Annotated in this window: 104 protein-coding genes and 1 pseudogene (2 of these 105 running past the window's edge); 69 read left to right on the top strand and 36 right to left on the bottom strand. The window is 65.4% G+C overall.

Annotated features, from left to right (window positions below; translation table 11 throughout):
- The 3 genes from AC3WMU_RS04890 to AC3WMU_RS04900 all read left to right on the top strand — a co-directional run.
- Positions 1-1,165 carry the final stretch of an AAA family ATPase gene (locus AC3WMU_RS04890; protein WP_492281934.1) on the top strand. 1,475 nt of this gene lie to the left of the window's left edge, so only the last 1,165 of its 2,640 coding nucleotides appear in the window; the start codon falls outside the window, past its left edge; the stop codon is at positions 1,163-1,165.
- Positions 1,166-1,206: 41 nt separating this feature from the next.
- Positions 1,207-1,440 (top strand): hypothetical protein, encoded by a 234-nt coding sequence (locus AC3WMU_RS04895; protein WP_006227447.1) that lies wholly within the window; start codon positions 1,207-1,209, stop codon positions 1,438-1,440.
- 161 nt (positions 1,441-1,601) lie between these two features.
- The gene (locus tag AC3WMU_RS04900; protein WP_006227448.1) at positions 1,602-2,510 is read left to right on the top strand and encodes a DMT family transporter; all 909 of its coding nucleotides are present in this window, start codon (positions 1,602-1,604) and stop codon (positions 2,508-2,510) included.
- Here the strand turns inward: AC3WMU_RS04900 and AC3WMU_RS04905 are convergent.
- Together AC3WMU_RS04905 and AC3WMU_RS04910 are read right to left on the bottom strand one after the other, a co-directional pair.
- Positions 2,464-3,405: a hypothetical protein gene (locus tag AC3WMU_RS04905; RefSeq protein ID WP_492281935.1), complete on the bottom strand. Its 942-nt coding sequence runs from the start codon at positions 3,403-3,405 to the stop codon at positions 2,464-2,466. The genes AC3WMU_RS04900 and AC3WMU_RS04905 overlap by 47 nt on opposite strands.
- Positions 3,406-3,806: 401 nt before the next feature.
- Positions 3,807-4,793, bottom strand: coding sequence for a Bug family tripartite tricarboxylate transporter substrate binding protein (locus tag AC3WMU_RS04910; protein ID WP_006227450.1), 987 nt, complete (start codon positions 4,791-4,793; stop codon positions 3,807-3,809).
- Positions 4,794-5,352: 559 nt separating this feature from the next.
- Between AC3WMU_RS04910 and AC3WMU_RS04915 the strand changes: the two genes are divergently transcribed.
- The 17 genes from AC3WMU_RS04915 to AC3WMU_RS04995 all read left to right on the top strand — a co-directional run bounded on the left by AC3WMU_RS04915 (position 5,353) and on the right by AC3WMU_RS04995 (position 22,080).
- A complete protein-coding gene (locus AC3WMU_RS04915; RefSeq protein ID WP_006227451.1) occupies positions 5,353-8,268 on the top strand; it encodes a monovalent cation/H+ antiporter subunit A in 2,916 nt (971 codons plus the stop codon).
- Positions 8,268-8,612 carry a Na+/H+ antiporter subunit C gene (locus tag AC3WMU_RS04920; protein WP_006227452.1) on the top strand — a complete coding sequence of 115 codons (345 nt, stop codon included), beginning with the start codon at positions 8,268-8,270 and terminating at the stop codon, positions 8,610-8,612. The genes AC3WMU_RS04915 and AC3WMU_RS04920 overlap by 1 nt, the downstream gene beginning before the upstream one ends.
- Positions 8,609-10,240, top strand: a complete 1,632-nt coding sequence (locus AC3WMU_RS04925) for a monovalent cation/H+ antiporter subunit D (protein WP_088587267.1) — start codon at positions 8,609-8,611, stop codon at positions 10,238-10,240. Before AC3WMU_RS04920 ends, AC3WMU_RS04925 begins: the two co-directional genes overlap by 4 nt.
- Positions 10,240-10,722 (top strand): Na+/H+ antiporter subunit E, encoded by a 483-nt coding sequence (locus tag AC3WMU_RS04930; protein ID WP_492281936.1) that lies wholly within the window; start codon positions 10,240-10,242, stop codon positions 10,720-10,722. Before AC3WMU_RS04925 ends, AC3WMU_RS04930 begins: the two co-directional genes overlap by 1 nt.
- Positions 10,723-10,724: 2 nt before the next feature.
- A complete protein-coding gene (locus AC3WMU_RS04935; protein ID WP_006222313.1) occupies positions 10,725-11,006 on the top strand; it encodes a K+/H+ antiporter subunit F in 282 nt (93 codons plus the stop codon).
- Complete coding sequence (gene mnhG, locus AC3WMU_RS04940) at positions 11,003-11,344, top strand: monovalent cation/H(+) antiporter subunit G (RefSeq protein WP_006222312.1); 342 nt, start codon at positions 11,003-11,005, stop codon at positions 11,342-11,344. Before AC3WMU_RS04935 ends, mnhG begins: the two co-directional genes overlap by 4 nt.
- A gap of 262 nt (positions 11,345-11,606) precedes the next feature.
- Positions 11,607-12,119, top strand: coding sequence for a hypothetical protein (locus AC3WMU_RS04945; protein WP_234704727.1), 513 nt, complete (start codon positions 11,607-11,609; stop codon positions 12,117-12,119).
- Between the two features lie 104 nt (positions 12,120-12,223).
- A complete protein-coding gene (locus AC3WMU_RS04950; protein WP_006222310.1) occupies positions 12,224-13,072 on the top strand; it encodes an HAD family hydrolase in 849 nt (282 codons plus the stop codon).
- Between the two features lie 10 nt (positions 13,073-13,082).
- A complete protein-coding gene (tadA, locus tag AC3WMU_RS04955; RefSeq protein WP_052017798.1) occupies positions 13,083-13,583 on the top strand; it encodes a tRNA adenosine(34) deaminase TadA in 501 nt (166 codons plus the stop codon).
- Positions 13,580-14,701 (top strand): LD-carboxypeptidase, encoded by a 1,122-nt coding sequence (locus AC3WMU_RS04960; RefSeq protein ID WP_492281937.1) that lies wholly within the window; start codon positions 13,580-13,582, stop codon positions 14,699-14,701. The genes tadA and AC3WMU_RS04960 overlap by 4 nt, the downstream gene beginning before the upstream one ends.
- A 205-nt stretch (positions 14,702-14,906) precedes the next feature.
- Positions 14,907-16,511, top strand: coding sequence for an ABC-F family ATPase (locus tag AC3WMU_RS04965; protein WP_006222307.1), 1,605 nt, complete (start codon positions 14,907-14,909; stop codon positions 16,509-16,511).
- A gap of 186 nt (positions 16,512-16,697) precedes the next feature.
- The gene (locus AC3WMU_RS04970) at positions 16,698-17,915 is read left to right on the top strand and encodes an MFS transporter (protein WP_052017793.1); all 1,218 of its coding nucleotides are present in this window, start codon (positions 16,698-16,700) and stop codon (positions 17,913-17,915) included.
- Positions 17,916-18,039: 124 nt separating this feature from the next.
- The gene (locus AC3WMU_RS04975) at positions 18,040-18,810 is read left to right on the top strand and encodes an ABC transporter ATP-binding protein (RefSeq protein ID WP_006222305.1); all 771 of its coding nucleotides are present in this window, start codon (positions 18,040-18,042) and stop codon (positions 18,808-18,810) included.
- 67 nt (positions 18,811-18,877) lie between these two features.
- Complete coding sequence (locus tag AC3WMU_RS04980) at positions 18,878-19,876, top strand: ABC transporter substrate-binding protein (protein WP_006222304.1); 999 nt, start codon at positions 18,878-18,880, stop codon at positions 19,874-19,876.
- Positions 19,873-20,646: an ABC transporter permease gene (locus AC3WMU_RS04985; protein WP_006222303.1), complete on the top strand. Its 774-nt coding sequence runs from the start codon at positions 19,873-19,875 to the stop codon at positions 20,644-20,646. The genes AC3WMU_RS04980 and AC3WMU_RS04985 overlap by 4 nt, the downstream gene beginning before the upstream one ends.
- A 15-nt stretch (positions 20,647-20,661) precedes the next feature.
- A complete protein-coding gene (locus AC3WMU_RS04990; RefSeq protein WP_492281938.1) occupies positions 20,662-21,459 on the top strand; it encodes a transporter substrate-binding domain-containing protein in 798 nt (265 codons plus the stop codon).
- Positions 21,460-21,492: 33 nt separating this feature from the next.
- A complete protein-coding gene (locus AC3WMU_RS04995) occupies positions 21,493-22,080 on the top strand; it encodes an IMPACT family protein (RefSeq protein ID WP_088587587.1) in 588 nt (195 codons plus the stop codon).
- A gap of 60 nt (positions 22,081-22,140) precedes the next feature.
- Here the strand turns inward: AC3WMU_RS04995 and AC3WMU_RS05000 are convergent, their stop codons facing one another.
- The 3 genes from AC3WMU_RS05000 to AC3WMU_RS05010 all read right to left on the bottom strand — a co-directional run bounded on the left by AC3WMU_RS05000 (position 22,141) and on the right by AC3WMU_RS05010 (position 25,281).
- Positions 22,141-22,515 (bottom strand): thioredoxin family protein, encoded by a 375-nt coding sequence (locus tag AC3WMU_RS05000; protein ID WP_006222300.1) that lies wholly within the window; start codon positions 22,513-22,515, stop codon positions 22,141-22,143.
- Between the two features lie 200 nt (positions 22,516-22,715).
- Positions 22,716-23,714, bottom strand: coding sequence for an LLM class flavin-dependent oxidoreductase (locus AC3WMU_RS05005; RefSeq protein WP_006222299.1), 999 nt, complete (start codon positions 23,712-23,714; stop codon positions 22,716-22,718).
- A gap of 274 nt (positions 23,715-23,988) precedes the next feature.
- A complete protein-coding gene (locus AC3WMU_RS05010) occupies positions 23,989-25,281 on the bottom strand; it encodes an NCS2 family permease (protein ID WP_006222298.1) in 1,293 nt (430 codons plus the stop codon).
- Positions 25,282-25,392: 111 nt separating this feature from the next.
- Here AC3WMU_RS05010 and tsaD point away from each other — a divergent pair, with 111 nt between their 5' ends.
- On the top strand, positions 25,393-26,424 hold the full coding sequence (tsaD, locus tag AC3WMU_RS05015; RefSeq protein ID WP_006222297.1) for a tRNA (adenosine(37)-N6)-threonylcarbamoyltransferase complex transferase subunit TsaD: 1,032 nt from the start codon (positions 25,393-25,395) through the stop codon (positions 26,422-26,424).
- 59 nt (positions 26,425-26,483) lie between these two features.
- Here tsaD and plsY read toward each other — a convergent pair whose 3' ends face one another.
- Positions 26,484-27,122, bottom strand: a complete 639-nt coding sequence (gene plsY, locus AC3WMU_RS05020) for a glycerol-3-phosphate 1-O-acyltransferase PlsY (protein WP_006222296.1) — start codon at positions 27,120-27,122, stop codon at positions 26,484-26,486.
- A gap of 190 nt (positions 27,123-27,312) precedes the next feature.
- Here plsY and surE point away from each other — a divergent pair, with 190 nt between their 5' ends.
- The 6 genes from surE (at position 27,313) to AC3WMU_RS05050 (ending at position 32,428) form a co-directional block, all read left to right on the top strand.
- Entirely contained in the window at positions 27,313-28,071 is a 759-nt protein-coding gene (gene surE / locus AC3WMU_RS05025; protein ID WP_006222295.1) for a 5'/3'-nucleotidase SurE, read from the top strand.
- Positions 28,056-28,880 (top strand): protein-L-isoaspartate(D-aspartate) O-methyltransferase, encoded by an 825-nt coding sequence (locus tag AC3WMU_RS05030; protein WP_006222294.1) that lies wholly within the window; start codon positions 28,056-28,058, stop codon positions 28,878-28,880. Before surE ends, AC3WMU_RS05030 begins: the two co-directional genes overlap by 16 nt.
- A 17-nt stretch (positions 28,881-28,897) precedes the next feature.
- Positions 28,898-29,758, top strand: a complete 861-nt coding sequence (locus AC3WMU_RS05035; protein WP_006222293.1) for a peptidoglycan DD-metalloendopeptidase family protein — start codon at positions 28,898-28,900, stop codon at positions 29,756-29,758.
- Positions 29,755-30,534 carry a 3'-5' exonuclease gene (locus AC3WMU_RS05040; protein ID WP_088587275.1) on the top strand — a complete coding sequence of 260 codons (780 nt, stop codon included), beginning with the start codon at positions 29,755-29,757 and terminating at the stop codon, positions 30,532-30,534. The genes AC3WMU_RS05035 and AC3WMU_RS05040 overlap by 4 nt, the downstream gene beginning before the upstream one ends.
- A 166-nt stretch (positions 30,535-30,700) precedes the next feature.
- On the top strand, positions 30,701-31,330 hold the full coding sequence (locus AC3WMU_RS05045; protein ID WP_006222291.1) for a hypothetical protein: 630 nt from the start codon (positions 30,701-30,703) through the stop codon (positions 31,328-31,330).
- Positions 31,331-31,675: 345 nt separating this feature from the next.
- On the top strand, positions 31,676-32,428 hold the full coding sequence (locus tag AC3WMU_RS05050; protein ID WP_006222290.1) for a TorF family putative porin: 753 nt from the start codon (positions 31,676-31,678) through the stop codon (positions 32,426-32,428).
- 95 nt (positions 32,429-32,523) lie between these two features.
- Here AC3WMU_RS05050 and AC3WMU_RS05055 read toward each other — a convergent pair whose 3' ends face one another.
- Together AC3WMU_RS05055 and AC3WMU_RS05060 are read right to left on the bottom strand one after the other, a co-directional pair.
- Positions 32,524-33,174 (bottom strand): imm11 family protein, encoded by a 651-nt coding sequence (locus AC3WMU_RS05055; RefSeq protein WP_492281939.1) that lies wholly within the window; start codon positions 33,172-33,174, stop codon positions 32,524-32,526.
- Positions 33,175-33,280: 106 nt separating this feature from the next.
- Positions 33,281-34,156 (bottom strand): LysR family transcriptional regulator, encoded by an 876-nt coding sequence (locus AC3WMU_RS05060; RefSeq protein ID WP_492281940.1) that lies wholly within the window; start codon positions 34,154-34,156, stop codon positions 33,281-33,283.
- Positions 34,157-34,253: 97 nt separating this feature from the next.
- On the opposite strand from AC3WMU_RS05060, the gene AC3WMU_RS05065 reads away from it, so the two are divergent.
- From AC3WMU_RS05065 to rlmD, 5 genes are all read left to right on the top strand, one after another.
- Positions 34,254-35,807: an MFS transporter gene (locus tag AC3WMU_RS05065; RefSeq protein WP_492281941.1), complete on the top strand. Its 1,554-nt coding sequence runs from the start codon at positions 34,254-34,256 to the stop codon at positions 35,805-35,807.
- 105 nt (positions 35,808-35,912) lie between these two features.
- On the top strand, positions 35,913-36,260 hold the full coding sequence (locus AC3WMU_RS05070; protein ID WP_035212214.1) for an Imm51 family immunity protein: 348 nt from the start codon (positions 35,913-35,915) through the stop codon (positions 36,258-36,260).
- Positions 36,261-36,285: 25 nt separating this feature from the next.
- Positions 36,286-37,194 (top strand): LysR substrate-binding domain-containing protein, encoded by a 909-nt coding sequence (locus tag AC3WMU_RS05075; RefSeq protein ID WP_492281942.1) that lies wholly within the window; start codon positions 36,286-36,288, stop codon positions 37,192-37,194.
- Positions 37,195-37,289: 95 nt separating this feature from the next.
- Positions 37,290-38,471 (top strand): MFS transporter, encoded by a 1,182-nt coding sequence (locus tag AC3WMU_RS05080; protein ID WP_492281943.1) that lies wholly within the window; start codon positions 37,290-37,292, stop codon positions 38,469-38,471.
- A 106-nt stretch (positions 38,472-38,577) separates the two neighbouring features.
- Positions 38,578-40,095, top strand: coding sequence for a 23S rRNA (uracil(1939)-C(5))-methyltransferase RlmD (gene rlmD, locus AC3WMU_RS05085; protein ID WP_006222283.1), 1,518 nt, complete (start codon positions 38,578-38,580; stop codon positions 40,093-40,095).
- Between the two features lie 53 nt (positions 40,096-40,148).
- Here the strand turns inward: rlmD and cueR are convergent, their stop codons facing one another.
- Positions 40,149-40,541, bottom strand: a complete 393-nt coding sequence (gene cueR, locus AC3WMU_RS05090) for a Cu(I)-responsive transcriptional regulator (RefSeq protein WP_006222282.1) — start codon at positions 40,539-40,541, stop codon at positions 40,149-40,151.
- A 202-nt stretch (positions 40,542-40,743) separates the two neighbouring features.
- Here cueR and AC3WMU_RS05095 point away from each other — a divergent pair, with 202 nt between their 5' ends.
- The 3 genes from AC3WMU_RS05095 (at position 40,744) to AC3WMU_RS05105 (ending at position 43,510) form a co-directional block, all read left to right on the top strand.
- Positions 40,744-40,944, top strand: coding sequence for a heavy-metal-associated domain-containing protein (locus AC3WMU_RS05095; protein WP_006222281.1), 201 nt, complete (start codon positions 40,744-40,746; stop codon positions 40,942-40,944).
- Positions 40,945-41,115: 171 nt separating this feature from the next.
- Positions 41,116-41,844: a glutathione peroxidase gene (locus AC3WMU_RS05100; protein ID WP_006222280.1), complete on the top strand. Its 729-nt coding sequence runs from the start codon at positions 41,116-41,118 to the stop codon at positions 41,842-41,844.
- A 229-nt stretch (positions 41,845-42,073) separates the two neighbouring features.
- Positions 42,074-43,510: a dihydrolipoyl dehydrogenase gene (locus tag AC3WMU_RS05105; RefSeq protein WP_492281944.1), complete on the top strand. Its 1,437-nt coding sequence runs from the start codon at positions 42,074-42,076 to the stop codon at positions 43,508-43,510.
- 82 nt (positions 43,511-43,592) lie between these two features.
- Here AC3WMU_RS05105 and AC3WMU_RS05110 read toward each other — a convergent pair whose 3' ends face one another.
- The 3 genes from AC3WMU_RS05110 to AC3WMU_RS05120 all read right to left on the bottom strand — a co-directional run bounded on the left by AC3WMU_RS05110 (position 43,593) and on the right by AC3WMU_RS05120 (position 46,727).
- Positions 43,593-44,483 carry a 23S rRNA (adenine(2030)-N(6))-methyltransferase RlmJ gene (locus AC3WMU_RS05110; protein ID WP_454677065.1) on the bottom strand — a complete coding sequence of 297 codons (891 nt, stop codon included), beginning with the start codon at positions 44,481-44,483 and terminating at the stop codon, positions 43,593-43,595.
- A gap of 13 nt (positions 44,484-44,496) precedes the next feature.
- Entirely contained in the window at positions 44,497-45,246 is a 750-nt protein-coding gene (gene ugpQ / locus AC3WMU_RS05115; RefSeq protein ID WP_424626484.1) for a glycerophosphodiester phosphodiesterase, read from the bottom strand.
- A gap of 188 nt (positions 45,247-45,434) precedes the next feature.
- The gene (locus AC3WMU_RS05120; protein WP_280026114.1) at positions 45,435-46,727 is read right to left on the bottom strand and encodes a M20/M25/M40 family metallo-hydrolase; all 1,293 of its coding nucleotides are present in this window, start codon (positions 46,725-46,727) and stop codon (positions 45,435-45,437) included.
- A 355-nt stretch (positions 46,728-47,082) separates the two neighbouring features.
- Here AC3WMU_RS05120 and AC3WMU_RS05125 point away from each other — a divergent pair, with 355 nt between their 5' ends.
- Positions 47,083-49,047, top strand: coding sequence for a SurA N-terminal domain-containing protein (locus AC3WMU_RS05125; protein WP_006222275.1), 1,965 nt, complete (start codon positions 47,083-47,085; stop codon positions 49,045-49,047).
- A 26-nt stretch (positions 49,048-49,073) separates the two neighbouring features.
- On the opposite strand, the gene AC3WMU_RS05130 is transcribed toward AC3WMU_RS05125, so the two are convergent.
- A complete protein-coding gene (locus AC3WMU_RS05130) occupies positions 49,074-49,739 on the bottom strand; it encodes an arylesterase (RefSeq protein ID WP_006222274.1) in 666 nt (221 codons plus the stop codon).
- Between AC3WMU_RS05130 and AC3WMU_RS05135 the strand changes: the two genes are divergently transcribed.
- Positions 49,738-50,415, top strand: a complete 678-nt coding sequence (locus tag AC3WMU_RS05135; RefSeq protein WP_006222273.1) for an ABC transporter ATP-binding protein — start codon at positions 49,738-49,740, stop codon at positions 50,413-50,415. The genes AC3WMU_RS05130 and AC3WMU_RS05135 overlap by 2 nt on opposite strands.
- Before the next feature lie 45 nt (positions 50,416-50,460).
- Here the strand turns inward: AC3WMU_RS05135 and AC3WMU_RS05140 are convergent, their stop codons facing one another.
- Genes AC3WMU_RS05140 through AC3WMU_RS05150 form a run of 3 tightly spaced genes read right to left on the bottom strand, consistent with a single transcriptional unit; the run spans position 50,461 to position 54,204 of the window.
- On the bottom strand, positions 50,461-51,444 hold the full coding sequence (locus AC3WMU_RS05140) for an ABC transporter substrate-binding protein (RefSeq protein ID WP_088587286.1): 984 nt from the start codon (positions 51,442-51,444) through the stop codon (positions 50,461-50,463).
- Positions 51,445-51,467: 23 nt separating this feature from the next.
- Entirely contained in the window at positions 51,468-53,114 is a 1,647-nt protein-coding gene (locus AC3WMU_RS05145; protein ID WP_492281945.1) for an ABC transporter permease, read from the bottom strand.
- Between the two features lie 13 nt (positions 53,115-53,127).
- Complete coding sequence (locus tag AC3WMU_RS05150) at positions 53,128-54,204, bottom strand: ABC transporter ATP-binding protein (RefSeq protein ID WP_006222270.1); 1,077 nt, start codon at positions 54,202-54,204, stop codon at positions 53,128-53,130.
- Between the two features lie 245 nt (positions 54,205-54,449).
- Between AC3WMU_RS05150 and AC3WMU_RS05155 the strand changes: the two genes are divergently transcribed.
- The 3 genes from AC3WMU_RS05155 (at position 54,450) to AC3WMU_RS05165 (ending at position 56,623) form a co-directional block, all read left to right on the top strand.
- Positions 54,450-55,358 carry a LysR substrate-binding domain-containing protein gene (locus AC3WMU_RS05155; RefSeq protein WP_035212133.1) on the top strand — a complete coding sequence of 303 codons (909 nt, stop codon included), beginning with the start codon at positions 54,450-54,452 and terminating at the stop codon, positions 55,356-55,358.
- Between the two features lie 12 nt (positions 55,359-55,370).
- Complete coding sequence (serB, locus tag AC3WMU_RS05160; RefSeq protein ID WP_006222268.1) at positions 55,371-56,096, top strand: phosphoserine phosphatase SerB; 726 nt, start codon at positions 55,371-55,373, stop codon at positions 56,094-56,096.
- 218 nt (positions 56,097-56,314) lie between these two features.
- Positions 56,315-56,623: a fimbrial protein gene (locus tag AC3WMU_RS05165; RefSeq protein WP_006222267.1), complete on the top strand. Its 309-nt coding sequence runs from the start codon at positions 56,315-56,317 to the stop codon at positions 56,621-56,623.
- 9 nt (positions 56,624-56,632) lie between these two features.
- Here AC3WMU_RS05165 and fabV read toward each other — a convergent pair whose 3' ends face one another.
- The gene (fabV, locus tag AC3WMU_RS05170; RefSeq protein ID WP_280026118.1) at positions 56,633-57,823 is read right to left on the bottom strand and encodes an enoyl-ACP reductase FabV; all 1,191 of its coding nucleotides are present in this window, start codon (positions 57,821-57,823) and stop codon (positions 56,633-56,635) included.
- A gap of 146 nt (positions 57,824-57,969) precedes the next feature.
- Complete coding sequence (locus tag AC3WMU_RS05175) at positions 57,970-58,929, bottom strand: DMT family transporter (RefSeq protein ID WP_006222265.1); 960 nt, start codon at positions 58,927-58,929, stop codon at positions 57,970-57,972.
- Between the two features lie 67 nt (positions 58,930-58,996).
- On the opposite strand from AC3WMU_RS05175, the gene AC3WMU_RS05180 reads away from it, so the two are divergent.
- The 13 genes from AC3WMU_RS05180 to AC3WMU_RS05240 all read left to right on the top strand — a co-directional run bounded on the left by AC3WMU_RS05180 (position 58,997) and on the right by AC3WMU_RS05240 (position 72,316).
- Positions 58,997-59,902 (top strand): LysR family transcriptional regulator, encoded by a 906-nt coding sequence (locus AC3WMU_RS05180; protein WP_006222264.1) that lies wholly within the window; start codon positions 58,997-58,999, stop codon positions 59,900-59,902.
- Between the two features lie 416 nt (positions 59,903-60,318).
- The gene (locus AC3WMU_RS05185; protein WP_006222263.1) at positions 60,319-61,365 is read left to right on the top strand and encodes a TRAP transporter substrate-binding protein; all 1,047 of its coding nucleotides are present in this window, start codon (positions 60,319-60,321) and stop codon (positions 61,363-61,365) included.
- 81 nt (positions 61,366-61,446) lie between these two features.
- The gene (locus AC3WMU_RS05190) at positions 61,447-62,067 is read left to right on the top strand and encodes a TRAP transporter small permease subunit (RefSeq protein ID WP_006222262.1); all 621 of its coding nucleotides are present in this window, start codon (positions 61,447-61,449) and stop codon (positions 62,065-62,067) included.
- Complete coding sequence (locus AC3WMU_RS05195) at positions 62,064-63,347, top strand: TRAP transporter large permease (protein WP_006222261.1); 1,284 nt, start codon at positions 62,064-62,066, stop codon at positions 63,345-63,347. The genes AC3WMU_RS05190 and AC3WMU_RS05195 overlap by 4 nt, the downstream gene beginning before the upstream one ends.
- 71 nt (positions 63,348-63,418) lie before the next feature.
- The gene (locus AC3WMU_RS05200) at positions 63,419-64,102 is read left to right on the top strand and encodes a DUF2848 domain-containing protein (protein ID WP_006222260.1); all 684 of its coding nucleotides are present in this window, start codon (positions 63,419-63,421) and stop codon (positions 64,100-64,102) included.
- 91 nt (positions 64,103-64,193) lie between these two features.
- Positions 64,194-65,543 carry an amidase gene (locus tag AC3WMU_RS05205; RefSeq protein ID WP_006222259.1) on the top strand — a complete coding sequence of 450 codons (1,350 nt, stop codon included), beginning with the start codon at positions 64,194-64,196 and terminating at the stop codon, positions 65,541-65,543.
- 121 nt (positions 65,544-65,664) lie between these two features.
- Complete coding sequence (locus AC3WMU_RS05210) at positions 65,665-66,576, top strand: LysR family transcriptional regulator (RefSeq protein ID WP_006222258.1); 912 nt, start codon at positions 65,665-65,667, stop codon at positions 66,574-66,576.
- A gap of 100 nt (positions 66,577-66,676) precedes the next feature.
- Positions 66,677-67,483: a putative hydro-lyase gene (locus tag AC3WMU_RS05215; protein ID WP_085946860.1), complete on the top strand. Its 807-nt coding sequence runs from the start codon at positions 66,677-66,679 to the stop codon at positions 67,481-67,483.
- Between the two features lie 278 nt (positions 67,484-67,761).
- Entirely contained in the window at positions 67,762-69,012 is a 1,251-nt protein-coding gene (locus AC3WMU_RS05220; protein WP_006222256.1) for an ABC transporter substrate-binding protein, read from the top strand.
- Between the two features lie 49 nt (positions 69,013-69,061).
- A complete protein-coding gene (locus AC3WMU_RS05225; RefSeq protein ID WP_006222255.1) occupies positions 69,062-69,913 on the top strand; it encodes a branched-chain amino acid ABC transporter permease in 852 nt (283 codons plus the stop codon).
- Between the two features lies 1 nt (position 69,914).
- Positions 69,915-70,901, top strand: coding sequence for a branched-chain amino acid ABC transporter permease (locus AC3WMU_RS05230; RefSeq protein WP_006222254.1), 987 nt, complete (start codon positions 69,915-69,917; stop codon positions 70,899-70,901).
- The gene (locus AC3WMU_RS05235) at positions 70,882-71,604 is read left to right on the top strand and encodes an ABC transporter ATP-binding protein (protein WP_006222253.1); all 723 of its coding nucleotides are present in this window, start codon (positions 70,882-70,884) and stop codon (positions 71,602-71,604) included. Before AC3WMU_RS05230 ends, AC3WMU_RS05235 begins: the two co-directional genes overlap by 20 nt.
- A gap of 4 nt (positions 71,605-71,608) precedes the next feature.
- A complete protein-coding gene (locus tag AC3WMU_RS05240) occupies positions 71,609-72,316 on the top strand; it encodes an ABC transporter ATP-binding protein (protein ID WP_088587590.1) in 708 nt (235 codons plus the stop codon).
- Positions 72,317-72,474: 158 nt separating this feature from the next.
- On the opposite strand, the gene AC3WMU_RS05245 is transcribed toward AC3WMU_RS05240, so the two are convergent.
- The 4 genes from AC3WMU_RS05245 to AC3WMU_RS05260 all read right to left on the bottom strand — a co-directional run bounded on the left by AC3WMU_RS05245 (position 72,475) and on the right by AC3WMU_RS05260 (position 76,659).
- Positions 72,475-73,548, bottom strand: a complete 1,074-nt coding sequence (locus AC3WMU_RS05245) for a porin (protein WP_088587301.1) — start codon at positions 73,546-73,548, stop codon at positions 72,475-72,477.
- Positions 73,549-73,882: 334 nt separating this feature from the next.
- Positions 73,883-75,184 carry a TRAP transporter large permease gene (locus tag AC3WMU_RS05250; RefSeq protein WP_006222250.1) on the bottom strand — a complete coding sequence of 434 codons (1,302 nt, stop codon included), beginning with the start codon at positions 75,182-75,184 and terminating at the stop codon, positions 73,883-73,885.
- Entirely contained in the window at positions 75,177-75,677 is a 501-nt protein-coding gene (locus AC3WMU_RS05255; protein WP_006222249.1) for a TRAP transporter small permease, read from the bottom strand. Before AC3WMU_RS05255 ends, AC3WMU_RS05250 begins: the two co-directional genes overlap by 8 nt.
- Before the next feature lie 7 nt (positions 75,678-75,684).
- Positions 75,685-76,659: a TRAP transporter substrate-binding protein gene (locus tag AC3WMU_RS05260; RefSeq protein WP_492281946.1), complete on the bottom strand. Its 975-nt coding sequence runs from the start codon at positions 76,657-76,659 to the stop codon at positions 75,685-75,687.
- A 279-nt stretch (positions 76,660-76,938) separates the two neighbouring features.
- Here AC3WMU_RS05260 and nudC point away from each other — a divergent pair, with 279 nt between their 5' ends.
- The 3 genes from nudC to AC3WMU_RS05275 all read left to right on the top strand — a co-directional run bounded on the left by nudC (position 76,939) and on the right by AC3WMU_RS05275 (position 82,064).
- Entirely contained in the window at positions 76,939-77,709 is a 771-nt protein-coding gene (gene nudC, locus AC3WMU_RS05265; RefSeq protein ID WP_088587304.1) for an NAD(+) diphosphatase, read from the top strand.
- Between the two features lie 138 nt (positions 77,710-77,847).
- A complete protein-coding gene (locus tag AC3WMU_RS05270) occupies positions 77,848-78,357 on the top strand; it encodes a winged helix DNA-binding protein (protein ID WP_006222246.1) in 510 nt (169 codons plus the stop codon).
- Between the two features lie 80 nt (positions 78,358-78,437).
- Positions 78,438-82,064, top strand: coding sequence for a hydantoinase B/oxoprolinase family protein (locus AC3WMU_RS05275; RefSeq protein WP_492281947.1), 3,627 nt, complete (start codon positions 78,438-78,440; stop codon positions 82,062-82,064).
- A 25-nt stretch (positions 82,065-82,089) separates the two neighbouring features.
- On the opposite strand, the gene AC3WMU_RS05280 is transcribed toward AC3WMU_RS05275, so the two are convergent.
- On the bottom strand, positions 82,090-83,124 hold the full coding sequence (locus tag AC3WMU_RS05280; RefSeq protein ID WP_280026125.1) for a C45 family autoproteolytic acyltransferase/hydrolase: 1,035 nt from the start codon (positions 83,122-83,124) through the stop codon (positions 82,090-82,092).
- A gap of 166 nt (positions 83,125-83,290) precedes the next feature.
- Between AC3WMU_RS05280 and glnH the strand changes: the two genes are divergently transcribed.
- The 3 genes from glnH (at position 83,291) to glnQ (ending at position 85,585) form a co-directional block, all read left to right on the top strand.
- Positions 83,291-84,043 (top strand): glutamine ABC transporter substrate-binding protein GlnH, encoded by a 753-nt coding sequence (glnH, locus tag AC3WMU_RS05285; protein ID WP_006222243.1) that lies wholly within the window; start codon positions 83,291-83,293, stop codon positions 84,041-84,043.
- Between the two features lie 160 nt (positions 84,044-84,203).
- Positions 84,204-84,860 (top strand): glutamine ABC transporter permease GlnP, encoded by a 657-nt coding sequence (gene glnP, locus AC3WMU_RS05290; RefSeq protein WP_492281948.1) that lies wholly within the window; start codon positions 84,204-84,206, stop codon positions 84,858-84,860.
- Positions 84,857-85,585, top strand: a complete 729-nt coding sequence (glnQ, locus tag AC3WMU_RS05295; RefSeq protein ID WP_035212131.1) for a glutamine ABC transporter ATP-binding protein GlnQ — start codon at positions 84,857-84,859, stop codon at positions 85,583-85,585. The genes glnP and glnQ overlap by 4 nt, the downstream gene beginning before the upstream one ends.
- Positions 85,586-85,648: 63 nt before the next feature.
- Here the strand turns inward: glnQ and AC3WMU_RS05300 are convergent, their stop codons facing one another.
- From AC3WMU_RS05300 to AC3WMU_RS05320, 5 genes are all read right to left on the bottom strand, one after another.
- Positions 85,649-87,943: a RelA/SpoT family protein gene (locus tag AC3WMU_RS05300; RefSeq protein WP_006222240.1), complete on the bottom strand. Its 2,295-nt coding sequence runs from the start codon at positions 87,941-87,943 to the stop codon at positions 85,649-85,651.
- A gap of 22 nt (positions 87,944-87,965) precedes the next feature.
- The gene (gene rpoZ / locus AC3WMU_RS05305; RefSeq protein WP_006219679.1) at positions 87,966-88,169 is read right to left on the bottom strand and encodes a DNA-directed RNA polymerase subunit omega; all 204 of its coding nucleotides are present in this window, start codon (positions 88,167-88,169) and stop codon (positions 87,966-87,968) included.
- A 44-nt stretch (positions 88,170-88,213) separates the two neighbouring features.
- Positions 88,214-88,819 (bottom strand): guanylate kinase, encoded by a 606-nt coding sequence (gene gmk, locus AC3WMU_RS05310; protein WP_006222239.1) that lies wholly within the window; start codon positions 88,817-88,819, stop codon positions 88,214-88,216.
- 154 nt (positions 88,820-88,973) lie between these two features.
- Positions 88,974-89,897: a c-type cytochrome gene (locus AC3WMU_RS05315; protein WP_006222238.1), complete on the bottom strand. Its 924-nt coding sequence runs from the start codon at positions 89,895-89,897 to the stop codon at positions 88,974-88,976.
- On the bottom strand, positions 89,894-90,598 hold the full coding sequence (locus tag AC3WMU_RS05320; protein WP_006222237.1) for a c-type cytochrome: 705 nt from the start codon (positions 90,596-90,598) through the stop codon (positions 89,894-89,896). The genes AC3WMU_RS05315 and AC3WMU_RS05320 overlap by 4 nt, the downstream gene beginning before the upstream one ends.
- Before the next feature lie 231 nt (positions 90,599-90,829).
- Here AC3WMU_RS05320 and AC3WMU_RS05325 point away from each other — a divergent pair, with 231 nt between their 5' ends.
- Entirely contained in the window at positions 90,830-91,600 is a 771-nt protein-coding gene (locus AC3WMU_RS05325) for an SDR family oxidoreductase (RefSeq protein WP_006222236.1), read from the top strand.
- 108 nt (positions 91,601-91,708) lie between these two features.
- On the opposite strand, the gene AC3WMU_RS05330 is transcribed toward AC3WMU_RS05325, so the two are convergent.
- The 3 genes from AC3WMU_RS05330 to AC3WMU_RS05340 form a co-directional block, all read right to left on the bottom strand.
- The gene (locus tag AC3WMU_RS05330; RefSeq protein WP_006222235.1) at positions 91,709-92,305 is read right to left on the bottom strand and encodes a C40 family peptidase; all 597 of its coding nucleotides are present in this window, start codon (positions 92,303-92,305) and stop codon (positions 91,709-91,711) included.
- 214 nt (positions 92,306-92,519) lie between these two features.
- Positions 92,520-94,619 (bottom strand): TonB-dependent receptor, encoded by a 2,100-nt coding sequence (locus tag AC3WMU_RS05335; protein WP_006222234.1) that lies wholly within the window; start codon positions 94,617-94,619, stop codon positions 92,520-92,522.
- A gap of 78 nt (positions 94,620-94,697) precedes the next feature.
- Complete coding sequence (locus AC3WMU_RS05340) at positions 94,698-95,051, bottom strand: hypothetical protein (protein ID WP_006222233.1); 354 nt, start codon at positions 95,049-95,051, stop codon at positions 94,698-94,700.
- A 153-nt stretch (positions 95,052-95,204) separates the two neighbouring features.
- Between AC3WMU_RS05340 and AC3WMU_RS05345 the strand changes: the two genes are divergently transcribed.
- Together AC3WMU_RS05345 and AC3WMU_RS05350 are read left to right on the top strand one after the other, a co-directional pair.
- Complete coding sequence (locus AC3WMU_RS05345; protein WP_006222232.1) at positions 95,205-96,704, top strand: AMP nucleosidase; 1,500 nt, start codon at positions 95,205-95,207, stop codon at positions 96,702-96,704.
- Between the two features lie 132 nt (positions 96,705-96,836).
- On the top strand, positions 96,837-98,396 hold the full coding sequence (locus AC3WMU_RS05350; RefSeq protein ID WP_492281949.1) for an amino acid permease: 1,560 nt from the start codon (positions 96,837-96,839) through the stop codon (positions 98,394-98,396).
- Between the two features lie 42 nt (positions 98,397-98,438).
- Here AC3WMU_RS05350 and AC3WMU_RS05355 read toward each other — a convergent pair whose 3' ends face one another.
- Complete coding sequence (locus AC3WMU_RS05355; RefSeq protein WP_006222230.1) at positions 98,439-99,371, bottom strand: YicC/YloC family endoribonuclease; 933 nt, start codon at positions 99,369-99,371, stop codon at positions 98,439-98,441.
- Between the two features lie 73 nt (positions 99,372-99,444).
- Here AC3WMU_RS05355 and rph point away from each other — a divergent pair, with 73 nt between their 5' ends.
- The gene (gene rph / locus AC3WMU_RS05360) at positions 99,445-100,215 is read left to right on the top strand and encodes a ribonuclease PH (RefSeq protein ID WP_085946858.1); all 771 of its coding nucleotides are present in this window, start codon (positions 99,445-99,447) and stop codon (positions 100,213-100,215) included.
- Between the two features lie 77 nt (positions 100,216-100,292).
- On the opposite strand, the gene AC3WMU_RS05365 is transcribed toward rph, so the two are convergent.
- Both AC3WMU_RS05365 and AC3WMU_RS05370 read right to left on the bottom strand, forming a co-directional pair.
- Positions 100,293-101,675, bottom strand: a complete 1,383-nt coding sequence (locus tag AC3WMU_RS05365; RefSeq protein WP_088587315.1) for an MmgE/PrpD family protein — start codon at positions 101,673-101,675, stop codon at positions 100,293-100,295.
- 13 nt (positions 101,676-101,688) lie between these two features.
- A complete protein-coding gene (locus AC3WMU_RS05370; protein WP_006222227.1) occupies positions 101,689-102,849 on the bottom strand; it encodes an acyl-CoA dehydrogenase family protein in 1,161 nt (386 codons plus the stop codon).
- A gap of 229 nt (positions 102,850-103,078) precedes the next feature.
- Between AC3WMU_RS05370 and AC3WMU_RS05375 the strand changes: the two are divergent.
- A pseudogene (locus tag AC3WMU_RS05375) lies at positions 103,079-104,512 on the top strand (methyl-accepting chemotaxis protein); the annotation flags it as partial.
- 165 nt (positions 104,513-104,677) lie between these two features.
- Here AC3WMU_RS05375 and AC3WMU_RS05380 read toward each other — a convergent pair.
- Positions 104,678-106,531: an EAL domain-containing protein gene (locus AC3WMU_RS05380; RefSeq protein WP_492281950.1), complete on the bottom strand. Its 1,854-nt coding sequence runs from the start codon at positions 106,529-106,531 to the stop codon at positions 104,678-104,680.
- A gap of 134 nt (positions 106,532-106,665) precedes the next feature.
- Here AC3WMU_RS05380 and rdgB point away from each other — a divergent pair, with 134 nt between their 5' ends.
- From rdgB to ntrC, 5 genes are all read left to right on the top strand, one after another.
- On the top strand, positions 106,666-107,289 hold the full coding sequence (rdgB, locus tag AC3WMU_RS05385) for an RdgB/HAM1 family non-canonical purine NTP pyrophosphatase (protein WP_006222223.1): 624 nt from the start codon (positions 106,666-106,668) through the stop codon (positions 107,287-107,289).
- Between the two features lie 34 nt (positions 107,290-107,323).
- On the top strand, positions 107,324-108,544 hold the full coding sequence (hemW, locus tag AC3WMU_RS05390) for a radical SAM family heme chaperone HemW (RefSeq protein ID WP_492281951.1): 1,221 nt from the start codon (positions 107,324-107,326) through the stop codon (positions 108,542-108,544).
- A 184-nt stretch (positions 108,545-108,728) separates the two neighbouring features.
- Entirely contained in the window at positions 108,729-110,141 is a 1,413-nt protein-coding gene (glnA, locus tag AC3WMU_RS05395) for a type I glutamate--ammonia ligase (RefSeq protein ID WP_006222221.1), read from the top strand.
- A 191-nt stretch (positions 110,142-110,332) separates the two neighbouring features.
- Positions 110,333-111,397 carry a nitrogen regulation protein NR(II) gene (gene glnL, locus AC3WMU_RS05400; RefSeq protein ID WP_006222220.1) on the top strand — a complete coding sequence of 355 codons (1,065 nt, stop codon included), beginning with the start codon at positions 110,333-110,335 and terminating at the stop codon, positions 111,395-111,397.
- Positions 111,397-112,890, top strand: a complete 1,494-nt coding sequence (gene ntrC / locus AC3WMU_RS05405) for a nitrogen regulation protein NR(I) (RefSeq protein WP_006222219.1) — start codon at positions 111,397-111,399, stop codon at positions 112,888-112,890. The genes glnL and ntrC overlap by 1 nt, the downstream gene beginning before the upstream one ends.
- A gap of 40 nt (positions 112,891-112,930) precedes the next feature.
- On the opposite strand, the gene AC3WMU_RS05410 is transcribed toward ntrC, so the two are convergent.
- Positions 112,931-113,297, bottom strand: the end of a protein-coding gene (locus tag AC3WMU_RS05410; RefSeq protein ID WP_006222218.1) for a LysR family transcriptional regulator. It continues 548 nt past the right edge of the window; only the last 367 of its 915 coding nucleotides appear in the window; its start codon lies off the right edge, out of view; the stop codon is at positions 112,931-112,933.

Genomic DNA, 113,297 nt, shown 5'->3' on the forward strand with positions numbered 1-113,297 from the left:
CGCGTTGCTGGAACGGTTGGGGGTGACGGCATTGGCCGACGCTGAACAGCGCCACGCGCGCTATACGGCCTTGCAGCGCGAACTGGACGGCATGCGCAAGACGCTCGCCATCCACGCGCCCAAGGGCGTGGACGTGCTGCGTGGCCAACGCGATGACGCGTTGGCCCGGCGCGTGCCCTTGCAGGAGCGGCTGGCCAAGCTGCCCGCGCCGGCCGCGGGCCAGATGTCGGATCAGGATGACCTGCCTGCCGCGGCTCAGGCGCTGCGTGAGGCCGAGGCGCTGGCTGCGCAGGCCGACGCGTCGCTGGCGGCCGCGCAGCGGGCGCTGGACGCCGATAGCGCCCGCGCGCAATTGCTCGAGGGCCAGGCGGCGGCGCGCGGCGCCGAACTGCAATCGGCCGAGCGCGCCGCGCAACGCCAGGCGCGCGCGGGCCGGCTGGCCGAAGTGCGCAGCGGCCACGATGAACTGGACCGCCGCGTGCGCGAGGCGCAGGCGGCACTGGCGGAGCATCGTCCCGACCTGCTCGAGCAAGACGTCCAACGCTACGAGAAATCCGCCGCCATCGAACGCGATGCGCAGCACAAGCGCCACGGCGAGATCCTGCAACTGCAGGGCAAGCTGGACCAGGCGGGCGCGCAGGGCTTGGGCGAACGCCTGTCCGAATCGGCTGCCGCGTGTGAACGCCTGGCGCGCCGTCGCGATGAATTCGCGCGCCGCGCCGCCGCGCTGGAGCTGCTGCTGACCCTGCTGACCGACAAGCGCGCGGCCGCCACGCAGCGGCTGCAGGCGCCGCTGGCGCGGCGGTTGAACCACTACCTGGCCTTGCTGTTCCCCGAGGCCGCGCTGCGGCTGGACGATGCGCTCTTGCCGACTGCGTTGCGTCGCGGCGAGGGTGAAGATCTGCTGGAGGCGCTGAGTTTCGGCACGCGCGAGCAACTGGGCATCCTGGCCCGGTTCGCCTATGCCGACCTGCTGCGCGAAGCCGGGCGGCCCACCTTGCTGGTGCTGGACGACGCCCTGGTCCACACCGACGATGCGCGGCGCGACTTCATGAAGCGTGCGCTGTTCGATGCGGCCACGCGCCACCAGATCCTGATGTTCACGTGCCACGGCGAGGCGTGGCGAGACATGGGAGTCGAGCAGCGCCGGATCGGCGCTTCCTGAGCGGCTTGACGGCGTAAGGGGTGAACGGATAGGCTACGCCCATGCCTGACTTCACGCCCTACGCCGATTTCGCCGCCGCTGCTTCTGCAGCCGGCCGCGGCGCGCGCGCGTGGTCTGCGCATGCCGGTCTGATCCCTGCGGCGCCTGCCGCAATTTCTCCCGTCGTTTCTCCTGTCGTATTTGCGATCGTTTCTGCGGTCGTCTCTCCGCCCGCCTCGCCGCCTGCCGGCGTGGTCTCGGGCGTGCATCCGCCCTTGGCGGTTGTGTTCGGCTGACCGCCAAACTCTCCACTCCAGTCCTTGTCCGTTGTCAGTGCGCATGATGGGTTGACGCGTATCGCGCGCCCCAAGCGCCGCTGATCCGTGCCGGTTTGCCGATAGTCGCGGCAAGCCGGCGCAGGGCTGGAGCCTGTTCTTACCCTGACAGGTGAAACCTCATGTCTTTCGATCGATCCACGTGGACCGCTTACGGCTCCACCACCTTGTTCGTGCTGCTGTGGAGCGGCGGCGCGATCTTCGCCAAATGGGGGCTGTCGCACGCCTCCGCGTTCGGCTTCCTGTTGTGGCGCTTCATCCTTGCCTTGGCGGTGCTGGGGGCGATATGCCTGTGGCGCAAGCGCTGCTTGCCGGAGCGCGGTACGCGCAAGACCGTGGCGCTGACCGGGCTGCTGTTGATCGGCAGCTATTCCATCTGCTATCTGCTGGCGTTGGACCATGGCATCACGCCGGGCGTGTTGGCCACGTTGCTGGGCGCGCAGCCCATCCTGACCCTGGCGGTGATGGAACGCCGCTATTCGCCGGCGCGGCTGGCGGGGCTGTTCCTGGCGCTGTGCGGTCTCGTGATGGTGGTGTACCAAAGCATCGGCATGGCGCGCTTTTCAGTGGCGGGCATGGCGTTCGCCTTTGCCGCGCTGGCCAGCATGACCGCGGGCGCCATCCTGCAAAAGCGCGTGAAGCAGGCGCCCATGGACGTGATGCCGTTGCAATACACGGTCAGTCTGGCGCTGTGCCTGCTGTTCGTGCCGTTCCAACCGATCCGGGTGGACTGGACCGTCGGGTTTGTCGTGCCGCTGATCTGGATGGGGCTCGTGATATCCGTGGGCGCGACGCTGCTCTTTTACCGCATGATCCAGGCCGGCAACCTCGTCAACGTCACCAGTCTGTTCTATCTGGTGCCGGCCGGCACGGCGGCGCTGGATTACCTGATCCTGGGCAACCGCCTGTCTGCGCTGAGCCTGGCCGGCATGGGGGCGATCCTGCTGGGCCTGATGCTGGTGCTGCGCAATCCGGCGGCGGCGGTCAAGCCAGCGCCGGATAAGCGGCCGTCGGCCAAGACGACCGCGTAGCGGCCGGCGCCGAGTCTCCGCCTTCCGCCGCGTCCTGCCCCACCCAATGGCCGCTGACAAGCTGGGCAGGGCGCGTCTGGGCCGAGACGCGGGCGCAGACGGACCAGGCGTCCAGCCGGACGCTCAGCCCGGCATAGACGCCATGGCCGTCGCCGGCCTGGATCACGCCTTCGGCCTGCACGCCCTCACCGGCGCGGATCGAGCCTTCGGCGCGGATGTCGCCGCCGGCGATCAGGCCCCACCCGGACGCCAGGTGCTCGCCGCACTGGATGGAACCCCCGGCCTGGATGCCGCAGGCCGCATTGATTTCCTTGTCTGCGCGCACGTCGCCGCCGGTCTTGATGCCCTGGCCGCACTTGATGGCGCCTTGCGTCTGCACGTCCTGGCCGGCATGCAGGTGGCCCGTCACGGCCAGGTCCTGGCCGGCGCAAATGTCCCATTTGGCGCGCACGTTGCCGCCGCAGTCCAGGCTGGTGGCGGTTTCGATGCCCCAGTCCGCCGCAATGTCTCCGCCCGCGCGCAGATTGCCGCCGCTGGCGATGTTGGCCGCGGCAGTGATGTTTTCCCCCGCCATGATCGTTTCGCCCGCGCGGATGCCGCCGCCGGTGATGATGCTGCGGCCGGCGCGCACCACGCTGTCCACGTTGATGCCCATGCGCACTTCCAGCGTGCCCGCGAAGACGATGGCGTTGGCGTCCACGGCATCCAGCTTCAGCACGGCGTCGGTGGGACCGAACTGGTCCAGCAGCCAGCAGGCGTCGCTGACGCGGCCGTCGGCCACCAGCGCATCAAGCACGGCCTGGTAATCCCCCTGTCCGTTGTGGTCGCGGATGAACCATTTGTAGCCGCCCGCGCAGGGGTTCTTGGCTTTGACGAATTTCTTGGTAAGTTGCATGGCGCTGAAAGGGGAGATCTGTGCGTGGCCCGGCCGCCAGCGGTCGGGGCGGGCGGCGAAGATTCAGGCGCGGGCGCCCGGCCACGCGGTAGGGCGTCCGCCGGCGCGTGGCAGGCGGCAACGCGCACGGATGTGCAGGGCCACCGGCGACAGGCCGGAATAGGAAGGGGGAAAGCGGAGGCGCCGGGCGATTAGCCGGGCTTGGAGCGCGCGTAAGCGGAACGCGCGGCGACTTCCTGCGAGCTCAACAAAGTCGAGCGCAGGGCGCAAAGGACGCAGGCAGCGGGGGGGATGGGAGAAAAATCGGATCGCACGGGGGCAGATGCTAACACCCGCGCGTCCGGAGTCAAGTGGGAAAGGCTGGCTTCGAATGAAGCAGCAGCCTTTCCCTCAGGCGGGGATCAGTTCGTCGAGACGATGTTGCGTTCCTTGGCGATGCGCTGGCGCAGTTCCAGTTCACGCTTGATCTGCGCGGCGTACTCGGCGGGCGTATTGCCGTCCACCAGCGAACCGCCGTCGGCCAGCCGCTGGACGATCTTCGGGTCTTTCAGCGCCTTGACGGCGGCGTCGTGGATGCGGTCAACCACGGCTTGCGGCGTGCCGGCGGGTGCGACCAGCCCGTACCAGGCCATGTTGTCCATTTCGGGCAGGCCGCCTTCCTTGAAGGTGGGGACGTCCGGCAGGGCGGGCAGGCGCTTGGGAGCAGCCACGGCCAGGGCACGCAGCTTGCCGGCCTGGATGTGGGGCATGGACGAGGGCAGGTTGTCGAACTGGGCGTTCACCTGGCCGGCGATCACGTCGTTCAGGGCCGGGCCCGAACCTCGGTAGGGCACGTGGACCATGTCGGTCTGGGTCAGCGACTTGAACAATTCGCCGTCCAGGTGGCCGATGCCGCCTGCGCCGGACGAGGCATAGCTGTACTTGCCGGGGTTGGCCTTGAGCAGGGTGATGAATTCCGCCAGCGACTTGGCGGGCACGGCCGGGTTGACCGTGAGCACGTTCGGCACGTTCACCAGGTTGGTGATCGGCGTGAAGTCCTTGATCGGGTTGTAGGGGTTCTTGGGGTTGGTGGCCGGATTCGTGGCCATGGTGCTGACGGTGGCCACGCCCAGCGTGTAGCCGTCAGGCGCGGAACGGACCAACGCGTCGGCGCCGATCGAGCCGCCGCCACCGCCGCGGTTTTCCACCACCACGGCCTGGCCCAGTTCACGGCCCAGGCCTTCGGCAACGATACGGGCGACGATGTCGGTCGTGCCGCCGGCGGCAAAGGGGACGATCAGGCGGATGGGCTTATTAGGGTACGGATCTGCGGCGTGGGCGCCGGAACTAAAGCAGACGCCTGCGATGGCGGCGGCCAGGATGGCCTTGGCATGAGACAGCACGGTCAAGAGTCTTCTCCATATTTTGTTGTTCCGAGCCGACCGGCTTCTTGGGCCGGCGTCGGTGAAGCGCGCTTTGCCGGGATGCTGGCGTAGCCGACGCTTCGTGGGCGCAATTCCACACAGGAATCCCCCTACGGTCAACTCAGGATTCTCCCTGTCTTTACGCAAAAATATTTTTTCAGTGACGGATAGTTGTGTGGAAATCGCGTCAGATCGCCGAAAAAGCCAAGCCTGACAACAAGATGAACGATTTCTCAAACCCTGTCATTGCGCAATCATTGCGCAGTCATCGTGCTGTCATTAGCCGGGTTCACGCATAAATCTCTGCATAACTTACAAGAATCTGATATTTTTCGGATGAGATTCTTGGCCGGTCTTGCAAGAAAGCTATTGCGTTTGTTTCTGTCTGCGCCGTTCAATGGGGCGTTGGTTGATGTCCCCGCGGGGCAACGTGTAGTGCAGCGACGCACCGGGCCAGGGTTCCGTCCGTTTTTCAATCCCCGGTCTGTTTCGTCTCTCGCTGCCACGTGCCGGCGGGAGGGGGCCCGGACATTCTCGGAACGCCATGTCGCTGATCCTGATCCTCGCTCTGCCGTTTGCCGGCAGCCTGTGCGCCGCGCTGTTGCCTTCGAACGCCCGTAATGCCGAGGCGTGGTTGGCCGGCTTGATCGCCCTGGCCTGTGTGGTTCTGATTGCCAGCCTTTACCCGGAAGTCGCCAACGGCGGCGTGATCCGGTTCGACATGCCGTGGGCGCCCGCCCTGGGCCTGCAGTTCACCTTGCGCATGGACGGCTACGCGTGGCTGTTCGCGCTGATCGTCTCCGGTATGGGCGCACTGGTGGTCCTGTACGCCCGCTATTACATGTCGCCGGAAGATCCGGTCCCGCGCTTTTTCTCGTTTTTCCAGGCCTTCATGGCCGCCATGCTGGGCGTGGTCCTGTCCGGCAACCTGATCCAGCTGGTGATGTTCTGGGAAATGACCAGCCTGGCGTCATTCATGCTGATCGCGTATTGGCATCACCGCCTGGACGCCCGGCGCGGTGCCCGCATGGCGCTGACGGTGACGGGCGCAGGCGGCCTCTGCCTGCTGGCGGGCGTGCTGATCCTGGGCCATATCGTCGGCAGCTACGACATGGATCGCGTGCTGGCCTCGGGCGACTTGGTGCGCGCCGACCCCTGGTATCCGGCCGTGCTGGTGCTGGTGGCGCTTGGCGCATTGACCAAAAGCGCGCAATTCCCGTTCCATTTCTGGCTGCCCAACGCCATGGCGGCGCCCACGCCGGTGTCCGCCTACCTGCACTCGGCCACCATGGTGAAGGCCGGGGTATTCCTGCTGGCCCGCTTCTGGCCGGTGCTGTCAGGCACCGACGAATGGTTCTGGATCATCGGCGGAGCAGGGCTCATCACGCTGGTCTTGGGGGCCTATGCCGCCATCTTCCAGCAGGACATGAAGGGCGTGCTGGCGTATTCCACCATCAGCCACCTGGGCTTGATCACACTCTTGCTGGGGCTCAATAGCGAGCTTGCGCTGGTGGCCGCCATCTTCCACATGATCAACCACGCCACCTTCAAGGCGTCGCTGTTCATGGCTGCCGGGGTCGTGGACCACGAAACCGGCACGCGCGACCTGAGCCGCCTGTCCGGCCTGTACAAGGCCATGCCCATCACCGCCACCCTGGCGATGGTGGCGGCGGCGTCCATGGCAGGCGTGCCGCTGCTCAACGGCTTCCTGTCCAAGGAAATGTTCTTCGCCGAGACCACTTTCATCAGCGGCGACAGCTTCACCCAGATCGGCCTGCCGCTGATGGCCACCATCGCCGGGGCATTCAGCGTGGCTTATTCGCTGCGCTTCATCCTGCAGGTGTTCTTCGGCCCCCCGGCCACCGACCTGCCGCGCGCGCCGCATGAGCCGCCGCGCTGGATGCTGTTCCCCAGCGCGCTGCTGGTGTTCATGTGCCTGCTGGTGGGCGTGTTGCCCGCCCTGACGGTCGGCCCGTTCCTGGCGACCGCGGCGCAGAGCATCCTGGGCGAGAACATGCCCGAATACAGCCTGGCCGTCTGGCACGGCGTGAACCTGCCGCTGGTGATGAGCCTGGTCGCCACGGCGTCCGGGGTGCTCCTGTACCTGGCGTTGCGCGCCCACCAGCGCGCCAACCCGGGCCGCGTGCCGTTCATCTACCGCCTGGACGGCCGCCGCACCTTCGAAACGTTGCTTGATGGCTCCAGCGTGGCGGCGGCCTGGCTGCTGCGCTGGGTGGCGTCGTCGCGCCTGCAGGTGCAGATGCTGCTGATCGTGCTGGGCACCTTGTTCGTGGCCTGGCTGCCCTTGCGCGGCGGCGGATGGCTGGAAGGCACGGGCCGCATGACGCCGGTCGACCCCGCTTTCGCCCTGTTGTGGCTGGTGGGCGGGGCTTGCGCGCTGGGTGCTGCCTATCAGGCCAAATACCACCGCCTGGCATCGCTGGCGCTGGCCGGCGGCGCCGGCCTGATCACCTGCCTGACCTTCGTGTGGTTTTCCGCGCCCGACCTGGCGCTGACCCAGTTGTCCGTTGAAGTGGTCACCGTGGTGCTGCTGCTTCTGGGCTTGCGCTGGCTGCCCCGCCGCATCGAGAAGGACGACGAGGAAACGCTCAAGGCCACGCTGCGCGCCCGAGGCCGCCGTTTGCGCGACCTGCTGATGGCCACGGCCGCCGGCACCGGCATGGCGGCGCTGGCCTACGCGGTGCTGGTGCGTCCGCAAGGCGAGACGATCTCTTCCTATTTCGTGGATCGCGCGCTGCCCGACGGCGGCGGCACCAACGTGGTGAACGTGATCCTGGTGGACTTCCGCGGCTTCGACACCTTCGGCGAGATCACGGTGCTGGGCATCGTGGCGCTGACGGTCTACGCGCTGCTGCGCCGCTTCCGTCCGGCCGCTGAAAGCGCCGACCTGCCGCGCCAACAGAAGGAACAGGACGGCGGCGTACCGGCCGCGCCCGACATCAAGTCGCTGGTGCCCGAAGGCTCGATGATGGTGCCGACCGTGCTGGTGCGCCTGTTGCTGCCCACCGCTGCGCTGATTTCGGTGTACTTCCTGCTGCGCGGCCACAACCAGCCCGGCGGCGGCTTTGTCGGCGGACTGATCTTCGCCACCGCCGTCATCCTGCAATACATGGTGGGCGGCGTGTACTGGGTGGAGTCGCGCAGCCGGCTCAACCCGCAGAACTGGATCGGGATCGGCCTGCTGGCCGCCGGCATCGCGGCGGTGACCGCGTGGCTGGCCTACAAGCCGTTCCTGGCCGCGCTGGCCTGGGATGTCGCGCTGCCGCTCATCGGCCACGTCCATCTGTCCAGCGTGCTGCTGTTCGACCTGGGCGTGTACATGCTGGTCGTGGGCTCCACCGTGCTGGTGCTGGTGGCGCTGGCCCACCAATCGCTGCGCGCGCAACGCAAGGCCGCCGCCGAAATCCAGGCGGCCGCCACACAAACAGGGGAAGCCTGATGGAATTGATCTATGCCGTCGCGATCGGCGTATTGGCGGGCTCGGGGGTCTGGCTGCTGCTGCGGCCGCGCACCTTCCAGTTCATCATGGGGCTGTCGCTGGTGTCGTATGCGGTGAACCTCTTCATCTTCGGCATGGGCCGGCTCACCTCGGGCCGTCCGCCGGTCGTGGACCCCGCCATGGCGCATGACCCTTCCTGGTACGCCGACCCGCTGCCGCAGGCGCTGGTGCTGACGGCCATCGTGATCGGCTTCGCCACGACTGCGCTGTTTCTGGTTGTGTTGCTGGCCTCGCGCGGCCTCACGGGTACCGACCACGTTGATGGACGGGAGTCCCAATCTTGAGTTTCTGGCTTCAACACCTTCCTGTACTGCCCATCATCACGCCGCTGCTTGCAGGCGCGGCGATGCTCTTGCTGGCCGATACCAGCCGCTATACGCGGGGGGCGATTTCGGTGGTCGCCACCTTGGCCCAGCTGGCCGCGGCGATTGCGCTCCTGGCCGTGGCCGGCGGCGGCGTGCCCGGCGTCTGGCCCGATGGCGTAGGCGTCTACCTGGTGGGCGATTGGCCCGCGCCGTTCGGCATCGTGCTGGTGGTGGATCGCCTGGCCGCCGTCATGCTGACGCTGACCGCCGTGCTGGGCCTGGCCACGCTGATCTATGCGCTGGCCCGCTGGGACCGCGCCGGCGTGCATTTCCATTCGCTATTCCAGTTCCTGCTGATGGGCTTGAACGGCGCCTTCCTGACGGGCGACCTCTTCAACCTGTTCGTTTTCTTCGAAGTGCTGCTGGCGGCATCCTATGGCCTGCTGCTGCACGGCTCGGGCGTTGCGCGGGTCAGCGCGGGGCTGCAATACATCGCCGTGAACCTGGTGGCTTCGTTCCTGCTGCTGATCAGCATCGCGCTGATCTATGGCGTGACCGGCACGCTGAACATGGCGGACCTGGCCCTGCGCGCCGGCAACCTGACGGGCGCCGAACGCATGCTGTTCGAAGCCGGCGCCGCCATCCTGGGGGTGGCCTTCCTGGTGAAGGCGGGCGCCTGGCCGCTGAACTTCTGGCTGGTGAAGGGCTACGGCTCGGCAGGTGCGCCGATCGCGGCCATGTTCTCGATCATGACCAAGGTCGGCATCTACGCGCTGTTGCGCATCGGGTCGCTGCTGCTGCCGTCGGGCGCGCCTGCGGCGTTCAGCCTGGACTGGATGTTCGCGGCGGGCCTGGCCACGCTGCTGTTCGGCGCGCTGGGCCTGCTGGCGACCCAGCAGCTGGAGAAGATGGTGGGCTATTGCGTCATCGTGTCGGCCGGCACGCTGCTGACGGCGCTGGGCATGCCCGGCGTTACCCTGACCGGCCCCGCGCTTTTCTACCTGATCAGCTCGGTGCTGACCACGGGCGCGTTCTTCATGCTGGCCGAACTGATCGAGCGTACGCGCAGCTTCGGCGCCAACGTGCTGGCGGTGACGTTGGACGCCTTCGACCTGGACGACCCTGCGTCGGTGAACCGTTCTGACGACGTGGTCGGCGTGGCGATACCGGCAGCCATGGCGTTCCTGGGCCTGGCGTTCATCTGCTGCGCGCTGCTGGTGACGGGCTTGCCGCCCTTGTCGGGCTTCGTGGCCAAGTTTTCGCTGCTGTCGGCGGCGGTGTCGGCCGCCACCGAATCCGCGCCGCCGTTTGACGCATGGATCCTGGTGGCCGCCGTACTGGTCTCGGGCCTGGCGGGCCTGGTCGGCCTGGGCCGCACCGGCATCCGCGTGTTCTGGGCCAGCGACGACCGCAGCACGCCGCGCCTGCGTGTGATCGAAGCAGGGCCGGTGGCCGTGCTGCTGTTGCTGTGCGTCGGCCTGGCCGCAGGGGCGGGGCCGGTGTCGGCCTATCTGGACGAGGCCGCGCGCTCGCTGGATCAACCCAAGTCCTATATCGACGCCGTCATGTCCGCGCAGACCGTGCGCGGTGTCAAGGGAGGAAGCTGATGCGCCGCCTTTACTTCCTTTTCCTGCCCGTTTTCCTGTTCGTCCTGTGGCTGGTGCTGAACGAAAGCCTGTCCGCGGGCCAGATCGCCCTGGGTGCGGCGCTGGCGCTGTGGTTCACGTGGGCAGCGTCGCGCCTGCGTCCCTTGCATGCGCGGCCGCGCCGCCTGTGGAAGGCCGTGCCGCTAATCCTGCACGTCACGGCGGACATCATCAAGTCCAACATCGCCGTGGGCAAGCTGATCCTGAATCCGCGCCGGAACGATTTTTCACCCGGCTTCATCATGATCCCGCTGACCATGCGCGATCCGCACGGCCTGGCCATGCTGGCCTGCATCGTCACCTACACCCCAGGCACGGTCTGGGTGGACCTGACGCCCGACCACAGCTTGAAGCTGCACGTGCTCGACCTCCAGAACGAAGACGACTGGGTCAAGCTGGTGCAGGAGCGCTACGAGCGCCCGTTGATGGAGATGTTTGAATGACTATGAACACCGCACTGTATTGGGCAGCGTCCTTTGCCCTGGTGTGCTTTGCGCTGGGCATGGTGTTTGCCGCCATCCGCCTGCTGCGCGGCCCCACGGCGCAGGACCGCGTCCTGGCGCTGGACACGCTGTACATCAACGGCATGCTCACCATGCTGGTCTTCGGCATCCGATCGGGGGCGTCGCTGTACTTCGATATCGCGTTGCTGATCGCGCTGTTCGGCTTCGTGGGATCCACCGCGATGGCGCGCTTCCTGCTGCGCGGCGAGGTGATCGAGCCATGATCGAAACCGCCATCCCCCTGTGGGCCGGCATCCCGGCCTGCATCCTGCTGGTGCTGGGCGGCCTGCTGGCGCTGACCGGTTCGGCAGGCCTGCTGCGCTTTCGCACGTTCTACGCACGCATCCATGCGCCCACGCTGGGCAACACCCTGGGTTGCGGCTGCGTGCTGGCGGCGTCCATCCTGGTGTTCTCGGCCTTGTCGGCGCGGCCCGTGTTCCACGAAGTGATCATCACGCTGTTGCTGGTCGTGTCGTCGCCAGTCACGGCCATGCTGCTGATGCGCGCGGCCACCTACCGCAATCGGCTGACCAAGGCCGACGCGGACCTGGATGCCCGCTGACGGCTGGTAACAAGCGCCACTGCATGTGAACGCCACATGCCATGCTGCACCGCGGCAGGTATCAACAACAGGGCCAAGCGGCCCTGTTTTTTTGCCGCCGCGCCGCCCCACGGCAAAAAAAGCGCTTGATACGTAACCTTACGAATGCAAGTTGCTGGACATGTCCCCGACGCCGCATCGTGGGATAGTAGGTGCAAGCAAGCGGCAGGACGGGCAGGTGGTCTTGACCGCTTACGGTTCAATTCTCATCAAGGAGCTGGCCATGAACGTACGACCCATGCATACCAAACGCCTCGCAGCAACCCTTTGCGCGGCGGGCTTGATGTTGGCCGCGGGCGCGGTCCACGCGGCAGATGCGATCGGCCGCGCCGCCATCCAGTCCCAGTACGAGCAGGACGTGGCGAAATGCAAGAGCGGTAATACCAACCAGGACCGCGCGACGTGCATGCGCGAAGCCGGCGCCGCGCGCGATGAAGCCAATCGCCAGAATCTGAAGGAAGGCTCCACCGACCAGCATCAGCAGAACATGGTCGACCGTTGCAACCGCCTACCCGCGGAATCGCGCCAGGACTGCCTGACGCAGATGAGCTCGCCCACCAATGTGCGCGGCAGCGTCCAGGGGGGTGGGGTGTTGCGTGAGACGGTGATCCAGGTTCCGGCTGGCACGGTCCCGCCGGCCACCACGGCGCCGGCGCCTGGCATGGCACCTGCTCCCGGCATGGCGCCCGCCCCGGGCACCGGCACCGGCACCATGAGCGCGCCAATGCGCCAATAATGGCCGCGTAGGGCCGGGTACGACGCACAGCCGCCGCCGCATTCAGGCAAAATGGCGGCTGTTGCGCTTTTCCCGCCCTTATTCCGTCCTTTATTTACGCATCCATGTCCGACGTCATCGCCCTGATTTTCGATTTCGACGACACGCTGGCCTCGGACAGCACGTCCGGTTTCCTGGAAAGCATCGGCGTTGACACGGCCTCGTTCTGGAAAGACGAGGTCGATCCGCTGCTGTCCAAGCAGGACTGGGATCCCGTCCCCGCCTACCTGTACAAGATGATCCAGCTGTCCCAGGCGGGGACGCATGGGCGCATTACGCAGCAGCGCCTGCAGGAATGGGGCTCGCGCCTGGAGCTGCACGACGGCGTGCCGACCTTGTTTCAACGCCTGCGCGCGGCGGTGCGCGCCGAACAGCCGCAGGTGCAGTTGGAGTTCTACCTGATCTCCAGCGGCATCGGCGACGTGGTTCGCTCCACACCCATCGCGCACGAATTCACTGAAATCTGGGCGTCCGAATTCGTCTACGGCGACGACGGCGGCATCACGTTCCCGCGCCGCATCGTCAGCTTCACCGACAAGACGCGCTATCTGTTCCACATCCAGAAGGGCATCATCGGGCGCGACTTCCGCAATAAGCCCTTCGAGGTCAACCGCAAGGTGCCCGAAGACCGCTTGCGCGTGCCGTTCGACCAGATGGTGTTCGTCGGCGACGGCTACACCGACATCCCTTGCTTTTCGTTGATCCGCCGCGCCGGCGGTTTCGCCTTCGGCGTCTGGGACCCGAAGCACCGCGACAAGCGCAGCCGCGCCTGGGGCTTCATCGAAGAAGGGCGGGTGTCCAACCTGAACCAGGCCCGCTACGACGAACAGGCCGAGCTCTACCAGTGGCTGGAAGAGGCCGTGACCAGCCTGGCCGGCCGCATCGCGCTGAAGTCCCGGGTGTATCGTGGTTGAGGCCGGTTCGCTGACGGCCACGACGGCGGTGCCGCCCTGGACCGAAGAAGACGCCCGCTACATTCGCCTGGCGCTCGAAGAGGCCCAGGCCGCTTATGACATTGGCGAGGTGCCCGTCGGGGCGCTGGTCGTGTCCGCCAAGGGCGAGATCCTGGGACGCGGCTACAACCGCACCATCATCGACCACGATCCCACCGCCCATGCCGAAATCGTGGCCTTGCGCAGCGCCGCCCGCCAGCTGGAGAACTACCGGCTGCCGGGAATTACCGTGTATGTCACGCTGGAGCCTTGCGTCATGTGCATCGGCGCCATGCTGCACGCGCGGCTGGCGCGCGTCGTGTTCGGTGCCTACGACCCCAAGACCGGCGCCTGCGGCAGCGTGCTGGACGTCGGGTCGGTCCCGAAACTCAATCATCACACTTCAGTCACCGGCGGCGTGCTGGCGGAACCTTGCGGCGACCTGCTGCGCCGGTTCTTCCGCGAACGCCGCGCCAAGGAATCCATAGCATGAGCACCCCCAAAGCCGCTAAGGCGGGCACCAAGGCCGCCGCCGGCAGCGCCGCAGCCAAGCGCACCGCCAAGCCCGCCGCAAGAACGGCCGCCAAGCCCGCGGCCAGAACGGCGGCCAAGACGGCAGTCCACGATCATGATCACGGCCATGATCACGGCCCCGCTTGCGACGACAACTGCGGCCACGACCACAGCCATGACCACGGGCACAGCCACACGCTGCCGGACGCCCGCGGCATCTACCTGATCTCGCCGTCGTCGGCCGTGCGCGATCCCGCCACGGTGGAACTGGCGCGCGAACGCCTGCAGCAGCAGGGCTTCAAGACCGCCCTGGACCGCACGGCCTATGCCGAACACCAGCGCTTTGCCGGCACCGACGCGCAGCGTCTGGGCAGCCTGGCGCGCGCCGTCAAGCAGAAGCTGCCCATCGTCATGGTGACGCGCGGCGGCTACGGCATGGGCCGGCTGCTGCACCAGATCGACTGGAAAGCGATGGCCGACAGCGGCAAGCGCTTCGTCGGCATGAGCGACTTCACTGCCTTCAACCTGGGCCTCCTGGCGCAGACGGGCGCCGTCAGCTACACCGGCGCCACCGCAGTGGCGGACTTCGGCGGCAAGAAGGTCGATGACCTTACCGAAGCGCTGTTTGGCGAAGTCATGCGCGGCGAACTCGAGATCCTCAGTTTCGAAACGCAGGACGCAGACCCCGTCGATGCCCGCGGCATCCTGTGGGGCGGCAACCTGGCCATGCTGACCTCGCTGCTGGGCACGCCGTACTTTCCGAAGATCCGCGGCGGCATCCTGTTCCTGGAAGACGTGGCCGAACATCCCTACCGCGTCGAACGCATGCTGATCCAGCTGTGGCAGGCCGGCGTGCTGGGCAAGCAGAAGGCGATCGTGCTGGGCCGTTTCTCGGACTACAAGCTGGCGCCCCACGACAAGGGCTACGACCTGCACGAAGTCGTGGCCTGGCTGCGCAAGACGGTCAAGGTGCCGGTCATCACCGGTCTGCCTTATGGACATGTGGCCACCAAGGCCACCTTGCCGATCGGCCAGAAGGTGGGCATCGCCACTGAAAAGGGCCTGGCGCACCTGGTGCTGGACGAACACCACCACTGATCATCGCCATCGGCGGCACGCCCTCGACGTCCGGCCGTGGCCGGACTCGGGGGTGTTTTCATTTGGGGACGGAGAAGTTCATGGCAGGGGTGCGCCGGTCCTGGCGTTGCCGGGCGAAGATTGAAAATCGGGGCCGTAGCCCCATTTGCTACACTATCGGGTTTCCTCGCATGCGTCTTCGGACGCCCTCAGACTCAAATACACCGTGATATCCACAGCCAATCTCACCATCCAGTTCGGTCCCAAGCCCCTTTTCGAGAACGTCAGCGTCAAGTTCGGGGAAGGCAACCGGTACGGGCTGATCGGGGCCAATGGGTCCGGTAAGTCTACGTTCATGAAGATCATCGGCGGCGACCTGGAAGCCTCCGCCGGCAACGTGTCGCTTGAGCCGGGCGTGCGCCTGGGCAAGCTGCGCCAGGACCAGTTCGCGTTCGAAGACCTGCGCGTGCTGGACGTCGTCATGATGGGCCACACCGAAATGTGGGGCGCCATGTCCGAGCGCGACGCGATCTACGCGAACCCGGAAGCGACGGAAGACGATTACATGCGCGCCGCGGACCTGGAAGCCAAGTTCGCCGAGTACGACGGCTACACCGCCGAAGCGCGCGCCGGCGAACTGCTGCTGGGCCTGGAAATCGCCGTGGACCAGCACAACCTGCCCATGCGCGAAGTCGCCCCGGGCTGGAAACTGCGCGTGCTGCTGGCGCAGGCGCTGTTCTCGAACCCCGACGTCCTGCTGCTGGACGAACCCACCAACAACCTGGATATCAACACCATCCGCTGGTTGGAAAACGTGCTCAACAGCTACCAGAGCACGATGATCATCATCAGCCACGATCGCCACTTCCTGAACCAGGTGTGCACGCACATGGCTGACGTGGACTACGGCGAGATCCGCATCTACGCCGGCAACTACGACGACTACATGCTGGCCTCGACGCAGGCCCGCGAGCGCCTGGTGTCCAACAACGCCAAGGCCAAGGAACGCGTTGCTGAACTGCAGGACTTCGTCCGCCGCTTCGCCGCCAACAAGTCCAAGTCGCGCCAGGCCACCTCGCGCCTGAAGCAGATCGACCGCATCAAGGCCGACCAGGTCGTGGTCAAGCCGTCGTCGCGCCAGAACCCTTACATCCGGTTCGAACAGAACAAGGTCATGCACCGCCTGGCCGTCACCATCGAGAACCTGACGAAGGCCTACGATGCGCCGGTGATCACCAAGTTCTCGGCCATGGTCGATGCCGGTGAAAAGATCGCCATCATCGGCGCCAACGGCGTGGGTAAGACGACCTTGCTGCGCCTCTTGGCCACCGAATTGCAGCCGGACTCGGGCTCGGTGAAGTGGTCCGATAACGCCGACCTGGGTTACATGGCCCAAGACGTGTCGGACCAGTTCCTGCAAACCGACATCAACCTGCTGGACTGGATGGGCGACCATCGTCAGCCGGGCGATGACGACCAATCGATCCGTTCGGTGCTGGGTCGCCTGCTGTTCTCGGCGGACGATCTGCCCAAGGCGCCCAAGGTGCTGTCGGGCGGCGAAAAGAACCGCATGACCTTCGGCCGCCTGATGCTGGGCCGGCACAACGTCATGCTGCTGGACGAGCCGACCAACCACTTGGACATGGAATCGATCGAATCGCTGCAGTTCGCACTGGAAAAGTACGAAGGCACGCTGGTCTTCGTGTCCCACGACCGCGAATTCGTGTCGGGCCTGGCCACCCGCGTGATCGAAATCCTGCCCTCGGGCGAGATCATCGACTACCGCGGCGGCTACGAAGACTATCTGGAATCGCGCGGCATCGAGGCCTGATTCCGGCTTGACGCCCATTGCCCCACCGCATCGACGGCGGGGCAATGGGCTAGCTTCCGCTTCGCTCCGATCGGGGCGGGCTCTGTTATGTGTGGGCCCGCGGACGTTCAGCCCGCTGCAATATGGCGTGCGCTATCATCCGGGTAAACCCTGGTGCAAAACGCACCTCGCCCGCCTTTCCGATTCATGTCTCCCACACCCCACACCACGCCCGATGGCGCGCCCATCGGGACGTATGCGTTGACCGCGCGCATTGTTTCCATCGCGTTCTTCACCTTCATCTGTTATCTGGCTATCGGCTTGCCGCTGGCCGTGCTGCCGGGCTATGTGCACGGAAACCTGGGTTATGGCTCGGTGCTGGCCGGCCTGGCCATCAGCGTGCAGTACGTGGCGACGCTACTCAGCCGCTCACACGCGGGCCGCATGGCCGACACCGTGGGGCCGAAGCAGACGGTCGTGATCGGCATGGTGGCGTGCGCGGCCAGCGGCGTTTTCCTGCTGCTGGCCTATGCCTTCGAACGCAGCGGGTGGCTCAGCCTGACGGCCATCATCATCAGCCGCCTGGCGCTGGGTTTTGGCGAAAGCTGGGTCGGCACGGGTTCGGCCACCTGGGCGATCGCGCGGGTCGGCCCGCTGCACACCGCCCGCGTCATCTCCTGGAACGGGATCTGCACCTACGGCGGCCTGGCGCTGGGCGCGCCGCTGGGCGTCAAGCTGGAAACCGAATGGAGCATGGGTGCGCTGGGCGGCATGGTGCTGCTGCTGGGTCTGGCCGGCCTGGGCATGGCGGTATCGCGCGCCGCCGTGGCGATCGTGGGCGGCCACCGTATGGCGTTCAAGAGCGTGGTCATGCGCGTCTTCCCGCATGGCATGGCGCTGGGGCTGGGTTCGGTGGGTTTCGGCACGCTGGCGGCCTTCGTGGCGCTGTACTACGCCAGCTTCTCCTGGGAGGGGGCGGCGCATGCGCTCAGCGCCTTCGGCTGCGCGTTCATCGGCGTGCGCCTCCTGTTTGCGGGCACCATCACGCGCTTCGGCGGCTTCCGTGTGGCGCAGGTTTCGTTCCTGGTCGAGGCCGCAGGGTTGCTGCTGCTGTGGTTGGCGCCCAACCCCACAGCCGCGTTGCTGGGTGCGGCGCTGACCGGTTGCGGGTTTGCGCTGGTATTCCCAGCCATCGGCGTGGAGGCGGTGGCACGCGTGCCGGCAGGCAGCCGCGGCGCGGCGCTGGGCGCGTACTCGGCCTTCCTGGACCTGGCCCTGGGCGTGACGGGGCCTGTCGCGGGCTATATTTCCAGCGGCTACGGCTACCCGTCCATCTTCCTGTCGGCCGCCGTCGCCGTACTGGTGGGTTTTCTGATTGCATTCGGCTTGCAACGCCATGCGGTCCGCCAGCGGTCAATCGCGTAGCAGAGGCCCAAGGGCTGCGGTTAATAACCAAAAGAAGTTAAGACATTCAATATTGATCGTTTGAATTCATATAACGAATTGTTAGATTTAGGCCTCGTTCCCACGCGCGCCCACGATTCGATCCATGAACCTGACTTTCGACCACGTCCACAAGCACTTCGGTGACCTGCCCGTCGTGGACGGCTTTACCAGCGAAATCAAGACCGGTGAACTGGTCGCCCTGGTCGGCCCGTCGGGCTGCGGCAAATCCACGCTGCTGCATTTGGCGGCGGGCCTGGAAAAACCCACGCAAGGCAGCGTGCTGGCCGATGGCCAGGCGATCAGCGGCCCGCACCCCAGCCGCACGCTGGTGTTCCAGGAACACGCGCTGTATCCGTGGCTGACGCTTGAAGACAACGTGGCGCTGGCCCTCGAATTCCAGAACACGCCCAAGAAGCGCGCCCGCGAGGCCGCGCGCCATTGGCTGGCCCGGGTCAGCCTGGGCGGCTTTGAACACTATTACCCCCATCAGGTGTCGGGCGGCATGCGCCAACGCGCCGCATTGGCGCGCGCCTTCATCGCGCAGCCCAAGACGATGCTGATGGACGAGCCTTTCGGTGCGCTGGACGCGCTGACCCGCCTGAGCCTGCAGGACGTGCTGCGCGAGCTGATCGCGCAAGAAAAGCCGACCGTACTGCTGGTCACGCACGATGTGGACGAGGCCCTGTTCCTGGCCGACCGCATCGTCGTCTTCAGCCCGCGCCCGGCGCGCGTGCTGCGCGAATTCAATCTGGCGCATCGCGAGAAGACCCACGACCTGTCGGATCTGGCCGCCGAGAAGCGCGAGATCCTGCGCCTGCTGGGCATCGGGGTGGATGGCTCGCAAGCCCACTCCGATCTGGCGCTGGCCGCCTGACCTACACGCTTTTCCGTTCCGGTGGCGCCGTGGCGCTGCCGATCTTGAATTCCCTGGAGCTCCTCTCATGAAATTGAAGCAATGGCTGACCCTGCCGCTGGCTGCGGCGCTGCTGGCGGCGGCCCCCGCAATGGCCGCCGAGAAATTCCGCGTGGGTTATCTGCGCGTGATGGACGACGCGCAGGCGATCGTGGCGCAAGAGGGCGGCTACTACAAGAAGGCGGGCCTGGACTCCGAACTGATCGAATTCAAGTCGGGCACCGACCTGATCAAGGCGATCGTGGGCGGCCAATTGGATATTGGCGTGCTGGGCTTTACCAACGCGGTGGCCTGGGCCTCCAAGGGCGCGGACCTGAAAGTCGTGGGCGGCGCGCAGCAGGGCTATCACTCGCTGATCGTGCGCGATGATTCCGGCATCAAGGACATCGCGGGCTTGAAGGGCAAGACGCTGGCGTCCCAAGCGGAAGGCAGCACCGCGGACGTCGTGTTGAAGGGCGTCGTGCTCAAGCAAGGCAACCTGGGCGCCGACGACGTCAACGTCATGGGCGTGAGCCCCGCCGTGGCCGTGCAGTCGCTGGTGGGCAAGCGCGTGGACGCGGCCTTCCTGTTCGAACCCTATGACCGCATCGCGCAACTGGTGGCCCCGGTCAAGCAGATCTACGAAGTGGGCCAGGCCTGGCCGTTCCCGTGCATGGTGGTGATCACCTCGGGCGAAACGCTGGCCAAGCGCAAGGACGATGTCTGGAAGGCGCTGGACGCGCAGAACCAGGCCATCACGCTGCTGCAGAAAGAACCCGCGCAGGCGTCCAAGCTGATCGCTTCCTACTTCATCGCCGAGCCCACGCTCAAGACCTTGCATCGTGGCGAACTGCCGCGTGAAACCGTCATTACCGAGGCGATCAGCACGCAGGTGTTCACGCCCAAGCTGACCGAGAAAGATACGGCGCGCATGCAGGAAATCGCCGACATCCTGCAGGCCCAGGGTTCGCTGAAGACGCGCGACGGCAAGCCGTATGACGTGTCCAGCATCGTCGACCTGTCCTGGCAAGAGGCGCGCAAACTTTGAGCTCGTCTACCCGAGTGACCGGCGCCCGCAAGCATCTTGCGGGCGTTTTGGGCGTCCTGTTCATACTTGCCCTGTGGCAGCTGGCAGCGTTCGCGCTGCCGGATTTCCTGATGCCGGGCGTGCCTGCCGTCGTGCAGCGCCTGTTCGAAGACCTGGGCAAGCAATCGTTCCATCAAAGCCTGCTGGGCACCCTGGGCCGCTTGGGCGCAGGCTACGGCCTGGCGTTGGCGGCGGGGATCGGCTTCGGCCTGGTCGCCGCGGTGCTGTTCTTCTTTCGTGAAGTCCTGCGCAGCGCCATCGTCATCCTGCAGTCGATTCCGTCGATCGCCTGGGTGCCGCTGTTCCTGATCGTGATGGGCTTCGGCAATACGCCCATCATCGTCGTGGTTGCGTTGTCGGCGTTCTTTCCGGCCGCGCTCAGTGTGATGAACGCCACCGAATCCGTGCAGCGCGTGCACGTGTCGGCCGCGCGCGTCATGGGCGCTACGCGCTGGGGCCTGGTCAAACGCGTCTATCTGCCGGCCGTGATGCCTGAACTGATCACGGGCGCGCAACTGGCGTTTGGCAATGCGTGGCGGGCGCTGATCTCGGCCGAAATGCTGATCGGCTTCGGCAAGGGACTGGGCCGGTCGCTGGCCTATTCGGGTGAAATCGCCGACATGACGGGCGTCATGACCAACATCCTGGTTATCGCCGTGCTGGCCGCGCTGATCGACCAGTTCGTGCTTGAAAACCTCAAGCATCGCCTGCTGCGCTATCAATACGTTTAAGTGCCGGAGCCTTGCATGATTCGCCTTGTTGCCCTGACTGCCTGCACGCTGCTTGCCGGCATCGCGCAGGCGCAGACCACCGGCTTCGCCGCCGCTCAGGCGCGGGGCGAGCTGGTGGTGGGCGTGCCGTATCTGGCGCCGCCGCCGGCGGCGGGGGCCAAGATCCGCACCCCTGACGGCCTGGATGCGCAGATGGCCGACAAGCTCGGCCAGCGGCTGGGTTTGCCCGTGCGGCTGCAGCAGGTGCCGGCCGATCAGGCCGCCGCCGCGCTGGCGGCGGGCCAGGTGGACCTGGTGTTGGCGGATAGTGCTGGCGCCCAGCCGCAAACCGTTGCCGTGCAAACCACGGGCTACGGCGCGCGTCCCAAGGCGCTGATCCGCAGTGACACCACGATGCGCAAGCCAGCCGACGTACGCGGCCGCAGCGTCTGCATGGCCGAGGCGGCGACGCAAGCCCGCGCCCTGGCCGAAAGCTGGGGGGCGGTGGTGCGCACGTATCGCGTGCCGTCCGATGCACTGGTTGCCGTGCGTGAAGGCAGTTGCGATATCGGGCTGGTGGATGACGCCGTCTGGGAACCCCTGGTGCGATTTCCCGAGTGGAAGAAATTCTCGTCCACGCTGGCCGCGGACGGCGCCCGGCGCGAACGCGTGTGGCTGCTGCCGGTCGGTGACACGGCCGGCCGCGCCTTGCTGGCGGAAGAGATGCGGGCCTGGGACCGCGCGGGCGCCTGGAAGGCAATGACCGCCAAATGGGCACGCGACGTCGCGTTCGACGTCTATCTGGACCAGGAAGTGGCCGACTGCCACGGTTAGAACGGCTTCGCGCCAGCACTTACAATGCCGGGCATGACGCACACGTTGACCGTTCCTTGCTCGTATCAGGAAGACATCAAGAAAAGCCGCTTTGCCGCTTACGCCGCACCGGTTTCTACGGTGGACGAAGCGATGCGATTCTTCGCCGAGCGCAGCGACCCCGAGGCCACCCACAACTGTTGGGCCTACCGCATCGGACAGGAATACCGCTTCAATGACGACGGCGAACCCGGCGGGACGGCGGGCCGCCCCATACTGCAAGCGATCGAAGGGCAGGACATGGACCGCGTGGCCGTGCTGGTGGTGCGCTGGTACGGCGGCATCAAGCTGGGGGCGGGCGGACTGGTGCGGGCATACGGCGGATGCGCGGCGAATTGCCTGCGCTTGGGCGAACGGACCGAAATCGTGGACCTGGCCACCGTCACCTGCACCTGCGGCTTTGCCGAGCTGGCCTTGCTGAAGTCGCGCCTGGCGCAAGCCGGCGCGGTCATCCAGCAAGAAGACTTCAATGAAGAGGGCGTGGCGCTGTGCTTCGTGGTGCCCCGCAGCGTGGTGGGTGACCTGGAGGTCACCGTCGCCAACATCACGCGAGGGCGCTCGGCCTGGGAACAGGTGTCGTGACCGCGGCCTGATGGCGCGCGAGCCAGAGAAAGGGGCCCTTGATCGGGCCCCTTTACATGTTTACGCGTTTTGGCTGTCTTGCGCCGCGGCGATTTCCTGGTGGACCTTTTCCATGTCCACTTCCTTGATCTTGGCGAGCAGCTCGTTCAGTTGGCCGCCCGACAAGGCGCCGGGTTGCGAGAACAGCAGGACCTTCTCACGGAAGACCATCAGCGTGGGGATCGAACGAATACCCAGGGCGCCGGCCAATTCCTGCTCTACGTCGGTGTTCACCTTGGCGAACGTGACGTCGGTGTGCTCGGTCGCGGCTTGCTCGAAAACGGGCGCAAAACCACGGCAGGGGCCACACCAGGGAGCCCAGAAGTCGACGATCAGGGTGCCGTCGGGGGTGATGGCGTCCTGGAAGCTGTCTTTGGTGAGTTCAACAATACTCATTTTGGATCCTTGCCGCGGAGCGCGGCGCAAAAAAGGCGGTGTCAGAGATCCGGGATGTTCCTGTCCCGGACCTGATTCGGCGACGCTTTACGTGCCACGCGCTCTAGAGGTAATAGTAGAGCCGCCGGTGGCGGCGTCGCAATGGTTGGCGCTATGGAGAGCGCGGTCAGCGGCCCTCAGGCCGCGGTTTTTATGAAGACTCAGGCGCCGTTCTTCAACGACGCGACAATTTCGAAGGAGCGCAGGCGGTCCGCGATGTCGAAGAAGTCGGACACGATCATGACTTCGTCGGCCTCGGTTTCGGCCACCAGCGCCTCGAGCCTGCGCTTGACGGTCTCGGGCCCGCCCACGATGGCAGCACCCAGTCTTTGATTGACCGCTTCACGCTCCCATTCGTTCCACAAACCGTCCATGCTGTCCACGGGCGGCTGCAGTTGCAGGCGGTTGCCGCGCACCAGCGACAGGAATTTCAGTTGCTGCGTGGTGGACTGGCGCTGCGCCGCTTCGTCGGATTCAGCCGCAATCACCGGCACGCCGATCATGGCGTAGGGGCGCGACAACGTGGCCGAGGGCTTGAAAAGATGCCGGTACAGGCGCATCGCCGCCATGCCTTCAGGCGAAAAATGGCCCGCGAACGAGAACGGCAGGCCCAGTTCGGCAGCCAGGCGGGCGCTGAAATCGCTGGAGCCCAGCAGCCAGATCGGAATGTCCAGGCCTTCGCCGGGGATGGCGCGCACCGGTTGATTGGGACGCGAGGCGGCCAGGAAGCCGCGCAATTCCTCGACCAGCGCCGGAAACTCCAGGCCGCTGCGCGGACCGCGGCGCAGGGCATGCTGCGTTGCGCCATCGCTGCCGGGCGCGCGGCCCAGACCCAGGTCGATACGGCCTGGATACAGCGTTTCCAGGGTGCCGAACTGTTCCGCAATGATCAGCGGGGCATGGTTGGGCAGCATGATGCCGCCCGAACCGACCCGCAGCGTGCTGGTGTGGCCGGCCACGTGGCCGATCAGCACCGCCGTCGCGCTGGACGCCACGCCGTTGATGTTGTGGTGTTCAGCCAGCCAGAAGCGCTTGTAGCCCAGGCGCTCCACATGCTGAGCCACGGCCACGGTGTTGCGGAAGGCGTCGGCCGCGTCACGGCCATGCACAATAGGGGCCAGGTCCAGGACCGAAAAGGGGATGCGCGCAAGGGTGCTCATGCGGACATCTCCGGAAGACGGGCGGGACAGGGGGGCAACGCGGTGGCAAAGCGGGCAAGGCGCAAGGTGAACTCCATATACCGTGATACATGGGGAGTGTATCGGCGAATTCAACCTGGGGCCGCAGCAACCTTATGGCCGGGCGGGTTGTATTGCCAGGGGCTATCGCCGCCATTGGGGGAAGGTCGCCCCCACGCTGCGCAGGCGTTACCCACAAAAAAGCCGCCGCGGCAGGGCGCCGGGCGGCTTTTTGGGCGGGTGGCCCCGGAACGGCTTATTCGGGGAAGAACGCGTAGCGGATCACGAACAGCACTGCCACCAGCCACGTGGCCGGGTGCACGTCGCGGACCTTGCCGGTGGCCGTCTTCAGCACCACGTAGCTGATGAAACCGAAGGCGATGCCGTTGGCGATGGAGTACGTGAAGGGCATCACCAGTGCGGTCAGGGCGGCGGGCGTGGCTTCCGTGACTTCGTTCCAGTCGATGTCGATCAGTTCGCGCATCATCAGGCCGGCCACGTAGAGCAGGGCGGGCGCGGTGGCGTAGGCGGGCACGGCGCCGGCCAGGGGCGAAATGAACAGTGCGGCCAGGAACAGCAGGGCCACCACCAGCGCGGTCATGCCCGTGCGGCCGCCGGCCTGCACGCCCGACGCGCTTTCCACGAAGGCGGTGGTGCTGCTGGTGCCCAGCGCCGAGCCGGCGACGATAGCGGTGCTGTCGGCGAACAGCGCGCGGCCCAGTCGGTTGGGGCGGCCTTCCGGCACCAGGCCGGCGCGTTTGGCCACGCCGACCAGCGTGCCGGTGGCGTCGAACACTTCGACCAGCACGAACACCAGGATCACGTGCACGAAGCCGCTATGCAGCGCGCCCAGGATGTCCAGCTTCAGGAAGGTGGGGGCCAGGCTGGGCGGGGCCGAGAAGATGCCCTTGAACTCGTTGTAGCCCAGCGCCATCGACAGCACGGTGACGACGATGATGCCGATCAGGATCGCGCCGCGCACGCGCAGCGCGTCCAGCGAGGCGATGATGAAGAAGCCCAGGATCGCGAACAGCGGACCGTGCGTCGTCAGATTGCCCAAAGAGACCTTGGTGGCCGGATGGGCGACGACGATGCCGGCGCTCGATAGCGCGATAATGGCAAGAAACAGCCCGATGCCTGCGGCGATGGCGCTGCGCAGCGAATGCGGGATGCCCTTCACCAGCCACACCCGAATGCCCGAGATCGTCAGGATCAGGAAGATCACGCCCGAGATGAACACGGCGCCCAGCGCCTGCTCCCAGGTGTAGCCCATCGTCTTGACGACCGTGAAGGCGAAGAACGCGTTCAGGCCCATGCCGGGGGCCATGCCGATCGGCCAGTTGGCGATCAGGGCCATCACCAGCGAACCCAGCGCGGCGGCCAGGCAGGTGGCCACGAAAACGGCGTCGCGGTCCATGCCGGTGGACGACAGGATGTCCGGATTGACGAAGATGATGTATGACATCGTCAGGAAGGTCGTCAGACCGGCCACGATCTCGGTGCGCGCGGTGGTCCCGTGTTCACGCAGCTTGAATAGCTTCTCCAGCATTCGAGTCCCCAGTGTGTTTGCAGGCTTGTAGGTTGTTGTGGGCGGGTGCCGGATGGCCCCCGCAATTTCAAAAACAGGCGTATTTTCGCATCAGTTGTAAACTCTGCCGCCATGATTATTCTCGGCTTTGAAAGCTCCTGCGACGAAACCGGTGTCGCAGCCGTCTGTACGGAACGGGGACTGCTCGCGCACGCGCTGCATACCCAGATCGCCATGCACCAGGAATACGGTGGCGTGGTGCCGGAACTCGCCTCGCGCGACCACATCCGCCGCGTCGTGCCGCTCACCCGCCAGGTGCTGGAAGAGGCCGGCCTGCAGATGTCCGACATCGGTGCCGTGGCCTATACGGCCGGCCCCGGCCTGGCGGGCGCCTTGCTCGTCGGCGCCAGCGTGGCGCAGTCGTTCGCCTGGTCTCGGCACTTGCCGGCGATCGGCATCCATCACTTGGAAGGCCACCTGCTGTCGCCCATGCTGGCCGATCCGCGGCCCGATTTCCCCTTCGTGGCGCTGCTCGTGTCCGGCGGCCATACGCAGCTGATGCGCGTGGATGGCGTGGGGCGCTACGAATTGCTGGGCGAAACGCTGGACGATGCCGCCGGCGAAGCCTTCGACAAGTCGGCCAAGCTGATGGGGCTGGGTTATCCCGGCGGCCCGGCCCTGGCCAAGCTGGCCGGGCAGGGCGATGCGTCGCGCTTTGAACTGCCGCGCCCGATGCTGCACAGCGGCGACCTGGATTTCAGCTTCAGCGGCTTGAAGACCGCCGTGCTGACCCGGGTCAAGGCCGCGGAAAAGGACGGCGGGCTGGACGACCAGACCCGCGCCGACCTGGCGGCGGCCACGCAGGGCGCGATCGTCGACGTGCTGGCGGCCAAAGCCATCAAGGCCTTGAAACAGACCGGCCTGCGCCGGCTGGTGGTGGCCGGCGGCGTGGGGGCCAATCAACTGTTGCGCGCCAAGCTGGCCGCGGCGTTGAAACCGCTGCGCGCACAAGCCTATTTCCCGCCGCTGGAGCTGTGTACCGACAATGGCGCGATGATCGCTTTCGCGGCGGCCGAGCGGGTGAAAGCGGGGCTCGTGACGCTGGATCCGGATGCGCACAGCTTTACCGTCAAGCCGCGCTGGGACTTGGCCGATATCGCTTGAACGGGTTTGCAGACATGAAAATGGGCGGCCAGGCCGCCCATTTCCGTTGGGGACAAGACTTACTTCTTCTTGCCGCCGATCTTGCTTTCAGTGCCCTGGATCAGGCGGGTGATGTTCGCGCGGTGGCGGTAGAACAGCAGCACGCCGATCACGGCCAGCGCCACACCCATCGCCGGTTGCGCGTACCAGGCCAGCCCCGAACCGAAGACGTAATACACCGGGGCAAAGAACGCCGCCACCAGCGAGGCCAGGGACGAATAGCGGAAGAACACCGCGATGATCAGCCAAGTGGCTGCGGTCGCCACGGCCAGCCACGGTTGGATGGCCACCAGCACGCCCAGCGCCGTCGCCACGCCCTTGCCGCCCTTGAACCCCAGGAAAATGGGGTACAGGTGCCCGACGAAGGCGGCCAGGGCCACGAGGGCCAGGCCCGTGGGTGCGATGCCCGGGGCCAGCCTTTCGGCCAGCCAGATCGCGAACCATCCCTTTGCGGCGTCGCCCAGCAAGGTCAGCGCGGCGGCCGTCTTGTTGCCGGTACGCAGCACATTGGTGGCGCCAGGGTTCTTGGACCCGTAGCTACGGGGGTCTTGCAGCCCCATCAGCTTGCTGACGACCACTGCGAACGGCACGGAGCCGATCAGGTAGGCCAGCACGATGAGCGCAGCGGTGAACACCAGGGAGGGTTCGGTAATCGCCATGGAAAGGGAGTCCGTTGTTGTCGTAATGGCGCGGATTCTACCGCGCCGGGCGCCACCCCTGGCTACGGGTTATCGAGCGTGGCGCCGGCGCCTCGGCCGACATGCGGTGGCAAGACTGACATACAGGGTAGGGCTGCGGACGGTACAATCCGACACGTCCACCCGCGTTTTATTTTCTTTCGGATGCACAATGCGAATTCTGGTTTCGAACGATGATGGTTACTCGGCCCCTGGGCTCGAAGCGCTGGTAGCGGCGCTGCAAGGCTTGGGCGATTTAACCGTCGTCGCGCCCGAGACCAACCACAGCGGCGCCTCCAACTCCCTGACGCTGAATCGGCCCCTGTCGGTGCGCACCGCGTCCAACGGCTTCATCGCCGTGAACGGCACGCCGTCGGACTGCGTCCACGTGGCGCTGACGGGGCTGATGGACACGCGTCCGGACCTGGTCGTGTCCGGCATCAACAACGGCGCCAACATGGGCGACGACACGCTGTATTCCGGCACGGTCGCCGCGGCCAGCGAAGGCTATCTGTTCGGCATTCCCGCCATCGCGTTCTCGCTGGCCGAAAAAGGCTGGGAGCACATCGATTCCGCGGCGCGCGCCGCCCGGCTGGTCGTCGAACGGCATCTGGCAAAGCCCCTGGCGGCGCCGGTGCTGCTCAACGTCAACATCCCCAACCGGCGTTTCGAGGACATGCACGGTTTTGCGGTCACGCGCCTGGGCAAGCGGCACCCGTCGCAGCCTGTGGTGCGCACCACGACGCCCTACGGCGACACGGTCTATTGGATCGGCCCGGTCGGCCTGGCTGCTGATGCCACTCCGGGCACGGATTTCCACGCGGTGGAGCAGGGCACGGTTTCGGTCACGCCTCTGCGTCTGGACCTGACCCAGCACAGCCAACTGGATGAAATCCGCACTTGGGCAGAGCCGCTATGCGCAAACGCATAAGCCAACCCGATGTCTCCCAGGCGGTGCCGGGCCGGCCCAGCCCGGTCCGCTATGACTCCGGCCGGCTCAGCCCCGGCGTCACGCCCGCCAATAGCAATACCCGCATTTCCGCGGCGACCTTGCCGCGTCAGCCCCAGGCGCCCGTGGCGGCTGCCGGCAGCAACCTGGGCCTGAACTCCGACCGCCTGCGCCAGGCGATGGTGCAGCGTCTGCGCAGCCAGGGCGTCACCGACGAGCGCGTCCTGAACGCCATGTCCGCCGTGCCGCGCCATCTTTTCGTCGATGAAGCGCTGGCCAGCCGCGCGTATGAAGACGCCGCCTTGCCCATCGGCCATTCGCAGACCATCTCGCAGCCCTGGGTCGTGGCGCGCATGATCGCCGCCGTGTGCGAAGACCGCACGCCAACCCGTGTACTCGAAGTGGGTGCGGGTTGCGGCTATCAGGCGGCGGTGCTTGCGCAGTTCGTGCGCGAGGTCCATTCGATTGAACGCATCCGCGGACTCTACGAGCTCGCGCGCGAGCATCTGCGCGCCTTGCGGCTGACCACTCGGATTCGACTGATCTATGGCGACGGCACCTTGGGCCTGCCCGGCGTGGCCCCGTTCGATGCTATCGTTGTGGCTGCCGCTGGCCTGGCCATTCCGCAAGCGCTGCTCACGCAGCTTGCGCCGGGTGGACGCCTCATCGCTCCCGAAGGGGGCTCGAACCAGCGCCTGGTGCTGATCGAACGCACTGGCGCGGCCAGCTGGAAACGAACTGAATTAGAGGCCGTGCGCTTTGTGCCGCTACGCGCCGGAATACAATCTTGAGCAAACAGGAGAAACGTATGCTCAACGGGCAGTTGCAACTGACCGATATGACTATGGGCGCGTCCATGACGCGCCTGCGCCGCCCGCTCTTTATCGCGGGGGCGCTCAGCCTGGCCATTTTGGCCGGCTGCGCATCGAAAGGGACTCGTGCACCGGTGGTCGACATGACCGGCGGGCAACCCGCACCGGCGGCTCAGCCGGGCGGCAGCTATGTGGTCAAGCCGGGCGACACGCTCTACAAGATCGCCCGTGCCAACAATGTGGACATCGAAAGCGTCAAGCGTTGGAACAACCTCAGCGACCCCAACCAGATCTCGGTCGGCCAGGTCTTGAAGATGTCCGGTGGGTCGGGCGGCGGCGCGCAACCCGCGCCCATCGCCAGCACCAAGCCGCAACCGCGGCCGCTGGATCAGCCCGAAGCGCCGGTCGCATCGCTGCCTCCGCCTGATTCGTCGGCCACGCCGGCGCCTGCCCCGGTCGAGGTCAAGCCCTCGCCGCGCGCAGCGGATGCCAGCGTCATCAACTGGGCATGGCCCGCCAACGGCGCGATCGTGCAGACCTTCAACGCCAGCAGCAAGGGCATCGACATTTCCGGCGCGCTGGGCGACCCGATCACCGCCGCGGCGGATGGCCTGGTCAAGTACAGCGGCAACGGCGTGCGTGGTCTGGGCAACCTGATCATCGTCGAACACCAGAACGGTTTCATCACCGCTTACGCGCATAACCGCGCCTTGCTGGTGAAGACGGGCCAGAACGTCAAGCGCGGCGCCAAGATCGCCGAGCTCGGCCAAAGCGACACCACGTCGCCGCGCCTGCATTTCGAAATCCGTCGCCAAGGCACGCCGGTCGACCCGATGCAGTACCTGCCCGCCAAATGACGCCAACCCTGGTATTCGACCTTGAAACGATCCCCGACGCCGATGGGCTGCGCAAGCTCAACGGCTGGGGCGCCGAGGTACCTGACCAGGAAGTGGTCGAACGCGCGCTGACCGCCCGCCGCGAGGCCGTTGGCCACGATTTCCTGCCGCTGCACCTGCACAAGGTGGCGGTGGTGGGCTGCGTGTTCCGCGACGACCAGGGCTTCCGCGTCAAGACGCTGGGCCAGCCCGATGATCCCGAAGCCGCCTTGCTGGCGGGCTTCTTCAAGACCATCGAGCGCTACACGCCCAAGCTGGTGAGCTGGAACGGATCGGGTTTCGACCTGCCCGTCCTGCATTACCGCAGCCTGATCCTGGGCGTGCCCGCGCCGCGCTACTGGGACATGGGCGAAGAAGACCGCGACTTCAAGTTCAACAACTACATCGCCCGCTACCACACGCGCCATCTGGACTTGATGGACGTGCTGGCCAAGTACAACGGCCGCGCCAACGCGCCGCTGGATGACCTGGCCAAGCTGTGCGGCTTTCCCGGCAAGCTCGGGATGGACGGCAGCAAGGTCTGGGAGGCCTGGAGCACGGGCCGTGCCGACGAAGTCCGCGCCTATTGCGAGACTGACGTCGTCAACACGTGGCTGGTGTACTGCCGCTTCCGCTTCTTGCGCGGCGAACTGGACCGCACCGGCTACGACGCGGAAATCGCGTTGGTGCGCGACACGCTGTCCGCCAGCGACGCGCCGCACTGGAAGGAATACATGGCGGCCTGGGACGCGCCCTGACGCGTTGCGCAGGGCTGGCGAGGACGAAGCACGGGGCCGGCAAGGCCCCGTCTTCACGTCTGGCGGATGCGCAATCGACTGAAACATGGATGGCGGGGACGAAACCCGGTTGAAACCGGGCGGATCGCACAATGGTCTCGCTTTCTTCACTTTCAGGAGACACAACATGTCCCGATTCGCTATTCGCTCCAATTTGGCCGCTCTTGCATTTGTCGCCGCGACGGGCGGTCTGGTGGCCGGTTCCGTCATGGCTGCGCCGCCTCCTCCCGCTGATGGTGGCCCGGCCGCCATGCACCACGGCCCGCGTGGCGAATTCCACAAGGGCATGCGCGACGGCCTGTTCATCCCCGGCATCGGCCCCGTCTCCAAGGCGCAGGTCGATCAACTGAAGCTGGATGACAAGCAGCAAGCGCTGTTCAAGACCGCGCAGGACGGCCAACGCAGCCTGCACGAAGCCATGCGCGCCTCCGGCGGCAAGCGCCACGACCTTTTGAAGTCCCAGTTGGACAGCGGCAAGCTGGATCCGCGCGCCCTGATGGCGCAATCGGACCAGACGCGTGACCAGTTCCGTGCGCAGGGCCAACAGGTGCGTGACCAGTGGCTCGCCGTCTGGGACAGCCTGAATGACACGCAGCGCGGCCAGGTGACAAAGCTGGTGAAGGACCGCGAAGCCAAGATGCAGGAGCGCCACGCCAAGATGGAAGGGCGCCATGGCGGCAAGGGCCGCGGCGCGCCGCCTGCTCCGCCGGCTGCCGGCGACGTTCCCCCGCCGCCGCCCCCGCAGTCGGCGAGCTAAGCCTGCCCTACTTGGCGCCGGAAGGCGCTGCGGCCTGACGCAAAACCCCGGACGCGCATTGCGCGGACCGGGGTTTTTTTGCTGGGGCGAGGGTACGGCGCTCCAATTTGGCGCAGATTCCCCGTTTTGACGCACGGGCCGCAAATGGAGGCGGAGCACCCGCACGCTTCTGGTGCATGGCAAGCGGTTTTCAACGGCCCGACAGCCGATTGTCACCCGCTTGAAACCTGGCACAGACATTGCTTGTTGGAAAGTGAGCCGGTAACTCACCGCTGCAAAGCCGGTCAGAGGGATGCGCCGCAAGGCCGTCCTCCTCCTCGTTAAATCCGATCAGGACTCCGCACCATGAAGAAGACGTTGCTAGCCTTGCCCTTTGCGCTTGCCGCTTGTTTCGCCTCGACGGCCCAGGCTGAACCCACCGATCTGGGGGGCGGTTTTTCTCTTAGCGGCAACGCCACCATTGCCAGCGACTACCGGTTCCGCGGTTACTCGCAGACCGACTTCCGCCCCGCAGTGCAACTGGGTATCGACCTGACCCACAGCTCCGGCTTCTACCTGGGCAACTGGAACTCCAACGTCTCGAACTTCGTGTTCACCGACGGCAACCTGGAAATGGATTTCTACGGTGGCTGGAAGGGCGACGTGGGTGGCGGCTTCACGCTTGACGCCGGCGTGCTGCACTACTACTACCCGGGTTCCAGTTCCCCCAAGGGCGGCAACTACAACAATACCGACTTGTACGTGGGCGCGTCCTACGGCAACTACTCGCTGAAGTATTCGTACACGCCCAGCGACTTCTTCAGCACGCCGGACAGCAAAGGCACCTGGTACCTGGACGGCACGGCCACGTTCGATCTGGGCGACGGCTGGGGCCTGCTTGGCCACTTGGGCTATCAGAAGCTGAAGAACCAATCGAACATGGACGGCGATTCGATTGGCCACTACGTCGACTACAAGGTCGGCGTGACGAAGGACTTGAAGGGCTGGGTGCTGGGCCTGGCCGCGGTCGGGGCCACCAAGGACAACTGGCTGCCCACCAAATACGGCCACCCGTCGGGCCGTCTGGGCGCGGTCTTCTCGGTATCGCGCGCATTCTGAATTGCAATCCGTGGCGGCGCCTTGAAAACGCGTCGGCCTTTTGGGGGATTGATGGAGACTGCCTGATGGGCAGTCCCCATCAATTCCCCTTTTTTTTAGAGCTCCGCTACGTCTCGTAGCCGGACACCGTTCAACTTCGCCGCAACCAGGGCATCAGACATCACCCGGTCGCAGATAGGAGAAGCACCCAAGCGCTCTTGGCGAAAGATGTGGGCATTTGCCACGGCGTCTGCTTTGAAGACCAGACTCGCTCCACCCACCACGCTGTACAGCTTTACGTCCTGGCCAGTCTGGGGGTCGTACTCAAGCTTGATCTTCACCCGCGATCGGGCTTCGTCCAGTGCATTCAGTGTGCGCAGCACATTGCAGAGGTAGTACTGCGGACCGGGAGAGCCGTCGGCAAGGGTGAAGTCGCATGGGACGAATGCGAATGCTTCGGGGTCTACACGCAGGAATACCTGCCTGAGTGCCTCGGAGACAACCCAGATGCCTGCCAGCACTTCAAAGTCGCGCGGTAGCCCCCCTTTGTCCGGCACGAGCATCAGATGTGGCCGCTGGGGATACTGATCGGGTTCGCCAGTCGGTCGCTCGACAATATTCATGCTGGGGTGGATCAGTGCGTCTTCGTTCGCAAACTCCAGCCCCGAAACCTGACCATTACCTCCGAGGCTTGGATCAATGAGAAAGAACCTGCCTTTGCAGGACTCGGTATCAACTGAAACGGGAATGGCGGTCTGCTCGTTCATAGGTTTCTAAAATGGAGAGGGGGTGAAAAGGTTCCCGTGGGTGGGCTTATCGTAGCCGCGGGCTGGCGAGGGTCAAGGATGGCCCGAACTGAGACAGTTGGGGGGCTCACCGAATGCCGCTAGGCCTGACGCTGCGGTGTTCGCGGTAGGCGGCTGCGATCGTGCGCAACGCGTCGCGCGACCGCGAGTCCGTCAGCGTCGAGTGCAGCGTGATGCGGGAGGCGGGCAGGGCGGGCAACGAAAAGCGTGCGCCGACTTCGATTGTGTCGGCCGGCGCCAGGCGGCAAGCGAGGGCGCCGATCGCCAAGCCGGCCGAGACCGCTGCCATGACGGCATAGCCGCCGCCTACGAAGACCTCGTTCCATGCGATCTCGTTCCGGTCCAGGGCCTGGATCGCCGTGTTGCGGACCTGGCAGCAGGGCATCAAGGCAGCCAGCCTGAGCGGTTCGCCGGTGCGCCATTCAAAGCTCGGGGCGGCGAACCAGCCGAAATGTTCAGGCCCGAGGTCTTCGCCGTCGCGGCGGTCATCCTCCTGGCCGACGATCACGGCTTCCAGGTCGCCATTGTCGAACGCGTCCAGCAGCGCGTTTGAATTGTCCAGCCGGACCTCGATGCTCAGCGCCGGATCGCGTTCGTGCAGCCGGGCCAGCAAGGTCGGGGTTTCCGGCCCCGCTATGTGGGAGGCGATGCCCAGCCTGAAATGCCGCCGTTCGGCGTCCAGCAACGCCAGCGCGCGGTCGTGCGCGGCCAGGAATTCGCGCGCCCCGTTCACGAAGGTTGCGCCCTGCGCGGAAAGCCGCACGTGCCGCGGCGTCCGTTCGATCAGCTTCTGGCCCAAGCGGTCTTCCAGGCGTTTGAGCCTGACGCTGATCGCGCCTTGGGTCGTGCCCAGGGCGTCCGCCGCTTTCGTGAAGCTTCGAAATTCCGCGATGCTCACGAAGGCCTGGACGGCGTCCACATCCAGCGTAGGCTTGGTCATCATCTATCCGAAATTGTTGTTTCTGATATATCCAAGCATAGCATTGTGGAATAGACGGCGGGAGCCTACCATGCGTGCACCTTAGTCTGGATGCTCACTCATGACCGCAGTCTCTTCGCGCCGGGGCAAGCTCGCCCTGGCCTCCATCTGCCTTTCCGCACTGATGCTGGGCCTGGAAATATCCAGCGTGCCGCCAGTCCTGTCGACGATCGAACACGCCATGGGGGCCAGCTTCAGGCAGCTCCAGTGGGTGATGGCCGCCTACACCATCGCGATGACGACCATCCTGATGGCCACGGGCACGCTGGCCGATCGCTACGGGCGCAAGCGGCTATTCATGGTCGGCATCATTGCCTTCGGCGTGACCTCGCTCGTGTGCGGGCTGACGGAAGATATCCAGGTCCTGATCGTGGCGCGCTTTCTTCAGGGGCTGAGCGCCGCGATGATGCTGATCTGCCAGGTGGCGATTCTGTCCAGCCAGTTCCGCGACGGCCGTGAACGGGGCGCCGCGTTCTCATGGTGGGGCATCGTCTTCGGCGTCGGCCTGGGCTTCGGGCCGATCGTGGGCGGCGCCATCCTAGCGCTGGCGAGCTGGGAATGGGTTTTCCTGGTGCATGGCGGTTTGGCGGTGATCACCTTGGTCCTGGCCTACGCCGCGGTGGAGGAATCGCGCGATCCGCAAGTGCGGCCCCTGGATATCGCGGGCATCCTGACGCTTTCCGTCGCGGTATTCTGTCTGGTGCTGTTCGTCACGCAAGGCCCGGTGCTGGGCTTCGGAAGTCCGGTGGCATTGGGAATCATCGGCCTGTCGGTCGCCAGCTTCATCGGATTCATCGCCGCCGAGAAACGCAGCCGCCACCCCATGATCGATTTCGCCGTGTTCCGCAGCCGCAACTTCTCCGGCGCGCTCGCGGGTTCGGTAGGGATGAACCTCAGCTTCTGGCCATTCATCATCTACTTGCCGATTTATTTCCACGGCGGCCTGGGCTACGACAGCGTGCAGACCGGCTTGGCGCTGCTGGCCTACACCTTGCCCACGCTCTTCATGCCGCCGGTCGGGGAAAAACTGTCCTTGCGGTACCACCCGGGATTCGTGATTCCCGCTGGCTTGAGCCTCATCGGTTCAGGTTTCCTTCTGATGGCGTTCGGCAGCCATTCTGCGCAACCGGGCTGGTGGATCCTGCCGGGCTGCGTCGTCGCCGGCATGGGCCTGGGGCTGACGAACACGCCGGTGGCCAATACGATCACGGCCGCGGTCTCGCGCGAGCGGGCGGGGATGGCGTCGGGCGCCGACATGAGCGCACGGATGACGTCCCTGGCCTTCAGCATCGCCTTGATGGGCTTGGTCCTGGTCGAGGGTGTCATGGCGTACTTGACGCAAGCGTTGGCGGTGTCCGACGGACCGGGGCTGCGCCTCTTTGCAGAGAAGATCGCCGCCGGCGACCTGGCCGTGCTGGAGCACGAGGGGCTCTTCTCTCACCTGAGCCAAGGGGCTGGCGCGTTGCAGGCCGCGCTCTTGTCCGGCTTCGGATGGGTGATGGCATATGGCGCCGGCAGCGCGTTCGTTTTTGCCGTGATCAGCCTGCTGGCGTTCTCGCCATGGAAGGCCCGCGTGTTGCCCGATTCCGCGCTCACGTTGCGGGAAACTCGATAATTGCCTTTAATGGTCGCGCCATCGGCATCGCGCAAAGGTATATTTGCGCGGTGTTGACCCATGCCGCCACCGGGGCGGCAGGCTATTCAAGGAGCTTTGAGCGCAGTGACCATCGATTTCGAAGAATCAATCAAGCCTTTTTCCTGGATGGAATACGAAGGCAGCTTTTCAGTCATCCTCACCGTTGGGGAGTACAAGGAAGAGGTCTTCCGCCGCCGCAGGCAAGAGGGTTTTGTGGGTTCGGGCTACGACTGGGCGTCATTGGCGCTGGTCTTTCTGAATGAAAAAATGCCCGAGCTCTCTGAACAGATTGATTTTGATCCCGAAGCGGACACGTTCTGCGCCTATTCTTCCGACAGCGAAGCGCTGAAGGCCTTCATCGTCGGCTTCAAGGCCGCATGTGAAGACTGGAGGCAGATCCAGGACCTGTTCTCCCGGGCCGAGTTGGACTGACCCCTGACCGACGGTGGGCGTCTCAATGATCGAAACCCGCTTGTTGCGGCAGTTTGTCGCCGTCGCGGAAACGCTGCACTTCAATCGAGCGGCAGAGCGCCTGCATATGGCGCAGCCGCCGCTCAGCCAGGCGATCCGCCGGCTGGAAGGCGAGATCGGCGCGACGCTGTTTGAACGCACCAACCGCAGTGTGGCATTGACGCCGGCGGGCGCCGCATTCCTGGAGTCTGCCCGGCGCATCCTGGATGCGCTGGAAGAAGGCGTGGCGCATACGCGCCGCGTGGCTCAGGGGATGGATGGGCACCTGACGCTCACCTTCATCAACATCGCGCCGTATGCCTCGCTGCTGCGCGCGCTGCGCGATTTCCGCAGCACGCATCCGGCTGTCGCGTTCACGCTCCAGGAGGCCACGACGCATGAGCAGGTGCAGGCCCTGGAAGCGGGCCGCGCGGACATCGGATTCATGCGCACGCCGGGCGCCACGACGCCGAGCCTGCGGTTCGAGACCTTGCTGCGCGAACCGATTCATGTGGCCTTGCCGGCCGCGCACCCCTTGGCGGGCAATGCCGTGGTGGCGCTGTCCGCCCTGAAAGACGAGCCCTTCGTCGCATCGCCGCGGCGCTTGGGGCAAGGTTTTCACGATCAGTTAATCCAGCTGTGCCAGTCGGCCGGCTTCGTGCCCCGGGTGGCGCAGGAAGCGCGGCAGTTGCAGACGGTGGTGGCGCTGGTGGCTGCGGGCTTCGGCGTGGCGCTGCTGCCCGCATCGCTGGCCCAGACCGCGGGCGTGGATGTCGTCTTCCGGCCGATCGCTGCCGACGCGCCGGCGCCTTTGCGGCATCTGGATCTCTTGATCGGGTGGAATTTCGAACGCGCATCCCCGGTGCGCGACCGATTGGTCGACGCGTTGCTGCAGTCGCTCGGGCGTGCCGATTAAGACGTACAGCGTCTTGTTTAGCAATAAATAATATATTTTACGGCGCGTAGGTAGCCCTCTAAGCTCGGCAGGTCTTTGTCGAGTTTAAGCGTGCCATGCCTGTTGCTGTCTATGTTTTTTCCGTCTGCACCTTTGCATTCGGCCTGTCTGAATTCGTGGTGGCCGGCCTGGTGTCGGCGATGGCCGATGGCCTGCACGCCAAGATCGAGGCGGTCGGGACCTCCATTGCCGCCTACGCCTTCGGCGCCGCGATCGGCGCGCCGTTGATCCCTGCGCTGGTGGCCCATTGGCGCGACCGCCGCACCCTGGCGTGGTCCATGGCCGTCCTGGCCGTGGGCAGCGGTTTGATGAGCCTGTCGGGCACCTTGCCGATCCTGCTGGGCGTGCGCTTCGTGGTGGGGCTGGCCCATGGGGTCTTCATGGCGGTGGCGTCGGACGCCGCGACCCGGCTCGTGGATGAGGCACGCGCCGGGCGCGCTGTCGCCGTGGTGTGGATCGGCCTGACGCTGGCGCTGGCGCTCGGGGTGCCGCTGGGCACCTTTCTGGGCAGCATCTGGTCGTGGCGGGCCGTTTTCGCGGCGATCGGCGTGCTGGCGCTGATCGGCTTGGGCGGACTGCTGTGGTGTATGCCCGGCAAGGGCGTGTCTTCTGCACCCGCGGCGAACCGGCCCAGTGTGGGCGCGGGCTTGCGGGCCATCACGCACCCCAGGATGCTGATGACCGCCGGCGTGGGCGCGCTGGTCAGCGTGGCAACGTTCTGCTTCTTCACCTTTGTTTCGCCGTATCTGCTGCAGGTGACGGGGGCGGACGTGCAGCGGCTGAGCGCGGCCATGCTGCTGTTCGGCGTGTTCTCCATTGCCGGCAACCTGCTGGGCGGCTATCTGGTCGACAAGATGGATGCGGACCGCGCGGCGTTGCTGGCGCTGGCCGGGCTGACCGCGACGTTGCTCGGCCTGTACGGATTCCGGCAGTCCGGCTGGGCGGTCGTGGCTTTGGCCGGCGCGCTGGGGCTGGTGTTCTTTTGCATCGTGACCGTGCTGACGCTGCGGCTGCTGAAGCTGGCCCAACGCCATGTGCCTGAGTCCACGGCTGTGGCGGCGGGGCTGAACATCGCGTCGTTCAATCTGGGAACCGCGGTGGGGGGCGGGCTGGGCAGCCTGACGATCGCTTGGGCTGGCTTGCCGGCGCTGCCGTTGGCCGGCGCAGCGGCGGCGGTCGCGGCCATGGGGGCGTTGTGGCTGCAGTCGGCGCGGTCGCCGGGGCGCCAGCCGGCCTGAAACACGTCCGTCCGGCGGGGCGGTCCGGCCCCATGAAAGACCATTTTCGCGAATGGCCAGAGTCCTTCTACAATATTGGGTTGCGTGTAATTCTGGACTGCGTGAGATGTCAGACGTTTTGAGTATCGAGTCCCTGGACCTGGAAGCCAGGGGGATCGCCCGTCGCGACGGGAAAGTGGTGTTCGTGGAAGGGGCCCTGCCGGGTGAACGGGTCACCACCGTGACGCTGCGCCGCAAGCCGTCTTACGAAATCGCCCGCGTGGATCAGGTGATGCGCCCCTCGTCACAGCGGGTCGTGCCGCGCTGCCCGCACTTCGGGGTCTGTGGCGGCTGTGCCATGCAGCACCTGGAGCCCAGCACGCAAGTGGCCATCAAGCAGCGGTCGCTGGAAGACACCTTCTGGCACGTAGGCAAGCTGCGCCCCGCGCTGATCCTGCCGCCGCTGCAAGGCCCGACCTGGGGCTACCGCTACCGCGCGCGCCTGTCGGTGCGGGTCGTGCCGAAAAAGGGCGGCGTGCTGGTCGGTTTTCATGAACGCAAGAGCAGCTACGTGGCCGACATGCGCGAATGCCACGTGCTGCCGCGCCACGTCAGCGACCTGCTGATGCCGCTGCGCGCAATGATCGCATCGATGTCCGCGCCGGACCGCATGCCCCAGATCGAAGTGTCGCTGGGCGAAGGCGTGACGGCGCTGGTGCTTCGCCATCTGCTGCCGCTGACCGATGGCGACATCGCCATCCTGCGTGCTTTCGCCGCCGAGCACAACGTGCAATGGTGGCTGCAGTCCAAGGGCCCCGACACCGTGCACCCCATGGAGCGCGAGCATGGCGACACGCTGGCCTACACGATGCCGGAATTCGGCCTGCGCATGCCGTACCGGCCGACCGATTTCACGCAGGTCAACCACGCCATCAATCGCGCGATGGTGTCGCGCGCGCTGAAACTGCTGGACGTGCAGCCCACCGACCGCGTGGCCGACCTGTTCTGCGGCCTGGGCAACTTCACCTTGCCGTTGGCCACGCAAGGCCGCGAAGCGGTGGGCGTGGAAGGCAGCAAGACGCTGACCGATCGCGCGTTCGACGCCGCGTCGCGCCATGGCTTGGGCGACCGCACCAGCTTCGCCACGCTGAACCTGTTCGAGGTGGATGCGCACTGGCTGCGCAGCCTGGGCTACTTCGACCGCATGCTGATCGATCCGCCGCGCGAAGGCGCGCATGCCGTGTCGCAAGCCTTGTCGGAACTGTCTGTCGAAGAGCGTCCGCGCCGCATCGTCTACGTGTCCTGTAATCCGGCCACGCTGGCGCGCGACGCCGCCATCCTGGTGCATGAAGGCGGCTACGTGTTGAAGAGCGCCGGTGTCATCAACATGTTCCCGCACACGGGCCATGTGGAATCGATTGCGGTGTTTGAATCGCTGGACGCCGCAGGCGTGCTGGAAGTGAAGGAACGCGCGCGCCAGCGCGCCATCCAGGCGGCGGCGGATGCGGTGGCAGCGGAAGAGGCCAAGGCCGCCGCCGCCGCAGAGAAGGCGGCTGCCAAGCAGGCGGCGACGGATGCGTACCACGCCCGCGTGGCCGCCGAGGCCGAACAGGCTTCCGAAGACGCCAGCCAGCCTCAGGGCTGATGCTGCGCAACGGGCCGGGACAGTCCCGGCCCGTCGTTCTGACGCGGCCGGCCTTAGTGCGAGCGCCCCAGGTTTTCCAGGATCGGGCAGTCGGGCCGGTCGTCTCCATGGCAGTTATGCGCCAGGTGCTTCAAGGTGGCAGCCATGTCACGCAGCGCCTCGGCCTTGCGCTCCAGTTCCTCGACATGCCCCAGCGCAATGCGTTTGACGTCGGCGCTGGCGCGGCTGCGGTCTTTCCACAGGGCCAGCAACTCGTTCATCTGCTCCACTGAAAATCCCAGGTCACGGGCGCGGCGCACGAAGCGCAGCGTGTGCAGGTCGTGGTCGCCATAGACGCGGTAGCCCGAGTCCGTGCGCACTGCCGGGCCGATCAGGCCGATGCTCTCGTAATAGCGGATCATCTTGGCGGAAATGCCCGAGCTCTTTGCAGCTTCTCCGATATTCATGTCAGGCTCCTTGGGTCAGGCTTGCCCGGCGCGCGCAAGGCAGGCCAGGCTGGTTCCGAAGTGGAATGCCCAGTGTTGACCTTCCCATAATGGGAAGGTCAAGGCCCATTCTACGCTTGACCTTGCCATTGTGGGAATGTTTAAGCTGTGATCCATGGTGTGCAAAGGGTGCCCACCGCCTTGAAATTTCCGGAGAAAAACCATGAGCATCGAATTCCAAGTACCCGACATGACCTGCGGCCATTGCGTGAAGACCATCACCGGTGCGGTGAGCCAGGCGGCGCCGGGCGCGACCGTGGCGGTGGATCTGCCGACGCACCGCGTCACCATTACGGGCACGGACCAGGCCGACAAGCTCGAAGCTGCCATCCGCGACGCGGGCTACGAGCCGACGCGCCTGTAACGCCGCCCGCCGGACAGCCAGGTTATGATAGGCCTGGCTTTTCGGTGGTTATTTCTTAATTGCCAAAAGCTATCGATCAATTTAGTTTATTAAATTTGATTAATTGATAGCCAAGATTTATCATTCTTTCCATGGTGGTTAAACAAACCCCGCTACCCAAGGAGAGATTGAATGCTGCAAAACCGCGAAGGCCAACGTGTTCCGAACGTAACGTTCCCCGTCCGTGAGGACAACACGTGGAAGAAGGTCACGACCGACGATCTGTTCAAGAACAAGACGGTTGTCGTCTTCTCGCTTCCCGGCGCTTTCACGCCGACCTGCTCGTCGACCCACCTGCCGCGCTACAACGAACTGGCCCCCGCGTTCTTCAACGCCGGCGTGGACAGCATCGTCTGCGTGTCGGTCAACGACACCTTCGTCATGAACGAATGGGCCAAGGACCAGGAATCGGCCAATATCACGCTGCTGCCCGACGGCAACGGCGCCTTCACCGAAGGCATGGGCATGCTGGTCGACAAGAGCGACCTGGGCTTCGGCAAGCGCAGCTGGCGCTATTCGATGCTGGTGAAGGACGGCGTCGTCCAGAAGATGTTCATCGAACCCGAAAAGGAAGGCGACCCGTTTGAAGTGTCGGACGCCGACACCATGCTGGCGCACATCGCCCCGACGGCCAAGAAACCCGACCAGGTGGTCGTGTTCTCCAAGCCGGGCTGCCCGTTCTGCGTGGAAGCCAAGGCGCTGCTGGAAGAAAAGGGCTACGCCCCGATCGAAATCCCGCTGGAAAACAAGGTTCGCGGCCGTGTGATCGGCGCCGTGTCCGGCAAGGGCACCGCTCCCCAGGTGTTCATCAATGGCTCGCTGGTGGGCGGCCTGGAAGACCTGAAGGCGCATTTCGCCTAAGTCTGTCAGCCAGGCGGGGGCAATCCCCGCGCCCGGCCGGCGCAACGGCGCGGTTGCAGGTTGACCGCGCCGTTGCGGCCGGCACGAGCTTCCCTTTTTACGCACCCTTACCGCATTCCTTGCGCGGCCCTTCGTTGGCGTCGCCGGACGCTGTTCGTCCCGAGGATGCGCAACAAGGCGGAACTCGCCTTTGAATCCTTGCTACCCGCAACATGGGGGATACCCAGTCATGAAAACTCTGCACACTGATATCGCCGTCATTGGCGCCGGCACCGCCGGCCTGGCGGCTTATCGCGCCGCGAAAGCGGCGGGCAAGCGCGCGCTGCTGATCGAAGGCGGCCCATACGGCACGACCTGCGCCCGCGTGGGCTGCATGCCGTCCAAGCTGCTGATCGCCGCGGCGGAAGCCGCCCACAACGCGGCCCATACGGAAGCCTTCGGCGTGCACGTCAGCGGCGAAATCTCGGTGGACGGCGTGGAAGTGATGGACCGCGTCAAGCGCGAACGGGACCGCTTCGTCGGCTTCGTGCTGGAAGGCGTGGAAAATATTCCGGCCGAGGACAAGCTGCGCGGCTATGCGCGTTTCGTGTCGGACACGGTGCTGCGGGTCGATGACCACACCGAAGTGCATGCCACCGGCGTGGTCATCGCCACGGGTTCGCGCCCGTCGGTGCCGCCGCCGTTCCGGGCCCTGGGCGATCGCCTGGTAGTGAATGACGACGTCTTCGCCTGGGACGACCTGCCGCGTCGCGTCGCCGTTTTCGGCCCCGGCGTGATCGGTCTGGAATTGGGCCAGGCGCTGGCGCGGCTGGGCGTGGACGTGCGCGTCTTCGGCGTAAGCGGCAGCCTGGGCGGCATCAGCGATCCGCAGGTGCGCCTGAATGCACGCAAGATCTTCCAGCGCGAGTTTTATCTGGACCCGGATGCCCGCGTGCTGGAGACCACCCGCGTCGGCGACGAAGTGGAAGTGCGCTACGTGACGCTGGACAACAGCGAACGCACCGAACGCTTCGACTACGCGCTGGTCGCCACGGGGCGCCGCGCCAATGTGGACGGCCTGGGCCTGGAGAACACCTCGCTCGAGTTGAATGCGCACGGGGTGCCGATGTTCGACCGGGAAACGATGCAGGCGGGCGATTCGCCCATCTTCATCGCTGGCGACGCCAATGCCGATGCGCCGCTGCTGCACGAAGCCGCCGATGAAGGCCGCATCGCAGGTGAAAACGCCGCGCGCTTTCCCGAGGTGCGCCAGGGCTTGCGGCGCGCGCCGCTGGCCGTGGTGTTTTCGGATCCGCAGATCGCGTTGGCGGGGCAGGGCTATGGACGCCTGGTCCCGGGCACCTTCGTGATCGGCGAGGTGGATTTCAGCGACCAGGGCCGGTCGCGCGTGATGCTGAAGAACAAAGGCATGCTGCACGTGTACGCCGACATTGCGACGGGCCGCTTCCTGGGCGCCGAAATGGTCGGACCCAGCGCCGAGCACATTGGCCACTTGCTGGCCTGGGCGGTGCAGCAGGAGCTGACCGTGGCGCGCATGCTGGAAATGCCGTTCTACCATCCCGTGATCGAAGAAGGCCTGCGTACGGCGTTGCGTGATGCGGCGGCCAAACTGGCCCGCGCTCAGGAGGCGCTGCGCAGCGAAGCGGCGGAGAACGCGACGGCCTGATCGGCGGCCGAAACCGTCGAAGAGAGGGGTCGCAACGGAAATGGGCCGCAATGTTGCGGCCCATTTTCATCGTCGATCCGACTTATTCGTCCGAGTGCTTCTTCGGAACCGGGAAGGGGTTCTCGCGGTATTGCAGCGTGAAGCCGGCCCGTTCGTCCTGGCCCAGTTCGCGGGCCAGGTACGGCATGGCTTGCTTCAAGCCTTCGTGCAGCGTCCAGGGCGGATTGATGAGGAACATGCCGCTGCCGTGCAGGCCATAGCCATCGATGGTCGCCTTCTTGACGGTCAGGGTGGCGTGCAGCCAGCTCTTGACCTTCAGGTTCTCGAAGTGGCGCGCCATTTCGCTGGCTTCGCGGCGTTGCACCAGCGGATACCAGACGGCGATGGTGCCGGTGGCAAAGCGCTTGACGCATTCCTTCACGGTGATCAGCGTGCGGCGGTAGTCGTGCTTGTCTTCGTACGACGGGTCGATCAGCACCATGCCGCGGCGCGTGGGCGGCGGCAGCAGGGCCTTGACGCCTTCGAAGCCATCATCGCCGTAGATCGTGGTCTGGCGCTGCGCGGCGCGGCCCTGGTGTTCCAGGTTGACGACGAGCGTATCGATTTCGGTCGGGTGCATCTCGAACAGCCGCAGGCGGTCCGAGGGGCGCATCACGTCAAGCGCCAGCCACGGCGAACCGGGGTAGCGCTTGAGGCGACCGTTGGTGTTGTAGTCGCGGATGCGGGCAACATAGTCGGCCAGCAGCGGCGGCAAGTCCTTGGCTTCCCACAGGCGGCCGATGCCGTCCACGAATTCCGAGGTCTTGTTCGCCCAGTCGCCTTCCAGGTTGTAGAGGCCTGCGCCGGCGTGGGTGTCCACGACCCAATAGGGCGCGTCCTTTTTGTTGAAGTAATCCAGGGTGTGAACCAGGATGGCGTGCTTGAGCACGTCGGCGTGGTTGCCGGCGTGGAAGGCGTGGCGGTAACTGAACACGGGGCGTTCTGCCTCAGGCGGCCGGCCGGATCGCGGCCAGCTCGTCGGTGAAAATGCCGTCGATGCCCCAGTCCAGCAGCAAGCGGGCGCGTTCGGGGTCATTGACGGTCCAGGCCGCGATCCGGTAGCCGGCGGCATGCACGGCATCAATCAGTTCGCGGGTTGCGTCTTTTTGGTTGATGTTCAGCGCGACGCAGTCGTATTTGACCAGGCGTTCGCGCCAATCGGCGGGGACTTTCTCTACCAGCAGCGCGCGCGGCAGCTCGGGCGCCACTTCCAGCGCGGCTTGCAGCGCCTCTTCGGCGAAGGAAGACAGCAGCGGGGGCGTGCTGGCGCCTTGCCACAACTGCTTGCAGGCCAGCGCGACGGCCGCGCCGGTCTCGGCTTCGCGGCCGGGGCAGGGCTTGATCTCGACGTTGCTGGCGATGTGGTTGGCGACCGTGTAGCGGGCCACGGCGGCAAAGGTGGGCAACGGCTCGCCGGCGTAGGCGGCCGAGTGCCAGCTGCCGAAGTCCAGTTGCGCGAGTTCCGCGTAGGTCTTGGCGGCGGCCGGGCCTTGTCCGTTGGAGGTGCGGTCGACGTCATCGTCGTGCATCAGCACGAGGACGTTGTCGCTGCTCAGCTTCACGTCGTATTCGAACATCGTGAAACCATGCTCGGCGCCCACGCGCATGGCGGCCAGCGTGTTCTCCGGCGCCAAACGACCACCGCCGCGGTGCGCGATGTAACGGGAATAGGGCCAGGACGGGAGTTTTGCGGTCATTTTTGGTGTTGCGTGTGCTTCTTATGGACAGGGTTGCAAGGATACTCCTTCTTGCCCCCATGACGCCCGGAAGGCCCCCACGCCGCACTCGCTGCGCTCGCTTGCTGCCCCCCGAGGGGGCTGCCCCGCCTTGGGGCGGCCCGGCGGCGGGGCGGCTATCCTTCTGAGGGCCGGCTTCCACCCGGGCTCTATTTCAGCGGCGCTTTGTCTTGCGACACATCCATGATCATGCGGGTGGCCAGATACAAGCGCGGCACGATGCTGTTGATCTGGATGTATTCGGCGTCGTTAGAGTGGGCGCCGAAGCCGCTCAGCCCCATCCCTTCGATGACCGGGCCGCGAGCCTTGAGGGCGGCGAAGGCGGCGTCGGTGCCGCCGCCGCTGGCGCGGTCGACGACTTTCATCGGCAGGTCCAGTTCCTTGTAGATCTGCACGCCGTGCTGGGCCAGGGCGCGGGATGCCGCGGTGGCCTCCAGCGGCGGCCGGCGCACTTCGAACTTCACCGTGACCTTGGATTCGGGCAGCAGCTTCTTCTGGACGCGCTCTTCCAGCGTGCGCGCCAGGGCGTCGAAGTCGGACACGCGCAGCGCGCGGGCGTCGGCCTGAGCGGTTGCCTGGCCGGGAATGACGTTGCGGTTGGTGCCTGCCTGGGCCACGGTCCAGTTCAGCTTCAGGCCTTCCTCGGGCTTGGACAGCTTGTCCAGCTGCAATAGCTGATGCGCCAATTCATAAAGGGCATTGACGCCGCCTTCGGGGCGGGCGCCGGCGTGAGAAGTCTTGCCCTGCACGGTCAGGTAGGCCGCGCCGATGCCGCTGGTGGCCAGCGTCAGGCGCGCTTCGGCGCCGCCGCCTTCGAACGAGAAGACGGCGTCCTGGTCGGCGCCCAGGCGGGTGATCGTGCTGCGCGCGCCCGGCGAACTGATCTCTTCGTCGCCGTTGATCAGCACGGTGATGGTGCCGAAATCGCGGAAGCCCAGCTTTTGCAGCAGGGCCAGGGTGTGGATGATGGTCGCAACCCCGTGCTTGTCGTCCGCGATGCCCAAGCCGTACGCCTTGTCGCCGTCCACGCGGAACGGTTGGTCTTTGAGCATGCCATTGCGGTAGACCGTGTCCATGTGGGCGATCAGCATGATCTTCTTGGTGCCGGTGCCCTTGAATTCGGCGTGGACCATCGGACCGACCTTCTCCGGAGTGTCGTCCAGCCGGAAGACGTCGGTGGCCGGCAGGATCTCGACCGTGCCGCCCAGCGCCTTCAGACGGTCGCGGATCAATTCGGCGATGCGTTCGACGCCTTCGACGTCCTTGCTGCCGGATTCGATGTTGACCAGGTCCCGCATGGTGTCAAGCATGGCCTGCTGCTGGCCTTGCGCGGCTTCGTGCACGGCGGCCACGGGCGCGGCCAGCGCCGCGTGCGCGCCGCCCAGGAACGCCAGGGCGATACAGGCACGCAGGACATGCAGGCGGGGAGAGGTAATCGGCATTGAGAGAACCCTTTATGTGGCTGGGAAAGGGGCACCGGCGGTATGGGCCGGCGTCAGGGGCGCGCGGCCGGGTGGCGGCTTGGCCCTGCAGGTCACGATACGAGTGCGCAAGAGGCGCGAAAATGGTGATTTCCCGGGTTGACGGCATCCGGCTTCCATGTAGCGGGGACAGGTTGGACGGCCCAACGGGAACTTGAAGTGAATCCGAAGCTCCCATACGAGCGGGTAATGCTAAAATCCGCCCGCTGATCCGGTAATGACCGGTATGGGAATAGGGCGAATCGAGTTCGCCTTTTTTTATGCGTTTTCGTGCGGCTCTGGGTGGATACCCCTGGAGTGCGGCAACAGGGATTCCATGTTCGAATTTATTCGCAGCCATCGGCGCTGGATGCAGTTCATCCTGCTGCTTCTGATTGTGCCGTCCTTTTTCCTGGTCGGGATTCAAGGCTATGACAGCTTCATGCGCAAAGAGCCTGAGTTGGCGACAGTCGCCGGCCAGCCTATTTCGCGTGCCGAGTTTGATCAGGCGCACCGCAACCAGCTCGAGCAGTTCCGTCAACGCCTGGGTGCGCAGTTCGACCCGGCCGTGATCGACACGCCGGCCATGCGCGAAAGCCTGCTGAACCAGCTGATCAATCAGCGCCTGCTGGCCAACGTGGCCGTCGACAACCGTTTCACGGTGTCCGACGAAACGCTGCGCAACACCATCGCCGCCATTCCGGAAGTGCAGGACAACGGCCGCTTCTCGCCCGAGCGCTATCGCCAGGTGCTGGCGGCCCAGGGCATGTCGCCGACCTCCTTTGAAGCCGGCCTGCGCCGCGACCTGGCGGTTGCCCGCGTGCTGGAGCCCGTCGGCCAATCGTCGCGCGCGCCCGCAGAAGTGGTGGCGTCGCTGGAAACGGCGTTGACGCAGCAGCGCACGGTGCAACTGCGCCGCTTTGCTGCCGCCGACTACCGCTCGCAAGTTACCGTTACCCCGGCCGATATCCAGGCCTGGTACGACGCCAACAAGCAGCAGCTGCAGATCCCCGAACAGGTCCAGGTGCAATACCTGGTGCTGGACGAGGCTGCCGCCACCCAAGGCATCCAGGTCAAGGACGAAGACCTGGCTTCGTATTACGAGCAGAACAAGAACCGCTTCGGCCAGCCCGAGCGCCGCCGCGCCAGCCACATCATGATCGAAGTGGCACCGGGCGCCTCGGAAGAGGCCCGCAAGGCCGCGCGCGTCAAGGCGGAAGACCTGGCTCGTCAGGCGGCTGCCGATCCGGCGCAGTTCGCTGAACTGGCCCGCAAGAATTCGCAGGATGCCGGTTCGGCCGCCAACGGTGGCGATCTGGGCTGGCTGGCGCCGGGCATGTTGACCGGCCCGCTGGAAAAGGCGATTTTCGGCCAGGCCAAGGACCAGGTGTCCGGCGTGGTGGAAAGCCCGTCCGGCTTGCACATCGTCAAGGTCACCGAGATCCAGCCCGCGGCCGTCAAGCCGCTGGCCGAGGTCAAGGACCAGATCACGGGCGAAGTGCGCAAGCAGCTTGCCGCCGTGCATTTCTCCGAAATGGCCAGCCAGTTGAACAAGCAGGTCTATGACCAGCGCGACAGCCTGCAACCGGCCGCCGACGCGGTCGGCCTGAAGCTGCGCACCGCCTCGGGCGTGACCCGCGAAGGCCTGCTGCCCGCCGACAAGGCCGGCCCCGGCTCGGCCATCGACAGCCCCGACGCCGAGCTGCTGGACAACCCGCGCGTGCGCCAGGTGCTGTTCTCGCCCGACGTCCTGCGTGAAAAGCAGAATTCCGGCGTGATTGAACTGTCGCCTGCCACGATGCTGGCCGTGCGCGTCGCTGCCGTGGAACCCGCACACGTGCCGACGCTGGACAAGGTCAGCGATTCCATCCGCGCCAAGCTGCTGGACGAGCGTTCGGCCGAAGCCGCCAAGAAGGCAGGCGAAGCCGCGCTGGCCGCCGACAAGGCCAACCCGTCGGCCGCGCCGGAGGGCTTCTCGCCCGCCGTGACCGTGTCGCGCCAGGATCCGAAGGACGTGCCGCAAGCGGTGGTCGACGCCGCGATGCGTTTGCCCGCCACCCAATTGCCCGGTTATGCCGGCGTGCAATCGGGCGTGGACTACACCTTGGTTCGCCTGGAAAAAGTCGAGGCCGGCACGGTGGACGCGTCCGCCAAGGACCGCCTGGCGCAACAGCTGTCGGGTGGCCTGGGCCAGGCCGAGATCGAAGCGCTGTTGAAGATGCTGCGTGAACAGTACAAGGTGCAGGTGCTGCCCAGCGCCGCCGAAGTCATCCGCGGCGACCAGCCGCAGGCGGCGGGCTGATCAGCCCACCAGGGGCCGCGCGGCCCCTAGTTCAACAGTGGCCGCAGCGTCGGCCACACGTTGTCCAGCAATTGCGGCTGGGCATCCTCGTTCGGATGGATGCCGTCAGCCTGGAACATCGCCCGGTTCGTTGCGATACCTTCCATCAGGAAGGGCACGAGCCGGGCGTTTTCGTCTTTGGCGACCGTAGGAAACAGCTGGGCGAAGCGCTGCGTGTAGTCGCGGCCATAATTGGGCGGAATCTGCATGCCCACGATCAGCACCTGGGCATCCGCTTTGCGCGATGCCTGGGCCATGGCGCGCAGGTTCTGTTCGGTCATGGCCAGCGACAGGCCGCGCAGCGCGTCGTTCGAACCCAGTTCCAGCACCACCACCGCCGGCGCGTGCTGGCGCAGCAGCGCCGGCAGGCGCGCCACGCCGCCGCTGGTCGTGTCGCCGCTGATGCTGGCATTGACCACCTGGTACTTCGGGTATTGTTCCGAAACGCGGGCCGACAGCAGGGGCACCCAGCCGGTGCCGCGCTTCAGGCCGTATTCGGCGGACAGGCTGTCGCCCACCACCAATACGGTACGCGAGGCGGAACCCTGGGCCGCCGCGGCGGTCTGAGCGTGGGCGGGGGACGCCATGACGGCGGCTGCCAGGGCGGTGGTCGCCAGGGCGGAAGTAAGACGCAGACGGGAAAATAGGCGCATGGATAGCAAGAATTCGATCGAGGTGAAAGGGCTGGGCAAGCGGGTGGCCGATGCCGGCGGGACGCTGTCTATCCTGGAAGGTATTGATTTTACGGTGGCCGCCGGCAGCGCCGTGGCCATCACCGGAAGCTCCGGATCGGGCAAGTCCACGTTACTGGGACTGCTGGCCGGGCTGGATGTTCCCAGCATGGGCAGCGTACACCTGGCCGGGCAGGACCTGTTCGCGCTGGACGAGGACGGCCGCGCGCGGCTGCGGGCCAATCATGTGGGGTTCGTGTTCCAGTCGTTCCAGCTGCTGCCGAACCTGACGGCGCTGGAAAACGTCATGTTGCCGCTGGAGCTGGCCGGGCAATCCGCCCGCGAGGCGGCGCAGGCCATGCTGGAACGCGTGGGGCTGGGCGCCCGGCTGCATCACTATCCGCGCACGCTGTCCGGGGGCGAGCAGCAGCGCGTGTCGCTGGCGCGCGCCTTCGTGGTGCAGCCCGACCTGTTGTTTGCGGACGAGCCCACGGGCAGCCTGGATGCCGCCACGGGCGTGACCGTCATCGACCTGATGTTCGACCTGCACCGCGAGCACGGCACCACGCTGGTGCTGGTGACGCACGACCCGCAGTTGGCCGCCCGTTGCGGGCGCCAGCTGGTGCTGGCAGCAGGCCGGATGGTCCAGGGCGCCTGAGGCGCCCCGGCCGGCCTTATCCGATCACGGCGTTCGCCGGATCAATCACTTCGCCTTGGCGACGGCCTGATTCCAGGCTGCGACCACGGCTTCATACTCGGTGGCGGCGGCTTCCTGGCTGACCGGGAAGATCTTGATCGTCGACAGGTCGGGCAGGGTGGTCAGGCTGGCCACCGCCACGTCGGTGCGCGTCGGGCGGCGGAAGTTCTTCACCAGTTGCGCTTCCTGCGACGCCTTGCTCAGCAGGCCGTCGTACAGCGCCTTGGCCGCATCCAGGTTCTTCGCGCCCTTGATGATGAACATGCCTTCCGGCGCCAGGTAGCTGCCTTCGCTCGGGTAGACGAGCTTGATCTCTTTCTGGCCGCCAGCCACGTATTCCTGCGCGGCGTATTCCAGCGTCATGCCCACGGCGTATTCGCCGGCGGCGACGCCTTTGTAGGTGGTGCCCGACGAGGCCGTCACGACCGCGTTGGCGGCGATCTTGTCCAGACCGGCCTGGCCGAACTGCTTGTACAGGCCGTACACCAGCATGTAGGCCGTGCCGCTCTTGGACGGATCGGTGATGGCGAACTTGTTCTTCCACTGCGGCTGCATCAGGTCCGACCACGTGGCCGGCGCAGGCAGACCCTTCAGCTGCCGCTCGTTGACCATCATCACCATGACGTGCACGTTCGTGCCCACCCACAGGTCGTCCGGGCCGCGGAATTCGGCCGGGATCTTGTCCAGGTCTGCCGGGCGATAGGCCTGCAGATGCTGGCGGTAGGCGCCCAGGGTGCCGAAGCCGCCGCTCCAGAACAGGTCGCCGCGCGGGTTCTGCGATTCGGCTTCGATGCGCTTCATCATCGTGCCGGTGCCGCCCGTGACGGGCTGCACATTCAGCTTGGGGCTCGTCTTCTTCACGGCTTCCAGCGCGGTCTCGATGGTTTCCGTATTGTTCGACGAATACAGCACGACGTTCTGGGCGTGCGCGGCGCCCGTCGCCAGGGCGGCGGTCAGGACACTGGTGAGTATCAGGTGCTTGAGTTGCATGGGTAGCCTTTGGATCGAGGGGGTTATTTGCCGGAGAACAGCTTGATGCGGAATGCCTTGACCGACACGATGATGGGCAGCACGATCACCGTGACCAGCGCGGCGCCATAGGCGGACGCCATGCCCAGCCTGCCGCCGTCGACCTGGCGGAAGATGGCGATCGGCATGGTTTCCAGGCCGCCGCTGTAGGCCACGATCGAAGCCGACAGCTCGGAGATCGTCGTCAGCCACATCAGGATGGCAGCCGAAATGATCGATGCCTTCATGGCGGGCAGGATCACTTTGAAGAAGGTCATCAGCGGCGACACGCCCAGGCTGATCGAAGCCTCTTCGATCGAGTCGGGGATGTTGAACAGCACCGACGAGGCGTTGCGCACGGCGAACGGCAGGCGGCGCACCGTGTAGCACAGCACCATGATGCCGGAGGTGCCGGCCAGCACCAGCCAGCCGGTGTTGAAGGTCTGCACCAGCGCAATGCCCAGCACCGTGCCGGAAATCGTCAGCGGCAGCACCACGATGTAGTCCAGCACCTGCGTGAAGGCGCTGCGCTTCTTGATCGTCAGGTAGCTGACCAGCACGGCGAAGGCCACGCCCAGCACCGTCGCCAGCGAGGCGAATTTCAACGAATTCAGGATCGGCTCCGGCGCCCCATGCACCGCGCGCTGCATGCTGGCCAGCGACCATTGACCCCACTGCATGACCGGCCCGCTGGTCTTGGTGAAGGCGGCCACGAACACGATGATGAGCGGCAGCATGGACAACAGGATGACGAAGCCGACGCCGCCGGTATAGAGGGCGGCGGTCCAGGAACGCACGCGCACGGCGGCCGGCGCGCGGCCCTGCGTCATGGTGTAGACCTTGCGTTCCACCACGCGCTTCTGGAAGAACAGCACGATGGCGACGATGGCGATCGACACCACCGACATGGCGCTTTGGAGCGTGGGGCTGCCGCCCATTTCGCTGACGAACGTGTTGTACGTCATCACCGACAGCAGCGGCACGCGGCTGCCCAGCAGCATCGCCAGCGCGAAGTTGCCGACCACCAGCGTGAACACCACCAGCGCATTGACCAGCACCGCGGGCAGCAGCACGGGCACCAGCACGCGCAGCTTGGTCAGGAACGGCGGCGTGCCCAGGCTCAGCCCGGCTTCCTCCAGTTGCCCGTCAAAGCCGCGTAGCGCGGCCAACACGCCCAGGTAGATGTACGTGTAGTAGACGAGCGTCATGGAAAACACCATGCCCGTCCAGCCGTAGAAAGACGGCAGCGAAATGCCCGCGTCGCCCAGCAGGTTCGTCAACAGGCCGTTGTTGCCCAGGATCAGCAGCCAGGACTGGCCCACGATGATCTCGGGGATCACGATGGTCAGGACAGGCAGGATCGCCACCAGGTTCTTCAACGGAAAGTCGTAGCGCGCCACCATGTAGGCAAACGGCACGCCCACCAGCACGGTGCAGGTGGTGACCGCCAGGCCCAGGATCAGCGTGTTGCCGAAGGCCTCCAGGTATTGCGAATCCGCCAGCAGGGCCCTGAATCCTTCCAGCGAAAAGCCGCCATCTTGTCCTGTGACGCTGTTGCCGAACAGCACGCCCAGCGGGTACAGCACGAAGAACAGCAGCAAGACCAGGCTGATCGCGGTCAGGATGCCCCAGGGCCACCATTTGATTTTCATGGCGTGCGCGTCCTCAGGCGTTGACGACGCGGCTGTCGGCGGGGATCAGCACCTGCACGGCTTCGCCGGGCTGGAACTGCGCGACCATGTTGCCCGCATGCAATTCGACCCGGATCTCGGATCCGTTGTCCAACGCGATGCGATAGGCGGTCTTGAAGCCCAGATACTGGCGGCGCAGCACTTTGCCCGGCAGCGTGTTCGGCACATAGGGCGCGGGCGCCATCAGGGCGAGTTCTTCGGGACGCGCGATCAGCACGCCGTTGGCGTCCAACCGCGTGCTGCCTTGCATGCCATCAAAGCCCAGGCCGCACAGTTCGTAGCGGACATGGCCGTCGGGCGCGCCCGCCAGCCCGGTCTGCGCCGGCACGGGAATTACATTGGCCGAGCCGATGAAGTCGGCCACATAGGCGTTGACCGGCGTGCCGTAGAGCTCTTCCGGCGTGCCCAATTGGGCGATGTTGCCGTGGTCCATGATGGCGATGCGGTCCGACATCGCCAACGCCTCTTCCTGATCGTGCGTGACGAACACGGTCGTGATGCCGGCTTCGCGCACCAGGTCGAGGATGACGTCGCGCATCTGCAGCCGCATCTTGGCATCCAGGTTGGACAGCGGCTCGTCCATCAGCAGCACGCGCGGCCGGATCACCAGCGCGCGCGCCAGGGCGACCCGCTGGCGTTGTCCGCCGCTCATCTGGGCGGGGTAGCGGTCGGCCAAGGCCAGCAATCCCACTTTATCCAGCGCTTCATTGGCACGCCGCGTGGTCTCGGCGCGTGCCACGCCGCGGGCGCGCAGGCCATAGGCCACGTTGTCGAACGCGGTCTTGTCGGGGAACAGGGCGTAGTCCTGGAACACCATGCCAATGTCGCGGCGGTGCGCGGACACATGGGTCACGTCGTCCTGGTCGAACAACAGACGTCCGCCATCGGGTGCGTAAAAACCCGCAATGCAGCGCAACAAGGTGGTCTTGCCGCAGCCGCTGGGCCCCAGCAGCGTGTAGAACGCGCCGTCGGGAATGTGCAGCGACAGATTGCGCAGCACTTGCTGCCCGCCGAAAGTCTTGACGATGCCGTCTACCGTGATCGATGCCATTTTTGGGTTCCTGCTTGGGTTCCCGGCATCATAGGAATGCGTCCCCGCGGCGACCAGCAGTGTTTTTTAAGGCGTGGCGTTAGATTTTCTAAGAGGTCGGCGCCGCGACTATCCCCTAGAATGCGGCTGAACAAGGCAGGCGCCCGGTCAAGGCCGCGCCGCCGATAAGACCACAACAAGGGAAAACGTGGGAAAGAGCAGCACAGTCATGCGCCTGGCCGGCGCGCGGGCGGGCGTCCGCTGACATGGCGGGGCAGAGCCTGCCTCCATTGAAGGCCTTGCGCGTCTTCGAAGCCGCGGCACGGCTGCGCAGCTTCACGGCCGCCGCCGACGAGCTCAGCATCACGCACAGCGCGGTCAGCCAGCAGATCCGCATTCTTGAAGAGTATGTGGGCCAGCCGTTGTTCGCCCGCGAAGCGCGCGGCGTGGCGTTGCTGCCTTGCGCGCAGGCGTATTTTCCGGAAGTGCAGGCCAGCCTGGAACGCATCGCGATCGCAACCGCCAAACTGAAGGCGCCAGCCTATGGCGGCGTGCTGCGCGTGTGTGCGACCCCGTCGCTGACGATGAAGTGGCTGATCCCGCGCCTGTCCACCTTCCAGGCGCAGCATCCGGGGATCGACGTGCAGTTGAGCACGCAGGCGCGACCGTTCCTGGATCGGGGCGGCGATACCGGCAGTGACGTCCTGATCCGCCACGGCTTCATGGCGCAGTCGGACCTGGCCTGTGTGCATTGCCTGGACGATTTCCATCTGCCGGTGGCATCCCCGCGCTTCATCGAGCGCAACCGGCTGGCGGCCCCGGCAGACTGCCTGGGGCATCCGCTGTTGAAGATCTCGGGCGGCATGGACCATTGGCCGCGCTGGTTTGCGCTTGCCAAGGTGGACGTGCCCGCGCAGTTGCCCGGCCCGGTGTTCGACCATCAGTTCCTGTGCATGCAGGCCGCCATGAACGATCTGGGCATCGCCCTGGCGCCGTGGAGCCTGCTGGAAGACGATATCCGCGCCGACCGCCTGCGGCCTTTGTTCGCCCAGCCGCAATTGCCCAACGCCGGCATCCATGCGCTGTACCGGCACGACGGCCCGGCCGCGGCGTCGGCGCAAGTTTTCATCGCCTGGCTGTGCGCGCAACAGCACGGCTTGCCCCATCCCGGATAGACAAGGACTCCCATGCTGTATTCCACTCCGTCCGCCGGCCTGCAATGGCGCGGCATTACGCCACCGTTGGCGCTTTCCGATTACCGCGTCATCGCGTTCGATATGGATTCCACGCTTATCTCGATCGAGACGCTGGATGAAATGGCCGATTTGATGGGCAAGAAGGCGGAAGTGGCGGCGTTGACCGAAGCCGCCATGCGCGGCGAGATCGTGGACTACAAGCAGAGCCTGCGCGACCGCGTGGCCTTGCTGGCTGGCATGCCCGAGGCGTTGCTGGACGAGGTCTACAACCAACGCGTGCAGATCAATCCGGGCGCCGAAACGCTGATCGCCGCCTGCAAGGCCGCCGGCCTGACCTGCCTGTTGGTCACGGGCGGGTTCACGTGCTTTACCGACCGCTTGCGCGTGCGGCTGGGGTTGGACGACGTGCGCGCCAACGTGCTGGAAATGGTGGATGGCCGTATGACGGGCCGACTGCTGCCGCAGGCCTGGGGCGATATCTGCGATGGCGAAGAAAAGCGCCGCAAGCTGGCGGAGGTGTGCGCATCCCTGGGAGTGGGCACCGAGCGCGCGATTGCGGTGGGCGACGGAGCCAATGATCTGCCGATGATGCGTGCGGCGGGCCTGTCCGTGGGCTATCACGCCAAGCCGGCGGTTCGGCGTGAAGTGAATATCGCCATCGACGAAGGCGGGCTGGACCGCCTGCTGACGCTGTTCAAGATCGAAGACGCCGCCTGAGCCCGAGTTTCAGACAAAATCCAGATTGATCCGATGAAAAATCACTAGTAGTCTGATTGACAACCGAGATAAAGCAGTTTGCGGCGTCGCTTCAAGACGGGCGTGCACCAGTAGCCGGTCCATAGGCAGGGCGCTTAAGGTTCAGCGAAACGGCGCCGTAATGGGGAAAGGGAGGGCAAACCCGCCTTCCGGATCCTGTTTACGCCTTGGGAGGCGTCATGACTATTCGCAATTCGGTGTTTGCGTTGTCTTTTGTCTCGTTGCTGGCCCCCGCGGTGGCCGGCGCCAGTGATGGCGCGATCCGGTTTACGGGGGCCATCGTCGAGCCCGCGGCGTGTCGGGTCGACATGCAAGGCCGCAAGGCCGGGGTGGCTCCCCCCTCAGCGCAGTGCGACCAACCAGCCGGCCGTTTGCCGCTTCCCGAAGCGAACATCGTCACCGTCAGCATCAAGGCCTTGCCGCCGGTGCCGGGCCGCAACGGCGGCCCGGATCAGCGCTACAGCATCGTGACGCTCGACTACCTGTAGGAAGCCGGGTCAGATCAGGCCGCGGATTTCCACGGCCGGGTCCACGTCCGCGTCATAGTCCACGCCTTCGATCTCAAAACCGAACAGGCGCAGGAAGTCCTGCTTGTAGCCGGCGAAATCGGTCAGTTGGTAGATGTTGTCGCTGGTGACCTGGGTCCACAGCGCCTGCACCTGCGCCTGCACTTGCGGATCCAGTTCCTTGTAGTCCGCGCGCAGGCGGCCGTCGGCATCCAGGATCGGCGTAGCGCTGCACAGGCTGTCCTTGTACAGGCCGTAGACCTGCTCGATGCAGCCCTCGTGAGTGCCTTCGGCCTTCATGATCTTGAACAGCAGCGACAGGTACAGCGGCATCATCGGGATGGCCGAGCTGGCCTGCGTGACCACGGCTTTCAGCACCGAGACCCGGGCGTCCCCGCCGCGTGCGGCCAGTTTGGCGCGGATGTCCAGCACCTTCTGGTCCAGGTCTTTCTTGGCGGCGCCGATCGAGCCGTTCCAATAGATGTCGTGCGTGATCTTCTCGCCCAGGTACGTGAAGGCGGTGGTCGTGGCGCCTTCGGCCAAAACGCCGGCTTCCAGCAGTGCGTCGATCCACATCTGCCAGTCTTCACCGCCCATGACGGCGACGGTGGCGTCGATTTCGGCCTGGGTCGCCGGTTCCAGCACGGATTCCTTGACGACCTCACGGTCCGTGTCCAGGCCGCGCAGATTGACCGCATGGCCGATCGGTTTCAACGTCGAATTGAAGACCTGGCCGGTCTTGGGGTGCGTGCGGCGCGGGGCGGCCAGGCTATAGATCACCTGGTCGACCTGGCCCAGGTCCGCCTTGATTGCGGCGATGGTCTTTTGCTTGATCTCGTCCGAAAACGCGTCGCCATTGATGCTCTTGGCGTACAGGCCTTCCGCTTCGGCCGCCCTGTGGAAGGCGGCCGAGTTGTACCAGCCCGGCGTGCCGGCCTTGGCGGCCTCGGCGGGGCGTTCGAAGAACACGCCCAGCGTCTGCGCGCCACAGCCGAACGCCGCGCTGATGCGCGCGGCCAAGCCATAGCCGGTCGACGCGCCCAGCACCAGCACACGCTTCGGGCCGCCGGCGATCGGGCCTTGCGCCTTGACGTAGTCGATCTGGTTCTTCACGTTGGCCTCGCAGCCGACGGGATGGGTGGTGACGCAGATGAAACCGCGCACGCGGGGCTTGATGATCATGAAGACCTCGTTCGGGGAAGTGCGAAATGCTGGGGGAATGCCGGATGCCGGCGCGACCGGTGCGCGAAAGCGCAAAAAGCGACCAGCATTGTACGGGAGCCAGCCCGGGGCTGCTGGCGGGCCGGCGTTGGCTGCGCCTTCCCCGGTCAGCGGGCGCCGGCCTTGGCCGGGGCGGTGGCAGCGGCGGGCCCGCGGCGCCATTCGACCAGGCCGATGCCGATGCCGCTGGCGCAGATGATGGCGATGCCCAGCCAGGTCAGCGGATCCGGGAAATGGCCCCAGACCAGCCACCCCACGGAGGTGGCGCTGATGATCTGCAGATAGATGAACGGCGCCAGCGTCGAGGCGGGCGCGCGCCGGTAGGCGGCGATCTGGAACAGGTGGCCCACGCCGCCAGTCACGCCGGTCGAGATCAGCAGGAACCAGTCGAAGGCCGACAGCGATTGCAGCACGGGCAGGGCGGCCGGCAGCACGAAGGGCAGGGACAGCGTCAGGCAGGCCGTGCCCACCGCGCCGCTCCAGATCAGCGACGTGAACGGATCGTCCCCGGCGACGCGCCGCGTGGCGATGAACTGGGCCGCGAAGCAACAGGCCGTCAGCAGCCCGAAAATGGTGCCCACCGGATGCAGGCCGCCGCCCGGCCGGATGACGATGATGACGCCGATGAAGGCGATGCCTGCCGCCACGAAGCGCGAGAGCCGCGCGGGTTCTTTCAGGATCCAGGGCGCCAGCGACAGCACCAGCAGGGGCGCCAGGAAGTTGATGGCCGTGGCCTCGGCCTGCGGGATGTAGCTGAGTGTGGTGAAGAACATCAGCGTGGCCAGGAACATCGAACCGCCGCGGATCAACTGTTCGCGCGGGCGTTTGCTGCGCAGCACGCCGACCCCCTTGGTGGGCAGCACCAATGCCAGCACCAGGACCAGATGCACCACATACCGGAACCAGGACAGCACCAGCAACGGCACGCCCGCGTTCATCACCCATTTGCCGCTGGCGTCCAGACAGGAGAGCGTCCACATCGAAAGCACCAGCAACAGGATCCCGACGAGCGGGCCGCGGGAGGCGGGCGCGGCGGCTGGCGGGCGACCGGAATCGGCCGGGGGCATGGACAGGCTCCTAATGGGGAAACGGGCGGCTGCCATGATACGCTCATCGCGCCGGGGGGAAAGGCCAATGATAGAACTACGCAACGTCGAAACTTTTTTTTGGGTCGCCACGCTGGGCAGCTTTCGCGCCGCGTCGGAAAAGCTCAACACCACGCAGCCTGCGGTATCGCAGCGCATTGCCTCGCTTGAGGCCGACCTGGGCGTGCTGTTGTTCGAGCGCGACGCGCGCGGCGTCAAGCTCACCGCCAAGGGCCATGAACTGCTCTCGCACGCCGAGCGCATGCTGCAGGTGCGGCGCGACATGTTTGAAGCCGCACGCGAACAGAACGTGATGACGGGCACGGTGCGTATCGGCGTGGCCGAGACCATCGTGCAGACCTGGTTGCCCACGTTGATCGAACTGATCCACACGACGTATCCGGCGCTGGTGCTGGAGATCGAAGTCGACACCACCCACGTGCTGCGCTCGCACCTGATGTCGCGCCAGATCGACCTTGCCTTCCTGATGGGGCCGGTGCTGGAGGCACGGGTGGAGAACCTGCCGCTGTGCACCTATCCCTTGGCCTGGGTAGCCAGCCCCACGCTGGATCTGGGGCCTGAACCGCTGACCCTGGAACGGATTGGGAAGCTGCCCATCATCACTTACCCGTCCAATAGCGCGCCGTACCGCTTCGTGCGCGACATGCTGACGCGCGCGGGCGTGTCGGCGCCGCGCATGTACGGCAGCGCGTCGATGTCGATGGTAGTGCGCATGACGCAGGACGGCATCGGCACCAGCGTGATCGCCCCGGTGTTCCTGGGCAAGGAGCTTGCGCGCGGCGAATTGCGCATCCTGCGCGTCGAGGCCGATCCGCTGCCTGAGCTGAGTTTCACGGCGACCTGGGTGCAAGGCCCGGACAGCCATGCGGTCAAGGTCATTGCGCAGATGGCGCAGAAGGTCGCCGCGCAGGCCGCCGACGGCATTCCTGCCTAGGTGTTTTCCCCATATGCCGCGCACGGCCGCGTGCCGGCGCGTCCCTCGGCCGCCCGCGTCCGGGTGTGCCCGATCGCCCGCTAAGCCCCGTCAATAGGCGGTTTGCGGGATTCTTGGCGAGCTGCCGTCAGGAGACCCAAGAAATATTTATACCCCCACATCGCAACATACGATTGGACGCTCCGCGCCCCTGACGATGCAATGGCGGCACATGAATAAGCAAGCAACGCCTGGATACACAGCGCGGGGGGAAAGCATGAATACGCATCTGTTCCAACACTGGACGCAGGCGGTGGCGGATTTACCGCGCCGCGCGCTTGACTCCCGACCCTGAATCCCCGATTCCTAACCGCGTGCGATCAGGGTAACGGGATCCCGCGCGCGACAGACCATCCCGCCAGCCAGGAGTTTTGTCCATGAAGAAGTCTCTTGTTTTCGCCGCCGTCGCTGCCAGCTTGCTGGCAGGCGCCGTCCACGCGCAAGATCTGCCCAAAACCCAGTTGAAGGTCGTGGGAGGCCTGTCCAACCTGACCGCCTACAACGACTACGAAAAGCCGTTCTGGACCAAGACCATCCCCGAGCTGTCCAAAGGGCAGGTTACGGCGGACATCAAGGGCTTCAATGAAATGGGCTTGAAGGGCCCCGAACTGCTGCGCCTGATGTCGCAGGGCGTGATTGAATTCGGCACCGCGACCTTGTCGTACTTCGCCAGCGACAATCCCATCAATGAAGCGATCGACCTGGCTGGCCTGGCACCGGACGTCAAGACGGCGCGCGCCGTCACCGAAGCGTTCGAACCCGTCTACGCCAAGCTGTATGGCGAAGGCAGCAACGTCAAGCTGCTGGGCATCTCGACCTATCCGGCACAAGTGTTGTTCTGCAATGCCGAGATCAAGAGCCTGGCCGACATCAAGGGCAAGAAGGTACGCACCAGCAGCCGCACCACGGCCGAATTCGTTGAAGCGCTGGGCGGTTCCAGCGTCACCATGGCCTTCGGCGAAGTGGTCCCGGCGCTGCAGAACAAGGTGGTCGATTGCGCCATCACGGGTTCGCTGTCTGGCTATTCGGCCAAGTGGTACGAGGTCTCCACGCACCTGGTCGCGCTGCCCATCAACTGGAACCAGCAGATCCACGCCGTCAATCAGAAAGCCTGGGATAAGCTGGATCCCGCGGTTCGCACCTTCCTGCAGGCCAACGTGAAGACGCTGGTCGACAACATCTGGGAAGCGGCCGCGCGCCAGACGCAGGAAGGCTATGACTGCAACACCGGTGCCGCCGCGTGCCCGTTCCCGGTCAAGGGCAAGATGGTTCTGGTGCAACCTAGCGAGGCCGACCAGGCCCTGCTGAAGAAGGTCGCGCAGGAAGCCGTCTTGCCCAAGTGGGCCGCGCGTTGCTCGGCGCAGTGCGTCAAGGACTTCAACGCCACCATCGGCAAGACGCTGGGCCTGACCGCCAGCAAGTAAGCGCCATCCCGCGTCGCCGCCTTGCGCGGCGGCGCGTTGCAAGGCAAGTCATTACGGGCGTTGCCCGCAGAGGTTCCATTCATGACCCAAACCGAACACTTCCGCCTGCTTGGCGGCCTGTTGCGGCGCGCCGAGAGCTTTTCGCGCGCGGCCGTATGGGCCGGCGGCGCTTTGACGGTGGCCAGCGTGCTGCTGATCTCCTTTGACGTCCTGGCCCGCAAATTCCTGGGCTTCACCACGGGCGGCGCCGACGAGTTGTCCAGCTATGCCTTTGCCATCAGCACCTCGTGGGCGCTGGCGTTCGCCACGCTGCAGCGCGCCAACGTGCGTGTCGATGTGCTTTATCAATATCTGCCGGTGCGCCTGTCTGCCGTGCTGGACTGGATCTCCATGGTGGCGATGGCCGTCTTCATGGTGTTCCTGACGTACTACGCCTACGAGGTAGTCCAGACCTCATGGGCGCAGAAATCCGCCGCTAATACGCCGCTTGCCACGCCGCTGTGGATTCCGCAGGGACTGTGGCTGCTGGGTCTGGCCTGGATGTGCATCACGGTTGCCCTGATGCTGGCGCGCGCTTCCGCGGCGCTGGTCACGGGCGACATCGAACTGGTCAAGCAGATCTGCGGCGTGCGTTCGGCGCAGGAAGAAGCCGACGAAGAAGCCGCCGCGGGCGAGCGCATGGTGAAGGGAGAACCCGCATGATTTCCACCGCATTGACCTTATTGCTGGTGCTGATCGGCCTGTCCATTCCGGTGGGCGCGGCGCTTGGTGTGTTGGGCCTGATCCTGGACCCGCTGTTTTCGATGCTGCCGCTGTCGCGCGCCATCGGCGAGATTTCCTGGAGCTCGAACAACGAGTTCCTGCTGGTGGCGATTCCCCTGTTCATCATGCTGGGCGAAGTGCTGCTGCGCGCAGGCTTTGCCGAACGCATGTACGGCGCGATGAGCCTGTGGCTGTCGTGGCTGCCTGGCGGGCTGATGCATGCCAACATCGGCGCATCCACGCTGTTTTCGGCCACGTCGGGCTCCAGCGTGGCTACTGCGGCCACGGTGGGCACAGTCGCCATTCCGCAGATCCGCAAGTATGGCTATAACGAGCCCCTGTTCCTGGGCAGCCTGGCCGCCGGCGGTACGCTGGGCATCCTGATTCCGCCCTCGATCAACCTGGTCATCTATGGCGTGCTGACGAATTCGTCGGTGCCCAAGCTGTACCTGGCCGGCATCATTCCCGGCTTTGCGATGGCGGCTTTGTTCATGCTGACGGTCGTGATCGCCTGCGTGGCCAAACCCTCGTGGGGCGGCAAGAAGATCCATGCGACCTGGGGTCAACGATTCGCCAGCCTGGTGCATCTGGCGCCGCCCATGGGCATCTTCTTCCTGGTGGTGGGCTCCATTTACGCGGGGCTTGCGACGCCCACCGAGGCCGCGGCGCTGGGCGTGCTGGGCGCCTTCATCCTTGCGGCATGGTTCCGCCGGCTGAACTGGTCGATGCTGCGCGAAGTGCTGGAAGGCACGATGCGGTCCACGGCGATGATCATGCTGATTGTCATCGCGGCCAGCTTCCTGAACTTCGTCATGTCGGCCACCGGCCTGACCGACGCGCTGACCAAGTCGATTACTGGCCTGGGCCTGTCGCCCGGCTGGATGTTGCTGATCGTGGTGATTTTCTACCTGGTGCTGGGCTGCTTCATGGAAACGCTGTCGATGATGATCACGACGATCCCGATCGTCGCGCCCATCATGATCGCGCTGGGCTACGACCCGATCTGGCTGGGCATCGTGATCATCATCCTGGTTGAAGCCGCCCTGATCACGCCGCCTGTCGGTCTGAACCTGTTCGTGGTGCAAAGTCTGCGCAAGGCCGGATCCATGAGCGCGGTCATCGTCGGCAGCTTGCCGTTCGTCCTCGCCATGTTCGTGATGCTGGCCCTGTTGGCGTTCTGGCCCGACCTGGCGTTGTGGCTGCCGCGCGCCTTCGGTTGATTCCTTATCCGTACCGGCGGCGGCCCGGCCTGGGTCGCCCCGTTCCCTCCCTTTGATTCCGCAGGACTGATATGAAAGCCGTATTCAACATCGACGACGCCAACCCCCGCCAGGTGGAAGTGGACTTCAACACGCTGATCGTGGCCGGCTGGGCCGGGCGCGACATCGCCGCCATCGAGCACCACATCGAAGAGCTGGCCGCCATCGGCGTGCCGCGTCCGACCAGCGTGCCGCTGTACTACCGCATCGCCGACAACCAGCTGACCCAGGCCGAAAGCGTGCAGGCCGTGGGCGAAGAATCCTCGGGCGAAGTCGAGACCTTCGTCTTCGCCGTGGACGGCGAGATGTACGTCAGCATCGCGTCCGACCATACCGACCGCAAACTGGAGACGGTCAGCGTCGCCATGTCCAAGCAGGTCTGCGTCAAGCCGGTTGCCACCAGCGCCTGGCGTTTGGCCGACGTGGCCGACTACTGGGATGAACTGGTCATCCGCTCCTACATCGTCGAGAACGGCGAAAAGGTGCTGTACCAGGAAGGTCCGCTGTCCACGCTGCGCACGCCGCAGGACCTGATCGCCGGCTACACCGGCGGCGCGGCCGTCCTGCCGCAAGGCGCGGGCATGACCTGCGGCACGGTGGGCGCCATTGGCGGCATCCGCGCGGCGGCGGACTTCACCATGGAACTGTTCGACCCGCGCCGCCAACGCACGCTGAGTCACCGCTATCATGTCGAATCGCTGCCTGTGGTGGCCTGATTCCGGTTTCGCACGGTATTGATCGCCAGGCGCACCTCTTGAGGCTGCGCCTGTCCGCACTTTTACGCCGCAAGACGGCACTAGGACAATGATGGTTTCGACCTTGAATGAACTGACCTTGGCCCTGAGCGAGGGCCGCACCACCGCTGTGCAACTGACTGAGGCCGCGCTGGCACGCGCCCGGGACGAGGCGGGCGAGGGCGCTCGTGTGTTTACGAAGCTGTATGCGGAATCGGCGTTGGCCCAGGCGCGCGCCTCCGACACCTTGCGCGCGGCCGGCATTGTGCGGTCTGCGGTGGAAGGCCTGCCCATCAGCATCAAGGACCTCTTCGACATCGAAGGCGAAACCACGATGGCCGGCTCGGTGGCGCGCGAAGGCGAACCGGCGGCCGACGAGAATGCCGAAGTCGTGCAGCGCCTGATCGCGGCGGGCGCGGTCATCATCGGCCGCACCAACATGACCGAATTCGCGTATTCGGGCCTGGGCATCAACCCGCACTACGGCACGCCGCTGAACCCCTACGACCGCGCGACCGGCCGCATTCCGGGCGGCTCGTCCTCGGGCGCTGCCGTGTCGGTGGCCGACGGCATGGCCGTTGCCGGCATCGGGTCGGACACCGGTGGTTCGGTGCGCATCCCGGCCGCGCTGTGCGGCCTGACGGGTTTCAAGCCCAGCGCCTGGCGGGTTTCCATGACCGGCGTGCTGCCGCTGTCGGCAAACCTGGATTCCATCGGCCCCATCGCCGCCAGCGTGCGCTGCTGCGCGGAGCTGGACGCCGTCCTGTCGGGTGACGGCAGCCCCGTGCCGGAGGCGCTCCCGCTGCGCGGCCTGCGCCTGGCCGTGCCGACGACCTTGGCGCTGGACGCCATGGAAAAGCACGTGGCCGACAGCTTCGCCGCTGCCGTGGCGCGCCTGAAGGAAGCGGGCGCTATGGTCGACGAAATCGCCATTCCCGAATTCGCGGAGTTGGGCAACATCAACAGCAAGGGCGGTTTCACCGCCGCGGAAGCCTGGGCCTGGCACCGCGACCTGATCGCCCGCGCCGGCAAGCGCTACGACCCGCGCGTCGTGTCGCGCATCATGCGTGGGCAGGACATGTCGGCCGCCGACTACCTGGATTTGCTTGACGCCCGCGAAGCCTGGGTGGCGGCCGTGGACCGCCGTATCGCCGGCTACGACGCCCTGATCATGCCGACCACGCCCATCGTGGCCCCCGCAGTCGCGGACCTGGCAGCTTCCGACGAGGCCTACTACGCGGCCAACGGCCTGATCCTGCGCAACCCCACGCTGATCAATTTCCTGGATGGCTGCGCCCTGTCGCTGCCGTGCCACGCGCAGGGCACGGCGCCGGTGGGGCTGATGATCGCGGGCAGCAACGGCGCCGACCGCCGTATCCTGGCGATCGGCCTGTCGGTCGAAGAGCGCCTGGCCGCGCGCTGATCGCAGGCCATGCCAAGGACGGGCGGGGCAGGGCGCGGGCAGGCCCTTGCCGCTGCCCGTCTGCGGCTAAGATGAGGATTGGGATTGCACACGCTGTGGGCATACGCGGGACGCCGGCTCCATGATCGATCTGCGCAATATCGAAACATTCTTCTGGGTTGCCACCCTGGGCGGGTTCCGCGCTGCCGCTGAAAAGCTGAACGCGACGCAGCCGGCCATTTCGCAGCGCATCGCGTCGCTGGAATCGGACCTGGGCATCCGCCTGTTCGATCGCGACGCCCGCGGCATCAAGCTTACGGGCAAGGGCCGTGAATTGCTGTCCCACGCCGAGCGCATGCTGCAGCTGCGGCGCGACATGCAAGAGGCCGCGGCCGCCAAGAGCATCATGAGCGGCACGCTCAGGTTGGGCGTCTCCGAGACGATCGTCCACACCTGGCTGCCCACGCTGATGGAGTATCTGCACGACAGCTATCCGGCCCTGATGGTCGAGATCCAGGTCGATACGACCACCATGCTGAAGTCGCAACTGGCCGCGCGCCAGATCGACCTGGCGTTTCTGCTGGGGCCGATGGAAGAGCCCCGCGTGGAAAACCTGTACCTGTGCAACTACCCGCTAAGCTGGGTAGCCAGCCCGAAGCTGAAGGTCGGGCGGCAGCCCATCAGCTTGAAACGGCTGGCGGACTGGCCGGTCATTACCTATTCGTCCACTACGGATCCGCACCGCTCGGTTCGGCAGCTGATGCTGCAGGCCGGCGTGGAGTCGCCGCGCATGTACGGAAGCTCGGCGCTCAGCGTCATCGTGCGCATGGCGCAGGACGGCATCGGCACGGCGGTGATCGCGCCGGTCATCCTGCGCAAAGAACTCGCCCAGGGCGAATTACGCATCCTGGAAGTGAAAGCGCCGGCTTTGCCGCCCTTGCATTACACGGCCTGCTGGATGCAGGGCCCCGACAGCCAGATTCCCCGCGTGGTGGCCGAAGCCGCGCAGCAGATCGCGCGTGAAGACGCGCTGCGCCATCCGGCAAAACCCTGATAAGGAATGTTGATCGGGGTCTATCGCAACATGTGATTAGACGACCGCTTGTACTTCCGGTGCAATGCCCCCTATCAATCACCACATCCAGGGGATAGGCATGGCACAGGGCATGGCGGGTAGGGACAGTGTTGCGTTGGCGCGGCAGGCGCGCCTGGACGCCCGCAGCGGCAAGCTGACAGGGCCCACGGCGAATCTCGCGCCTGGGCACGTGCAGGCCAATCTGGCCATCCTGCCGCGTGCACTGGCAGCCGACTTCCTGCATTTCTGCCAACGCAATCCCAAACCGTGCCCGTTGCTGGCCATGTCCGAACCAGGCGACCCCGCATTGCCGGAATTGGGCCACGACATCGACATCCGCAGCGACATTCCGCGCTACCGGGTCTGGAAAGACGGGGAACTGGTCGCCGAGCCTACGGATGTCCGCGATGTCTGGCGCGACGACCTCGTGTCGTTCCTGATCGGCTGTTCGTTTTCCTTCGAAGAAGCCATGCTGGACAACGGCCTGCCGGTGCGCCATATCGAACAGGGCTGCAATGTGCCGATGTACCGAACCAATGTGCCCACGCACGGCGCAGGCGTTTTCGGTGGCCCCCTGGTGGTGTCGATGCGGCCCCTGAAGGCGGCCGACGCGATCCGCGCCATCCAGGTCACGTCGCGCTTTCCTTCCGTGCACGGTGCGCCCGTCCATATCGGTGACCCTGCCTTAATCGGGATTGCCGACATCAACCAGCCGGATTACGGTGATGCAGTCGAGATACGCGAGGGCGAGTTGCCCGTATTTTGGGCCTGCGGGGTGACGCCCCAATCGGTCGTGGCTGCGGTGCGCCCGGAGTTCTGCATTACCCACGCGCCGGGCCACATGCTGGTTACGGATCTGATCAACAGCCGGATGGCGATTCTTTGAGGGTTGCGCAGGCCGCGCGACACGGGGATCTGACCCTAGTAATCAGCCATTTGTCAGCGCGAAGCAGTTAGAACCACCCAGACGGTGATTTTCAGCCGTAGCAGTTGTGCCACCAAAACGATCCATTAAAGGACAAGGGGAAAAGGCGACAACCGTTCAGCACCCAATGTCTTGCGGCGTGCCGCAGGACGGCGGGCTGCCGCGAGTCAGTTCGTTCCAGGCCGGGGCTGCCGCCCGGCGCATTGCTTTCCAAGTTGGTTTATTCCAGGAGTCTAGTAATGAAGATGAAGCTCATTGCGGGTGTCGCCGCAAGTCTGGTGTTGCTGAGCGCCGTGCCTGCCCAGGCGCAGCAGAAGACGGTGCGTATCGGGGCGATCTACCCCTTGTCGGGCGCCTTGGCGTCCACGGGCGCCGAAATCAAGGCCGCGGTTGAACTGGCCGTCGATATCGTCAATAACCCGCATCCCGAGCTGGAAGGGATTCCGCTTGCCGCCGGCAGCGGCCTGCCCGCGCTGGGCGGCGCCAAGATCGAAGTGGTGTTCGGGGACTCCCAAGGCAAGCCCGAAGTCGGCCTGGCCGACGCGCAGCGCCTGATCGACCAGGAAAAGGTCGTGGCCTTGACGGGCGCATACCAGTCCGCCGTCACCAAGACGGCCAGCCGCATCGCCGAGCAACGCGGCATTCCCTACGTCAACGGCGAATCCAGCAGCCCGGACCTGACCGAACGCGGCTACAAGTGGTTCTTCCGCACCTCGCCCAACGACGATACGTTCGTTGAAAACATGATGCAGTTCCTGGACGGCATCAAGGCGGTGCCGACCGCCAAGATCGCCGTGGTGTATGAAAACACCGACTTCGGCGTGAACACGTACAAGGCCGTGGAGAAGTTCGCCAAGCAGTACAAGCGGGAATTGGTGGCCAACATCGCGTACAGCGCGGGTTCGGCGTCAGTGACGGCCGAAGTCCAGAAGCTGGCTGCTGCCCGCGCCGACGTGGCGATCTTCGCCAGCTACACGTCCGACGCCATGCTCTTCGTGCGCACGATGCGCGAAAGCAAGTATGCGCCGCCGGTGCTGCTGGCCAACGACGCCGGTTTCATCGATTCGCGCTTCGTGCAGGAAGTGGGCCCGCAAGTGCAGGGCGTGCTGACACGTGACGTGTGGGGCAACGACGTCGCTGCGGCCAAGGCGGGGTTGAAGAAGATCAACGACATGTACAAGGCCAAGACGGGCAAAGACCTGAACGGTAACAACGCGCGTTCGATGCAGGGCGTGCTGGTGCTGGCCGACGCCATCAACCGCGCCGGCTCGACGGACCCCGAGGCCATCCGCAAGGCCCTGGCCGCGACGGACCTGGGTGAAGCGCAGGTGGCGATGCCCTGGGCCGGCGTGCAGTTCGACGCCAAGGGCCAGAACACCAAGGGTTCGGGCTTGATCCTGGAGCTCAAGGGCTCGTCCTACCAGACGGTATGGCCGGAAAAATACCGCACCGACAAGACGCTGCCCACGCTGCCGTTCTCCTGGAAGTAAACCGCTGTCTTGCGTGGCGGGCCGCGGGCGCCCGCCACAGGAGCCCTCCATGTTTGAAGCTCTCTCGGCAGGCCTGTTCAATGGCCTGATCTATGCCGCGGTGGCGGTGGGGCTGGCGCTGATCTGGGGCATTACCGACGTCATCAATTTCGCGCACGGCGAATTCCTGATGTTGGGCATGTATGCCGCCTATTGGCTCTATACCCTGGGTCATATCGACCCCACGATGTCCGCGCCGCTGGTGGCTATCGTGCTTGCCTTCGTCGGTTTCCTGACCTATGCGCTGATCATCCGGCGCTTGCAGAAAGGGCCGCCCATGGCGGTCATCCTGGCCACCTTCGGCCTTGGGCTGGTGTTGCGCCAGCTCGCTTTCATCGCCTTTTCTCCCGACTATCGCAGCCTGCCCGACACGCTGGTGTCCGGCAGCGTGACGGTGGCGGGCATTTCACTGGGCCGCCCGCAGGTGGTCACGGGCCTGATCGCGCTGGTCGTCGTGGTGGCGTTGTTCGTGCTGGTGTATCGCACGCGGTGGGGGCATGCCCTGCAGGCGGTGGCGGAAGACCGCCAGGTGGCTGCCCTGGTCGGCATTTCGCCGGACCGCGTCAACGCGCAAGTCTGGATGCTGGGCAGCGCGGCCGTTGGCCTGGCCGGCGCCTTGCTGACCACGTTCTTTTATGTCTTTCCGTCCGTGGGCACGGTCTTCGGACTGCTGGCGTTCGTGGCGGTGTGCATGGGCGGCTTCGGCTCCCTGCCGGGCGCCTTCATCGCGGGGATCCTGATCGGCATCATCGAGGCCATGACGGGCTACTTCGTCGCGCCGGCCTTGAAGACCGTCAGCGTCTTCATCCTGTTCATCCTGGTTCTCTGGTATCGGCCGCGCGGCCTGTTCGGGCGGTGGTGACATGACGACACAGAAAATCGATTCCACGTCCTCGGGCGTGCCGAAATGGCCGATCGCCGTAGCGCTTGGCGCTACCGCCGTGATGGCGGCGGTGCCGCTGGTGGTGACGGACTCCTTCACCCTGCAGGTGCTGTTGCTGGCGATCATGTTCGGGGCCCTGGGCGCCTGCTGGAACCTGGTCGGCGGCTTTTTGGGCCGCATTTCGTTCGGGCACAGCGTCTTCGTGGGCGTGGGCGGCTACACCACCTTGCTGCTGCTGCACCATCTGAAGCTGACGCCCTTGCTTGGCATTCCGCTGGGCGGCGTGATCAGCGCGGCGCTGGCCTGGCTGGTGGGCGGACCCACGTTGCGGCTGTCGGGCCATTACTTCGCGATGGCCACGATCGCGCTGCTGCAGATCGGCCTGTTGCTGCTGATCAATTGGGAATGGGCGGGGGGCGCGGTCGGGCTGGAGGCGCCGATCGGCGACGCCGCCTGGATGCTGCTGTTCCGCAGCAAGGTGCCGTATTACTGGATCGCGGTTGGCTTGGCCTTCCTGACGTTCTGCGCCACGTATTTCCTGGTGCATTCCAAGGCCGGCTTCTACTGGCGGGCCATCAACGGCGATGAGGCGGCTTCGCGCAGCCTGGGCGTGCCCGCCGATCGCTACAAGATGCTGGCCTTCGTGCTGTCGGCCGGGATGACCGGCGTGTGGGGCGGCTTTTTCGCGATGTACGTGGGCTTCATCGATCCGGAATCCATGTTCAGCCTGACCATGTCGGTGCAGGTCGTGCTGGTGACGATCCTGGGCGGCGTGGGCACCTTGATCGGTCCCTGGCTGGGCGCGGCGGTGCTGCTGCCGCTGTCGGAAGGCACGCGGGTACTGTGGGGCAGTTCAGGCCTGGGCCTGGACCTGCTGATCTTCGGTCTGGCCATCCTGCTCGTCACGATGTTCCTGCCGGGTGGTCTGGTGACATTGAGGAGGCGCCGTGGCTCTGCTGGACGTTAATAACCTGACCAAGCGCTTTGGCGGCCTGGTTGCGAACAAGGACATTTCGCTGTCGGTGGCGGCGGGCGAAATCGTCGCCATCATCGGCCCCAACGGCGCCGGCAAGAGCACGCTGTTCAACGGCCTGGTCGGCCACCACGAACCCACCTCCGGCACGGTCAGCTTCAACGGACGGTCCATGATCGGACTGCGGCCGGAACAGGTGGCCGCGCTGGGCCTGGTGCGCACGTATCAGATCCCGCGCAGCTTCGGGCAGATGACCGTGCTGGAGAACGCCATGGTCGGTGCGCTGTTGCGTCATCCGCGCCTGCCGGACGCGCGCCGCGAGTCGGCGCGGGTGCTGGAACTGGTGGGCCTGGCCGACCGCGCCGACGTGAAAGCCGCGGATCTGAACGTGGCCGGGCAGAAGCGGGTGGAGCTGGCGCGTGCGTTGGCGACGGAACCGCGCATGCTGCTGCTGGATGAAGTGGCGGGCGGCCTGAACCCGGCTGAAGCCATCGCCTTGGCGGAAATCCTGCGCGGCATCCACGCCGCCGGGGTCACGCTGATCATCGTCGAGCACGTGCTGGAAGTGGTCATGCGCCTGGCGCAGCGGGTGCTGGTGTTGAATTTCGGCCAGATGATCGCCGAGGGCGCGCCGCAGGACATCGTCCGCGACCCGGCCGTGATCGAAGCCTATCTGGGGAGAAAGCACCGTGCCTGACGTGATGCTGCAAGTCGAGAACCTGAGCGTGGCCTATGGCGGCGTACAGGCGGTGCGGGGCGTGTCCCTGGAAGTGCGCAAAGGCGAGATCGCGGCCTTGCTGGGGGCCAACGGCGCGGGCAAGTCCAGCACCTTGTTGGCCACCATCGGATCGGTCAAACCGAAGGAAGGGCGCGTCATCTTCGAAGGGCGCGAGATCACGGGTACGCCGCCCGACAAGCTGGTGACGCAGGGTATCGCGATGATCCCGGAAGGCGCGCGCGTGTTCGCGCGCCAGCCGGTGGAGCAGAACCTGCGCCTGGGCGCCTATACGGTGCGCGACGAGCGCGTCTACCGCGATCGCCTGGAGCGGGTCTACACCCTGTTTCCCCGCTTGAAGGAGCGGCGCGAGCAACTGGCGGGCACCATGTCCGGGGGGGAACGCCAGATGCTGGCCATTGGACGCGCGCTGATGAGCGGCCCGCGCCTGCTGCTGATCGATGAGCCCAGCCTGGGCTTGTCGCCCTTGCTGGTCGAACAGGTGTTCGACGCGCTTGCCGCCTTGAACCGCGATGACGGTTTGTCGGTGCTGCTGGTCGAGCAGAACATGGCGCAGGCGCTGGAAGTCGCCGCACGCGCTTATGTGATGCAAAGCGGTCGCGTGGCGCTGTCGGGAAATGCCGCGGAACTGGCGGCCTCCGACGAGGTCCGCAAGGCCTACCTGGGCATGTAGGATGGGTGTAGCGCGAGCAGCCTGGACGAAGAACACTGACATCCGGCGCGCGTAACCCATCAGGCAGCGCTCCCGCGCACGTCGCAACCAAAGAAAAGCCCATCGCAAGCGATGGGCTTTTCAATGCGGCCGGGGGTAGGCCTTGAGGCGGACAGGTCTTAGAAGATGTGGCGGAAGCCCACGGCTGCGCCGACCTGGTTGCTCTTGCCGGCGATTTCGCCGCTGGCGGCATCGCTGACCTTGTTCCAGTCGACGGTGCCGTAGACTTGCGAGCGCTTGGACAGCGAGTATTCTGCCACCGCGACCAGCGCGTAGCGCTTGCCCTTGTCGCCGTCCGTGACCACGTTCTTGCTCTGGTCGTAGTAGCCGGCGCCGGTGATGGCCCAGCGCGGGGTGGCCTGCCAGGTCACACCGGCGAAGTAGCCGTTGTCCTTGCGGTCCAGGCCCGAAGCGGTGGTGGTACCGCCCATGACGGCGTTGACCCAGCCCGTTTCGTCACGGCCGTTGAAGTAGCCGGCAAATACCTTGGCGCCGTCGAACTGATAGGATGCGTTCAAGTTCCAGACACGCTGGCGCAGATCGGAATTGCCGCCGTCATAGGTCTGCTGATAGGCAGCGCCCAGGCCGAATTGGCCGATCATGTAGCGCAGGCTGGCGCCGTACTGCTGGCCGGCCTTGTGGTCTTCCCAGCTTTCGCCGTTGGCCCAGGACAACGCTAGGTCCAGGTCGCCGAGCTTGTTGGCGTACTTCGTCATGTTGTTGGTGCGCACACGCGACATGGCGGCGGGCAGCCAGGCGTTCTGATCGTAGTTGCCGACGGTCAGCGGGTCGAAATGGTCGGCCAGCAGGTCGAACATCGGGGTGTTTTGCAGACCCAGGGTCAACTGGCCGATGTTGCCTCCATCAAGGCCGACGTAGGCCAGACGGCCGAACGTCTTGCCGGCGGCCGACGAGTTGCCGTTCTGCATGTTGAAGCCGTTTTCCAGGCGGAAGAAGGCACGGTTACCGTTGCCCAGATCTTCCGAGCCGCGCAGGCCCCAGCGGCTGTTGGAGATGGCGCCGTTTTCCATCGAGACGCGGCTGCCTTCCTGGCCGACGCTGCCGGCGCTGGTGTTCAGGTAGCGGATGCTGACGTCGGCGATACCGTACAGGGTGACGCTGGTTTCAGCCGAAGCCGTGCCGGCGGCCAGGCCAAGGCCTGCGAGGGCGAGGGATAGGGTGATGCGTTTCACTGATGACTCCTCCTGTGTAGCTGTTTTTTGATTGCACCGGGCTTGTGGCCGGGTCTGTTGCGCCAGGCGGATCGTCTGACGCTGGGCCGCCGCACCGTCGCTGTGGGTAAGCGCGGGTCCGGAGCATTGGCCCAAAAGGTACGACTGCGCCACTTTGGTGCAACGTGTAAGCGCCAGGGGATTCTAAAAAAGTTACCGGGTGTGTAGGGCCAATTTTTTTTCGGCGTTTTCCCTGGTTTACAGATTTCGAAAATAAGCGGTTATTGGAACAATCGCCGGATTGTCCCAAAAAAAACCCCGTTCAGAGAACGGGGTTTCAAGAGGCCGAGATGGGCTACAGCGTCATGTGCAGCGGCAGCCACGTCGCGATGCCGGGCACGGCATAGAGCAGCAGCACCGCCAGGATCATCAGGAAGAACATCGGCAGCGAGGCTCGGGCGATGTAGGGCAGTTCGCGTCCGCTCATGCCCGACAGCACGAACAGGTTGAAGCCCACCGGCGGCGTGATCTGTGCCATTTCCACCACGAATACGATGAAGATGCCGAACCAGATCAGATCGATGCCGGCCGCCTGCACCGTCGGCAGCAACACGCCCATGGTCAGCACCACGATCGAAATGCCGTCCAGAAAGCAGCCCAGCACGATGAAGAACACCATCAATGCCATGATCAGGCCGAACTGCGACAGGCCCAACCCGCCAATCCATTCCGCCAGCGCGCGAGGCAGGCCGATATAGCCCATGGCCAGGGTCAGGAACTGCGCGCCCGCCAGAATCAGCGCAATCATGCAGTACAGGCGCGTGGCGCCCAGCAGCGATTGCTTGAAGGTGGACCGATTCAGCGAGCCTTGCAGCGCCGACAGGATCAGCGCGCCGACGACGCCTACCGCAGCGGCTTCCGTCGCCGTGGCGATGCCGGAGTAGATCGAACCGAGCACCGCACCGATCAGCAGCATCACCGGAATCAGATGGCGCGACTGCGACAACTTGCGCATGAACGACATGCCCGGATCCGCCGCCGGCACCTGGCCGGGATTGCGGATGGCCCACCAGGCGATGTAGCCGCTGAACAGCAGCGCCAAGACGATGCCCGGCACGATGCCCGCGATGAACAGCTTGGCGATGGACACGTCAGCGGCCACGCCGTACACGATCATGATGATCGATGGCGGGATCAGCAGCCCCAGCGTGCCCGCGCCGGACAGCGTGCCCAGGATCTTATCCTCGGGGTAGCCGCGACGGGTCAGTTCGGGGATGGTCATCTTGCCGACGGTGGCGCAGGTGGCAGCCGACGAACCCGACACGGCCGCAAAAATGGCGCAGCCGATCACGTTCGTGTGCAGCAACCGGCCAGGCAGCCGGTTCAGCCAGGGGGCCAGGCCTTTGAACAGGTCTTCTGACAACCGGGTGCGGAACAGGATTTCTCCCATCCACAGGAAGAGCGGCAGGGCGGTCAGGGTCCAGCTGGACGAGGCGCCCCAGATGGTGACGGCCATGGCGTCGCCCGCCGGGCGGCTGGAGAAGATCTCCATGCCGATCCAGGCCGTGCCTGCCAGCGTCAGGCCGACCCAGACCCCGCACCCCAGCAGGACGAAGATCGAGACGACCAATAAGGTAATGACGAGAAGTTCATTCATGGGTTTGCTGCGAAGAGGCGGCGGCCAGACCACGCGAACGGCGGATCAGTTCGTCAATGAGGGCGACCAAAAACAAGACCGTGCCCACCGCCATGCTGGTCTGGGGGATCCAGAGCGGGGTGGCGTCGTTGGACGTGGAAATGTCGTTGAACTGCCAGGAATCGTAGGTCAGCTTGATGCTGAAGAACGCGAAGGCCGCGGCCAGGAGACATCCGACGGCCAGCGCGAAGATATCCAGCCTGCGGCTAGGGCCGGGGGACAGCGAATTCAGGATCAGCGTCACGCGGATGTGTTCGCCGTGCTTGAACGTGCTGGCCAGTGCGAGAAATCCCGCTGCGGCCATGAAGTACCCGGCGTAGGCGTCGGTGCCTGGGATGTTCAGGCTGAGCTGGCGGGCGATGATCGCCGCCAGCACCGACACCAGCACGCCGATCGTGCACAAGCCGGCCAACAGGCCGGCCGCGCCGTAAAGACCATCTAGAAAGCGGCGCATGGCGATATCACTGCTTCTTGTAGGCGTCGATCATGGCTTGGCCGTCGGCACCCGCCTTCTTCAGCCAGTCATCCAGCATGCGCTTGCCGATCACCGACAGGCCTTCCTTCAACTCCACCGTGGGCTTGATGGTTTCCATGCCGTTCTTGGCCAGCTCTTCCTGGTACCACTTGTTCTTTTCCTGCGACAGCTTCCAGCCGCGTTCCTCGGCCTGCGCACCGGCCTTCTTCAAGGCTTCCTGCGTAGCCGGATCCAGCGCTTCGAACGCCTTCTTGTTCACGATGATGGCGTTCTTGGGCAACCAGGCCTGCGTGTCGTAGAACTTCTTGATGTACTCATACGTCTTGGTGTCGTAGCCGGTGGAAGCCGACGACATGTAGGAATCGATCACGCCCGTGGCCAGCGCCTGGGCAAGTTCAGCCTGCTGCACCGTGACCGGTTGCGCGCCGACCAATTCGGCGATCTTGGCCGTGACCGGGCTGTAAGCGCGCCACTTCAGGCCCTTCATGTCGTTGATCTGCTTGATGTCGCGGTTGGCGAAGATGCCTTGGGGCGGCCATGCCACGGCGTACAGCAGGGTCATGCCTTGGGAGGCCAGCTTCTTTTCCAGGAACGGCTTCTGCGCCTGGTACAGCTTGAACGAGGCGTCGTAGCCGGTCGCCAGGAAGGGTAGTCCGTCCAGTTCGTAGATCGGGTCTTCGTTGGCGAAGTTGGTCAACAGGATTTCGCCGATCTGCGCCTGATTGCCTTGCACCGCGCGCTTGATTTCCGGCGCTTTGTACAGCGAGGCGTTGTTGTGCAGCTGGATCTTGAGCTTGCCTTGCGACAGCGTTTCCACATCCTTGATGAAGGTCGTGAGGTTTTCAACGTGGAAGTTGCTGGCCGGGTAAGCGCTGGGCAGGTCCCACTTGGTTTGTGCCTGTGCGCCCGCGCTGAACGCCAGGATGATGCTGCCAGCCAGCAGCGAGATTTTCTTGTACATGGGGTGGTCCTTCTTTGCGAATGGTGAAGACGGGTTGTGCCCGATAGGCATTGCGAAAAAGACGGCTGCGCCGCCGAGGCTCGGCTTGAAAGCCGTGCCATTCTAGGGTGCTGCGCGGCAACAACGCGCACAAAAAAAGGCGTTTTACGGGTTAATCCTAAGCTGGCCATAGCGAGGTGATTGAAGGTTGAATCTTTTTTCGTCGCGCCGCCGCCACGCATCCGGGCGGACGTTTTTCTTCTAAGATTGCAAGATCGAAAACGTAGTGCAGAGGCTTGTGTGAATTTCGTATTCCGCCGTGATGAGTTGCTGGTCCAAGAGACGTCCAGCGTGTTGCCGGACACGGCGTTATGCGAACGGATCGGCGTGCCGCCCACGGCGCTGCAGCCGGTGTGGATCGCGCCCGATTCGCCGTACCGCACGGTCCATGTCGATCCCGGCCTGGAAGCGCCCGAAGGCTACGCCTTCAAGAAGCTGCGTTCGTTGTTTGGTGTGCTGGACGATGAGCGCATGGCGCTGGCGGGCCGTGCCTACCAGATCGCCGAATGGGCGCGCACACACCGGTTTTGCGGCGTTTGCGGGACGCCGGCCGAACGCGTCGCGCACGAGTTCTGCCTGCGCTGCCCATCCTGTGGCTTTTCGGCCTATCCGCGCATTTCGCCCGCCATGATGGTGCTGATCCGTAAGGGCGACAGCATTCTGCTGGCCCGCCACACCACCACCGCCACATCGCGCTACACGGCGCTGGCGGGTTTCGTCGAGCCGGGCGAAAGCATCGAACAGACCGTGCACCGCGAAGTCTTCGAAGAGGTCGGTCTGAAGGTCGGCAACCTGCAGTACTTCGGCAGCCAGCCCTGGCCGTTCCCGCATTCGCTGATGGTCGCCTTCACGGCCGACTACGTATCGGGCGACATCCGCGTGCAGGAAGACGAGATTGCGGACGCCCGTTGGTTCGGCCCGGGTGACCCCATGCCGGATATCGCGCCCCGTATTTCGATCGCCGGCTGGTTGATCCGCGCCAATCTGCCCATGGGCTGGTCGGCGCCCTGATTTCGTGAATTCGCCAGGCAGGCGCTAGGGGATTTCCCTCAAAATGGGGGTTTCCTGCGGGCAAATGATCATTTTTTATGGATGAACTATCCATAAATTATTAGTATTTCGCTCAAGTTAACTTGGCTTGCGCCTTCCATGAGCTCCTCTCTGATCGCGTCGTCGGCCCATTTGGCCGGCGGCAGCGCGCCTGACCTGTCCGAAGTCGAATTCGGCCTGATGATCGCCAGCCATGCCTTCGACCGCTGGACGGTGCGGTGCATGGCCGCTGCCGGCCTGCCTGAGTTGACGCCTACCGATGTCATGGTCTTCCATCACGTCTACCACCGGCAGCGTCCCAAGAAGCTGGCCGACATCTGCTTCACCCTCAATGTCGAAGACACGCACATCGTCAGCTACGCGCTGAAGAAGCTGGATCGCCTGGGCGTGGTGCAGGGCGAACGCAGCAGCAAGGAAGTCTTCTATCGCGTCACGCCCCAGGGCGCGGCCATCCTCAAGCGCTACGGCGAAATCCGCGAACAATGCCTGACCGCCGGCCTGGATGGGCCGGGGGGTGGCGGGCTTGAATTCAGCCGCCAATTGGCCCACACCTTGCGCGCGCTATCAGGCCTCTATGACCAGGCGGCCCGCGCGGCAACCTCTCTCTGATATCCGTTCGGGCACGACCCCGTCTCCTGTAATCCGACCGCGGCGAAACGCGCCGCGGCCGTTCGTTTTCAAGGACATGTATGAAGAAGTGGCAATTCTGGATTGATCGTGGGGGCACCTTCACCGACATCGTGGCGCGCCGCCCCGATGGCACCACCACCACGGCGAAGATGCTGTCGGAGAACCCCGAGCAGTACCGCGACGCGGCGGTGGCCGGCATCCGCAAGCTGCTGGGCGTGGCGCCCGGCCAACCGGTGCCGGTCGAGCAAGTCGAATGCGTGAAGATGGGGACCACCGTCGCGACCAACGCCTTGCTGGAACGCAAGGGCGAACGCACCTTGCTGGTCACCACCCGAGGCTTTCGCGATGGCTTGCGCATCGCCTACCAGAACCGGCCACGGCTGTTTGACCGCAACGTGATGCTGCCGGAAATGCTGTACGAATCCGTCGTCGAGGCCGACGAACGCGTGGCGGCCGATGGCGAGGTCATCCGCGACCTGGACGAGGCCGGCCTGCGCCTGAGCATGCAAGCCGCCTATGACAGCGGCATTCGCGCGGTCGCGATCGTCTTCATGCACGCCTGGCACGCCACCGCGCACGAACAGCGCGCCGCCCGCATCGCTCGCGACATCGGGTTCACGCAGGTTTCGGCTTCGCACGAGGTCAGCCCGCTGATCAAGTTCGTCTCGCGCGGCGACACCACCGTGGTGGACGCTTACCTGTCCCCCATCCTGAAGCGCTATGTGGACCAGGTGGCCGGCGAACTGCCGGGCATCCGCCTCATGTTCATGCAATCCAGCGGCGGCCTGACCGACGCGCACCGCTTCCGCGGCAAGGACGCGATTCTGTCCGGCCCGGCCGGCGGCATCGTGGGCATGGTGCGTACCAGCGAAATCGCCGGATTCCCGAAGGTGATCGGTTTCGACATGGGCGGCACCTCGACCGACGTGTCCCATTATGCGGGCGAGTTCGAGCGCGAGTTCGAAACGCAGGTGGCGGGCGTGCGCATGCGGGCGCCCATGATGAGCATCCATACGGTGGCCGCTGGCGGCGGGTCGATCCTGCATTTTGACGGCGCGCGTTTGCGCGTGGGCCCCGATTCCGCAGGGGCCAATCCTGGCCCGGCCTGCTATCGCCGGGGCGGCCCGCTGGCCGTGACCGACTGCAACGTGCTGCTGGGCAAGATCCAGCCGGATTTCTTCCCCAAGGTGTTCGGCCCCGAGGCCAACGAAGCGCTGGACCGCGATGCCGTGGTCGCGCGCTTTACCGCCATGTCCGACGAGGTGCGCGCCGCGACCGGCCGCGAGATGTCGCCAGAGCAATTGGCAGAGGGCTTTCTCGAGATCGCCGTGGGCAATATGGCGGAAGCCATCAAGCGCATTTCGGTGCAGCGCGGCCACGACGTCACGGAATACGCGCTGACCGTGTTCGGCGGCGCGGGCGGTCAGCATGCCTGCCTGGTGGCGGATGCCCTGGGCATGACGACGGTTTTCGCGCACCCGCTGGGTGGCGTGCTGTCGGCCTACGGCATGGGGCTGGCCGACCAGACGGACATGCGCCAGAAGACCGTGGAAAAGGTGCTGGACGCGGGTCTGATGGGCCAGCTGAAAGACGAACTGGATGAATTGGCCGGGCAAGCGGTGGGTGAACTGCGACGTCAGCACGTGCCTGACGGTGACATCAGCGTCCAACGCCGGCTGCACCTGAAGTACCTCGGCACCGACACCGCGCTGGAAGTCGCGTTCTCGGACCTGGAGCAGGCGCGCAGCGACTTCGAAGCGGCGTATCGCCAACGCTATTCCTTCCTGATGCCCAATCGCGAACTGGTGGTTGAAACCATCTCGGTGGAAGCCACGGGCGGCGGCGAACGCGTCGGCGAAGCCTCGGTGTCGCGCACCCGCGAAGGCGCGCTGACGCCGCGTCGCGTGGTCAGCATGTACAGCGCCGGGGCCTGGCGCGACACGCCCTTGTTTGTGCGCGAAGACATGGCGGGCGGTGACGTGGTGGCGGGTCCCGCCATCATTTCCGAGCCCAACCAGACCACCGTGGTCGAACCGGGCTGGCAGGCCGAGTTGACGCTGCAGGACCATTTCGTGATCCGGCGCGTCGAAGTCCGCAAGGAACGCCGCGTGGTCGGCACGCAGGCCGACCCGGTCATGCTGGAGGTGTTCAACAACCTGTTCATGTCGATCGCCGAGCAGATGGGGTACCGGCTGCAGAACACCGCTTATTCGGTCAACATCAAGGAACGCCTGGATTTTTCCTGCGCCATTTTCGACGCGCAGGCCCGCCTGATCGCCAATGCGCCTCACATGCCGGTGCACCTGGGATCGATGGGCGAGTCCGTGCGCACGGTCATGAACGCGAACGCCGGGCGCATGATGCCGGGCGACGCCTACGTCGTTAACGATCCCTACCACGGCGGCACGCACTTGCCGGACGTCACCGTCATCACGCCCGTGTTCGACCACGACGGGCGCCAGATCCTGTTCTATGTGGGTTCGCGCGGGCACCATGCCGATATCGGCGGCACGACCCCCGGTTCGATGCCGCCGGACTCCAAGACGGTGGAAGACGAAGGCGTGCTGTTCACCAACTTCCAGTTGGTGAAGAACGGCGAATTCCGCGAACAGGCCGCCCGCGACATCCTGGGCTCGGGCCGCTGGCCGGCGCGCAATCCGGATCAGAATATCGCTGACATGCACGCGCAGATCGCCGCCAACGAAAAGGGCGTGCAAGAGCTGCTGCGCATGTGCGACCACTTCGGGCTGGACGTCGTGCGCGCCTACATGGGCCACGTGCAGGACAACGCCGAAGAGGCGGTCCGCCGCGTGATTTCGGTCCTGAAGGATGGCAGCTACGAATACCCGCTGGACAACGGCGCGGTCATCCGCGTGGCGGTCAAGGTGGATACTGAGGCGCGCAGCGCCGTGGTGGATTTCACCGGCACCTCGGCACAGTTGGATAACAACTTCAACGCGCCAGGGGCGATCGCCGTGGCGGCGGTGCTGTATGTGTTCCGGACCATGGTCAACGACGACATCCCGCTGAACGACGGCTGCCTCGTGCCGCTGTCCATCATCGTGCCGGAAGGCTCGATGCTGCGCCCGAATCCCCCGGCGTCAGTCGTGGCGGGCAACGTCGAGACGTCCATGTGCATCGTCAACGCGTTGTACGGCGCGCTGGGCGTGCTGGCGGCCAGCCAGGGCACGATGAACAACTTCACGTTCGGCAACGCCCGCCACCAGTATTACGAGACCATCTCGGGCGGCACGGGCGCGGGTCCGGTGCGCATCGACGCCGCGGGTCCGCATGACGAGGGCTTCGCGGGCACGTCCGTCGTGCAGGCGCACATGACCAATTCGCGCCTGACGGATCCCGAAGTGCTGGAGTTCCGGTTCCCCGTGCGGCTGGAGTCCTACGAGATCCGCAAGGGCTCGGGCGGCGCGGGCCGCTATCCGGGCGGCGAAGGCGGCGTGCGCCGCATCCGCTTCCTGGAAGACATGACGGCGGCCATCCTGTCCAACAACCGCCGGTTTGCGCCGTTCGGCCTGGCGGGCGGGCAACCGGGGGCAATGGGCCGCAACACGGTCGAGCGCGTCGACGGTTCCATCCAGGAGCTTGGCCCGCAAGACAGCGCCCAGCTGCATCCAGGCGACGTGTTCGTCGTGGAAACCCCGGGCGGGGGCGGTTACGGCGCGCTGTAAGGCCGCCGCCGATGTCCGGCTCCGGTCAATCGGGGTCGGACATCACGTCCAACGCAATATCGGCCTTGGTCTTGCGGTCGTACACCCGCAAGGCCACTTCCTCGTCCCGGATTTCAAATACCGCGGTCGCCAGCGTGTTCTCGCCGTCGGGGTCTTTGGCGTCCGTGCGCAGGATGGGCAGGGCGCCCAACGTGTCGTGCAGCGCGGCCAGCAGGTCCGTGCTGCCGGTCTCGGGCGACCAGCCGTCGACGATCCCGTCGATTCGATTTTGCCGTTCACGCGACGATTCGGTGATCACTTGCGGCTGGCCGCGGGTTTCCCGGTGCACCATGTGGTTGGCATGGCCGTAGCGCGTGCCGATCTCCAAAAATGAGACCGCGCCGGGCGTGACCTCGGCGCTGATCAGGCGCGGGTCCGATGCGCTGCCCAGCGTATGGTGAAAGCCGCCGGAACGCGGCGTGTCGCGCAACAGGTCGGTGGCTTCGTCCAGTGTCGTGCAATCCAGCACGGCGCGCGCCAGCAGCATGCGCGGCACGCCGGCATGGCGCTGGCGGGTGCGCAGGTTGTTGATCGTTTGCACCAGGCCGGCGCGGTTGGCCCCGAAGGTATGGCCTGGCAGCGAGCCGGGGTAATAGAAGCTGAGATAGCCCGGCGCGTCGTCCAGGGCCACGTCCACCAGGTGGCAGCGCCCATATAGATAGGGGTCGCCGTCTTCGTTGTGGCCGATCCAGCGTGACCCGTCCGCCGCCCTTAGCGCGACCGAGGTGCAGCCGTCCCCCGTGCTGTGCAGCAGGTCGCCGCGGCAGTTCCACAGCAGCACGTCGTCGACCGGCATGCGCAGCCCGTCGGCCAAGCCCTCAAGCTCTTCCCAGACCTGCGGCAGCGCCGCCCGGGCCTGCTGCCCAAGCTCGGCGACATAGGCATGGCCGCGCCACGGGCGCAGGGCTTCCCAGGTGCCGCTTTGGTTCAAATACGCCGACATGAGGGGACGGGCCAGCTTGCCCAGCGCCTGACCGACCTGGCGCCGATTTCCGGCAATGCGTACATATTTGTAGGGCATGGGGATTCTCCGGGTGTCATGGGGATTGTAATTTTTCTAAGCTCTCTCCGGTGGGGACGGATGCGTTAAGATCCCCAATAAGTTGCACCGGAGACCCCGGCGTAGCCCAGGAATCATGCCCCTACAACAACCCCGGGGTGCCGACGGTCCCCAAGAGGAGAGTTTCATGATCAAACGTAAAGTCGCCGCCGCCTTGGTCGGCCTGTCCGTGGCCATGTTCGGCGCCGTCTCCGGCGCGCAGGCCCAAGGCAAGGAATTGGTGGTGGCCACCGATACCGCTTTCGTGCCGTTCGAATTCAAGCAGGGTAATACCTACGTGGGATTCGACGTGGATCTTTGGGCAGCGGTCGCCAAGGAACTCAACCTGAAGTACAAGCTGCAGCCGATGGACTTCAACGGCATCATCCCGGGCCTGCAGACGAAGAACATCGACGCCGCGCTGGCGGGCATCACGATCCGCGACGACCGCAAGAAGGTCATCGACTTCTCTGATCCCTACTATGAAAGCGGCCTGGCCATCCTGGTGGGCGAGAAGAACACCGACATCAAGGACGCCAAGTCCCTGGCCGGCAAGACCGTCGCCGTCAAGACCGGCACCGCCACGGTGGACTTCCTGAAGGCGCAGGTGCCGGACGCCAAGCTCAAGCTCTTCCCGAACATCGACAACGCCTACCTTGAACTGGCCACGGGCCGGGTGGACGCCGCCGTGCACGATACGCCCAACGTCCAGTACTACGCCAATACGGCGGGCAAGGGCCGTGTGAAGGTGGTCGGCTCGGTCAAGAGCGGCGACTTCTACGGCATCGCGTTCCCCAAGGGCAGCGAACTGGTCCCGCAGGTGAACAAGGCGCTGGCCACCCTGAAGGCCAACGGCCAGTACGACGCCATCTACGAAAAGTGGTTCGGCAAGAAGCCGTAATTGATGCGAAGTCGCTTTGCATTCGGGGCCGCCCGCCGGTAACGGGCTCCGGACGTTCCAGACCGGAGCGCCGGACGCCGGCGGACGGCCCCGCGCCGTTTCCGCCGGCGGGCAGGTCCCGCCATGATGCGGCGCAAGATGGCGCCATAGGGGGAATATCGTGGAGTTTGACTGGGGTGTAATTCAAGAGGCGTTACCCAATCTGCTTGAGGGTACGCTGATGACCATCAAGATCACGTTCTGGGGCTTGTTCGGCGGTTTCCTGCTGGGCGCGTTGTCGGGCGTGACGCGGGCTTATGGGCATCCGGTCCTGTCGGCCATCGCGCAGGTCTATGTCGCGGTCATCCGCGGCACGCCGATCGTCGTGCAGGTGATGTTCATCTACTTCGCCTTGCCGCTGCTGGCCAACATCCGCGTGGATGCGGAGTGGGCCGCCATCGTCACGCTCATCATCAACTCGGGCGCCTACATTTCCGAGATCGTGCGCGGTGCGCTGCTGTCGGTGCACAAGGGCCTGAAGGAAGCGGGCCAGGCTATGGGCCTGCCGTTCCACAAGATCCTGTTCCACATCATCGGGCCGGTGGCGTTTCGCCGCATGATCCCGCCGCTGGGCAACCAGTGCATCATCAGCCTGAAGGATTCCTCGCTGTTCATCGTGATCGGCGTGGCGGAACTGACGCGCCAGGGCCAGGAAATCATGGCCAGCAACTTCCGCGCCGTTGAAATCTGGTCGGCCGTCGCGATCGTCTACCTGATCCTGACCGGCCTGATGGCGCTGGGCCTGCACCTGGTGGAAAAGAGGATGCGCATACTATGAGCATGGTTGAATTTCATAACGTCACCAAGAACTTCGGCGAATCCATGGTGCTCAACGGCATCTCGCTGAACATCGATGCCGGCGAGGTCGTGGTGGTGGTCGGGCCGTCGGGCTCGGGCAAGTCCACGTTCCTGCGCTGCATTAACGTGCTGGAAACGATCAATGGCGGCGACCTGCTCGTCGACGGGCTAAGCGTGAAGGGCGATTCCGCCCAGGTGCGCGAGATCCGCCGCGAGGCCGGCATGGTGTTCCAGCAGTTCAACCTGTTCCCGCAGATGACCGCGCTGGAGAACGTCATGTTCGGCCCGGTGCATACGCGCGGGCAAGACCGGGGCGAAGCGCGCAAGCTGGCCGAGGGGCTGCTGGACAAGGTGGGGCTGGGCGAACGCATGCACCACTATCCGGCAGAGCTATCCGGTGGCCAGCAGCAGCGCGTGGCCATTGCCCGGGCGCTGGCCATCAAGCCCAAGCTGATGCTGTTCGACGAGCCCACCTCCGCGTTGGATCCGGAACTGCGCCATGAAGTGCTGAAGGTCATGCGCGATCTGGCGGAAGAGGGCATGACGATGGTGGTCGTCACGCACGAAATGGAATTCGCGCGCAAGGTCGGCAGCCGACTGATCTTCATCGACGCCGGCAAGATCGCGCATGATGGGCCACCCGCGGAATTGCTGAGCAACCCGCCCAGCCAACGCCTGAAGGATTTCCTGCAGCACGTGGCATGAAGGGATGTTGAACGAAAAAAAGCCGGCGCAAGCGCCGGCTTTTTTACGCCAAGACGAATGGACTTAGCCCTTCACCCGGACGATCTTCTGCACCTGGGGCACGTGGCGGATGGCGCGGATGACCTGGGCCAGATGCTTGCGGCTGTCGACCTGGATCGTCAGATGCAAAGACACCGTGGACACCGCGTCGTCGTGCATCGTGACGTGCATGATATTCGCGTCGGCGGCCGTGACTTCGGCCGCCAGGCGGCCCAGCACGCCGCGTTCGTTGCGCGTGACGATGTCCAGGCGGGTCGCCAGGTGCTTGGCCGTGTGCGCGTCCCAGCCTACGTTGATCCAGCGTTCCGGTTCGCGCAGGCGCTGGCGCATGGCAACGGGGCAGTCGGCGGTGTGTACCACCAGCCCATGTCCCATGCGCATGCCCGCCACGATCGGGTCGCCGGGCAGCGGACCGCAGCAAGGCGCCAACTGCACGGCCTGGCCTTCGTTGCCCTGGATCAGGATGGGGGCGCTGCGCGCCGAGGTCAGTTCGTCCACCGCGGCAGCGGTCGTGGCGACCAGTTGGTGCTCCGGCGCAAAGCGGCGTGCAACCACCGCTGCTAAACGCTTGCCCAATCCGATATCGGCCAAGATTTCCTCGCGCGAACTGGCGCCGGTGCTGCGCGCCAGTTTTTGCCAGGCCGGGTCGTCGGTGGCGGGCATCGGCATGTGCAGCTCTTGCATCGCCTGGCTAAGCAGGCGTTCGCCGAAGGCCACTGATTCTTCGTACTTGACGGTGCGAAGGTAGTGGCGGATTTCAGAGCGGGCACGGCCCGTGCGCACGTAGTTGAGCCATTGCGCATTGGGGCGCGATGCCGGCGAGGTCACGATTTCCACCGTGTCGCCGCTGTTCAACTCGGTGCGCAACGGCACGAACTCGCCGTTGACCTTGGCGGCCACCGCCTGGTTGCCGATGTCGGTGTGGATTGCGTAGGCGAAGTCCACCGGCGTGGCGCCGCGGGGCAGGGAAATGATCTTGCCGCGTGGCGTGAAGACGTACACGGCGTCCGGGAACAGGTCGACTTTGACGTGTTCCAGGAATTCGCCGGAATCGCCCGTCTGGCTCTGGATGTCCAGCAGCGACTGCAGCCATTGGTGCGTGCGCTTTTGCAGGTCGTTCAGGGTCAGGTCGGCGCCCTTGTAGAGCCAGTGCGACGCCACGCCTTCCTCGGCCACATGATGCATGTCGCGCGTGCGGAACTGGAATTCCACCGGCGTGCCGTAGGGACCCACCAGCGTCGTGTGCAAGGACTGGTAGCCGTTCACCTTGGGAATGGCGATGTAGTCCTTGAACTTGCCGGGCACCGGGCGATACAGCTGGTGCAGGGTGCCCAGGGCCAGATAGCACTCGGGCAGGGTATGGACGATGACGCGAAAGCCGTAGATGTCCAGGACGTCGGAAAACGACTTCTTCTGGTCGACCATCTTGCGATAGATGCCATAGAGCGTTTTCTCGCGGCCGGTGACTTCGGCTTCGATGCCGGCGGCGGGCAGCGAGGCCCGGACCGAATCGGCGATCTTCGTGATGACCTCGCGGCGGTTGCCGCGCGCCGCCAGCACGGCCTTGTACAGCACCTGGTAGCGGTTCGGGTACATGGCCGCGAAACACAAATCCTGGAGTTCGCGAAACAGCAGGTTCAAGCCCAGGCGATGGGCGATGGGCGCGTAGATGTCCAGGGTTTCGCGGGCGATGCGCCGGCGTTTCTCCGGATTGACCGCGTCCAGCGTGCGCATATTGTGCAGGCGGTCGGCCAGCTTGATGAGGATGACGCGCACGTCGCGCGCCATCGCCAGCAGCATCTTGCGGAAGCTCTCGGCCTGTTGTTCAGCCTTGGTGGCGAAGTCCAGGCGGTCCAGCTTGGACAGGCCATCGACCAGTTCAGCGACTTCCGGGCCGAATTTCTCGGCCAGTTCGTGCTTGGCGATGCCCTGATCTTCCATCACGTCGTGCAGCAGGGCGGCCGACAACGCGTTGACGTCGAGCTTCCAGCCTGCGCAGATTTCAGTGACGGCGATGGGATGCGAGATATAGGGCGAACCGCTGGCGCGGAACTGGCCCAGATGCGCCTGGTCCGCGAAGCGATAGGCTTCGCGCACGCGCTCTACATCTTTCTTGTCGAGATAGCTGCCGATGATTTCGGTCAGCGGTGCCAGCGAAGCAACCGGCGAGGCGGTTGCGTCCGCCGCTTCTTGCGCGGCGACGGACGGTGGCGTAGCGAGTTTTTTGTCTTTCTTGCCCGTGCGGCGCCCAAGACGGGAGCCGGCACGTAGTGCGGCAAGCAGACCAGATGAAGCGTACTTCAGCCCGGGAAAAGCCATGCTTGCCGCCCCCCGGAGACTATCAGGTGGGAACTTTACGCAGCATTTCCACGCCGGTTAGGCCGCCCGCGATTTCGCGCAGTGCAGTGACCGTGGGCTTGTCTTTGCTGTCCAGGCGCGGGGCATGGCCCTGGGCCAACTCGCGAGCGCGATACGTCGCGGCCAGCGTGAGCTTGAAACGGTTGGGGATTTGATTCAGACAGTCTTCGACGGTAATGCGAGCCATTAGGACACCTGGTGCTGATGGATGATAGGGAGAATGCGTTCGGCTCAGTGCTCGGCCGGGATGCCAAGTTGCGAGAACAACTCGGCGTGGCGGGCGGCCTGAGACGAAAAGCGTAGCCGCGCGGCACTGACGATTTGTATCAGTTCCGACAAGGCTACGCTAAATTCTTGATTAATAATAACATATTCGCATTCAGGCGCGTGGGCGATTTCGCCGCCCGCGGCCATGAGTCGGCGCGCGATCACCTGGGGCGCATCCTGGCCCCGCGCCTTGAGCCGGCTTTCGAGTTCATCGATGGACGGCGGCAGCACGAAAATACCGATTGCACTGGGGAAACGTTGCTTGACCTGGCGGGCGCCTTGCCAATCGATCTCGAGCAGAACGTCACGGCCTTCGCGGGTAGCGGCGTCGATACGGTCGCGCGGCGTGCCGTAGAAATTGCCGTGAACTTCCGCCCATTCCAGCAGGTTCTGATCGTCGCGCATGCGCTTGAAGTCGTCAGGCGTCACGAAGCGGTATTCACGACCGTCTTCTTCGCCCGGACGGGGCGCGCGCGTGGTGCAGGAAATGGAAAGCTCGATGGAAGGGTCTTGCTGGAGCAAGGCCTTGACCAGGCTGGACTTGCCGGCGCCGCTGGGCGCGACGACCATGAAGACGTTTCCGGGGTTGGCGTGCATGAATATGACCGGCGTGTGATGCTAAGACCGGAAGTCTAGCAAATCGCGCGGCCCGGCAGGGGGAAAACCCGCTGTCGGGCCAGGCGATTTATGCGCGCCACGCGGATGCGCGGCGACCGTCCGCCTGTCAGCCGGCGGGTTTGGCGGCGGCCTGGATAAGCTTGCCGCCCGGCGCCGGGGAATCGCTGCCCAGCAAATGCCCGTTGATTTCGATGCCGTAGAGCGAATCGTCCGAATCGTGATACTTCGCCCGCGTGGCTGCGACGGACCCTGCGTAGCGCGGATCCTGCGGGCGTTCATGCGCGTTCATGAAATAGGCCACGTCCCAGGCTTCCTGGTCGCTCAGCATGCCGGCCTGGCCCAGCGGCATGTTGGCCTTGATGAAGCCGGCGGCGTTGCCGATCTGATGCATGCCCGCGCCCCAGTTGAACGAGTCGGCGCCCCACAGTGCCGGAAACACCCAGTGCTTGCCGTTCTTCTGGCCCTGGCCGTCTGCGCCGTGGCAGACCGCGCAATATTGGCCGTACACCTCGCTGCCGCGCACGTAATCGGCCTTTTGGGCCGGCGCCGGCAGCTTGCGATAACCCTGGCCTTCGAGCACCACGCCGGTGGGCGCCTTGCTGGCCAGCCAGAACATGTAGCTTTGCAGCGCCGTCAGCGTGGGATCGTCGGCGGCCGGCGCCTTGCCGTTCATGCTGAAGCGGAAACAGCCTTGCAGGCGTTCGGCCAGCGTATTGACGTGTTCGTTCTTCGCCCGATACGCGGGATACAGCACGTAGGCCGCCCACATGGGCGCGGAATCGGGGCGGCGTCCGGCATCCAGGTGGCAACTGGCGCAGTTCAGGTCGTTGCCGACGAACTTGCCGGCCATCTGCGGCGTGTGCAGGAAGATCTGTTCACCCTGGCGCACGATCTTGCCGAACTCGGTGTCTGGGAGCGATGCCGCCGAAGGCGGCGTGAAGGCGGGGCGGGGATCGGCGGCAAGCGCCGTGGCCGAGAGCGCCAGGCAGGCGGCAACGGACCCCAGGCGGAAAAGCGGGAAGCGGATCATTGCTTGGTCCCCTCGGCAGCGCCGCCTTGCGCGGCAAGCAGGTCGGCGGCTTTGGGCAGGCCGGCGTAGTAGGCCGACACGGCGTCGATTTCGGCGTCGGTCAGGCGGGTGGCGACGGCAGGCATCAGGGCCAGCGGACCGGGCGGGCGCTGGCCTTGCCGCCACGCACGCAATTGGCCGGCGATGTAGGCGGCGGGTTGGCCTGCCAGACCCGGAAAGTTGTCGCCCACGCCGATGCCGCCAGGACCATGGCATTGATTGCAGGCGGGTACGTTCTTGTCCCAGGCGCCGCGCGTGGCCAGCCAGGCGCCCGTATCGGCAGGTTTGACGGGGTGCATGGCGGTGGCGGCCAGGCGGTCGATGTTCAGCGGGGAGGGCAGGCTGGCGTAGTAGCTTGCCACCGCTTGTTGCTGCGCCGGGTCCAGGGCCTTGGCCGTTGCCGCCATGACGGGGCTGACGCGCGAGCCGTTAGCCATGGCTTCCAATTGCTCTGCCAGGTACTTGGCGCCGATGCCGGCCAGTTGCGGAAAGCCCGCGGCGGGGTTGCCCTCGCCCCGGGCGCCATGACAGGTGATACAGGCGGGTGCGCCATTGGCCCCCTGGGTGCTGATCTGTTTGCCGTCAGGCGCGGCTTGGGCGCTGGTGGCTGCGGCGATCAGCGCGCCAAGCGCTAACGCACGCGGAAGGGACCGTGGGGTCATGGTTGCCTGCTCCGAGGAATGTTATTGGACTTTGGGTAATAAGCTAATTTCCATAAATTATATAAAGACTTGTGACAGATCAACGCGAAATCGTCGGCTTGAGTGCGCGCATCCGCGTTTCTTTTGCTTGCGTGGCAGGGGGCGAAAGTGTGTCGACGCTGCTAACTTTGCTTGCAGCATCGCGACAATGATTGCGGTAGGATCACGGCGGTTGAGAACAAGGAGAATCCGATGCATACGAACGAGATCGAACCGCCCCGCGTTGCCCTGGTGACCGGCGCCGGCACAGGAATTGGACGCGCCGTGGCGCTGGAATTCCTGGCCCAGGGCTACCGCGTGGTGTTGGCCGGCCGCCGCCGCGAACCGCTGGAAGCCACCCGCACGGCCGCGGGCGAAGACGGCGTGAGAGCGCTGGTCGTGCCTACCGACGTGACGGACGAGAACGCCGTGCGCGATCTGTTCGACACGGCGCAGCGCGAATATGGCCGGCTGGACGTACTGTTCAACAATGCCGGCCGCGGTGCGCCGGCGATGCCCATTGAAGAGTTGCCGGTAGCGGTCTGGCGCGACGTCGTCGACACCAACCTGACCGGCATGTTCCTGTGCGCGCAGGCCGCCATCCGCATCATGAAGGCGCAAACGCCGCAAGGCGGCCGCATCATCAATAACGGTTCGATCTCATCGCACGCGCCGCGCCCGTTCTCCATCGCCTATACGGCGACCAAGCACGCGGTGACCGGGCTGACCAAATCGATTTCGCTGGATTGCCGGCCCTACAGCATTGCCTGCGGCCAGATCGACATCGGCAATGCCGCTACCGACATGACCGAACGCATGGCGGCCGGCATCCTGCAGGCGGACGGCAGCACGAAGGTCGAGCCCCGCATGGACGTGGCGCATGTGGCGCAGGCGGTTGCCGCCATGGCGCGCCTGCCGCTGGAGGCCAACGTGCAGTTCATGACGATCATGGCGACGAACATGCCTTTCGTGGGCCGCGGCTGAACGCGCAAACGGCCCGCGGCGGGTAATGCCCGCGGCAGGCTCGTCGATGTTCCCAGGAAAGGCGCCCGGCAGGCGCCTTTTTTCCGCCTGGACTTGCAGCAGTCGCGCTTAGCGCGATGCCTGGGCCAGCATCTGGCCCTGCGTCGAATCCAGGTAGCGCCGCGCGCCGACGTAGCGCTTGGTCCAGTAAGGATTCTTCATTTCGTCGACACGCACCTTCGTGCCGCGCCGCGGCGCGTGGACGAACTTGTTCTGGCCGATATAGATGCCGACGTGCGACGTCACGCCGCGCCCGCGCGTGGCGAAGAACACCAGGTCACCGGGACGCAGTTCTTTTTTGTTGGACACGGATTCCCCTTCGGTGCGCTGCGCGCGTGCCGTGCGGGGGAGTTCGAGTCCGGCGATTTCGCGGAACACATACAGGACGAGGCCGCTGCAATCGAAGCCTTCGGCGTCGTCGCCGCCCCAGCTGTAGGGGGTGCCGATGGCGTCCAGGCCGGCTTGCACGACGCGTTCACGCAGGGTGGGAACGGTGGGCTCTTGCGCCAGGCGCAGGCCGCTGAGCGTCGGGCGGGCTTGCTCGGCGGGGATGGACGCCTGGGCGGCGCCGGGAATCCAGGAAAGGGTCAGGGCCAGAAGGGGGGCTGACAGGAAAACGGGAAGGCTGAAATTGGCAATTCGGACTTTTCGCGTGGGCGGAGTCATTACGTCACTTCAAAAATCGGAGTGGGCGGCATGGCTTTGCCCAGAGGGGGCAAGCCGGCGGAAAGGGGTGCATCCGACGGGCGCACGCCCCGGATGCTCGCAAATTATAATGGAATAAAGTTTCATTACATTTGTAGTGCAATGCAGCATTATTTGGACGCTGCCGTTACGCCGTGCCCCGGGCGAAACGTAACGGCCACAGCAAATAGGCCTGTCAGAAGCTGCCGCGCAGGCCGACCATCACGGCGCGGCCGCCTTCGGGGGCCACCTCGCGCAGCACCGAGGTCGCGTAACGGATGTCCTGGTTGGTCAGGTTGATGCCGCGCACGTAGGCCTGCCATTGCACCCCGGTGGCCTTGAACCGGTAACCGGCATTGGCGTCCAGGCTGTAATAGCCGGGCGTGGACGTGTCGTTGGCGGGGTGGTCGTGCTGGGCGAACGCTTTGGACACGCTCACGCCCGCGCTATACGGGCCATAGCCGTAATCCAGCGCCACGCGCAGGCGAAACGGAGGGATGCGGGGCAACGAGCGCCCGGTATCCCGGTTACGCGACACCGTGTAGTCGCCCGACAGGCCCAAATCCAGCGCGTGACCGTCGCGCTGCAGGATGCGGGTGACGTTTTCCGCTTCCAGCCCGTACAGGCGTGCGGAGACGCCCTGGTAGCGCGCCTCGGGCAGGGCGTCGTCGTCGCCGGCTGCCACCACGTCGCCGTCGTCGTTCCGATAGCGGCCGGTGTTGGTCTCTGCCAGATAGTTGGCGAAGCTGCTGTAGAACACGCCCACGCTGCCGTGATCCGTGCCGTCCTTGTATCGCAACGACAAATCGCCGGACCACGCGCGTTCCTTGCCCAGGTTCTGGTCCCCGACCAGGTATTGGCCGGTGGCGGCGTGGGGGCCGTTGGCGTACAGCTCATAGAACGTGGGGGCGCGTTCGGTGTAGGCGCCGTTGGCCGCCAGCGACCAGACCGGGGTCAGTTTGTAGATGCCGCCCAGCGAAAAACTGCCTGCTGTGAAGCTGCGGCGGGCCGAATCGTCGAACCGGTCGTTGCCGCCCGCTGCCGGGCTTAGCCGCGTGTGATCCATGCGGGCGCCGGCCGACAGCGTCAGGCGCTCGGTCAGGTTCCATTCCTCAAGCGCGAAAAGGGCGGCGGAATCGGTGTCGGTGGTCGGCACCAGCGCTTCGTCTCCCAATGCCGAAAAGCGCGTCTGGCCCAGTTGCAGGCCGACCACGCCATGCAGCGGGCCGATGTCGGCGTGCCGGGCTTCAAGACGCGCCTCATAACCGCGGTTCTTGAAAACCGTGCCGGTTTCGCCATCTTCGATTTCCTTGTGCTGGTAATCGGTATAGGCGAAGTTCAGCTTGATGCTCTGGAACGGACCGGTCAGGTCGCGCAGTTCACCGGCCAGGCCGAAGCGTTCCTGGTGCATCTTGAGGCGCACGTCGGCTTCGGCGACCGAACCGTAATTGGAGTCGTAACCGCTGTAGGACAGGCCGGCGTAGCCGTGTTCGCCGGTCCAGGACATGCCCAGCGCGCCGCCGCTGGCCTCGCCGTCGCTGTTGGGCAGGCGATCGCGGGGCTGGTCGGCGTCGGGGCCGTCGGCGGCGCGCTGCGTGGCGGTGCGGGCGTAGTCGGGGATGCGCAGCGTGCCGGTCTTGCGGCCGAAGACGTCCGCATGGATGGCGAAGGTGCCGTCGCCGCCTTCCAGTTGGACGGCGCCGTTGCGGTCATTGTTGGCGCCGCCATAACTGCCGCCCACGTCGCCATGGATGCCATCGATGGGTTCGGTGGGGATGCGGTTGTCCAGCGTGTTGACGACGCCGCCGATGGCGTTGCCGCCATACAGCAGGGCGGCGGGCCCGCGCAGGATCTCGACGCGGTTGGTCGATAACGGATCTTGCGGCACGGCGTGATCAAACGACAGCGACGACGCGTCCAGCGTGCCGACGCCGTTGTTCAGCAAACGGATGCGGTCTCCATCCAGCCCGCGGATGATGGGTCGGCCCACCATGGGGCCATAGCTGGTGGTGGACACGCCGGGCAGCCCGTTCAGTGTTTCACCCAGGTTGGAGCCGCGCCGCAGATCCAGCTCCTGCCCTTGAAGCACCGTAGAAGGCGAGGCCAGCGCGTCGCTGCCCAGTGGGTTGGCGGTGATGACGACAGGCGACAGCGTGGCGGTGTCGGGGGCGGCCTGCGCGCGGACTGCGGCGGGCAAGGCCAGGGGCAGGACAGACAGGCAGGCAAGGGCCAGCGGACGCAAGGCGAAGGCGCGCAGGGGCGCGCGTTCCCCGGCGGGGACGGTCGGAAAATTCATGGTGGCAATCCAGGGTGCCGGCGAGACGGCCGGCGGATGAAATCGAGCACCGCAACAAGGCGGCTGAAAAGTCGGATTTCAGGCCTGGACGGGCGGGGCGCGGGATTGGAACCAGGTTCCGCCGACGGCGGTGGTGCCGGCGGGCAAGTGGGCAACCGGCGCCGCAGGGGCGGCGTGCCCGCCGACCCACGCGAATGACGACGGCAGCGTCGCGTCCAGCACATCCCATAGTTGGCACAGGTCGCAATGGCCCAGCTTTTCATGCGGGTGGGCATCGTCCTGGCTGGCGGCGGGCGCCTCGCCCAGATGCGACAGCGCATGGCGCAGGCTGCCCATCGGCGCCAGCAGCAGGCAAACGGATAGCCAGGCAAGCACGGCCCAGCGCGCGTAGGGCGGCGGGGCGGCGTGGCGGGGGCCTGGCAGGGGCGGCATGGACGAAGGGGACAGGAAATTCGAAGAATCGGAATGATATATTGTTTCTATATCATTGGCGACGTCACCGCTGGCCCCGCACGCCGGAATATGACGCTTCATCTGCCACGCGGTCGGGCATAATCGGCAGACAAGAAAGCGGAGTAAAGCTCAATGATGAATGCAGTCCACCCTTTGTCGTCGATGAACCGGCCCGATGCCATGCCTTTTGAACCATTCCAGGATGCCCAGTCCGCGGTGGACCGGTTGGCCGAGATCTATGCGCGCAACACGGCATTTCTGCGCGCCGCGTTCCGCGAGGTCCTGAACGGCACCGGCAACGGCCGCGAGCGCGCCCGGGCGTACTACCCGGCCATCCGCATCGTGGTTGAAACCTACGACCCGATCGACACGCGCCTGTCCTACGGCCATGTGGCCGAACCCGGCATTTACCAGACCACCGTCACGCAGCCCGAACTGTTCCGCGACTACCTGATCGAGCAAGTCGGCCAACTGCTGCAGAACCACCGCGTGGCGGTCGAAGTCGGCGAATCCGATTCCCCCATCCCGCTGCATTTCGCGTTTCCGGAAGGCGCCTATGTCGAAGGCGAGCACCTGGAGGCGCTCAAGCGCCCGTTGCGCGACCTGTTCGACGTGCCGGACCTGGCCGTGACCGACGACGCCATCGTCAACGGCTCGTGGCGCGGCAAGGAGGGCGAACCCAAGCCGCTGGCGCCGTTTACCGCCCAGCGCGTTGATTATTCGCTGCACCGCCTGCAGCACTACACCTCGACCGCGCCGGCGCACTTCCAGAATTTCGTGCTGTTCACCAACTACCAGTTCTATGTGGACGAGTTCTGCGCGCGCGCCCGCGCGCTGATGGCCAGCGGCAACGAGGACTACGACATGCTGGTCGAGCCCGGCAACCGCATCACGCGCCGCGGCGAAAGCGGCCCGGGCGATGAGGGGCAGGCCGCGCGCTTGCCGCAGATGCCCGCGTACCACTTGGTGCGCGGCGACCATTCCGGCATCACCCTGGTGAACATCGGCGTGGGCCCGTCCAACGCCAAGACCATCACCGACCACATCGCCGTGCTGCGCCCGCATGCCTGGCTGATGCTGGGCCACTGCGCGGGCCTGCGCGATTCCCAACGCTTGGGCGACTACGTGCTGGCTCACGGGTACGTGCGCGAAGACCACGTCCTGGACGCCGATCTGCCCACCTGGGTGCCGGTCCCGGCGCTGGCCGAAGTGCAGGTGGCGCTGGAGCAGGCGGTGGAAGAAGTGGCGGGGCTGTCCGGCTGGGACTTGAAGCGCATCATGCGCACAGGCACGGTCGCCACCATCGACAACCGCAACTGGGAATTGCGCGACCATGTGGAACTGGTCGAGCGGTTCGCGCAGTCGCGGGCGATCGCGCTGGATATGGAATCGGCCACTATCGCGGCTAACGGATTCCGCTTTCGCGTGCCCTACGGCACGCTGCTGTGCGTATCCGACAAGCCGTTGCACGGCGAACTGAAGCTGCCCGGCATGGCCAGCGTGTTCTATCGCCGGCAGGTCAACCAGCATCTGGAGATCGGCATCCGGGCGCTGGAGCGGCTGCGCGACATGCCGCCGGAGCGGTTGCATTCGCGCAAACTGCGCACCTTCATGGAAACCGCTTTCCAATAGCAGGATCCGTCCCCAACGCCCCGCCATTTTTCGCGGCGGGGCGGTTTGCGCTATTCTCGCGCGTTGCCCGGTAATCCCAAGGCATCCGCAGCGCATCGCACGGGTGCCTTCACGACGTGAAGGAAAAGCATTTTGGCACCATCGGAACACGATGAAGGCCGCGCAGGCGGCACGCGCGCGGCGAAGGCGGATCAGCCGTCCGAGCTGCGCCGAACCCTGTCCGCGCGCCACCTGACCATGATCGCGGTCGGCGGGTCCATCGGGACCGGCCTGTTCGTCGCCTCGGGGGCGACCATCGCAAAGGCCGGACCCGGCGGCGCGTTGCTGGGCTATGTGCTGATCGGGGTGATGGTCTATTTCCTGATGACCAGCCTGGGGGAATTGGCCGCTGCCATGCCGGTGTCGGGCTCGTTTTCTACCTACGGCGCCCGCTACGTCGAAGACGGCTTCGGCTTCGCGCTGGGCTGGAACTATTGGTACAACTGGGCGGTCACCGTGGCGGTGGACCTGGTGGCGGCGCAGCTCGTCATGGCGTATTGGTTCCCGGACGTGCCTGGCTTCTACTGGAGCGCCTTGTTCCTGGCGATCACCTTCGGCCTGAACGCCATGTCGGCGCGCGGATTCGGCGAAGCCGAATTCTGGTTCGCGCTGATCAAGGTGGTGGCCGTGCTGGGTTTCGTAGCCATGGGCGTGATGATGCTGCTGGGCATCATCCGCGGCGGCGAGACGGGCGGCGTGGCCAACTGGACCGTCGGCGATGCGCCGTTCGCAGGCGGCTCCGCGGCGCTGATCGGCGTGGCCATGGTGGTGGGCTTTTCGTTCCAGGGCACGGAATTGATCGGCATCGCCGCGGGCGAATCGAAAGACCCGGCACGTAACCTGCCGCGCGCGGTGCGCCAGGTGTTCTGGCGCATCCTGCTGTTCTACGTGGCGGCCATCCTGGTGATCGGCCTGCTCATCCCCTATACCGATCCGCACTTGCTGCGCAACGAAGTCGAGGACATCAGCGTCAGCCCGTTCGCGCTGATCTTCGAGCGTGCCGGCCTGCTGGGGGCGGCGTCGATCATGAACGCCGTGGTGTTGACGTCCGTGCTGTCGGCGGGCAATTCGGGCATGTATGCGGCGACTCGCATGCTCTACAGCCTGGCGCGCGAGGGCAAGGCGCCGCGCATCTTCGGCCGCATTTCGCGCAACGGCGTGCCCTTGTGGGCGTTGCTGGCCACGACAGTGGTGGCGGCGTTGTGCTTCTTCACCTTCATCTTCAGCCCGAATGCGGTGTACATCTGGCTGCTGAACACGTCGGGCATGACGGGCTTCATCGCCTGGCTGGGCATCGCCATCAGCCACTACCGCTTCCGCCGCGGCTATGTGAAGCAGGGCCATAACCTGGCCGACCTGCCGTATGTGTCGCCGTTCTTCCCGTTCGGGCCGATCTTCGCGTTTGTGCTGTGCCTGGTCATCACCCTGGGCCAGAACTACCAGGCCTTCCTGCAGGATCGGATCGATTGGGGCGGCGTCGTGGCCACCTATGTCGGCATTCCGCTGTTCCTGTTGATCTGGCTGGGATACCGGCTGGCGCGCGGGTCGCGATTCATCAGCTATCGAGACATGCGTTTCCCGGACGCTCGCGCCCGCAGCCAGTACCTGGATTCGGCCCTGCGCGGCGAACCGGCGGCGGGCGACGCCCGTTGACCCTCCGCTTGCGGGAGGCGGGCGTGGCTGCGCGCGGGGCGCTTACTCGATGTTCTGCGCCTGCTCGCGCATCTGCTCGATCAGCAGTTTCAGGTCCATCGCGGCGCGCGTGACTTCCATGCTGCCCGCCTTGGACCCCAGCGTATTGGCTTCGCGGTTCATTTCCTGAAACAGGAAGTCCAGGCGCTTGCCGGCGCTGCCCGCATTCTTCTTGCCCGACGCGGACTTGCCGCCGCCGTCGGTCAAAAGGTGGCGAAGCTCTTCCAGGTGTGAACGCAGACGAGACAGCTCTTCCGCCACGTCGATGCGCAGCGCGAACAGATTGGCTTCCTGCGACAGGCGTTCGGACAGCTCGGTGCCGGAGATATGCGTGAAGCCGCCCGGGAAGGCCGATTCCACGCTTTCGCGCAGTTTGGCCGCCAGCTTGTCGCGGTGGTCGGACAGCAATTGGGGCAGATGAGCCTGCACAATGTCGACGACGCGCGCCACGCCATCGGCGCATTCGCGCATCATGCCGGCCAGGCGTTCGCCCTCGCGGGCGCGGCCTTCCTGCAACTGCGTCAGCGCTTGCTGGCCGGCCTGCAGGCAGGCGGCGCCCCAGATTTGCGGGTCGAGCGCATCGTTGCCGCGCTGCCCGGGCCAGTTGAACAGCTCCACCAGCCGGGGCGGGGCGATATCGGGGACGATGCGGCGGGCGGCCTGAAGCTGCTCGGCCAGGCTTTCAAGCCAGGTCGGGTCGAGTTTGGACAGGTCCGTGCTGGCGTTGCGCGTGAACGAAACGCGGATCTCGACCTTGCCGCGCGCCAGGTTGGCGGTCAGCAGTTCGCGCAGCGGCGTCTCGACGTGCCGCAATTCGTCGGGCAGCCGGAAATACAGGTCGAGGAAGCGGCTGTTGACGCTGCGCAGTTCGATGGCAAGCGTGCCTTGCTCTAAGTCTGCTCGGGCGTTGCCGAAGGCGGTCATGCTGCGAATCATGATGGGCGTTTCCTGGTGATATATCGCGGCAGGATACTCCAAGCGGGGATTTCCTGCGGCGCCAGCCCGTACAATGCCGCGAATCAATGTTCCTGTCTGGAGTCTGCCTGTGACCACTACGCCCACCATTGCCCGCCCGTCGGGCCGCGCCGTCGACGAACTGCGGCCGTTTGCCCTGGAGCGCGGCTTTACGCGCTACGCCGAAGGGTCGGTGCTGGTCAAGGCCGGCAACACCCACGTGCTGTGCACCGCGAGCGTGCTGGAGAAGGTGCCGCCGTTCCTGAAAGGCAAGGGCGAAGGCTGGGTCACGGCGGAGTACGGCATGCTGCCGCGGGCGACGCATACGCGTGGCGATCGCGAAGCGGCGCGCGGCAAGCAAAGCGGCCGCACGCAGGAAATCCAGCGCCTGATCGGCCGCAGCCTGCGCGCCGTGTTCGACATGAAGGCGCTGGGCGAACGCACCCTGCACCTGGACTGCGACGTGCTGCAGGCCGACGGCGGCACGCGCTGCGCCAGCATCACCGGCGCCTGGGTGGCAGCGGCGGATGCCGTCGCCTTGCTGATGAAGCGCGGCGACCTGGCCGTCAACCCGATCCGCGATGCGGTTGCAGCCGTGTCTGTCGGGCTGGTGCAAGGCCGCTCGGTGCTGGACCTGGACTACCAGGAAGACTCGGCCTGCGATGCCGACGTGAACGTCATCATGACGGGCAGCGGCGCCTTTGTGGAAGTGCAGGGCACGGGCGAAGGCGCGACCTTCACCCGCGCCGAACTGGACACGATGCTGGTGCTGGCCGAAGGCGGTATCGCCAGCCTGGTGCGCGCGCAGCGCGCTGCGCTGGCCTGATAGGGACAGCTTTCAGGCACGAAAAAACAGCCGCGAAAGCGGCTGTTTTGCATGGGGCGAGGGCAACAAGGCGAGGATTAGGCCGCCTTGCGTGATAGCAAGGCGTCGACCTTGGTGACCTTTTCCAAGCCCCAGATAGTGTCGATGAGTGCGCGCAGTTCCGCGTCCGTGGCGGCGTCCGCGTAGCGGCCCAGGCTGAGCGTCTTGTCTTCGATCTCGGGGCGGCTGAGCGTGTTGCCGGGGTCGCCCTTGGGTTCGTCCACGCGGCCGTGCACGGTGCGGCCGTCGCGGGTCGTGACGGTGACCTTGCCGATCCAGCGTTGCGGGTAGGCACGGTCGACTTCTTCGTCCAGCACCATCTCGACCTTGCCGCGGAAGTCGGCGACTGCCGGGTCGTCCAACCCCGCGTCAAACTCGGCCAGCCCGGCGCGGCCCTTGCGGGCGATAAGCGCAAGCACGGTGCCCATCGAGAACTTGGACTGGTGCACGGTCTGCGGATTGACGACCGGGCCTAGCACGTCGATGGCGCCCTGGTGCACGTGGGCCACCACGCGCGCCACATCGGCTTCGGTCAGGTTGTTGTCGCGCAGCGCCTGCTGCAGCGCATCGGCGGCCGGATGGGTGTGGCGGCACGACGCATGGAACTTGAACGAGGTTTCAGCCAGCGCCCAGCGTTGCCCCAGGCGGTCGCAGAGCTTGGACGGGTCGGCATCGGTGGACATGCCGGCCGCCATGCCTTGCGGACCTTCCAGGATGTGGCGGGCGCCGGTGAAGCCCTCGCGCGCCAGATACGCGGCAGTGATGCCGTCGGCTGCCGCCTTGGCGGTGTGCAATTGCTTGGAATCGGCGGCGTCGCGCAGGAACTCCCAAAGACCTGCGGCCTGGGTGCCGGCCGAGCCCAGCGCGTGCAGCATCTGTTCAGGCGACAGCTTGAGCAGGTGGCCGGTGGTGACTGCGGCGGCCAGCGTGCCCGCCGTGCCGGTGGTGTGGAAAATCTTGTAGTGCGAACGGCCCAGGAATTCGCCGACGCGGATGCCGACTTCATAGCCGGCGACGGCGGCGGTGATCAGGTCGCGGCCCGAGCTGCCCAGCGCTTGCGCCACGGCGAGTGCGGGCGGGAAGACCACGGCGGCGGGGTGGAACACCGAGCCGTTGTGGACGTCGTCCTGTTCAACCACATGGGCGGCCGCGGCGTTGACCATCGCGGCGAACAGCGGCGACGTGCGGCGGCGCGTGATCAGCACTTCGCTTGGGCCGTCGGCGGGTCCCATGGCGGCGGCATAGCGGTCGATGGCCTGCACGGCGCGGGCGGAGGCGCCCGCCAGGATCGAGGCCAGGCAGTCCAGCAGCAGGTCTTCGGCGCGGCGCAATACCGGCGCGGGGATGTCCTCGTAGCGCAGGTTGGCGGCAAAGGCGGCGAGTTCAGCGCTGAGGTGGGGAGTGTCTTTGGCGGCGTTCATGTGCGTAGTCGGGTCAGAAGGAACGGGGCAGGCCCAGGATGTGTTCGGCGACGTAGGACAGGATCAGGTTGGTAGAAATGGGCGCCACCTGATACAGCCGCGTTTCGCGGAACTTGCGCTCGACGTCGTACTCGGTCGCGAAGCCGAAACCACCGTGGAATTGCAGGCAAGCGTTGGCGGCTTCCCACGAGGCGTCGGCAGCCAGCAGCTTGGCCATGTTGGCCTGGGCGCCGCACGGTTGGTGGGCGTCGAACAGGCGGCAGGCCTCGTAACGCATCAGGCTGGCAGCTTCCACGTTGATGTGGGCGCGGGCGATGGGGAATTGCACGCCCTGGTTCTGGCCGATGGGGCGGCCGAACACCATGCGTTCCTTGGCGTAGGCGGTGACCTTGTCCACGAACCAGTAACCGTCACCGATGCACTCGGCGGCGATCAGCGTGCGTTCGGCGTTCAGCCCGTCCAGGATGTACTTGAAGCCTTTGCCTTCTTCGCCAATCAGGTTCTCGACGGGGATTTCCAGATTGTCAAAGAACAGCTCATTGGTTTCGTGGTTGACCATGTTGGGGATCGGGCGGATCGTCATGCCGTGCTTGACGGCGTGATGCAGGTCGACCAGGAAGATCGACATGCCTTCGGACTTGCGCGCGACCTGGTCCAGCGGCGTGGTGCGGGCCAGCAGGATCATCAGGTCGGAATGCTGCACGCGCGAGATCCAGACCTTCTGGCCGTTGATCACGTAGCGGTCGCCGCGGCGCACGGCGGTGGTCTTGATCTTGGTGGTGTCCGTGCCGGTGGTGGGCTCGGTCACGCCCATGGATTGCAGGCGCAGTTCGCCGGCGGCGATGCGGGGCAGGTATTCGCGCTTCTGGGCGTCGGAACCGTGGCGCAGCAGCGTGCCCATGTTGTACATCTGGCCGTGGCAGGCACCCGAGTTGCCGCCGCTGCGGTTGATCTCTTCCATGATGATCGACGCTTCGGTCAGGCCCAGGCCCGAGCCGCCGTATTCCTGCGGGATCAGTGCCGCCAGCCAGCCGGCCTCGGTCAACGCGCGGACAAAGTCCTCGGGATAGCCGCGTTCTTCGTCGATCTTGCGGAAATATTCGCCAGGGAATTGGGCGCAAAGGTCGCGCACGGCTTCGCGGATGTCCTGATAAGCGTCAGAGGCGTGTGGCATAGGGCTGCTGTATGGATGATGGGAATGGTTCGGTACAGCATCGAATGTGCCGCAAGGGCGTGTCGCTGCCAATTCACAATTCCTTAATACGGGGTTCCTGTTCGCAAAAGCGCAGTTTCATGACGGGCGTTCGTCATGCTCGGGCCCAGGTTGTGTCAAGAAATTGCCAAACTGGATGCCCATAATCCGATGCACTGCGCCTTTGGCGCCAGGCTATATACGGATGGATATGCGGAAAAATCTCAGGGTCACCACGGCGGTATCGGCCATTCTGGCGTTGTTTGTGGTGCTGTTCGCCGTCGCTGCGGCAGCCGGCATCGCGGTGTTGCGCGACAACCGGGCCGATATCGAAGCCTTGGGCCGGGGCAGCATCGAACGCGCCAGCGACCTGGCCGACATGACCAGCCGCTTGTTCCAGGCGCGCGCCGCGCTGACCGATGCCAAGACCGGCATGGAGGGCGGCCTGGAAGCCGCCCGCGACGAATCCCTGGCGCAGGCAGACGCGCTGCTCAAGCAGGCCGGCGCCAGCCTGGCGCGCCTGCGTGGCAATCCCGATGCCAGCGCCCAGGGCGGCCCGCTGTTCGAGCAGGTGCTCAAGGCCTATACGGCATTTGCGGAGCAGACGCTCGTGCCCATGCAGAAGGCGATCCAGGGGTGGAACGGCATCGAGGTCAACCGGCTGGTGGACAAGGTGCTGCCCGCCAGCGGCGCGGCCTACGTCAAGCAGGCAGACGCTTACCAGACCTATTCGCGCGAGCAGGGCCAGGCCGCAGTCGCGGGCGCCAGCCAGACGCTGGAGCGGGTGATCCTGGTGGCGGCCGGCGTGCTGGGCGTGGTGCTGCTGCTGGCCGTGCTGATCCGGCTGGCGTTTCGCCGCAGCATCCTGCGACCGCTGAACGAGGCCGGCGCGCACTTTGACCGCATCGCCGACGGCGACCTGACGGGCGCCATCGCCATGCGCGGCGACAACGAGATCGGCGTGCTGTATTCAGCCATGCGCCGCATGCAGACCGGGCTGTCTGCCGCCGTGGCCTCCGTGCGCCAGGGCGTCGAGGAAATCCATACGGGCTCGGGCGAGATCGCGGCCGGCGGGGCGGACATGTCCGATCGCACGGCGCGCCAGGCCGGTTCGCTGCAAGAGGCCGCAGCCAACATGACCCAGCTGGCGCACACCGTCCAGATGACGGCCGGCAACGCGGACCAGGCCAGCCGGCAGGCCGAAAGCGCCACCCGTCTGGCGCAACGCGGCGGCCAGGCGGTGGACGAAGTCGTGCAGAGCATGCAGGGCATCGCCGACAGCGCGCGGCGCATCGGCGAAATCGTCGGGGTGGTGGACAGCATCGCCTTCCAGACCAACATCCTGGCGCTGAACGCGGCGGTGGAAGCCGCGCGTGCGGGCGAACAGGGCAAGGGTTTTGCCGTGGTCGCGGGCGAAGTGCGTTCGCTGGCGCAGCGCAGCGCGCAGGCCGCCCGCGAAATCAAGGGCTTGATCGAGGACTCGGCGTCGCGGGTCGAGGCGGGCGTGCGCCAGGTGAACCTGGCCGGCGACACGATGCGCGACATGCTGGCGTCGGTCGATCGGGTGACGCAGATCGTGGCCGAGATCTCGAGCGCCACCGCCGAACAGGCCGCCGGCATCGCGTCGGTGAACGACGCAGTGGCCGACATCGAGCGGTCCACGCAAGAGAATGCGGCGATGGTCGAACAGACCGCCGCCGCCGCCGCCGCGCTGGAGATCCAGGCGCAAGGCCTGCGCCGCGCGGTGGCGGTGTTCCAGATTGCCCAGGCGGCCCAGAATGCTGCCGCCGTGCAGGCGGCAGCCGGGCAATCAATCGGCCAGCTGGGGCAGGGCGCCGCCGGTGTAGCGCTCGATCACCAGCGACAGGTTCCCATGCTTGACCTTGTGCTTGACATGCGCGGCGGCCGACGCGATGTCCTCCGGGCGGATGCGCTCGCATAGGGAAGGCGTGACGGTCAGCGCCCCTACGCCCAGCGTCACGAACGGAAAGAAGCGCGGCACGCCATAACGGTCTTCGGCTTCGATGCCCCCGTTATGGCGGCCCTGGTCGTCATAGAGGTCGATGGCCTGCTCATTGAACTCGGCGATGATCCGCTGCACGCGCTGCGTCCAGTCCGGGCTGCGGAACAGCACCACGAAATCATCCCCACCCACATGGCCGACAAAATCGCGCAGCGGATCGCAATGCTGTTTGACGACTTCGGCGGTCAGCATGATCATGTCGTCGCCACGCCAATAGCCATATACGTCGTTGAAAGGCTTGAAGTTATTGAGGTCGCCGTAGCAGATGGTGAAGTCGGCGGCGTCCTCCAGCAAGGTGGCGATGTGCCGGCTGATGGGGATGTTGCCGGGCAGGGACGTCAGCGGGTTCGCGTAGCGCGCCGCTTCGATCCGCATTTCGGTCACCGAGCGCACCAGCGTTTCGCCCGTGGCCAGGCCGTCGTAGCGGCCATCCCGCGTAATGATCAGCCCGTCCATCAGATAGCGCTGGTCTTCTGAAATCAGTACGTGGCTGAGCTGGTCGATGGATACGTTCAGGTCCACCAGCACCGGTTCGTCGTTCATGAAGGTGGAGCACGCGTCGCGGCCGAACAGTTCGCGCGTGTAGCGTTGCGCGTAGTGTTCCGAGAAATCGCGGCGGTTGATGATGCCTACCGGCCGGTTGTCGCCGTCGATGACTGCCACCGCGTGCATGTTCTTGTGTTCGATGAAGAGCCGATGCACGTCGTCGTTGGTGTCCTTGTTCAGCAGCGCGGCGGGTGCTTCCACCCGCAGGCTGGCGGCGGTGCCGCCTGCGGAACGTTGCGACAAGGGGGCAGGGCTGCGTACCCGCAGGGAATCGCGCAGCGGCGCGTTCAGCTCAGTCAGCAGCGTTTCCTCGGGGCGCCCCAGAAACCAGCCTTGGGCGTACCGGATGTCCAGTTCGCGCACCACGGCCAGGTCTTCCGCCGTTTCTATGCCCTCGGCGACGATGGCCGTGCCCAGGTGCTGGGCCACCTTCAGGATGGCCCGCACCATGTTCTGCTTGCGATCGCTCTGGCCGATGCCGTTGAAGAAATAACGGTCGATCTTGACGAGATCGGGCTGCATCTCGGACCACAGTTGCAGGTTGGAATTGCCTACGCCGTAATCGTCCAGGGCGATGCGCATGCCGCGCTCCCGCAGGCACGCGAAGGCGCAGCCCAGTTCGCCCATGTGGTCCGACAGCGGGTCCTGTTCGGTCAGTTCGACGATGATGCTCGACGGGGGCAGGGTGCAATCCTTCAAGAGGCGCAGCGGCATGTCGTCTCCCCATAGCGTCCAATAGTGGATCAGCGCCGAGCCCGACAGGTTCAGGAACAGCTTGCCGGCCGCTTCGTTGTCCTCGAAGCCCTGGGCACCGGCCCGGAAGCTGGCCAGCTCCACTTGCGGGTGCAGCCCCTGGCGCCGCGCTTCGGCGAAGAGGGCGTCGGGATAGTGCAGGGCGGTATCGGCTGGGCCGCGGATCAGGCTTTCATGGCCGTAGATGCGGCTGTGCGACAGGTCGACGACGGGCTGGTAGCGGGGGCGGAGCAGCCGTTCGCGCAGAATGCCGGCCAAGCCGGCTGACGTGGGCGCATCGCCCAGGGAGGTGTGGGGCGCGCGGACCGAAGCCGTCCGGGGCATAGCGTGAGTAGGGGTCATCGCCGGGGTCAGATACGATCAGTGACAAGATCGCTGATGTTGACGACAAAATGTGTCGGCGGTGTTGCGGGAGCGCACGTGGATAGGCGGTCATGCCGCGGCGCGGGCAGGCCGTGCCCTATACAATTTGCCTTATGACTTCCCCCAAGATTCCCGATTCCCTGCGCCGCATCGTGTTGGCGTCCAATAATGCTGGCAAGTTGCGCGAGTTTTCCGCCTTGTTCGCTCCCCTGGGCATCGAACTGGTGCCCCAAGGCGAGCTGGGCGTGCCCGAGGCCGAAGAGCCGCACGTCACCTTCGTCGAAAACGCCCTGACCAAGGCGCGCCATGCCAGCCGCCTGACCGGGCTGCCCGCCCTGGCTGACGATTCCGGCCTGTGCGTGGCGGCCTTGGATGGTGCGCCCGGGGTCTATTCGGCCCGCTACGCCAAGATGCAGGGCGGAGAGAAATCCGATCTGGCCAATAACGCGCTGCTGACGCAGAACCTGGCCGGCCACGCTGACCGCCGTGCCTGGTATGTCGCCGTGCTTGCGCTGGTACGCTCGGAAAACGACCCGTGCCCGATCATCGGCGAAGGCCTGTGGCATGGCGAGATCATCGACCAGCCCGAAGGGGCGAACGGCTTTGGCTACGATCCCCATTTCTACCTGCCCGACATGGGGCTGACCGCGGCCACGCTGGACCCCGAGGAAAAGAACCGCGTCAGCCACCGCGCCCGCGCGCTGCGCGAACTGCTGAGCAAGCTGAGCCAGGCTTGAGCGCGCGCGCGCCACGCCCGCTCCAGGAAACCGCATGTCCATCACTATCCCTATCCGCAACGACCTGGGCGCATCGCCCTCGCGCCGGCTCGTGCCGGCGGGCGCCACGCTGACCAGCCTGCCGCCGTTGTCCGTCTATGTGCACGTGCCCTGGTGCGTGCGCAAATGCCCGTATTGCGACTTCAATTCCCACGCCGCGCCGGGCGAAATCCCCGAACGCGCCTATCTGGATGCGTTGCGCAGCGACCTGGAACAGGCGCTGCCGTCCATCTGGGGCCGCCAGGTCGTGTCCGTCTTCATCGGTGGCGGCACGCCCAGCCTGCTGTCGTCGGCAGGGCTGGACGAATTGCTGGCCATGCTGCGCGCCTGTCTGAATGTATGGCCGGATGCCGAGATCACCATGGAGGCGAACCCCGGCACCGCCGAGGCCAGCCGCTTTCGCGAGTACGCGGCCAGTGGCGTCACGCGCTTCTCGCTGGGCATCCAGAGTTTCGACAATGCCCAATTGAAGAAGCTGGGGCGCATCCATGATGCCGATCAGGCCCGCGCCGCCATCGGCATGGCGCAACGCGCCGTCTCGCGGGTGAACCTGGACATGATGTTCGCCTTGCCGGGCCAGACGCTGGACGCCTGTGTGGCCGATCTGCGCGAGGCCATCTCGTTCGGCACCGAACACCTGTCGCTGTATCACCTGACGATGGAGCCCAATACGGTCTTCGCCAAGTTCCCGCCCGAAGACCTGCCCGACGACGACACCAGCGCCGCCATGCAGGACGCCGTGGAGGCCGAACTGGCGGCGGCCGGCCTGGCCCGCTACGAGGTGTCTGCCTACGCCAAGCCCGGCGCCCGCTGCCGCCACAACGTGAATTACTGGGAATTCGGCGATTACCTGGGCATCGGCCCCGGGGCGCACGGCAAACTGTCATTCCATGACCGTATCGTGCGCGAGGCGCGGCTGCGCAGCCCCGATTCCTGGATGCAGGCCGCGATGGCCCGCGATGGCAGCCACTTGGCTGAAAACCGCCAGGTCGGCCCCGACGAACTACCTTTCGAATTCATGCTTAACGCTCTGCGCCTGAAAGACGGGGTGCCCAGCACGGCGTTCAATGAACGCACCGGCCTGTCGCTTGCCGCCATTGCGCACCAATTGGAGGCAGCCTCTAAACGGGGCCTGCTGGACGGCGATCCGACCCGTCTAAAGGCGACGCCCTTGGGGTGGCGCTTCCTGAATGACCTCCAGGAAATGTTCCTTTAGCAGGAATGCACCATAACGGGGCAATCGTGCCCCACTATTTGCACCAAAGTGGTGCTACATTTTTTCATGACCGTGCGGTCTTCCCCAGGGATTCCAGGGGGTAAAACCTGGCACGCTTATTGCTTCCCTCTTTTATGCCAGTCGAGAGGCAAAGCCCTCGACCCTTTTATCTAATGGAGATGACATGGCAAGCCCGAAAGACGTCCTGAAACAGATCGCCGATAACGAAGTCAAATTCGTGGATTTCCGCTTCACCGATACGGTTGGCCGTGAGCACCACGTGTCCGTGCCCACCAGCCAGATCGACGAAGACAAGCTGGAAAGCGGCCAGGCTTTCGACGGTTCGTCGATCCCGGGTTGGAAGGGCATTGAAGCCTCCGACATGCTGCTCATCCCCGATTGCTCGACCGGCAACCTGGATCCGTTCCGCGAAGAGCCGACCTTGATCCTGTCGTGCGACGTCGTTGAACCGTCGGACCTGAAGGGCTATGACCGCGACCCGCGTTCGCTGGCCAAGCGCGCCGAAGCCTACCTGAAGTCCTCCGGCCTGGGCGACACCGCCTACTTTGGTCCGGAACCCGAATTCTTCGTGTTCGACGGCGTGACCTGGAACACGGACATGTCGGGCACGTTCGTCAAGATCAAGTCCGAAGAAGCCTCGTGGTCCAGCGGCCAGGAATTCGAAGGCGGCAACACCGGCCATCGTCCCCTGGTCAAGGGCGGCTACTTCCCCGTTCCGCCGGTTGATTCGTTCCAGGACATGCGCTCGGAAATGTGCCTGCTGATGGAACAAATGGGCGTGCCGGTCGAAGTGCACCACCATGAAGTGGCCGGCGCCGGCCAGCTGGAAATCGGCACCAAGTTCAGCACGCTGGTCCAGCGCGCCGACTGGACGCAGATCGTCAAGTACGTCGTGCACAACGTGGCCCACGCCTACGGCAAGACCGCGACGTTCATGCCCAAGCCCATCGTTGGCGACAACGGTTCCGGCATGCACGTGCACCAATCCATCTGGAAGGATGGCCAGAACCTGTTCGCAGGCAACGGCTACGCCGGCCTGTCGGAATTCGCGCTGTACTACATCGGCGGCATCATCAAGCACGCCCGCGCCCTGAACGCCATCACCAACCCGGGCACGAACTCGTACAAGCGTCTGGTTCCGCACTACGAAGCCCCGGTCAAGCTGGCTTACTCGGCCCGCAACCGTTCGGCCTCGATCCGCATCCCGTACGTCGGCAACCCGAAGGGCCGCCGCGTCGAAGCGCGTTTCCCGGACCCCCTGGCCAACCCGTACCTGGCTTTCTCGGCCCTGATGATGGCCGGCCTGGACGGCGTCCAGAACAAGATCCACCCGGGCGATCCGGCCGACAAGAACCTGTACGACCTGCCGCCGGAAGAAGACGCGAAGATCCCGACCGTGTGCTCCTCGCTGGAACAAGCGCTGGAAGCCCTGGACGCCGACCGCGAATTCCTGACCCGTGGCGGCGTGTTCAGCAACGACATGCTCAGCGCCTACATCGACCTGAAGATGGCCGATGTGAATCGTCTGCGCATGACGACGCACCCGGTCGAATTCGACATGTACTACAGCCTCTGATCGTTTAGAGGCTGTGGCGGGGGGAGCGCGATGATGTAGGCAGAAACCAGGGCCCACACCACGCGCACCACCAGGTCGCGGCTCGACGGTTTGTCCGCCAGGCATCACGCCTGGCGGGCAGGGCGCCGGGTTCCGGCGCCGCCGTCGCGGGCGCGTTCCGCTTTCCCCCTGTCATTCGGGTACGTTGAAAAATGAATGTAGAAGCTCTCGATCTGCTTGCCACGTCCGTTTTCCTGGTCAACGAGCGCGGTCACATTGAATATGCCAACGCTGCCGCCGAAGATCTGTTCGGCCGCTCGCGCAAGCAACTGGGCGGGCACTCCGCCGCCACGCTGTTCGACACCCCAGAAAATATCCAGTCCTCGATCGACCGCGCCGCGGCCGGCAGGTACGCCGACGTCAGGCAATTGGCCTCGTTGCGCCGCGCCGCCGAATCCGTGGAAGTCGCTGTCACGACGGTGGGGCTGACGGGCCAGCGCTGGCCCGTGCTGATAGAGACCCGCGAGATCGAGCAGCGCGTGCTGGCTGACCGCAACCATCGACTGGTCGATGAAATCGAAGCCCACCGTGAATTGCTGCGCAATCTTGCGCATGAAGTGAAGAATCCCCTGGGCGGTTTGCGCGGCGCCGCGCAATTGCTGGAGGCCGAACTGCCCAGCGCGGCCCTGGCCGAATACACCCAGGTCATTATTTCCGAAGCCGACCGCCTGCAGGCGCTGGTGGACCGCCTGAGCGGCCCACAACGTGTGCCGCTGAATGCACGGCCGGTGAACATCCACGAGATCTGCGAGCGCGTCTGCGCGCTGATCCAGGCTGAATTCCGCAACGACGTCACCATCCTGCGCGACTACGACGCGTCGGTTCCCGATCTGAAGGGCGACGCCGCCCGTCTGATGCAAGCCGTCCTGAACGTGGCGCGTAACGCCGCGCAGGAACTGGTCGCACGGCCCGAGGGGCCCAAGACGGAACCTGGTGTTGTCACGCTGCGTACCCGTGTGGCGCGGCAGGTCATGCTGGCCCACCGCCAGCACCGGCTGGCGCTGGTGCTGTCCATTATCGATAACGGTCCCGGCGTGCCGGACCACATCCGCGACCGCATTTTCCACCCCCTGGTCACGGCCAGAGCGGGCGGAACGGGCCTGGGCTTGAGCCTGGCCCAGGATTTCGTGCAGCAGCACGGCGGCATCATCGAATTTGAATCCCGACCGGGGCGCACCGAGTTTCGCCTGGTCCTACCGATGGAGCCTGCACACTGATGAAACCCGTATGGATCGTCGACGACGACCAGGCCATCCGCTGGGTCCTCGAAAAGGCCCTGGCCCGCGCTGGTGTCCCCACCCGCAGTTTCTCCCAATCGGCTGACGTGCTGGAGGCGCTGTCGCGCGAAACGCCCGTCGCCTTGGTGTCCGATATCCGCATGCCCGGCGGCAACGGCCTGGAGCTGTTGCGTCAACTCAAAGAGCGCCATCCCGGCTTGCCGGTCATCGTGATGACCGCGTTCGCCGACCTGGACAGCACCGTGTCCGCGTTCCAGGGCGGCGCGTTTGATTACCTGGCCAAGCCGTTCGACGTGAACGAGGCGGTTGCGCTGATCCAGCGCGCCATGCAGGAATCCACGCAGCCGGAAACGCCTGAAGGGCAGGGCGAGGCGGCGCAGAACAACGAGCGCTGGATGATGACGCAGTCGTCTTCCACCGCCATGCAGGAAGTGTTCCGCGCGATCGGCAGGCTGGCCCAGTCCAAGGTGACGGTGTTGATCACCGGCGAATCGGGTACCGGCAAAGAGCTCGTCGCCCGTGCCTTGCACGGCCACGGCGTGCGGGCCAGCGGCCCGTTCGTGGCGCTGAACGCGGCGGCAATCCCGCGCGACCTGCTTGAAGCCGAACTCTTCGGCCACGAGCGCGGCGCGTTCACGGGCGCCAACAATCTGCGCCGTGGCCGCTTCGAAGAAGCGCACGGCGGCACCTTGTTCCTGGACGAAATCGGCGACATGCCGATCGAGCTGCAGACGCGCCTGTTGCGCGTGCTGGCCGAAGGCAGCTTCTACCGTGTGGGCGGGGCTCAGCCCGTGCGGGTGGACGTGCGCATCGTGGCCGCGACCCACCAGCCGCTGGAGCAGCGTGTCGAACAGGGTTTGTTCCGCGAGGACTTGTTCCATCGCCTGAACGTGATCCGGCTGCGCCTGCCGCCGCTGCGCGAACGCGTGGAAGACATTCCTGCGTTGGCGCAACATTTCCTGACGGCAAGCGCCCGCACGCTGGGCGTGCCGGTCAAACGCCTGACGCCCGACGCGCTGGCCGTGCTGACCAAGTTCGACTTTCCCGGCAACGTCCGCCAGCTGGAGAACTTCTGCCACTGGTTGACGGTAATGGCCCCGGGCCAGACGGTGGACCGCCAGGACCTGCCGCCGGAAATCCGCGCGCTGGAGCATCAGCAGCAACCCGGGTTGGCCCCGTTGCGTCCCGCAACGCCGATGCCGGGTATCGGCACGGTGGTGCAAGCGTCTCAAGGTCTGGACGACGGCGCGCCGCGCAACTGGCAGGATTCCCTGCTGCGCGATGCGCAGTACCGCCTGGAGCGCGGCGAACCTGCCGTGATGGCGACCTTGACGCGCCAGTTCGAGAAGATCCTGCTGCAAAGCGCGCTGGACGCCAGCCGCGGCCGCCGTGTGGAGGCCGCATCCCGCCTGGGCATCGGCCGCAACACCATCACGCGCAAGCTGCGCGAGCTGGGGATCGAAGACGAGTGATCGTTGATGGGTTGCCGGGCGTCGTGAGCCCGGCAGCCCGTCAGCCCATTCCCAGCAGGCTTTCGCAGAGCCGCGGCGATTTCAGCTTTTGCAGCCACCACTTCAGCGCTTCACCCGGCGGTTCGGCCCGCCAGGCGTACGCCACGTGTTCCGTCAGGGACATGCCTTCATCCGTCTCGCACACCACCAACAGACCCTGCGCCAGGTAGGGCGCCGCCATGGTCAGCGGCAGGTAGCCGCAGCCCAGGCCGCGTACTTGCGCGTCGATCTTGGCCTGCATGGACGGCATTACCAAGGTGGGCTGGTCTGCCAGGATGCCGCGCGATTGCGGCGGCAGGTTGCGCGACGTATCCGCCACGACGACTGCGCAGTACTTCGTGATGTCGGCGCGGCTGAGCGGTTGCGGC

Source organism: Achromobacter sp. FW305-C-13 (assembly GCF_058783475.1).

Bases quoted from the DNA above. Each gene is read 5' to 3' on its own strand.
- ugpQ (WP_424626484.1), bottom strand. From the start codon at position 45,246: ATGACCGCAAAACTCCCGTCCTGGCCCTATTCCCGTTACATCGCGCAC.
- AC3WMU_RS05095 (WP_006222281.1), top strand. From the start codon at position 40,744: ATGAGCATCGAATTCCAAGTACCCGACATGACCTGCGGCCATTGCGTG.
- AC3WMU_RS05225 (WP_006222255.1), top strand. From the start codon at position 69,062: ATGTTTGAAGCTCTCTCGGCAGGCCTGTTCAATGGCCTGATCTATGCC.
- AC3WMU_RS05120 (WP_280026114.1), bottom strand. From the start codon at position 46,727: ATGCCGATTACCTCTCCCCGCCTGCATGTCCTGCGTGCCTGTATCGCC.
- AC3WMU_RS04945 (WP_234704727.1), top strand. From the start codon at position 11,607: ATGAACGTACGACCCATGCATACCAAACGCCTCGCAGCAACCCTTTGC.
- AC3WMU_RS05220 (WP_006222256.1), top strand. From the start codon at position 67,762: ATGAAGATGAAGCTCATTGCGGGTGTCGCCGCAAGTCTGGTGTTGCTG.
- AC3WMU_RS05355 (WP_006222230.1), bottom strand. From the start codon at position 99,371: ATGATTCGCAGCATGACCGCCTTCGGCAACGCCCGAGCAGACTTAGAG.
- AC3WMU_RS05330 (WP_006222235.1), bottom strand. From the start codon at position 92,305: ATGACTCCGCCCACGCGAAAAGTCCGAATTGCCAATTTCAGCCTTCCC.
- mnhG (WP_006222312.1), top strand. From the start codon at position 11,003: ATGATCGAAACCGCCATCCCCCTGTGGGCCGGCATCCCGGCCTGCATC.
- AC3WMU_RS05315 (WP_006222238.1), bottom strand. From the start codon at position 89,897: ATGATCCGCTTCCCGCTTTTCCGCCTGGGGTCCGTTGCCGCCTGCCTG.
- AC3WMU_RS05190 (WP_006222262.1), top strand. From the start codon at position 61,447: ATGACCCAAACCGAACACTTCCGCCTGCTTGGCGGCCTGTTGCGGCGC.
- AC3WMU_RS05175 (WP_006222265.1), bottom strand. From the start codon at position 58,929: ATGCCCCCGGCCGATTCCGGTCGCCCGCCAGCCGCCGCGCCCGCCTCC.
- glnQ (WP_035212131.1), top strand. From the start codon at position 84,857: ATGAGCATGGTTGAATTTCATAACGTCACCAAGAACTTCGGCGAATCC.
- AC3WMU_RS05165 (WP_006222267.1), top strand. From the start codon at position 56,315: ATGACTATTCGCAATTCGGTGTTTGCGTTGTCTTTTGTCTCGTTGCTG.
- AC3WMU_RS05145 (WP_492281945.1), bottom strand. From the start codon at position 53,114: ATGAAAATCAAATGGTGGCCCTGGGGCATCCTGACCGCGATCAGCCTG.
- hemW (WP_492281951.1), top strand. From the start codon at position 107,324: ATGTCCATCACTATCCCTATCCGCAACGACCTGGGCGCATCGCCCTCG.
- AC3WMU_RS04920 (WP_006227452.1), top strand. From the start codon at position 8,268: ATGGAATTGATCTATGCCGTCGCGATCGGCGTATTGGCGGGCTCGGGG.
- AC3WMU_RS05140 (WP_088587286.1), bottom strand. From the start codon at position 51,444: ATGCAACTCAAGCACCTGATACTCACCAGTGTCCTGACCGCCGCCCTG.
- AC3WMU_RS04960 (WP_492281937.1), top strand. From the start codon at position 13,580: ATGAGCACCCCCAAAGCCGCTAAGGCGGGCACCAAGGCCGCCGCCGGC.
- fabV (WP_280026118.1), bottom strand. From the start codon at position 57,823: ATGATCATCAAGCCCCGCGTGCGCGGTTTCATCTGCGTCACCACCCAT.
- AC3WMU_RS04980 (WP_006222304.1), top strand. From the start codon at position 18,878: ATGAAATTGAAGCAATGGCTGACCCTGCCGCTGGCTGCGGCGCTGCTG.
- AC3WMU_RS05030 (WP_006222294.1), top strand. From the start codon at position 28,056: ATGCGCAAACGCATAAGCCAACCCGATGTCTCCCAGGCGGTGCCGGGC.
- AC3WMU_RS05080 (WP_492281943.1), top strand. From the start codon at position 37,290: ATGCCTGTTGCTGTCTATGTTTTTTCCGTCTGCACCTTTGCATTCGGC.
- AC3WMU_RS05180 (WP_006222264.1), top strand. From the start codon at position 58,997: ATGATAGAACTACGCAACGTCGAAACTTTTTTTTGGGTCGCCACGCTG.
- AC3WMU_RS05195 (WP_006222261.1), top strand. From the start codon at position 62,064: ATGATTTCCACCGCATTGACCTTATTGCTGGTGCTGATCGGCCTGTCC.
- AC3WMU_RS05280 (WP_280026125.1), bottom strand. From the start codon at position 83,124: ATGCCCTACAAATATGTACGCATTGCCGGAAATCGGCGCCAGGTCGGT.
- AC3WMU_RS04970 (WP_052017793.1), top strand. From the start codon at position 16,698: ATGTCTCCCACACCCCACACCACGCCCGATGGCGCGCCCATCGGGACG.
- AC3WMU_RS05260 (WP_492281946.1), bottom strand. From the start codon at position 76,659: ATGTACAAGAAAATCTCGCTGCTGGCTGGCAGCATCATCCTGGCGTTC.
- plsY (WP_006222296.1), bottom strand. From the start codon at position 27,122: ATGGCGATTACCGAACCCTCCCTGGTGTTCACCGCTGCGCTCATCGTG.
- AC3WMU_RS05255 (WP_006222249.1), bottom strand. From the start codon at position 75,677: ATGCGCCGCTTTCTAGATGGTCTTTACGGCGCGGCCGGCCTGTTGGCC.
- AC3WMU_RS05005 (WP_006222299.1), bottom strand. From the start codon at position 23,714: ATGAGCACCCTTGCGCGCATCCCCTTTTCGGTCCTGGACCTGGCCCCT.
- glnA (WP_006222221.1), top strand. From the start codon at position 108,729: ATGGCAAGCCCGAAAGACGTCCTGAAACAGATCGCCGATAACGAAGTC.
- AC3WMU_RS05185 (WP_006222263.1), top strand. From the start codon at position 60,319: ATGAAGAAGTCTCTTGTTTTCGCCGCCGTCGCTGCCAGCTTGCTGGCA.
- AC3WMU_RS04950 (WP_006222310.1), top strand. From the start codon at position 12,224: ATGTCCGACGTCATCGCCCTGATTTTCGATTTCGACGACACGCTGGCC.
- AC3WMU_RS04995 (WP_088587587.1), top strand. From the start codon at position 21,493: ATGACGCACACGTTGACCGTTCCTTGCTCGTATCAGGAAGACATCAAG.
- AC3WMU_RS05230 (WP_006222254.1), top strand. From the start codon at position 69,915: ATGACGACACAGAAAATCGATTCCACGTCCTCGGGCGTGCCGAAATGG.
- AC3WMU_RS05200 (WP_006222260.1), top strand. From the start codon at position 63,419: ATGAAAGCCGTATTCAACATCGACGACGCCAACCCCCGCCAGGTGGAA.
- AC3WMU_RS05335 (WP_006222234.1), bottom strand. From the start codon at position 94,619: ATGAATTTTCCGACCGTCCCCGCCGGGGAACGCGCGCCCCTGCGCGCC.
- AC3WMU_RS05370 (WP_006222227.1), bottom strand. From the start codon at position 102,849: ATGCCACACGCCTCTGACGCTTATCAGGACATCCGCGAAGCCGTGCGC.
- AC3WMU_RS05240 (WP_088587590.1), top strand. From the start codon at position 71,609: ATGCTGCAAGTCGAGAACCTGAGCGTGGCCTATGGCGGCGTACAGGCG.
- AC3WMU_RS05040 (WP_088587275.1), top strand. From the start codon at position 29,755: ATGACGCCAACCCTGGTATTCGACCTTGAAACGATCCCCGACGCCGAT.
- AC3WMU_RS04975 (WP_006222305.1), top strand. From the start codon at position 18,040: ATGAACCTGACTTTCGACCACGTCCACAAGCACTTCGGTGACCTGCCC.
- AC3WMU_RS05000 (WP_006222300.1), bottom strand. From the start codon at position 22,515: ATGAGTATTGTTGAACTCACCAAAGACAGCTTCCAGGACGCCATCACC.
- AC3WMU_RS05250 (WP_006222250.1), bottom strand. From the start codon at position 75,184: ATGAATGAACTTCTCGTCATTACCTTATTGGTCGTCTCGATCTTCGTC.
- serB (WP_006222268.1), top strand. From the start codon at position 55,371: ATGCTGTATTCCACTCCGTCCGCCGGCCTGCAATGGCGCGGCATTACG.
- glnH (WP_006222243.1), top strand. From the start codon at position 83,291: ATGATCAAACGTAAAGTCGCCGCCGCCTTGGTCGGCCTGTCCGTGGCC.
- AC3WMU_RS05060 (WP_492281940.1), bottom strand. From the start codon at position 34,156: ATGATGACCAAGCCTACGCTGGATGTGGACGCCGTCCAGGCCTTCGTG.
- AC3WMU_RS05065 (WP_492281941.1), top strand. From the start codon at position 34,254: ATGACCGCAGTCTCTTCGCGCCGGGGCAAGCTCGCCCTGGCCTCCATC.
- AC3WMU_RS05340 (WP_006222233.1), bottom strand. From the start codon at position 95,051: ATGCCGCCCCTGCCAGGCCCCCGCCACGCCGCCCCGCCGCCCTACGCG.
- AC3WMU_RS05345 (WP_006222232.1), top strand. From the start codon at position 95,205: ATGATGAATGCAGTCCACCCTTTGTCGTCGATGAACCGGCCCGATGCC.
- AC3WMU_RS05010 (WP_006222298.1), bottom strand. From the start codon at position 25,281: ATGCTGGAGAAGCTATTCAAGCTGCGTGAACACGGGACCACCGCGCGC.
- rpoZ (WP_006219679.1), bottom strand. From the start codon at position 88,169: ATGGCTCGCATTACCGTCGAAGACTGTCTGAATCAAATCCCCAACCGT.
- AC3WMU_RS05325 (WP_006222236.1), top strand. From the start codon at position 90,830: ATGCATACGAACGAGATCGAACCGCCCCGCGTTGCCCTGGTGACCGGC.
- AC3WMU_RS04930 (WP_492281936.1), top strand. From the start codon at position 10,240: ATGCGCCGCCTTTACTTCCTTTTCCTGCCCGTTTTCCTGTTCGTCCTG.
- AC3WMU_RS05075 (WP_492281942.1), top strand. From the start codon at position 36,286: ATGATCGAAACCCGCTTGTTGCGGCAGTTTGTCGCCGTCGCGGAAACG.
- AC3WMU_RS05320 (WP_006222237.1), bottom strand. From the start codon at position 90,598: ATGACCCCACGGTCCCTTCCGCGTGCGTTAGCGCTTGGCGCGCTGATC.
- surE (WP_006222295.1), top strand. From the start codon at position 27,313: ATGCGAATTCTGGTTTCGAACGATGATGGTTACTCGGCCCCTGGGCTC.
- AC3WMU_RS05210 (WP_006222258.1), top strand. From the start codon at position 65,665: ATGATCGATCTGCGCAATATCGAAACATTCTTCTGGGTTGCCACCCTG.
- AC3WMU_RS04895 (WP_006227447.1), top strand. From the start codon at position 1,207: ATGCCTGACTTCACGCCCTACGCCGATTTCGCCGCCGCTGCTTCTGCA.
- AC3WMU_RS04915 (WP_006227451.1), top strand. From the start codon at position 5,353: ATGTCGCTGATCCTGATCCTCGCTCTGCCGTTTGCCGGCAGCCTGTGC.
- AC3WMU_RS05380 (WP_492281950.1), bottom strand. From the start codon at position 106,531: ATGACCCCTACTCACGCTATGCCCCGGACGGCTTCGGTCCGCGCGCCC.
- rlmD (WP_006222283.1), top strand. From the start codon at position 38,578: ATGTCAGACGTTTTGAGTATCGAGTCCCTGGACCTGGAAGCCAGGGGG.
- AC3WMU_RS05035 (WP_006222293.1), top strand. From the start codon at position 28,898: ATGCTCAACGGGCAGTTGCAACTGACCGATATGACTATGGGCGCGTCC.
- AC3WMU_RS05205 (WP_006222259.1), top strand. From the start codon at position 64,194: ATGGTTTCGACCTTGAATGAACTGACCTTGGCCCTGAGCGAGGGCCGC.
- rph (WP_085946858.1), top strand. From the start codon at position 99,445: ATGCCGCGAATCAATGTTCCTGTCTGGAGTCTGCCTGTGACCACTACG.
- tsaD (WP_006222297.1), top strand. From the start codon at position 25,393: ATGATTATTCTCGGCTTTGAAAGCTCCTGCGACGAAACCGGTGTCGCA.
- cueR (WP_006222282.1), bottom strand. From the start codon at position 40,541: ATGAATATCGGAGAAGCTGCAAAGAGCTCGGGCATTTCCGCCAAGATG.
- AC3WMU_RS04990 (WP_492281938.1), top strand. From the start codon at position 20,662: ATGATTCGCCTTGTTGCCCTGACTGCCTGCACGCTGCTTGCCGGCATC.
- rdgB (WP_006222223.1), top strand. From the start codon at position 106,666: ATGACTTCCCCCAAGATTCCCGATTCCCTGCGCCGCATCGTGTTGGCG.
- AC3WMU_RS04905 (WP_492281935.1), bottom strand. From the start codon at position 3,405: ATGCAACTTACCAAGAAATTCGTCAAAGCCAAGAACCCCTGCGCGGGC.
- AC3WMU_RS04900 (WP_006227448.1), top strand. From the start codon at position 1,602: ATGTCTTTCGATCGATCCACGTGGACCGCTTACGGCTCCACCACCTTG.
- AC3WMU_RS04935 (WP_006222313.1), top strand. From the start codon at position 10,725: ATGAACACCGCACTGTATTGGGCAGCGTCCTTTGCCCTGGTGTGCTTT.
- AC3WMU_RS05365 (WP_088587315.1), bottom strand. From the start codon at position 101,675: ATGAACGCCGCCAAAGACACTCCCCACCTCAGCGCTGAACTCGCCGCC.
- AC3WMU_RS05045 (WP_006222291.1), top strand. From the start codon at position 30,701: ATGTCCCGATTCGCTATTCGCTCCAATTTGGCCGCTCTTGCATTTGTC.
- ntrC (WP_006222219.1), top strand. From the start codon at position 111,397: ATGAAACCCGTATGGATCGTCGACGACGACCAGGCCATCCGCTGGGTC.
- AC3WMU_RS05100 (WP_006222280.1), top strand. From the start codon at position 41,116: ATGCTGCAAAACCGCGAAGGCCAACGTGTTCCGAACGTAACGTTCCCC.
- AC3WMU_RS05275 (WP_492281947.1), top strand. From the start codon at position 78,438: ATGAAGAAGTGGCAATTCTGGATTGATCGTGGGGGCACCTTCACCGAC.
- AC3WMU_RS05300 (WP_006222240.1), bottom strand. From the start codon at position 87,943: ATGGCTTTTCCCGGGCTGAAGTACGCTTCATCTGGTCTGCTTGCCGCA.
- AC3WMU_RS05215 (WP_085946860.1), top strand. From the start codon at position 66,677: ATGGCACAGGGCATGGCGGGTAGGGACAGTGTTGCGTTGGCGCGGCAG.
- glnL (WP_006222220.1), top strand. From the start codon at position 110,333: ATGAATGTAGAAGCTCTCGATCTGCTTGCCACGTCCGTTTTCCTGGTC.
- AC3WMU_RS05270 (WP_006222246.1), top strand. From the start codon at position 77,848: ATGAGCTCCTCTCTGATCGCGTCGTCGGCCCATTTGGCCGGCGGCAGC.
- gmk (WP_006222239.1), bottom strand. From the start codon at position 88,819: ATGGTCGTCGCGCCCAGCGGCGCCGGCAAGTCCAGCCTGGTCAAGGCC.
- AC3WMU_RS05150 (WP_006222270.1), bottom strand. From the start codon at position 54,204: ATGGCATCGATCACGGTAGACGGCATCGTCAAGACTTTCGGCGGGCAG.
- AC3WMU_RS05155 (WP_035212133.1), top strand. From the start codon at position 54,450: ATGGCGGGGCAGAGCCTGCCTCCATTGAAGGCCTTGCGCGTCTTCGAA.
- AC3WMU_RS05055 (WP_492281939.1), bottom strand. From the start codon at position 33,174: ATGAACGAGCAGACCGCCATTCCCGTTTCAGTTGATACCGAGTCCTGC.
- AC3WMU_RS05135 (WP_006222273.1), top strand. From the start codon at position 49,738: ATGGATAGCAAGAATTCGATCGAGGTGAAAGGGCTGGGCAAGCGGGTG.
- AC3WMU_RS05130 (WP_006222274.1), bottom strand. From the start codon at position 49,739: ATGCGCCTATTTTCCCGTCTGCGTCTTACTTCCGCCCTGGCGACCACC.
- AC3WMU_RS05050 (WP_006222290.1), top strand. From the start codon at position 31,676: ATGAAGAAGACGTTGCTAGCCTTGCCCTTTGCGCTTGCCGCTTGTTTC.
- AC3WMU_RS05105 (WP_492281944.1), top strand. From the start codon at position 42,074: ATGAAAACTCTGCACACTGATATCGCCGTCATTGGCGCCGGCACCGCC.
- AC3WMU_RS05125 (WP_006222275.1), top strand. From the start codon at position 47,083: ATGTTCGAATTTATTCGCAGCCATCGGCGCTGGATGCAGTTCATCCTG.